Origin of the sequence: Serratia sp. CC22-02 (assembly GCF_900182895.1) — a bacterium.
GTDB classification, from domain to species: Bacteria; Pseudomonadota; Gammaproteobacteria; order Enterobacterales; family Enterobacteriaceae; genus Serratia; species Serratia nevei.
On sequence record NZ_FXUD01000003.1, the window covers coordinates 49,174 to 160,221 of the forward strand.

Here is a 111,048-nt window from a genome sequence, read left to right on the forward strand (position 1 = left end):
AGTTCGATGGAGAGTCCTGTCCCTGAAAAGCAAAAACCCAGCCATAGGCTGGGTTCTCTAAATATGGTGCCCGGACTCGGAATCGAACCAAGGACACGGGGATTTTCAATCCCCTGCTCTACCGACTGAGCTATCCGGGCAACGGGCAGCATTAAACCGTATTGGCCGATGGCCGTCAACGGCTTTATGCGTGAAAGACGTTAAAATGCCTCCGGTTGCTGGCTTTTCAGGCAAAGGGCGCAAAAAATGCGCCTGCTGTGGCTATCACCTTGGGTTGGCGGCGCCGTAAGCGCGGCTCGCTCAGCTCAGCGCCCCGTTGCGGCGGCACTGTGCCACCTGCAAGATGTCTTCCGCCAGCCGTTTGGCGACCGATACGTCCTGGAGCTGGCGTTTTATCAGCAGTTTGCTCAGGCAGCCTTCCTGAATCAATTCCATTTGCTGCGCCACCATGTCGGCATCGTCGGCGTCCATGTCGCGCAGCAGTTCGCGGGTCAGCTCCAGCGAGGTCAGCTTTTGCTGCTCCGCCAACTGATGGATCGGGTGATCCGTTTCCGGGAAGAAGCTGCAGGCAGCGATAAACAGGCAGCCGGGGTAACGGTCTTGCTGCACGTATTCCGCCAGCACGTCATAGCGCGCCAGCAACTTTTGCTGCGGGCTCAGGTTTTCGTCCAGCAGCAGCTGGCGGCGCCAGGTGTCGATCTGTTGGCCGTGGTAGCGCAGGCAGTCGTACAGCAGCGCTTCGCGATCCGGCCAGAACCGTTTGAGATCGCCGGGCTGAACGTCGAGTTTTTCCGCCAGCATCTCTAATGTGGCGGTCGCCAGGCCCTGTTGTTCCAACAGGCCCAGCGCGGTATCAAGGACGTGTTCACGTTGCACTTGTGCTTCCTCCTCTTCGGTTCAGAACCTCAGTGTTATTTATCGCATCACTTTCTGCAAATGCGTGTTGAAGGCTTCCGCCTTCATAAAACCGGTGACCCGCTGGGCCGTCAGCTCCTGGCCCGCCGGATCGAAGAACAGGATCGTCGGCAACCCCAGCACCTGCAGGTGCTTCAGCAGCGCCGCCTGTTCCGCACCGTTGGCAGTCACATCCGCCTGCAGCAGCACCGCGTTGGCCAGGCTCGCCTGCACCGCCGCATCGCTGAAGGTGTATTTCTCGAACTCTTTACAGGCTACGCACCAGTCGGCGTACAGGTCCAGCATCACCGGTTTGCCCCGCGCCTGCTGCAGCGCCAGATCTAACTGCTCGACGTTGTTGATACGGGTAAACGTCAGGTGCGGTTGAGCCGCCTGCTGCGCCTGATCGGCGCCGAAGGCCCAGTCCTGCAGCGGCCGCGCGGCGATCACCGCCGCCGCCAGCAGAAGCAGCTGCAGGGCGCGTGCCCAGCCGCGCGCGCTTCTCAGGCTCAGGGCGAAGGCCCAACCGAAGAACGCCAGGCCGAGCAGGCTCCACAGGCGCAGGCCCCACAGATCGCCGATCACCCGCTCCAGCAGGAACACCGGCAGCGCCAGAATGACGAAGCCGAAGGCCTCTTTCACGTACTGCATCCACGGGCCGCTGCGCGGCAGCAGGCGGTTGCCGAACAGGGTGACGATCACCAGCGGAATGCCCATTCCCAGTGCGTACAGGTACAGCGTGCCGCCGCCGGCCCACAGGTTACCGCTCTGGGCGATATACAGCAGGATGGCGCTGAGCGGCGCGGTGGTGCAGGGCGAGCAAATCAGCCCGGCCAGGGCGCCCATCAGGAACACGCCGGCCAGTGAGCCGCCGCGCTGGGTGTTGCTCCAGTTCGCCAGCCGGGTTTGCAGCGCCGAGGGCAGCTGCAGGGAATAGAGGCCGAACATCGACAGCGCCAGCGCGATAAACAGCACCGACAGGCCGATCAGCACGTAAGGGTGCTGCAGCGCCGCCTGGAACTGCAGGCCGGCGGCGGCCACCACCAGCCCCAGCAGGGTGTAGGTGAGCGCCATGCCTTGCACGTAAACCACCGCCAGCGCCAGAATGCGGCCGCTGCTTTGCGGCCGGTCGCGGCCGAGGATGATGCCGGAGATCAGCGGGTACATCGGCAGCACGCACGGGGTGAAGGCGATGCCGATACCGATCAGCAGCGCCCACAGCGGCGAGAACGGCAGGCTGGCCGGCGTAGCGGGCTGTTCGGTTGGTGCGGTGTCAACCGCCGGGAGCGGGGCGGCCGCGCCGGCGCTGACCGCGTCCAGCGGGATGATCCGGGTTTCCGGCGGATAGCAGAAGCCGGCCTCGGCGCAGCCCTGATAGGTGACGCTGAGGCTGGCGTTGGCCGCCGCCTGTTGCAGCGGCACCTGCAGATTCAGCTGTTGTTTGAAAATCGCCACTTCGCCGAAGAACTCGTCCTTGTGGCTCACCCCTTCGGGCAGGGTAAAGGCGCCGAGCGTCGCCTGCTGCGGCACCAGTTTGATCTGCTGGCGATACAGGTAGTAGCCGGGGCGGATCTGCCAGTTCAGCGTTACCTGGCTGCCTTGCTGTTTGAAATCGAAGGCGAAGGCCTGATCGACAGGCACGAACTGGCTGCCGCCCTTCGGCGCGAACAGCGAAGCCTGCGCCGCCTGCGGCAGGAAGAACAGGCTGCACAGCAGCAAAATCAGTTTAAGGAAGCGTTGATCCATAACAGGTAGTCTTTATCTCCGGCCATCACCGGCAGCACCAGCAGTTCGGGCGTCTGGTAAGGGTGATGTTGTTTCAGGGTGTCGAGCAGGGCCTGCTGACGGCGGCGATCGCTTTTGAACAGCATCTGCACTTCGTATTCCTGTTCCAGTTTCCCCTCCCAGTAATACAGCGAGGTAGCGCCGGGCAGCAGCGTGGCGCAGGCCGCCAGCTTATCGCCCAGGACCCGCGCCGCCAGTTCCTGGGCGCTGGCTTCATCGGGTGCGGTACAGAGTATGACGACAGCTTCGCAATCAGACATCTTCAGCCCTCTCATCGGTTCGAATGGGCACTATACCCTGAAGGCGGATTGGCTAGAAGGCGAGTTTATCGCCAGAAGGAAAACCGGGGCCGCAGCCCCGGTCGAGGCGTTACAGCATGATGCTGCCGAGCAGGAAGCCGAATACCACGGCGAAGATCACGCCCATGGTGCCGGGAATGAAGAACGGATGGTTGAACACGAAGCGGCCGATGCGCGTGGTGCCGGTATCGTCCATCTGCACCGCGGCGACCAGCGTTGGGTAGGTCGGCAGGATGAACAGGCCGGAGACGGCGGCGAAGGAGGCGACGGCGGTCAGCGGTGATACGTTCAGCGCCAGCGCCATCGGCATCAGCGCCTTGGCGGTAGCGGCCTGCGAGTACAGCAGCGCCGAGCAGAAGAAGAAGATCACCGCCAGCAGCCACGGGTGCGCCTGAATGACGCTGCCGGCCGTCTCTTTGATCCAGTCGATGTTGGCCTGCACGAAGGTATCGCCCAGCCAGGCGACGCCGAGGATACAAATACAGGCGCTCATGCCGGCCTTGAAGGTGCTGGAGTTCAGCACCATGTCGGTGTCGACGCGGCACAGCAGGGTGGTCAGCGTGGCGACGCTCAGCATGATGATCAGGATGGCGTTGGTGGTGTTCATCAGCGGCTTGGCCACCAGGCCCAGGCCCGGGCTGTTGATGATGGCGTAAGCCACCACGCACAGCACGCCCAGCAGGAACAGCAGCACCGAGGCTTTGGCGCGCGGTTTGATCGCCAGCGCGTTGTTGCCGCGCAGGGTGATCAGGCCTTCTTCCAGGCGTTTCAGGTACACCGGATCGTTAGACAGCTTGGAGTCGAACAGCCAGGTCACCAGCAGCGACATCACCAGCACGGCGCAGAAGGTGGACGGGATCACCACCATCAGCAGGTGCAGGTAGCTGACGCCGTGGCCTTCCATCACCGAAGACATGTACACCACCGCGGCGGAGATCGGCGAGGCGGTGATGGCGATCTGGGCGGACACCACGGCGGTGGACAGCGGCCGGCAAGGCTTGATGCCCTGTTCTTTCGCCACTTCGGCGATCACCGGCAGCGCCGAGAGCGAGATGTTGCCGGTGCCGGCGAAGATGGTCAGGAAGTAGGTGACGATAGGGGCGAGAATGGTGATGTGCTTGGGGTTCTTGCGCAGCAGCTTTTCGGTCTGCTGCACCAGATAGTCCATCCCCCCGGCGACCTGCATCGCGGAGATCGCCGCGATCACCGCCATGATGATGGAAATCACGTCGAAGGGAATGCTGCCCGGCTTGACGCCGATCAGCGCCAGGACCAGAACGCCCAATCCCCCCGCGAACCCGATACCGATACCGCCCAACCTGGCCCCTAAAAAGATGGCCAGCAGAACGATAACCAATTCCAAGGCTAGCATAGTGTTTACTCCTTAAAATGAGAGAAATTGAAAATCAAACGTTAAAATTTTGTGGGCGCCGGAAAGTAAAAAGGCACGCTATCCAGAGGATTTAGCGTGCCTTTCAGGGCTACCGGGTAGGTCTGTTATTGTTCATTTTCATCCGTATAGCGTTTGGCTTTATAGGCCGGGTGCATCAGGTTCTCCACGGAGAAGATGTCATCCAGCTCGGCTTCGGTCAGCAGGCCGCGTTCCAGCACCACTTCACGCACGCTCTTGCCGGTTTCGGCGCAGATCTTCCCGACGATGTCACCGTTATGGTGGCCGATGAACGGGTTCAGATAGGTGACGATACCGATCGAGTTGAAGACGTAGTGTTCGCAGACTTCTTTATTCGCGGTGATGCCGTTAATGCATTTTTCCAGCAGGTTGTAGCAGGCGTTGGTCAGGATGTGGATCGACTCGAACATCGCCTGGCCGATCACCGGCTCCATCACGTTCAACTGCAGCTGGCCCGCTTCGGCCGCCATGGTAACGCAAGTGTCGTTGCCAATCACCTTGAAACACACCTGATTGACCACTTCCGGCACGACCGGGTTCACTTTGGCCGGCATGATGGACGATCCCGCCTGCAGCTCAGGCAGGTTGATTTCGTTCAGGCCGGCGCGCGGGCCGGAGGAGAGCAGGCGCAGGTCGTTGCAGATTTTGGACAGTTTCACCGCCAGGCGTTTGAGCGCGCTGTGCACCATCACGTAGGCGCCGCAGTCGGAGGTGGCCTCGATCAGGTCTTCCGCCGGCACCACCGGCAGGCCGCTGACTTCCGCCAGTTTTTGCACCGCCAGCGGCTGATAGCCTTCCGGGGTGTTGAGTGCGGTGCCGATGGCGGTGGCGCCCAGGTTCACTTCCAGCAGCAGCTCCGCGGTGCGGTGCAGGTTGCGGGTCTCTTCGTTCAGCAGCACGCTGAAGGCGTGGAACTCCTGGCCGAGGGTCATCGGCACTGCGTCTTGCAGCTGGGTGCGGCCCATTTTCAGGATGGTTTCGAACTCTTTCGCCTTGCGGTCGAAGCCTTCACGCAGCTGGTTGATGGCATCGATCAGTTTCTGGTTGGAGGCGTACACCGCGATGCGGAACCCGGTCGGGTAGGCGTCGTTGGTGGACTGGCACTTATTGAGGTGATCGTTCGGGTTCAGGTACTGGTATTCGCCTTTTTGATGGCCCATCAGCTCCAGGCCGATGTTCGCCAGCACTTCGTTGGTGTTCATGTTCAGCGAGGTGCCTGCGCCGCCCTGGAACACGTCCACCGGGAACTGATCCATGCATTTGCCTTTATCCAGCACCTCGTCGCAGGCCTGGATGATCACGTCGGCGATTTTGCGCGGGATGGTTTTGAGTTCTTTGTTGGCCATCGCCGCGGCCTTTTTCACCATCACCATGCCGCGAACGAACTCGGGGACATCGCTGATTTTGCTGTTGCTGATGTAGAAGTTTTCAATCGCACGCAGAGTGTGAACTCCGTAGTAAGCGTCTGCGGGGACTTCACGTGTTCCTAACAGGTCTTCTTCGATACGAATGTTGTTTGACATGAGAACCTTCTCTATGTGTTGCTGCCGAATTAATAATTTGTCAGGTCAAGGCTAGTAAGGGCACAGCCTAAATTAATATTGCCGAAGGCTTGGGGCGTGAAACGATTAACCAAATCGCCCGTTGCTGCCCAGATCATATGCTGGTTGGTAAGAAATGACTGAATCCAGATCACCTTATGGTGTTTAAGGATATGCCCTTTTCCGGTTCTGTGACTTCTTTCACGTTTGTGAACTTTAGCAATAAAAACCGGCTCTCGGTTGAAATGGTGGGGTGATGCCCTCATTGTAATGGTGTCGGCCGTTTACGGCCTCTTTTTTCGCGCCGTCGCCCCGTGGCGGCCGCGCTTTACCTACCGATAGGAGAACCAGGTGCGCTGGTTACCGCTACTGCTGATATTTCTGCTGGCTTACATAGAAATATCCATCTTTATCAAAGTCGCCGCCGTGCTCGGCGTGGCTGTCACCCTGCTGCTGGTGGTGTTCAGCTCCTGTGTCGGCATCTCGCTGGTGCGCAATCAGGGCATGAAAACCTTCGTGCAGATGCAGCAAAAACTGGCGGCCGGCGAAAGCCCGGCGGCGGAAATGGTGAAAAGCGTTTCGCTGGTGCTGGCGGGCTTCCTGCTGCTGATTCCGGGCTTCTTTACCGACTTCCTCGGCCTGTTGCTGCTGCTGCCGCCGGTGCAAAAATCGTTGACGCTGAAGCTGATGCCGCACCTGTCGGTTTATCGCCCCGGCGGTTGGACGGGCGGCGACGCCGCCAACGGCAACACCTTCGACGGCGAATTTCAGCGCAAGGACGACGAACGCCCGGTGCTGGAACACCGCCCGGACGAGGAGCGCAAGCCTCACGATCGTTAAGCAAACGCGGCTCAGGCCGCGTTTTTCATCTCTGTAGCACCCGCGCGACCAAAAATGCGAAATTTTTTTCGCTAGCCCCCTTGAAGGGGGCTGGAACGCCCCCATCTCAAATCCCACGAGGCCGGTAATAACAACCATCCGGTGTACAACCCTAAATCTGATAGAGACCTTCTTACAGGAGAGCGTTCAATGAGTATTCGTCCATTGCATGACCGCGTTATCGTCAAGCGCAAAGAAGTTGAATCAAAATCTGCTGGCGGCATCGTCCTGACTGGCTCTGCGGCGGGTAAATCCACTCGCGGTGAAGTGGTTGCAGTGGGTAAAGGGCGTGTGCTGGAAAGCGGCAACATCCAACCGCTGGATGTGAAAGTTGGCGATATCGTGATTTTCAACGACGGCTACGGCGTGAAAGCAGAGAAGATCGACAATGAAGAAGTGTTGATCATGTCCGAAAGCGACATTCTGGCAATTGTTGAAGCGTAATTGCGCTTTATCTTCTGAACTGAACGAGTTGAAGGGAAATACCAATGGCAGCTAAAGACGTAAAATTCGGCAATGACGCTCGCGTGAAAATGCTCCGCGGCGTGAATGTTCTCGCTGATGCAGTAAAAGTGACTCTGGGCCCGAAAGGCCGCAACGTAGTGCTGGATAAATCTTTCGGCGCACCGACCATCACCAAAGACGGCGTTTCCGTTGCGCGTGAAATCGAACTGGAAGACAAGTTCGAGAACATGGGTGCACAGATGGTGAAAGAAGTGGCCTCCAAAGCGAACGACGCGGCGGGCGACGGCACCACCACGGCAACCGTGCTGGCGCAATCCATCATCACCGAAGGCCTGAAAGCGGTTGCTGCAGGCATGAACCCGATGGACCTGAAGCGCGGCATCGACAAAGCGGTTGTCGCTGCGGTTGAAGAACTGAAAAAACTGTCCGTACCTTGCTCCGATTCCAAAGCTATCGCTCAGGTAGGCACCATCTCCGCCAACTCCGACGAAACCGTGGGTAAACTGATCGCGGAAGCGATGGAGAAAGTGGGCAAAGAAGGCGTTATCACCGTTGAAGAAGGCACCGGCCTGCAAGACGAGCTGGACGTGGTTGAAGGTATGCAGTTCGACCGCGGTTACCTGTCCCCATACTTCATCAACAAGCCGGAAACCGGTTCTGTTGAGCTGGAAAGCCCGTTCATCCTGCTGGCTGACAAAAAGATCTCCAACATCCGCGAAATGCTGCCGGTGCTGGAAGCCGTTGCCAAAGCAGGCAAACCGCTGCTGATCATCGCTGAAGACGTAGAAGGCGAAGCGCTGGCGACCCTGGTGGTCAACACCATGCGCGGCATCGTGAAAGTGGCTGCCGTTAAGGCGCCTGGCTTCGGCGACCGCCGTAAAGCCATGCTGCAGGACATCGCGACCCTGACTGCCGGTACCGTTATCTCTGAAGAGATCGGTCTGGAGCTGGAAAAGGCCACCCTGGAAGACCTGGGCCAGGCAAAACGCGTTGTGATCAACAAAGACACTACCATCATCATCGATGGCGTGGGCGACGAAGCGACCATCCAGGGCCGCGTTGCTCAAATTCGTCAGCAGATCGAAGAAGCGACCTCTGACTACGATCGTGAAAAACTGCAGGAGCGCGTAGCGAAACTGGCCGGCGGCGTTGCCGTTATCAAGGTTGGCGCAGCCACTGAAGTTGAAATGAAAGAGAAGAAAGCCCGCGTTGAAGACGCCCTGCACGCGACCCGCGCTGCAGTGGAAGAAGGCGTGGTGGCCGGCGGTGGCGTAGCGCTGATCCGCGTTGCAGGCAAAATCGCCGCGCTGAAAGGCGACAACGAAGACCAGAACGTGGGTATCAAAGTTGCGCTGCGCGCAATGGAAGCCCCTCTGCGTCAGATCGTGGTCAACGCCGGTGAAGAAGCTTCCGTTATCGCCAACCAGGTGAAAGCGGGCGAAGGCAGCTACGGCTACAACGCTTACTCTGAAGAATACGGCGACATGATCGCGATGGGTATCCTGGATCCAACCAAAGTGACCCGTTCTGCTCTGCAGTACGCGGCTTCCGTGGCTGGCCTGATGATCACCACCGAATGCATGGTCACCGATCTGCCGAAGGCTGACGCACCGGATCTGGGCGCAGCAGGCGGCATGGGTGGCATGGGCGGTATGGGCGGCATGATGTAATCATCCCCCACACGCTTGTGTGCTGAGAACCCCGGTCAAACGACCGGGGTTTTTTTTATCTTAAAAATCAATAAAAAGAATGTTTATTTAGCTTGTTATTAGTTCACTGAATGAATTATTTCATTATTTTGCTTTTACCCTAAACCGTTGTCGTTTCGTACCGATATAGCCCCTACCAGGCGGGGAATTTTCCCTCGCCGGTGTGACTGTCAACGGAGACGACTTATGCTGAAAAATATGAAAATAGCCACCTGGCTGATGTTGATGCTGTTGCTGTTGGGCTTGATGCCCATGGGAACCGGCGCCATCGCCTTCTATTTCATGCAGCAAAACGGCAACAGCATCGGCAGGATGAGCACTTTCTCCGACGAGGAAGCCGCGCTGAACCGCAGTTGGCGTGCTTTGCTGCAAACGCAGACGCTGATCGACAACATGGCGTTCGAGCGCATGGCGCAGACGGACGCCGCCGATATCCGGCAGGGCATTATTGAGGCACGTAACGAGCTGCGCAGCGCTGACGTCGCGTTCAACCTGTTCTGGGAGACGCCGGGCCTGACGGTATCGCGCCCGGATCTGGGCGAGGCGATGAAAAAGGTCTACCTGGCGCAGCAGGCGGTGCTGAAGCAAGAGCTGACGCTGTTGGCCGACACGCCGCAGGTGGCGCTGATCGAGCGGCTGCACGCTATGGCGGCAGAGAAGCGCCAGGTGCGCCAGCGGCTGGATAGCCAGTTTGCCGACTACATGCGGGCCACGGTGGCCGCCCATCGTCTGGCGGTGGAAGAGGCGGAGCAGACCCAAAAAGTCTTTGCACGCCTGCTGAGCGGCACCCTGGCGGCGATCCTGCTGCTGCTGGTCGCCGTGCAACGTGATTTCCGCCGGCGCTTGATCCTGCCGCTGCGCCAGATCGCCGAACACTTGCAAAAGGTTGGGCGCGGCGATCTGCGCTGCGAGATCGCGGTACGCAACAACAATGAGATCGGCATGCTGTTTGCCAGCCTGCGAACGATGCAGCAGGAACTGAGCGCCACCGTGCAGCAGGTGCGTGACGGCGTGGAGTCGATCAACCACGGTACGCACGAGATCGCCGTCGGCAACGCCGATCTTTCCAGCCGCACGGAAGAACAGGCCAGCGCGCTGACGGAAACCGCCGCCAGCATGGAACAGATCACCGCGACGGTGCGGCAAAACGCCGATAACGCCAACCAGGCCGCCGGGATGGTCAATCAGACCGCCGGCATTGCCCGCAACGGCGAAACGCTGATGGCCAGCGCGGTCGACAAGATGCGGGCGATCAACGACAGCGCGCGTCAGGTGGGGGATATTACCAGCGTGATCGACGGCATCGCCTTCCAGACCAATATCCTGGCGCTGAACGCCGCCGTGGAGGCCGCGCGGGCCGGTGAACAGGGGCGGGGTTTTGCGGTGGTGGCCGGCGAGGTGCGCAATCTGGCGCAGCGCTGCGCGACTTCGGCCAAGGAAATCAGCAGCTTGGTCGACGGCGTGACCGGCGATATCGCCGCCGGCGTGCGCTTGGTGGAGCAGGCAGGCGAGACGATGAATGCCATCGTTGGCTCGGTGAACCAGGTGACGTCGCTGATGGATAACATCTCGTACGCGTCGGAAGAGCAAAGCAAGGGCGTCGAGCAGGTCGGGGTAGCGGTGACCCAGATGGATCAGGTGACCCAGCAGAACGCCGCGCTGGTGGAGGAGGTGGCGACCACCGCCGTCGGCGTGGAGGAGCAGGCGGCCCTGCTGGCGCAGGCGGTGGCGGTATTCCAACTGGCGGAGGGGGAACCGCACCAGGGCGACGTGGAGGCGCAGGCATCGGCGGCCGTTGCCGCTTGGGCCTAACGCCGCCGCACTGTATTTGATGATATTTTTGCCGCCCGGGGCGATTTAGCTGGTAAACTGGTAAGTCATCAGCTGTCGCTCAAGACGTTGGCCCGCTCGCGTGGCAACGGATGCTTAAGAGATGGCATCGCTTTCTGATAAGCTTTTGCGTAATTCTCAACATCGAATGGGGAACAAGATGCGGATTAAAGCCTTACTGGGTCTCTCGGCAGCGATGCTGCTGGCGGGTTGCAGCACCACTCATGAACTGACCGCTGCGGGTCAGCAGATCAAGTTCACCGACAGCAAGCCGGCGGCGGAATGCCAGCTGCTGGGGGAAGTGACCGGCACCCAGAGCAACTGGCTGTCCGGCAACGGCGGTGAAGGCAGCTCCATGCGCGGTGCGGCCAACGATCTGCGCAACAAGGCGGCGGCCATGGGCGGCAACGTAATCTACGGCGCCAACAGCCCGAGCCAGAATCTGCTCTCCAGCTTCGCACCGCTGGACAGCAAAATGGTCGGCCAGGTTTACAAGTGTCCGTAAGGCGCTGAGGCCGGAGCCGCAAAGAGATAAAAAAGAGGAATGCCACGGCATTCCTCTTTTCGTTGGGGGACTTGGCGCGCGTCACTCCTGCATCAGGCGCAGATCGATCGGCGTTTTGCTCGGTTCGCCGCCCACTTCGCGCGTCAGGCGCGGCACCAGATAGCCGGACACCTTGCTCAGCAGCGCTTGCATGATGGCGCGCGCTTCATCGTCGCTGACCATGAAGTGCGCCGCGCCCTGCACCTTGTCCAGCACGTGGATGTAGTAAGGCAGGATACCGGCGTCGAACAGCGCGTTGCTGAGCGCCGCCAGCGTGTCGGCATCGTCGTTGACGTCGCGCAGCAGCACGCTCTGGTTGAGCAGCGTGACGCCGGCGAGGCGCAGCTGCGCCATGGCGCTTTGCAGATCGCGGTCAATTTCGTTGGCGTGGTTGATGTGCGTGACCATCAGCACCTGCAGGCGTGAGGCCGACAGCAGGCGGCACAGCGCCGGCGTGATGCGCGCCGGGATCACCACCGGCAAACGGGTGTGGATGCGCAGGCGTTTCAGGTGCGGGATGGCCTCCAGTTCGCCAACCAGCCATTCCAGCTCGCTGTCTTTGGCCATCAGCGGATCGCCGCCGGAAAAAATGATCTCGTCCAGTTCCGGGTGTTGGCGGATATAATCCAGTGCCTGCCGCCAGTTGTTCTTATTGCCCTGATTATCCTGATAGGGGAAGTGGCGGCGGAAGCAGTAACGGCAGTTGACCGCACAGCCGCCCTTGACCAGCAGCAGTGCGCGATTGCGGTATTTGTGCAGCAGGCCCGGCACCACGCTGCGCTGCTCATCGAGCGGATCGGTGGTGAACCCTGGGGCGTTGATGAACTCCTCTCTGGCGGTCAGCACCTGGCGCAGCAGCGGGTCGTTGGCATCCCCGGGGCGCATGCGTGCGGCGAAGGCGCGCGGCACGCGCAGGGCGAACAGCCGGCGGGCATCGCGCCCCTGCGGCAGTTCCGGGTGCGTATTCAGTGACAAAAGCTGCAGTAATTCATCAGGATCGGTAATAACATCGGCGAGTTGATGCAACCAATCTTCTCTATGTGCCGTACTTTGGGTTATAATGTGTGCCATTTTTTTGGCTAAGCTACCAGTTCAAATATTCAGAGGGCCATCATGGCGACTTATTCTAGCAACGATTTCCGTCCGGGTCTTAAAATCATGTTCGAGGGCGAACCTTACGCCGTCGAAGCCAGTGAGTTCGTTAAGCCGGGCAAAGGCCAGGCGTTTGCACGCGTGAAAATGCGTCGTCTGCTGACCGGCACCCGCGTGGAAAAAACCTTCAAGTCTACCGATTCTTGCGAAGGCGCAGACGTGATGGACACCAACATGAACTACCTGTACAGCGACGGTGAGTTCTACCACTTCATGCACCCTGAGTCTTTCGAACAGCATCAGGTTGACGGCAAAACCGTAGGCGATGCGGCCAAATGGCTGCAGGACAACGCAGAGTGCATCATCACCCTGTGGGATGGCCGTCCAATCGCCGTTCAGCCGCCGAACTTCATCGAAGCGGAAATCACCGATACCGATCCGGGCCTGAAAGGCGATACCGCAGGGACTGGCGGCAAGCCGGCTACCCTGAGCACCGGCGCCGTGGTTAAAGTGCCGTTGTTCGTCCAGATCGGCGAAGTGATCAAAGTTGACACTCGCTCTGGCGAATACGTTTCTCGCGTTAAATAAGTTTCAAAACAGAGGAACCCCCGCGGTTCCTCTGTTTTATCCCATCCCCGTTCGTTGGCAGAAAACCCGCATGTTCAAGAAAACGTTGTTGGCCGTGCTCTCCCTGTTGTTCCTTTTCTCCCTTAGCGGTTGCAATACGTTTCGCGGTTTCGGCGAAGACGTTCAGCATCTCGGCGGCGCCATCTCCCGCACGGCCGGCTGATCCCGCCCTTTAACCCGATGTATTTGCGCCACAAAGCCGGTGGCGATCCCACTCTCTGCGCCAATTTTGACTAAGCTTAGAAAGCCGTACTTTTTCATCAACGACAAATAAGGACTTTCTTATGCTGAAGAAAAGTATTATCGCGATCTTCTCTTTGATGATTTTGACCTCGTTGACCGCCTGTAACACCACCCGCGGCGTGGGTGAGGACATACAGGCCGGCGGCAAGGCCATTCAGCGCAGCGCGGAATAATCCGTTCTCCACCCGGCGGCGTTCCGCGCGCGGAGGGCCGCCGCATTCCTCCTCTTGCCTGAGCGTTAACGCTGCTGCTATCCTGCCGCAGTGCGGGTGAGGTTACCCGCCGTTCATCACCCCGCTGAACGGGACGACCCGTTTACGCGTCATTATATCGGGGACGACCCCAGTGGTAGGGAGGCCGTCTCATGGCCTGGATTATTCTGCTTATCGCCGGTTTGCTCGAAGTGGTTTGGGCTATCGGTCTGAAATACACCCACGGTTTTACCCGGCTGACGCCGAGCATCATCACCATCGCCGCGATGGTGGTCAGCATGTTGCTGTTGGCCAACGCCATGAAAACGCTGCCCGCCGGCACCGCCTATGCGGTGTGGACCGGCATCGGCGCGGTGGGCGCGGCCATCATGGGCATGGTGCTGTTGGGCGAGTCGACCAATATCGCGCGTATCATCAGCCTGTGCCTGATCGTGGTCGGCATCCTGGGGCTGAAGTTCAGCAGTCACTGATCGGCGGACTGTTGCACCCAGATCAGCGCATCGGTGGCGAAACCGTAGCCCTTGGCCGTCTGTAATAAGCTGTCGCGTACGCCGGCGTCAAGCGTCGGGGTGCGCGACAGGATCCACAGATAGTCGCGGTTTGGGCCGCAAACCAGCGCGTAGCGGTAGTCCGGGTCCAGGGCAATCACGTTATAGCCGCCGTAGAAGGGGCCGAAGAACGACACTTTCAGCGCCGCGACCTGCGGTGAGCCGATAAAGTAGGCTTTGCCTTCGCTTTCTTGCCATTGCTGTTTCTGCGGATTGAAGCCGCGATTGATGACTTTCAGCCCGCCGTCGGCGCGTGGGCTGTAGTGGGCGGTCACCTGCTGCAAACCGCGTTCAAAACGATGATCCAGACGCGCGATTTCGTACCAGGTGCCGAGATAGCGCTGACTGTCGAAAGGGGTCACGACCTTGATGTCTTTGGGCGGGGAGACGCTGCAAGCGACGGAGAGCAGGGCAGAAAGCATGACGCTAAGCTTTGACCATAAACGCATCGGTGACTCCTGTTTACCGGGGGCGAGTAGACAGTGTAGCCGATGAGAAAAGGGCGGCCAACGGGCGTTGGCCGCCTGAGCGGTTTACAGGGTGACGACGCCGATAACGGTGACCACGCTGAGGATCGCCGCCAGACCGTAGAACACCCATTTGCCGGCCGGTACGTGGATCTTCAGATCGTGCATCGCATGGTGGATGCGGTGCAGGCCGCACCACAGCGGCAGAATGATCATCAGCAGCAGGAACAGGCGGCCGATCAGGCTCTGGCAGAACGCCAGCACGCGCTCGTAACCCAGTGCTTCACCGGGGAACAGCCCCAATGGCAGCAGAATGCCGACCAGCAGCACGATGGCCGGTGCGACGATCGCGCCCCACATGCCGCCGGCGCCGAACAATCCCCAGAAAACCGGCTCGTCGGAGCGTTTAGGTGCTTGATTTATCATGTTTCCTCCGGATTAGATCAGGGCCACGGCCAGGATGACCACGCTGACGACGACCGTGACGGCCCACAGCCCTTTCACGATGGGGCCCGGCCCCATTTTCTCGCTGTTGACCACGATATTGGCGGCCTTCGGCGCCAGATCGAACCAGGTTTTGGTGTGCAGCGCCGCCGCCAGCAGGGCGACGACGTTGATCAACAACACCAGCGGGTTCTGCAAGAAGCCGACGAAGCCGGCCCAGCTCTCGGCGCCGCCCTTCAGCGCGAACACGCCGTAGAGCAGCACGATGCTGAACCACACCGCCAGCACTGAGGTGCCTTCGCGCAGCATGTAGAAACGGTAGAAGCCGAGCTTTTGCCACCAGGTGGGCGTCATGGTGCGCACATAGGGCTTACGTTGAGTTGTCATGGCAATTTTTCTCCCTTATTGCGGCTTCAGCATGGCGATCATGAAGTCTTTGGCGCTCTCCACCTTGCCCTGCTGGATGGCGGCGGCGGGATCGACGTGTTTCGGACAGACTTCGGAGCAATAGCCGACGAAGGTGCAGCTCCAGACGCCGTTTTGGCCGTTAAGCTGCGGCATGCGCTGTTTCTTGCCGTGGTCGCGGTTGTCCAGGTTGTAGCGGTGCGCCAGCGTGATCGCCGCCGGGCCGATAAACTCGGGGTTGAGGCCGAACTGCGGGCACGCGGCGTAGCACAGGCCGCAGTTGATGCAGCCGGAGAACTGGTGATACTTGGCCATCTGCGCCGGGGTCTGCACGTTCGGGCCGTCTTCCGGTTTGCGATCGTTGCCGATGATGTAAGGCTTGATCGCCTCCAGGCTTTCGATGAAGTGGGTCATGTCGACCACCAGATCGCGCTCGATCGGGAAGTTGCCCAGCGCTTCGACCTTCATGCCGCCGACGTAATCGCGCAGGAAGGTTTTGCACGCCAGCTTCGGCACGCGGTTGACCATCATGCCGCAGGAGCCGCAGATCGCCATGCGGCAGGACCAGCGGTAGGAGAGATCCGGCGCCAGGTTGTCCTTGATGTAGCCCAGCGCGTCGAGCAGCGAGGTCTGTTCGTCGTAAGGCACGGCGTAGGTGACGAAATGCGGCTCGGCGTCGCGTTCCGGGTTATAGCGCATGACGTCGATCTTCAGGGTTTGCATCTCAGCCATTTGCCTGCTCCTTATTCTTTTTCTCCTGCGCTTCGGCTTCTGCGCCGTAGACGCGTTTGGCCGGCGGCAGCTTGGTGATTTTCACGTCGCTGTATTCGAGGCGTGGTGCACCCTGCGGGTTATGGAACGCCAGCGTATGCTTGAGGAAGTTGACGTCGTCACGCTCGGTGCAGCCTTCGTCCAGGCGTTGGTGAGCGCCGCGCGACTCTTTGCGGTTAAACGCGGAGTGCGCCATGCATTCGGCGACGTCCAGGCCGTAGCCCAGCTCGATGGTGTACAGCAGATCGGTATTGAACACGCTGGAGTTGTCGGTGATGTTGACGCGCTTGAAGCGCTCTTTCAGCTCCGCCAGCTTATCGATGGTTTTTTGCATCAGCTCCGGCGTGCGGTAGATGCCGCAGCCTTCTTCCATCGACAGCCCCATTTCGTCGCGGATCTTCGCCCAGTTTTCGTTGCCTTCCTGCTTCATCAGGTTGCTCAGGCGGGTTTCGACGTCGCGGGTTTGCGCATCCAGCGCGCTGCCGTTGGCCGGCGCGGTTTCCAGCGCGCGGCGGGCCGCTTGCTCACCGGCGACGCGGCCGAACACCACCAGTTCTGCCAGCGAGTTGGAGCCGAGACGGTTGGCGCCGTGCAGGCCGACGGAGGAACATTCGCCGACTGCGAACAGCCCCTTGATGCGGGTTTCGCAGTTCTGGTCGGTTTCAATGCCGCCCATGGTGTAGTGCGCGGTAGGGCGCACCGGGATCGGATCTTTCACCGGGTCGACGCCGACGTAGGCCTTGGCCAGTTCACAGATGAACGGCAGCCGCTCCAGCAGCTTTTTCTCGCCCAGGTGGCGCAGATCGAGGTAGACCACGTCGCCGCGCGGGGTGGCGATGGTGCGGCCGGCGCGCCATTCGTGCCAGAAGGCCTGGGACACTTTGTCGCGCGGGCCCAGCTCCATGTATTTGTTCTTCGGCTCGCCCAGCGGGGTTTCCGGGCCCATGCCGTAATCTTGCAGGTAACGGTAGCCGTCCTTGTTCACCAGGATGCCGCCTTCGCCGCGGCAGCCCTCGGTCATCAGGATGCCGGAACCGGGCAGGCCGGTCGGGTGATATTGCACGAACTCCATGTCGCGCAGCGGCACGCCGTGGTGGAACGCCATGCCCATGCCGTCGCCGGTAACGATGCCGCCGTTGGTGTTGTAGCGGTAGACGCGCCCGGCGCCGCCGGTGGCCATCACCACCGCGTTGGCGCGGATCTGCACGCGGGTGCCTTCCATCATGTTGAGCGCCACCAGGCCACGCGCCTGGCCGTCATCCACCAGGATATCCAGCACGAAGTGCTCGTCGAAGCGTTGGATCTGCGGGTATTTCAGCGAGGTCTGGAACAGAGTGTGCAGCATGTGGAAGCCGGTCTTGTCGGCGGCGAACCAGGTGCGTTCGATCTTCATGCCGCCGAAGCGCCGCACGTTGACCGACCCGTCCGGTTTGCGGCTCCACGGGCAGCCCCACTGCTCGAGCTGGGTCATCTCGCGCGGGCACTGATGCACGAAGTGATCGACCACGTCCTGTTCACACAGCCAGTCGCCGCCGGCGACGGTGTCGTGGAAGTGGTAGTCGAAGGTATCGTGATCCTGGGTGACGGCGGCGGAGCCCCCCTCGGCGGCGACCGTGTGGCTGCGCATCGGGTAGACCTTAGAGATCAGCGCGATTTTCAGTTGGGGATTGGCTTCCGCTGCGGCTATTGCTGCACGTAAACCAGCGCCCCCGGCCCCAATAATGGCAAGATCGGCGTTAAAGGTTTGCACTGCATTCCTCCAATGTTCTTATTAAGAACGGCAAGTTAAATATCTATGCTTAAAATTTAGCGAACTCTTCGGGTGCTAACTAATTGAACCGATTAATGTTGCTTAAAGGTTAAGGATAGATATCTCCCACCAATAATGGGGAATTAACTATACCTAAAGTTAAGTAGTCGAAATTTGATGTGATCGATTGTTTTGTCGATTAACGCTCGACCAACAGGCTTGCCTGCCTTTTCGCGTGTTCGGCGTGCTTTACCCTTTTTAACGCGCTTTTGCCGCCTATTTATCGGAAATTGGCGTTATGGCCGGTTGTGTATCGTGAAGAATTTGTTTGGCTGCAAGGATGCGAGTAGACTGCATCCCCTGTTTGATTTCGGAGTTAATTACCATGAGCGAAACGGCAAGCTGGCAGCCTAGTGCACCCATCGCCAATTTGTTGAAACGCGCAGCGATTCTGGCTGAGATCCGGCGTTTCTTCGCCGATCGTGGCGTGCTGGAAGTTGAGACGCCCACCATGAGCCAGGCGACGGTCACCGACGTTCACCTGTTCCCGTTCGAGACGCGTTTCGTCGGGCCGGGGGCGGCAGAGGGCCTGACGCTATACATGATGACCAGCCCGGAATATCACATGAAGCGCCTGCTGGCGGCGGGCAGCGGCCCGATCTACCAAATGGGGCGCAGCTTCCGCAATGAAGAAGCCGGGCGGCATCACAACCCGGAATTCACCATGCTGGAGTGGTACCGTCCGCACTACGACATGTACCGCCTGATGAACGAAGTGGACGATCTGCTGCAACAGGTGCTGGACTGCGAGAGCGCGGAGACCCTGTCTTATCAGCAGGCCTTCCTGCGCCATCTGGACATCGATCCGCTGTCGGCGGAGAAGGCGCAGCTGCGCGAAGCGGCGGCCAAACTCGACTTGAGCAACATCGCCGATACCGAAGAAGATCGCGATACGCTGCTGCAGCTGCTGTTCACCGTGGGCGTGGAGCCGCATATCGGCCGTGAAAAGCCGGCGTTCGTTTACCACTTCCCGGCCAGCCAGGCGGCGTTGGCGGAGATCAGCACCGAGGACCATCGCGTGGCGGAGCGTTTTGAGGTGTACTTCAAGGGCATCGAGCTGGCGAACGGTTTCCGCGAGCTGACCGACGGCCGTGAACAGCAGCAGCGCTTCGAGCAGGACAACCGTAAGCGCGCGGAGCGCGGCCTGCCGCAGCAGCCGATCGACTATAACCTGCTGGCGGCGTTGCAGCACGGCATGCCGGAGTGTTCCGGCGTGGCGCTGGGCGTGGATCGCCTGGTGATGCTGGCGCTGGGCGCCGAGAGCCTGAGCGACGTATTGGCCTTCCCGGTCGGGATCGCCTGACGTTTCAGGCGGTAAGAAAAGCAAAAAGTGCCAGCATTTGCCGGCCCTTTTTTTATCGCGAGAACCGCTTACAGGCCCCCGGCGTCGCGCTTGGTGTTCGGCGCCGGCGTAGACGGCGGCGTACGGCCGTTGTTGGTCAGCCGCGACAGCGTCTCGGTGCGCACCTGGAACGGCGGGTACGGCAGCGTGATGCCGTGCTCGCGGTAGCCCGCCAGGATCAGCTGGTGGATCTCGTGGCGCAGCGGCATGCGGTGGCCCATCTCGGCGGCGTAAATACGCATCTCGAAGATCTGGATACCTTGCTGCAGATCGACCAGGTAAACCTCCGGCGCCGGGTTATCCAGCACCAGCGAGCAGCGTTCGGCGGCGTTCATCAGGATCTTGGTCACCTCTTCGCTGTTGGCTTCGCCCGGTGCCGGCACGGTCAGCACCACACGGGTCAGGTTATCCGACAGCGACCAGTTGACGAACTGTTCGGTGATGAAGGCTTTGTTCGGCACGATGATCTCTTTGCGGTCCCAATCCGAAATGGTGGTGGCGCGGGTGTTGATCTTGGTGACGGTGCCGGTCAGGTTGCGGATCGTCACGGTGTCGCCGATGCGGATCGGTTTCTCGAACAGGATGATCAGGCCGGAGATGAAGTTGGAGAAGATCTCCTGCATGCCGAAGCCCAACCCCAGGCTGAGTGCGGTAACCACCCACTGCAGTTTCGACCACTCGATGCCGATCCAGGCGAAGCTGAGCACCGCGCCGAACACCAGCAGCAGGTACTTGGTGATGGTGGTGATGGCGTAGCCGGTGCCCGGCGTCAGATCCAGGTGCTGCAGCACCGCCAGCTCCAGCAGTGCCGGCAGGTTGCGCACCAGCTGCATGGTGATGATCAACACCAGAATGGCAATCAGGACCGCGCCGAGGGTGATCGGATGGGCGGTCTCCACGCCGTTCACCGTCGAGGTCACATCCCACAGCGAGATGTTTTCCAGGAAAGCGAACGCGGAGTGGATCTCCGACCACAGCACGATCACCGACACCAGCGCGATCAGCGTCAGGATCGAACGCACCAGCCGCAGCGACTGGGCGCTGATGGTGTCCAGATCGAAGTCCGAATCGTCCGGATCGATGGATCCTTCGGTGCTGTTTGGGGTGTGCGAAGTTTCGTCTTCGCCGCGGGCGCGCTGGGCCAGGATGTCGGCACGGCGCTGTTTGGCGCGATCGAAGGCGATGCGCCGCCGCTGGATCAGCATCCAGCGGCGGATGATGTGGTAGACAACCAGCAGCAGGAACCAGATCGCCACCGAGGTTTCCAGGCGCGCCAACAGCGCCTGCGCGGTGGTGAGGTAACCGACGGTCGAGGCCAGCGCCGCCAGCAGCGGCGCCGACAGCAGCAGCCCCCAGAAGGCGCTGTTGAGCATGTTGTCGCCCGAGCCGTTTTTATCCAGATACAGCGGGATGCCGGCGCGCTTCAGGCTGTGGGTGACCAGCGCCAGCGCCAGACACAGCAGGATGAAGCACAGCCGCCCCAGGGTGTTGGCGAATTCGCGCTCTTTCAGGCTATCGAAGGTGATCAGCGCCATGATCAGCGGCACGATCAGCCAGATCGACATCTTATAGTAACGCATGGCGCGCGAAACCTGCTTCGCCGGCCAGCGGAAGTGCACGATGAACAACCCCTGCGGATGGGCGAAAGCGGCGCAGATCATGCAGATCCACAGGATCGGCAGCGTGGCGGTCACCCCCTTGCCGATCGCTTCCGCCACCGGGTAGTTCCAGGCGCTCTGCAGGCCGTAGCCGAGCGCGGCCCACAGCACCGGCAGCGGCATCGCCACCAGAATCGACCAGAACACGGTGCGCACCGTCAGGAAGAATTCGTCCTGCGTCACCTTGCCGACGCGGCTGCTGGCGCGCTCGAGGAAGGCGTGATAGTGCTTGCGCGAACTGATGCTGAAAATCACCAGCAGCAGGGCGCCGAAGATCGGGATCAGCGTTTCGCGGCTGGTCACCATCATCATGAAGGCGCCGCCGAGCTGTGACAGCGTGTCCAGCGACAGGACGCGCGTCAGATCGTGCGCCACGTTGAGCGGATAAGAGAAGTTGATCGGATTGACGTCCGGCACCCAGAACAGATAGCGGTGGGTGGCGTCGCGAATTTCGTTCAACGCTTCGATCAGTTGGGTGTTGGCCACCTTCAGCTTGGTCAGCTCGAGGATTTGGGTGTCGCAACCGGACAGCAGCGAGTTCAGCAGCTCGCGCTGGGTGCGCAGCTGGGCATCGACGATGCGCTGCTCCTGGTTGGTCAGCGCGCTGCCGTCGTCGCGTTTGAATTCGCGTTGCGACAGTTTTTCCAGCTGGTTTTCAAACTGCAGGCGCTGCACGCGCAGCTGGGCCATGTCGCCGTCCAGCTGTTGCGGCTTGGGCATCTCCGGCAGCGTAGCCACCTGGGCGCGCAGGGTTTCCCCCAGCGCCGACGACGAGCCGAGCCACTGGGCCTGTTCGATGATAGTACTCAGCGCCTGGCGCACCTGCAGCGTCTGCGCCGCCGCCTGCCGCTGCTGCGACGAAATCAGATCCATGCGCTGCGCCTGGCTGTTCAGCGCGGCGGACAGTTCGCGGTTGATCTGCAGCTGTTGGCTGATGCTTTTTGGCAAGTCGCCGTTCTGCTCGGCCAGCTGCTCGGTTTTTTCCAGCGCCAGTTCCGCTTCGCGTTGGCGCTGGGCGTTGAGGTTGTTGCGCAGCGCCTGCAGCTGAACGTCTATTTTCTCGTGGCGCTTTTTATAGACCTCGGCGCGCATGCGCGCCAGCTCCTGACGGTTGTTGGCCGACAGCTGCGCCAGCTCCAGCTCGTCCACTTTGGCTTTGCGCGCCGCGGCTTCGGTCTGCAGCAGGGCCAGGGCGGCCTGCGCGTACGGGGTGGTCGGGTTGGCGGGCTGCGCCTGCAGACGGCGCTGCACTTCGGTCAGCGCGCGGCGGGCGTCGGTCTGCTGCTGCGGCAGCTGGCCGAGGGAATCGCTGATTTCCCGCGTGCGATCCTGCTCTTGTTGCAGCAGGCGCGCCTGTTCCAGCAGCAGGCTGCTGGTTTGCAGGATCTGCTGTTCCAGCTCGGCGGCCGGCAGATCGTCGCCGTTCGGCAGGATCTTGTTGCTTTCCAGCACCAGCTGACGGCGCAGTTCCTGCGTCATCTTCGGGAAATCGTCGATCACCTTCTGATACTGTTCAGAGCGAGTCTGCGACTCTTTACGCTCCGTCAGCCAGTTGAGGGCGCTTTGCAGCGCCTCGGTGGTCTCCGCCTGATTTGGCGCGTTTTTGCTGCTTTCCGCCTGCTTCAGCTCCTGTTTGAGCTGGTTCTCGGTCGGCACGGGGGCGGCCAGCGCCGGTTGCCACAGCAGGCAACCGAGCAAAAGCGTGATGATCAGGCGCACGGCGTCGATTCCTTTAGAGCGGGGTCTGTGGTGTTTCAGCGGCGGCCGGGATTTCGGCGAAGGCCTCACCCATGCGGGTGACGGTGCCGTTATGCAGCTGCGGCGCGAACTGCACGCTGCCTGCGGTAAACAGGTTGATCACCGTGGAGCCGAGTTTGAAGCGGCCCATCTCGGCGCCTTTTTCCAGCGCGATGGAGCCTTCTTCACCGGCGGCCGGGTAGGTCCAGCGTTTGATGATGCCTTCGCGCGGCGGCGTGACGGTGCCGGCCCAGACGGTCTCGATGCTGCCGACGATGGTGGCGCCGACCAGGATTTGCACCATTGGCCCGATGTCGGTGTCGAACACGCAGATCACGCGCTCGTTGCGCGCGAACAGGTTAGGCACGTTGGCGGCGGTGAGCGGGTTGACCGAGAACAGATCGCCCGGCACATAGATCATCTCGCGCAGCACGCCGGCGCACGGCATGTGCACGCGGTGGTAGTCGCGCGGCGCCAGATAGGTGGTGGCGAACAGGCCGTTGCGGAACGGCTCGGCCAGCAGGTAGTTGCCGGCCAGCAGCGCTTCCAGGCTGTAGTGGTGGCCTTTGGCCTGGAAGATTTGATCGTCGCGGATCGGGCCGAGCTGGCTGATGGCGCCATCGGCAGGCAGCGCCAGCCAGTTGGCGTCGGCGACGATCGGGCGCGCGCCGTCGCGCAGCGGGCGCACGAAGAAGTCGTTGAAGGTGGCGTAAGACGCCAGGTCCGGATTTTGCGCTTCCTGCATGTCTACGCGGTAGAAGCGGGCGAAGGCCTTGACCACCAGTTGGGTCAGCCAGCCGGCCCGTTTGTCGGCGCCCCAGCCTGCCAGGCGGGTCAGCGCCAGCTTCGGCAACCAATATTGCAATTTAATCTTGATGCTATCCAGCACGTTAACCTCGTGAATCAGGGTAAAGGGCGCGCATTGTAACGAGGGCTCCGCCGTCGTCAATGCCCGCCCGTCAGTGTCAGTCTGCGGCGTCCGTGAAGTTCTTGCGAACCTTCACCTGCGCCATGCTTTCCAGAATGCGGTGATAGTTGTCGAAACGTTCTTCCGCGATATCGCCCTTCTCCATCGCCGCGCGGATGGCGCAGCCGGGATCGGTATCGTGGCGGCAGTCGCGGAATTTGCAACCGCCTAAATAATCACGGAATTCGACAAATCCGCGGGTGATTTGTTCCGGCTCCAGATGCCACAGGCCAAACTCGCGCACTCCCGGGGAGTCGATCACGTCGCCGCCGTGCTGGAAATGGTACAGCCGCGCGGCGGTGGTGGTATGTTGCCCGAGGCCCGAAACGTCGGAAACCTGATTTACCAGAATTTGCTCTTCGGACGGCGGCAGCAGCGCATTCAGCAGGCTGGATTTGCCGACCCCCGACTGGCCGGCGAAGATGCTGATGCGCCCCGCCAGCGCCTGTTCGAATTCCGCCATGCCTTCCCGCGTCTGGCTGGAAACTTCCAGCACCCGGTAGCCAATCTTGCGATAGATATCCATCATGCCGTCGACCAGCTTGCGCGCTTCGGCGTCCAGCAGGTCAATTTTGTTGAGCACGATCAGCGGCTCGACTTCGAGCGTTTCGCAGGCCACCAGATAACGGTCGATGATGTTCAGCGACAGCTCGGGCAGGATCGCCGACACGATGACGATCTGATTGATATTGGCGGCGATCGGCTTCACGCCGTCGTAGAAGTCCGGGCGCGTCAGCACCGAGGTGCGCTCGTGCACCGCTTCCACGATGCCTTTTACCCCTTCATGGGTGCCCAGGCCGGGGCGCCACACCACGCGATCGCCGGTGACCAGCGAACGCAGCGTGCGGCGGATGTTGCAGCGGTGCTGAGTGCCATCCGGCGCCTCAACGTCGGCGTGCATGCCGAAACGGCTGATAACGACGCCTTCCTGCGGCTCGCCCAGCTGGGAATCATCCGGTTCCGGTTTGTTATCAGCGCGCTTCAGACGGCGCTGATGGTTCGCCTGCACGCGGCGTTGCTGGCCTTTGGACAGTTTGTTCTTACTCACTGCGCCTCACTTGAATCGGTTTTATACCTTTACGTATACGCACAGCTGCGGCGGGGGACTTGCCCCGAGCGCAGCCTTGAACCCGTCAGGGTATATGTCGCCCAGGGCGACCAAAAAGACTATGATACACGCTATTTTATATTAAATAACCGTTGTTAGCCGCCGGCTGCGGCGCGTCGCCACCGGCGGCGCCCGTCGTCTCGTCCGCACAGCGTTTTTCTCTCGGCTTTTAGGCAGGAAACATCATGACAGGAAACGAAAATAACCTGATTTGGATCGATTTGGAGATGACCGGGCTGGATCCCGAGCGTGACCGCATTATCGAGATCGCCACGCTGGTCACCGACGCCAACCTGAACATCCTGGCGGAAGGGCCGGTGATCGCCGTGCACCAATCCGACGAGCAGCTGGCCTTGATGGACGAGTGGAACGTGCGCACCCATACCGGCAGCGGGCTGGTGGAGCGGGTGAAAGCCAGCCGCCAGGACGATCGCGCCGCCGAGCTGGAAACGATAGCCTTTCTGCAGCAGTGGGTGCCGGCCGGTAAATCGCCGATCTGCGGCAACAGCGTGGGCCAGGACCGCCGTTTCCTGTTCCGCTACATGCCGGAGCTGGAGGCTTACTTCCATTACCGCTATCTGGACGTCAGCACCTTGAAGGAACTGGCGCGCCGTTGGAAGCCGGAAATTCTCGCCGGCTTTAAGAAGCAGGGCACCCATCAGGCGCTGGACGACATCCGCGAATCGGTGGCCGAGCTGGCTTATTACCGCGAACATTTCATTCAGCTTTAAGGCGATGACGGCCCCTGCGGGGAAAAAACGCCGTTTTTAGCCGCTTAATTCGCCAATCTGGCGCTTTAATCGGCAATCAAACAAAAATCGCGTTTTTTTGCTTTCAGGGGCTTGCGACAAAAAGGATTTCTCGTATAATGCGCACCCCGTACCGATGAAGAATTTCGTAACGTTCCACCATCGATACGCCGGGCGGGAATAGCTCAGTTGGTAGAGCACGACCTTGCCAAGGTCGGGGTCGCGAGTTCGAGTCTCGTTTCCCGCTCCAAATTCAACAATGTCGCGATGCGGCATGATGAATAAATAAAGCAGTATCAAGCAGTACCTATGCGACGCGGGAATAGCTCAGTTGGTAGAGCGCAACCTTGCCAAGGTTGAGGTCGCGAGTTCGAGCCTCGTTTCCCGCTCCAAAAATTCAAAGGTCACGCCAGTGTTTGGTGACCGGATGCCAAAAGCATCTCAATGCGGGAATAGCTCAGTTGGTAGAGCACGACCTTGCCAAGGTCGGGGTCGCGAGTTCGAGTCTCGTTTCCCGCTCCAATTTTCTCTTCGTTTCAAATTCAAATCCAACGCCTTATCCGGCGCGGGTTTTTGTCCCGTTTAACACGCCTGGTAAAAATGTTGTAAACAGAGTTATCCACAGCCTCTGTACATAAACCCGCCTGCCTGAAAAATCAACGTCATACAAATTAAATATTTATCTATTTGATTTATAAGTTTATTTATTTATCCCAAAACGTTATGCCGATCACTTGCTCTTTTTGTTGCAGTTGAAAGACAACGTGTTTTTATTTTTATGCACAAATCCACAGAGTGAGACATCCGGTGAAATAGCCGCGCGGCGCACGCCGTCAGGCGTCCCTTGGCAAACCTTTTTCCACAGCCCGTATCAGTCGTTTTTTCTGCGCCGTCTGCACCTCGATGCCCTGCGCCTCGCGGCGGGCAAGCTGCTGCGCCAGCGCCCAGTGGATATGTTCGTCCAGCATGGCGTCCTGGCCCAGGCGCGTGCGCAGCGCGAGCACAATGCCGTCCTCGTAGGGCGCATTGCCCAGCGCCACGGCGATATTGCGCAGCCAGCGCAGGTGGCCGATGCGGCGTATTGCTGAGCCTTCGGTGATGCGCAGAAATTTTTCTTCCGTCCAGTTGAACAGATCGATCAGCTGCGGTGCATGCAGCGCGGCGCGTGGGCTGAAATCGTCTTCGTCGGTGAGCTGCGAAAAGCGGTTCCACGGGCAGATCAGCTGGCAGTCGTCGCAGCCGTAGATGCGGTTGCCGAGCAGCGGCCGGAATTCCTCCGGGATCGCGCCTTCCAACTCGATGGTCAGGTAGGAGATGCAGCGCCGGGCGTCTACGGTATAGGGGGCGACGATGGCGCCGGTCGGGCAGGTGGTGATGCAGGCGACGCAGCGGCCGCACTGCTCTTCCTGCGGCTTATCCACCGGCAGCGGCAGGTCGATCAGCAGCTCGCCGAGGAAAAACCACGACCCGGCTTCGCGGTTGAGAATTAGTGAGTGTTTACCAACCCAGCCGATGCCCGCCTTGGCGGCCAGCGCGCGTTCCATCACCGGCGCGGAATCGACAAAGGGGCGGAAATTCAACTCGCCGCAGTAGGCCTGGATCTGATCGCCCAGCTTTTTCAGGCGCTGGCGCAACAGTTTGTGATAGTCGCGCCCCAGCGCGTAGCGGCTGACGTAACCCAGCTGCGGATTTTGCAAGGTGCTGGCAAACGCCGCCTTGGCCGGCAGGTAGTTCATGCGTACGCTGATCACCCGCAGCGTGCCCGGCAACAGTTCGTGAGGGCGCGCGCGTAGCATGCCGTGGCGCGCCATCCATTCCATCTCGCCGTGGTACTGCTTGTCGAGCCAGGCCTGCAGCTTCGGCTCTTCGAGGCTCAGGTCGGTATCGCAGATGCCAACCTGTTGGAATCCTAGCGATTGCCCCCATTGCTTGATATGTTGGGCGAGTTGATGGAGATCGAGGGGGTGCGTCATGACGGGCCACAGTGAAAAAGCATACGCTGACAGTTTACCACACTCTGTCTGGCCTGCGGATTGGATCCGTCGCTCGGAACCCGCGGCGGCGGCCTCGCTCGGTATTTCTCTTTACGATTTGATGCAGCGCGCCGGTCAGGCGGCCTACGCATTGGCGCGCAACGCGTACCCCTCCCGCGAGCACTGGCTGGTGCTGTGCGGCCACGGCAACAACGGCGGCGACGGCTATGTGGTGGCGCGCCTGGCGAAGGCGGCGGGCCTGCAGGTGACGTTGATAGCCTGCGAAGGCGCACGGCCTTTGCCACCGGAAGCCGCAGCGGCCCGTCAGGCCTGGCTGGCCGCCGGCGGTGATATTCTGCCGGCGAACAGCCGCTGGCCGGCGTCTGTCTCTCTCATTATCGACGGCCTGTTAGGCACTGGCCTTGGCAGCGCGCCGCGTGCGCCTTACGACGCGCTGATCGAGGCCGCCAACCGCCACTCGGCGCCGGTGGTCGCGCTCGATATCCCGTCCGGCCTGCTGGCGGAGAGCGGCGCGGTGCCGGGCGCGGTCGTGCGTGCCGCGCACACCGTCACGTTCATCGGCCTCAAACCGGGATTGCTGACCGGCCAGGCGCGCGACTGGGTCGGGCAACTTCATCAGAATGCGCTAGGCTTATCGGGTTGGCTGGCGAAGCAACCGGAACAGATTCAGCGGCTTACCGCCGAGGCGTTGCCGCGCTGGCTGCATCCGCGCCGCCCCTGCGCCCATAAGGGCGAGCATGGCCGCCTGCTGTTGGTGGGCGGTGACCGCGGATTCGGCGGTGCCATTCGCATGGCGGCGGAAGCGGCGCTGCGCAGCGGGGCGGGATTGGTGCGAGTGCTTACTCACATTGAACACGTCGCACCGCTGCTGGCGGCCCGGCCGGAGTTGATGGCGCAGGCGCTGGACGAGGCGACGCTGCGGCAGGCGATGCAATGGGCGGATGTGCTGGTGATTGGCCCGGGGCTGGGCCAGGCTGAATGGGGCAAAAACGCCTTGAACGTGCTGCAAACCAGCGATAAACCGGCCTTGTGGGACGCCGATGCGCTGAACTTGCTGGCATTAAATCCCGAGAAACGGCAGAATCGCGTGATGACTCCGCATCCTGGAGAGGCGGCGCGGCTGTTGAGCTGCAGCACTGCCGACATCGAGAGTGATCGCTTACTTGCCGTGCGCAAGCTGACGGCGCGCTACGGCGGCGTGGCGGTGCTGAAAGGCGCCGGCACGCTGATTGCCGATGAGCAGGGGCAGATGGCGATCGCCGACGTCGGCAACGCCGGCATGGCCTCCGGCGGCATGGGCGATGTGCTGTCGGGCATCATCGGCGGTTTGCTGGCGCAAAAGCTCCCGCTGTATGATGCCGCCTGTGCGGGCTGCGTCGTACACGGCGCGGCCGGCGATCGCGTAGCGGAAAGACAAGGAACAAGAGGCATGTTGGCGACCGATTTACTGCCGGACATCCTTCATTTCGTTAACCCTGAGTGGGCAAAATAGACTTTACGAATGAAAGAACTCGTTTTACCTCTGCCGGACGAGGCAGCGACTGTCGCTTTGGGCACCACTTTGGCCAAGGCCTGCGATCGCGCCAGCGTCATCTATCTCTACGGCGACCTAGGCGCCGGTAAAACCACCTTCAGCCGTGGTTTCCTGCAGGCGTTAGGGCATCAGGGCAACGTCAAAAGCCCGACCTACACGCTGGTGGAACCCTATGCCTTGCAGCCGCTGGCGGTGTATCACTTCGATCTGTATCGCCTGGCCGATCCTGAAGAGCTTGAATTCATGGGCATTCGCGATTACTTCGCGCAAGACGCCATCTGCCTGGTCGAATGGCCGCAACAGGGCACCGGCGTGCTGCCGGAGCCGGATCTGGCGCTGCATCTTTGCTATCAGGGCGAGGGGCGAGAGGCGAAGATCGAGGCGATTTCCACTTACGGCAGCCAGCTGTTAGACCGCATTCATGGATCACAGGGATGATGCCGCAATGACGCACGTGTTGAAAAAATTTGCGGTCATCATGCTGATCGCCGTGCTGGGGCCACTCGGCGCGCTGAACGCGCTGGCGGCGTCTTCGCTGTCCGATATCAAAGTGTCCAACGCCCAGCGTGAAGCGACGGTGTCGGTGAGCTTCAATGGCCCGCCGGACTACGCGTTTTTCCCGCTGCACGGCCCGGATCGCGTGGTGCTGGACGTTAACCAGAAGGGCAAGGTCGGCGGTCTGCCGCTCAATTTCAGCGGCCAAAACCTGGTGAAAAGCATTCGCTCCAGCGCGCCGAAAGACGCTCAGAGCGTGCGCCTGGTGTTTGATCTGACCCAGCGCGCCAAAACCCGCGTCTCCACCCGCCAGAACGGCAGCGTGCATACCGTGGTGTTCACCATTACGGCCGAAGGCAGTGCCAATACGGTGGCGCGCAAGGCACCGGTGCAAACGCCTGCGCCGGTTGCGGTCAACCCACCGCCGCGTCAGGCGCCGGTCGCGGTGCGTGAAGCGCCGGAGCCGCCGCTGCGCAAAGCGCCGACGGGATCGAATCCCTTTACCAATAAACAGACCGTCGTCGCAGGCACCGCCACCGAAGTCACGCCGCGCAGCAGCCGCGTTTCCGCCGGTTCCGGCGATCGGGTGGTGGTGGCGATCGACGCTGGCCACGGCGGCCAGGATCCGGGCGCCATTGGCCCGAGCGGGCTGAAAGAAAAGAATGTCACCATCGCCATTGCGCGCCGCCTGCAGGCGATGCTGGACGCCGATCCGCAGTTCAAACCGGTGCTGACGCGTACCGGCGACTACTTCATCTCGGTGATGGGGCGCTCCGACGTTGCGCGCAAACAGGGCGCCAACGTGCTGGTCTCCATCCACGCCGACGCAGCGCCAAACCGCAGCGCCAGCGGGGCCTCCGTTTGGGTGCTGTCCAATCGCCGCGCCAACAGCGAAATGGCCGGCTGGCTCGAACAGCATGAGAAACAATCCGAACTGCTCGGCGGCGCCGGCGATCTGCTGGCCAACAGCCAGGCAGACCCTTACCTGAGCCAGGCGGTGCTGGATCTGCAGTTCGGCCACTCGCAGCGCGTCGGGTATGACGTGGCGGTGAAAGTGCTGCAGCAGCTGCAGAGCGTCGGATCGCTGCACAAACGCCGGCCGGAACATGCCAGCCTGGGCGTGCTGCGCTCACCGGATATTCCCTCGCTGCTGGTGGAAACCGGATTTATCAGTAATAGCACGGAGGAGCGGCTGCTGGGCAGTAGCGCGTATCAGGAGAAGATTGCCAAGGCCATTCATAACGGCCTGCGCAGCTACTTCCTGGCGCATCCGCTGCAAGCCGACCCAAAGGTGGAAAACCGACCGCTGGACGTCGCAGCGGCGGTTAACACCTCAACACCAGACGTGCGCCAGCCTGAGCCTATCGTCAGCTCGGCCGGCGCGAGCCGCAGCGTAAGCGGCAAGACCCAGATCCACGTGGTGAAGCGGGCGGAAACGCTGTCCGGCATCGCCGACAGCTACGGCACCACCATGGCGGCGCTGCGGGATCTGAACAAACTGAAAAAAGACGGCGTGTGGGTCGGGCAACGCCTGAAGGTGCCGGCGGGGAAAACCGCCGCCGTCACCACCGTCGCCAAGGCGAAAACGCCGGCCAAGAAGCCGTCTAAACATAAAGTGGCCCGCGGGGATACGCTCTCCTCCATCGCTTCTCGCTATGGGGTCAGCGTCGGCGATCTGAAACGGGTCAATAATCTGAAGTCGGACGTCGCGCCGCTGGATCGGACGCTGACCATTCCGCAGGCCTAGCGCCATCGCTACAGGAGTCAGCATGCCTATCCAGGTGTTACCGCCACAGCTCGCCAACCAGATCGCCGCCGGAGAGGTGGTTGAACGCCCCGCGTCGGTCGTCAAGGAGCTGGTGGAAAATAGCCTGGACGCCGGCGCGACGCGCATCGATATCGACATTGAACGCGGCGGCGCCAAGCTTATCCGCATTCGCGACAACGGCTGCGGCATTGGCAAGGACGATCTGGCACTGGCGCTGGCGCGGCACGCCACCAGTAAAATCAACACGCTCGACGACCTGGAGGCGATCGTCAGCCTCGGTTTTCGCGGCGAAGCGCTGGCCAGTATCAGTTCGGTTTCCCGTTTGACCCTGACGTCGCGCACCGCCGAGCAGAGCGAGGCGTGGCAAGCCTATGCCGAAGGGCGCGAGCAGGCGGTGACGGTCAAACCCGCCGCGCACCCGGTCGGCAGCACGCTGGAAGTGCTGGATCTGTTTTACAACACCCCGGCGCGCCGCAAGTTCATGCGCACCGAGAAAACCGAATTCGGCCATATCGACGAAGTGGTGCGGCGCATCGCGCTGGCGCGTTTCGATGTGGCGATCAACCTCAGCCACAACGGCAAACTGATCCGTCAATACCGGGCGGCGAAAGAAGAGAGCCAGCACGAGCGCCGTTTGGGCAGCATCTGCGGCCCGGCATTTTTGCAGCATGCGCTGAACATCGACTGGCAGCACGGCGATCTGAGCATCCGCGGTTGGGTGGCGGATCCGGCCGGGGCGCGCCAGCTGGGTGAAATGCAGTACTGCTACGTCAACTGCCGCATGATGCGCGATCGCTTGATCAACCACGCCATTCGTCAGGCCTATCAGGATCAGCTGAAAGACGATCAGCAACCCGCTTACGTGCTGTATCTGGAGGTCGATCCGCACCAGGTGGACGTCAACGTTCATCCCGCCAAGCACGAAGTGCGTTTCCATCAGGCGCGGCTGGTGCACGATTTTATCTACCAGGCGGTAACCACCGTGCTGCAGCAGGCCGGTCAGACGCCGCCGCTGCCGCTGGCGGAAACGCCTGAAGAAGCGTCTGCGCCGGTCTGGCAGCCGGAAAACCGCGTCGCCGCCGGCGGCAATCATTTTTCTCAGCCTGCGCCGCGTCGCGAAACGCCGCCACCGGCCGGCGTCGCCCGCGAGCGCGCACCGCAGCCGGGTTGGCAAACGGCGGGCAGTTACCAGAAACGCGAAGGCGAGCTGTACGGTAAACTGATGCAGCCCGCCGCCGAGCCGCAGGCCGATGCGGCGTCGGAAGTTTCGAGCAAGCCGCCGCTGTTCCCGCCGGCGAAAGCCGCAGCGGAAACGCCGTTGGCGAGCGGCCAGCACAGTTTTGGCCGGGTGCTGATGATCCACCCGCCGTGCTACGCGTTGATTGAACAGCGCCAGCAGCCGGCGTTGCTCAATCTGACGGTGGCCGAGCGCTGGCTGCGCCAGGCGCAGCTCAACCCGCCGACGGAAGGGCTGCGGCCGCAGCCGCTGCTGATCCCAGTCAAGCTGACGTTGGACAAGCGCGAAGTGGCGGCCATCGCGCGGCATCAGGCGCTGCTGACGATGATGGGGCTGGATCTGCAGGCGGATCACGGCCGTGTGACGCTGCGCGCAGTGCCTTTACCATTACGCCAACAAAATTTACAAAAACTGATACCCGAACTGTTAGGCTATCTGGCCGAACATCAGGAGATGTCGCCCGTGGTGCTGGCCACCTGGCTCGCTCGCCGCCTTGGCAGCGAACATGAACAGTGGAACACCTCGCAAGCGATACAATTGCTGACCGACGTTGAACGACTTTGCCCGCAACTGGTCAAATCGCCACCGAGCGGACTTTTACAACCCGTTGATTTACAGGCCGCACTGGCGGCCCTCAAGCATGACTGAAACTGAAATGACACCACGTCCCCCGGCTATTTTCATCATGGGGCCGACCGCCTCGGGCAAGACCGCGCTGGCGATCGCGCTGCGCGAACGCCTGCCGGTGGAACTGATCAGCGTCGATTCCGCGCTGATTTATCGCGGCATGGATATCGGCACCGCCAAGCCGAGCGCTGAAGAATTGGCGCAGGCGCCGCATCGGCTGATCGATATTCGCGATCCCGCCGAAGCTTACTCGGCCGCGGAGTTTCGCGCCGACGCGCTGAAGGAGATGGCCGACATCACCGCCGCCGGGCGCATTCCGCTGCTGGTCGGCGGCACCATGTTGTATTTCAAGGCGTTGTTGGAAGGATTGTCGCCGCTGCCGTCTGCCGATCCCGCGGTGCGCGAGCGCATCGAACGGCAAGCGGCGGAGCAGGGTTGGGAGGCGTTGCACCGTCAGTTACAGGCGATCGATCCGGTCGCGGCATTGAGAATTCATCCGAATGATCCGCAGAGACTGTCCAGAGCACTGGAAGTTTTTTTTATTTCGGGTAAAACTTTAACGGAACTGACTAAAATTTCGGGTGAATCGTTACCGTATCAAGTTCACCAATTTGCGATAGCGCCGACCAGCCGTGAGTTGATCCATCAACGCATCGAGCTGCGGTACCATCAAATGTTGGCGGCGGGTTTTGAGACGGAAGCGCGTGCACTTTTCGCACGGGGTGATTTGCATACGGACTTGCCCTCCATTCGCTGTGTCGGTTACCGCCAGATGTGGTCATACTTGTCTGGTGAAATTAGTTACGATGAGATGGTTTATCGTGGTATTTGCGCAACACGTCAGTTGGCTAAACGCCAGATGACCTGGTTACGGGGTTGGGAGTCGGTCCATTGGTTGGACAGTGAAAAGCCGGGAGAGGCTTTGGACTCGGTGACACAGGTTGTTAGTGCATAGGTTGGGTGATTGTGTACAATTGCTGAGTATTCAGCGCGCAAATTTTTTACGTCGTTTATTTTAGAGCCGACAGGTTCTTAGTTACAAACAACAAGCAAATAAGGAAAAGATAGAATGGCTAAGGGGCAATCTTTGCAAGATCCGTTCCTGAACGCATTGCGTCGTGAACGTGTTCCGGTTTCTATTTATTTGGTGAATGGTATTAAGCTGCAAGGCCAGATTGAGTCTTTTGACCAGTTTGTCATCCTGTTGAAGAACACGGTTAGCCAGATGGTGTATAAGCACGCTATCTCTACCGTTGTCCCGTCACGTCCGGTTTCGCATCACAGCAACAACCCGAGCGGCGGTTCAAGCAACTATCACCATGGCAACAATCCGTCTGCGCAGCAACAGCCGCAGCAGGAAAGCGATGACGCTGAATAAAGCGCGTTGCAAGTCAACCATGACGGGGAGCATAAGCAGCCGCGGGCTGTTTATGTCCCCCAAACTCACGGTGAGTGTCCGTTTGAGAGGTTGCACGCTTGTTTGACCGTTATGAAGCCGGTGAGCAGGCCGTACTGGTTCATATCTATTTCTCGCAAGACAAAGATACGGAAGACCTCAACGAGTTCGAATCGTTGGTTTCCTCAGCCGGTGTCGAAGCTTTGCAAGTGGTGACTGGTAGCCGCAAAGCCCCGCATCCGAAGTACTTTGTCGGCGAAGGAAAGGCCGAAGAAATTGCAGATGCGGTGAAAGCCAGCGGCGCGTCTGTTGTCCTGTTTGATCATTCCCTTTCCCCGGCGCAGGAAAGAAACCTCGAGCGCCTGTGCGAATGCCGGGTGATCGATCGCACCGGGCTGATTTTAGACATCTTCGCCCAGCGTGCCCGCACCCATGAAGGTAAGCTGCAGGTGGAGCTGGCGCAGTTGCGTCACATCGCCACGCGTCTGGTACGCGGCTGGACGCACCTGGAGCGGCAAAAAGGGGGGATTGGCCTGCGCGGGCCGGGGGAAACCCAGCTTGAGACCGACCGTCGCCTGTTACGCGATCGCATCAGCTTGATTCTGCGCCGCCTGGAGCGGGTAGAAAAGCAGCGTGAACAAGGCCGACGCGCGCGGACCCGTGCCGATGTGCCGACCGTATCGCTGGTGGGCTACACCAACGCCGGCAAATCCACCCTGTTTAACCGAATAACGTCTGCCGAGGTGTATGCGGCGGACCAGCTATTTGCCACCCTGGATCCTACGTTGCGGCGCATTGACGTGCCGGACGTGGGGGATACCGTGTTGGCGGATACCGTAGGCTTTATCCGGCACCTGCCGCACGATCTGGTGGCCGCCTTCAAGGCGACGCTGCAGGAAACGCGCCAGGCATCTCTGCTGCTGCACGTCATCGATGCCGCAGATCCGCGCGTCGATGAGAACATCGAAGCGGTGAACACCGTGCTGGCGGAGATAGACTCGGATGAAATCCCTACACTGTTAGTGATGAACAAAATAGATATGCTGGACGATTTTGTGCCGCGTATCGACCGCAACGACGAAAACCTGCCGATCCGGGTGTGGCTGTCCGCCGCCAGCGGAGAGGGTATTCCGTTGCTGTATCAGGCGTTGACGGAGCGCTTATCGGGGGAGATCGCGCATTACGAATTGCGCTTACCGCCACGGGCAGGCCGTCTTCGCAGCCGTTTTTACCAGCTTCAGGCGATTGAAAAAGAGTGGAACGAAGAGGACGGCAGCATTGGCGTGGTGGTGCGAATGCCGATCGTCGAATGGCGTCGTCTCTGCAAGCAAGAACAGGACCTGATTGACTTTATCGTATGATCATATCCTGTTACATTTATGCTTCGCGAAAGCCTGAAGTACCCAATCACAGAATATGGAGCTAAAACATGGCGTGGAATCAGCCCGGTAATAACGGACAGGACCGCGACCCGTGGGGGAGCAGCAATAACAATGGCGGCAACTCTGGCGGTAACAACAAAGGCGGTCGTGATCAAGGGCCACCTGATTTGGACGATATCTTCCGTAAACTGAGCAAGAAATTGAGCGGTTTTGGCGGGGGCAAAGGCTCCAACAGCAATAGCGGCGGCACCGGCACCTCTGGTCCGGGCTTCAGCGGCCGCATTATCGGTATCGCGGCGGTGGCCGTGGTGGTGATCTGGGCCGCCAGCGGCTTCTACACCATCAAGGAAGCTGAGCGCGGCGTCGTGACGCGTTTCGGCAAGTTCAGCCACCTGGTGCAGCCGGGTCTGAACTGGAAGCCGACCTTCATCGACGACGTGCGTCCGGTGAACGTGGAATCCGTGCGCGAGCTGGCGGCGTCCGGCGTGATGCTGACCTCCGATGAAAACGTGGTGCGCGTGGAAATGAACGTGCAGTACCGCGTGACCAACCCGGAAGCGTACCTGTTCAGCGTCGTCAATGCCGACGACAGCCTGAGCCAGGCGACCGACAGCGCCCTGCGCGGCGTGATCGGCAAATACTCGATGGACCGCATCCTGACCGAAGGCCGTACCGTGGTGCGTAACGATACGCAGCGCATGCTGGAAGAGACCATTCGTCCTTACAACATGGGCATCACGCTGCTGGACGTCAACTTCCAGGCGGCGCGTCCGCCGGAAGAGGTGAAGGCGTCGTTCGACGATGCGATCGCCGCGCGTGAGAACGAGCAGCAATACATCCGTGAGGCGGAAGCTTACGCCAACGAAGTTCAGCCGCGTGCGAACGGCCAGGCGCAGCGTCTGCTGGAAGATTCCAAGGCTTATAAAGACCGTACCATCCTGGAAGCGCAGGGTGAGGTGGCGCGCTTTGCCAAGCTGTTGCCGGAATACAAGTCCGCTCCGCAGATCACCCGCGAGCGTCTGTATATCGAAACCATGGAAAAAGTGCTGGGCCATACCCGTAAGGTGTTGGTGAGCGACAAAGGCAACAACCTGATGGTGCTGCCGCTGGATCAGATGCTGCGCGGTCAAGGCGCGGCGCCGGAGAGCGGCAACAAGGATACCAGCCTGATTCGCCTCAATCCGAATCCTGCGCCGGCTGCCAACAGCAGCACTCCGCGTACCAGCGGCGGTTCGATTATGGATCAGCGCCGGGCGAATGCGCAGCGTGACGACACCACTCGCGTAGGGAGAGAGTAATCAATGCGTAAGTCTTTTGTAGTTATTGTCCTCGCGGTGCTGGTGGTGCTGTACGCTTCGCTGTTCGTGGTGCAGGAAGGCCAGCGCGGCATCGTGCTGCGCTTCGGCAAGGTTCTGCGCGACGGCGAAAACAAGCCGCTGGTGTATGCGCCGGGTCTGCACCTCAAGATCCCGTTCATCGAGACCGTGAAGAACCTGGATGCGCGTATCCAGACTATGGATAACCAGGCCGATCGTTTCGTGACCAGCGAGAAGAAAGACCTGATCGTCGACTCCTATCTGAAGTGGCGCATCAGCGACTTCAGCCGTTACTATCTGGCGACCGGCGGCGGCGACGTCTCCCAGGCCGAAGTGCTGCTGAAGCGTAAGTTCAGCGACCGTCTGCGTTCCGAAATCGGCCGCCTGGACGTGAAAGATATCGTGACCGACTCGCGCGGCAAGCTGATGTCCGACGTGCGTGACGCGCTGAACACCGGCACCGTGGGTGACGGCGAAGAAGTGGCGACCACCGAAGCCGATGACGCTATCGCCTCTGCGGCGGCGCGCGTTGAGCGGGAAACCACCGGCAAACAGCCGCAGGTGAACCCGAACAGCATGGCGGCGCTGGGCATCGAAGTGATCGACGTGCGTATCAAGCAGATCAACCTGCCGGCGGAAGTGTCCGACGCCATCTACCAGCGTATGCGCGCCGAGCGTGAAGCGGTAGCCCGTCGTCTGCGCTCGCAGGGCCAGGAAGAAGCCGAGAAGCTGCGCGCCAGCGCGGACTACGAAGTGACCCGTACCCTGGCGGAAGCCGAGCGTCAGGCGCGTATCACCCGCGGTGAAGGCGATGCCGAAGCGGCCAAGCTGTTCGCCAACGCGTTCAGCCAGGATCCGGACTTCTATGCCTTTATCCGCAGCCTGCGTGCCTATGAAGCCAGCTTCAAGGACAACCAGGACGTGCTGGTACTGAGCCCGGACAGCGATTTCTTCCGCTACATGAAGTCGCCTGATACCCTGCGCAAGTAAGCGCGGCAGGCAATCTGATCGAGGGCCCGTTTACGCGGGCCCTTTCTCGTTTTTGGGGGATGCATGAACTCAACGATTTGGCTGGCGCTCGGGCTGGTTCTGGTGCTGGAAGGATTAGGGCCGATGCTGTTTCCGCAGGCCTGGCGCAAAATGATTGTGGCGATGTCGCAGCTGCCGGACGCGACGCTGCGGCGATTTGGCGGTGGAATAGTGGTTGCGGGCTGCGTGATCTACTACATGTTGAGCGGCCGCACGGGTCTTTAAAGTCTAGCCCAAAATTTATGCAATCGTATGCTAAAAGTGCTGAAAATCGAAAATTACGGTGGTAGAATCCATTTTTAAGCAATCGGTGATTTTGAAAAATGGGTAAGAACGTCGTCGTACTGGGCACCCAATGGGGTGACGAAGGTAAAGGCAAGGTTGTAGACCTGCTGACTGAACGGGCTCAATATGTTGTGCGCTACCAAGGTGGCCATAACGCTGGCCACACTCTGGTAATCAACGGTGAAAAAACCGTCCTTCATTTAATTCCTTCAGGTATTCTGCGTGAAAACGTCACCAGCATCATCGGCAACGGTGTTGTTCTGGCGCCGGACGCATTGATGAAAGAAATGGGTGAACTCGAAGCGCGTGGCATCCCGGTACGCGAACGTCTGTTACTCTCTGAAGCTTGCCCGCTGATCCTGCCTTACCACGTCGCGTTGGACAACGCGCGTGAGAAAGCGCGCGGCGCGAAAGCGATCGGCACCACCGGTCGCGGCATCGGCCCGGCTTACGAAGATAAAGTGGCTCGTCGCGGCCTGCGCGTCAGCGACCTGTTCAACAAAGAAACCTTCGCCGTTAAGCTCAAAGAGATCGTCGATTACCACAATTTCCAGCTGGTCAACTACTACAAAGTTGAAGCCGTCGATTATCAGGCGACGCTGGACTACGTGCTGTCTATCGCCGACATCCTGACCGCCATGGTGGTTGACGTTTCCGAACTGCTGGACGGCGCGCGCAAGCGTGGCGACCTGATCATGTTCGAAGGCGCTCAGGGCACCCTGCTGGATATCGACCACGGTACTTACCCGTATGTCACCTCTTCCAACACCACTGCCGGCGGCGTGGCTACCGGTTCCGGCATCGGCCCGCGTTATGTGGACTACGTGCTGGGCATCGTGAAAGCCTACTCCACTCGCGTGGGTGCAGGCCCGTTCCCAACCGAACTGTTCGATGAAACCGGCGAGTACCTGTGCAAGCAGGGTAACGAGTTCGGCGCCACCACCGGCCGTCGTCGTCGTACCGGCTGGCTGGACGCGGTAGCGGTGCGTCGCGCCGTGCAGATCAACTCCCTGTCCGGCTTCTGCCTGACCAAGCTGGACGTCCTGGACGGCCTGAAAGAAGTGAAGATCTGCGTGGGCTACCGCATGCCGGACGGCCGCGAAGTGGATACCACTCCGCTGGCGGCTGAAGGCTGGGAAGGTATCGAGCCTATCTACGAAACCATGCCGGGCTGGAGCGAAACCACCTTTGGCGTGAAAGAGCACAGCAAGCTGCCTCAGGCTGCGCTGAACTACATCAAGCGCATCGAAGAAGTGACCGGCGTACCGGTAGACATCATCTCTACCGGCCCGGATCGCAGCGAAACCATGATCCTGCGCGACCCGTTCGACGCATAATCAGGCTTTGCGGCAGTAAACAAACCGGGCGCGTCCCGGTTTGTTTTTATCCTGACTCCCTCCGATTGCGGTTTCACGTCAAAAAATCCTTTCATAAACCCGCCTTAGGGCGCGGGATTCGCTAAATAATTAGCGACGAACTCTCCGGCTGGTTTATTATCCAATGAGTAATCTTTTGAATAGCGCCGAAAAGCGGCGTATCAGACGGGTAAAACGATACCCAGAGGTAAGATGTGCAGTTAACAAGTTTTACTGATTATGGCCTGCGGGCGTTGATCTACATGGCCTCGTTGCCGCAGGACAAGATGACCAGTATCTCGGAAGTGACCGAGGTTTACGGCGTGTCTCGCAACCATATGGTGAAGATCATCAATCAGTTGAGCCGGGTCGGTTTTGTCACGGCGGTGCGCGGCAAGCATGGCGGCATCCGTTTGGGCAAACCGGCCGAGAGCATTCGCCTCGGCGACGTGGTGCGGGCGCTGGAGCCGCTTGCGCTGGTTAACTGCAGCAGCGAGTTTTGCCACATCACCCCTGCCTGCCGACTGAAGCAGGTGCTCCAACAGGGCGTACAGAATTTCCTTGAAGAGCTGGATAAGCATACGTTGGCCGATATGGTCGAAGACAATCCGCCGCTCTACAAGCTATTGCTTGTCGAATAAAACGACGTTGAGAAGACAAGGCTCAACGTCATCCTGCTGATGACAACGGAGGAACCGCAATGTCACAAGATCCATTCCTGGAACGAGAAGCAGAAAAATACGAATCCCCCATCCCCAGTCGTGAATATATCCTGGCCCATTTGGCGAAACGTGAAACGCCGGCCAGCCGCGAAGAACTGGGCAACGAACTGGGCCTCAGCGGTGAAGAGCAGCTGGAAGCGCTGCGCCGCCGCCTGCGCGCCATGGAGCGCGATGGCCAGCTGGTGTTTACCCGCCGCCAGTGCTACGCGCTGCCGGAACGTCTGGATCTGTTGCGCGGCACGGTGATCGGCCACCGCGACGGCTACGGCTTCCTGCGCGTGGAAGGCAGCAAAGACGATCTGTACCTGTCTGCCGAACAGATGAAAATGGCGATCCACGGTGACGTGGTGCTGGCGCAGGCCTTGGGCGCGGATCGCAAAGGGCGCCGCGAAGCGCGCATCGTGCGCGTGCTGGTGCCGAAAACCAGCCAGATTGTCGGCCGCTTCTTCATGGATGCCGGCACCGGCTTCGTGGTGCCGGACGACAGCCGTCTGAGCTTCGATATTCTGATCCCGGCGGACAGCGTCAGCGGCGCGCGCATGGGCTTTATGGTGGTGGTGGAGCTGACGCAGCGTCCGACCCGCCGCACCAAGGCGGTCGGCAAGATCGTCGAGATCCTCGGCGACAAGATGGGCACCAGCATGGCGGTGGACATCGCGCTGCGCACCCATGAGATCCCGCATACCTGGCCGCCGCAGGTGGAAAAGCAGGTGGCCGATCTCAGTGAGCAGGTGCCGGAAGCGGCCAAGAAGGGCCGCGTCGATCTGCGCAAGCTGCCGTTGGTCACCATCGACGGTGAAGACGCACGCGACTTCGATGACGCCGTGTACTGCGAGAAAAAACGCGGCGGCGGCTGGCGCCTGTGGGTCGCGATCGCCGACGTCAGTTACTACGTGCGCCCGCGCACCGCGCTGGACGATGAAGCGCGCAGCCGCGGTAACTCGGTGTACTTCCCGTCGCAGGTGATCCCGATGCTGCCGGAAGTGCTGTCCAACGGGCTGTGCTCCCTGAACCCACAGGTCGATCGCCTGTGCATGGTGTGCGAGATGACCATCTCCGCCCAGGGGCGCCTGTCCACGGCCAAGTTCTACGAAGCGGTGATGAGCTCGCACGCTCGCCTGACCTATAACAAGGTGTGGCACATTCTGCAGGGCGATCAGGAGCTGCGCGAGCACTACCATCCGCTGGTCAAGCACCTGGAAGAGCTGCACGCGATGTATAAGGTGCTGGATAAGGCGCGCGCCGAGCGCGGCGGCATCGCGTTTGAAACCGAAGAAGCCAAGTTCATCTTCAACGCCGAACGCCGCATCGAGCGCGTGGAGCCGACGGTGCGCAACGACGCCCACAAGCTGATCGAAGAGTGCATGATCATGGCCAACGTGGCGGCCGCGCGCTTCGTCGAGAAACGCAACGAGCCGGCGCTGTACCGCGTGCACGATCGTCCGAGCGACGACCACATCTCCGCGCTGCGCAGCGTGCTGAGCGAGCTGGGGCTGACGCTGGGCGGCGGCAACAAGCCGCAGCCGAAGGACTATGCGGTGCTGATGGATGAAGTGTCCGAGCGCCCTGACCACGAAATGCTGCAAACCATGTTGCTGCGTTCGATGAAGCAGGCGATTTACGATCCGGAAAACCGCGGCCACTTCGGCCTGGCGCTGGCGTCTTACGGCCACTTCACCTCGCCGATCCGCCGTTATCCGGATCTGGCGCTGCACCGCGCGATCAAATATCAGCTGGCCAAAGAACACGGCGAGCCGAAAGAGCGCTGGACGCCGACCGGCGGCTGGCACAGCGAATTCGAAGAGATGCTGCAGCTGGGCGAACACTGCTCGATGACCGAGCGCCGCGCGGACGAAGCGACGCGCAACGTTGCCGACTGGCTGAAGTGCGACTTCATGCAGGATCACGTCGGTGAAGTGTTCAGCGGCATCATCTCCAGCGTGACCGGCTTCGGCTTCTTCGTGCGCCTGAACGATCTGTTCATCGACGGGCTGGTGCACGTATCAACGCTGGATAATGATTACTATCGCTACGATAATATCGGCCAGCGCCTGATCGGCGAGTCTTCCGGCACGGTCTATCGCCTGGGGGATACGGTGGAGATCCGCGTGGACGCGGTGCATATGGACGAGCGCAAGATCGACTTCGCGCTGGTGTCCAGCACCCGCAAAGCGCGCGGTGAAGGCAAAACCGAGCGCGATCGCGCCAAGAAGGGCGGCCAGCGCACGCTGCGCGACAGCGGTAGCGCGGGGCGCGGCAAGCGCCGCGGCGGCAAACCGCCGGCCAACTTCGAGCCGGACAGCGCCTTCCGCAAGCAGGATGACGCCAAGCCCGCGGACAACGTGAAGAAGGCGAAGAAGAAAGCCAAGAAAGCGTCCGACAAAACGCGGAAAATCGCGGCGGCGACCAAAGCCAAACGCGCAGCCAAGAAGAAAGGTGCTGAGCAGGCTTAACCTGCCGCACATCGTTACCATCGGCCGGTTATCGCCGGCCGCACGAATTTAAAAGAGCATCATGAGCGAAATTATTTACGGCATTCACGCCGTCAAAGCCCTGTTAGAGCGCGATCCGCAACGCTTCCTGGAAGTGTTTATCCTGAAAGGCCGCGAAGATCGCCGCCTGCAACCGCTGATCGCCGAGCTGGAAGCGACCGGCATCGTGATCCAGGTGGCGAGCCGCCAGTGGCTGGATGACAAGGTTGAAGGCGCGGTGCACCAGGGGATCATCGCCCGGGTGCGCGAAGGGCGTCAGTATCAGGAGAACGATCTGCCGGGCCTGTTGGAGAGCGTGGAAACGCCATTCCTGCTGGTGCTGGACGGCGTGACCGACCCGCATAACCTCGGCGCCTGCCTGCGCAGCGCCGACGCTGCCGGCGTGCACGCGGTGATCGTGCCGCGCGACCGTTCTGCCCAACTGAACGCCACCGCCAAGAAAGTGGCCTGCGGCGCCGCCGAGAGCGTACCGCTGATCCGCGTGACCAACCTGGCGCGCACGCTGCGCCTGCTGCAGGAAATGAACGTCTGGGTGGTGGGTACCGCCGGCGAAGCCGACCATACGCTGTATCAGAGCAAAATGACCGGCCCGATGGCGCTGGTGATGGGCGCGGAAGGCGAAGGCATGCGTCGTCTGACCCGCGAACACTGCGACGAGCTGATCAGCATCCCGATGGCCGGTACCGTCTCTTCGCTGAACGTGTCGGTCGCCACCGGCATCTGCCTGTTCGAAGCGGTGCGTCAGCGCGGCTGATCCTCCTGACGGGGGCCCTGAGCCCCCGTTAATTCCCCCTCTTGTGATCCCGCCTTCGGCAGAAATCTCTGCGCCGACCATACTTACTCCTGACGCTTTTCTCAGGGAGCACTCTCATGGTCTGGACTACGCACACCGTTTTTAACCAACCCAAGCCGCTGGGCAACAGCAACCTGTTTCTCTCCGATACGCCGCTGCGCGAAGCGTTGCAGCGCGAGCAGGGCGGCTGGGACGCCGAGGTATTGGCTTCGCTGGGCCAGCAGCTTGGCACCCAGGAGTCGCTGGAACTGGGGCGCCTGGCTAACGCCAACCCGCCGGAGCTGCTGCGCTACGACGCCACCGGCCAGCGGCTGGACGACGTTCGCTTTCACCCCGCCTGGCATATCCTGATGCAGGGGCTGATCGCCAACCGGGTGCACAACCTGCCCTGGCAGGAGGATGCGCGCATCGGTTCCTTCGTGGCGCGCGCCGCGCGCTTTATGCTGCATGCGCAGGTCGAGGCCGGCACGCTGTGCCCGGTGACCATGACCTTCGGCGCCACGCCGCTGTTGCTGCAGGCGTTGCCGGCCGAGTTTCGCTCCTGGCTGACGCCGCTGCTGTCGGATCGTTATGACGCTCACCTGCTGCCGGGCGGGCAAAAGCGCGGCCTGCTGATCGGCATGGGCATGACGGAGAAGCAGGGTGGTTCCGACGTTTTGAGCAATACCACTACCGCCGCGCCGCTCGGCGCGCGCGGGCCGGGTGAAGCCTACCGGCTGGTGGGGCACAAGTGGTTCTTCTCGGTGCCGCAGAGCGATGCGCACCTGGTGCTGGCGCAGGCCGAAGGAGGGTTGTCCTGTTTCTTCCTGCCGCGCATTTTGCCGGACGGCAGCCGCAACGCCATTCGCCTGGAGCGATTGAAAGACAAGCTGGGTAACCGCTCCAACGCCAGCAGCGAAGTGGAGTTTCAGGACGCCACCGCCTGGCTGTTGGGGGATGAGGGTGACGGCGTGCGGCATATCCTGAAGATGGGCGGCCTGACCCGTTTCGACTGCTCGCTCGGCAGCCACGGCCTGATGCGCCGCGGGCTGTCGGTGGCGCTGTATCATGCGCTGCAACGGCAGGCGTTCGGCAAGCTCCTGATCGAACAACCGCTGATGCGCCAGGTTCTGGCGCGCATGGCGCTGCGGCTGGAAGGGCATACCGCGTTGCTGTTCCGGCTGGCCCGCGCCTGGGAAAGCCGCAGCAATGAGGGCGAACTGATCTACAGCCGCCTGCTGACCCCGGCGGCCAAATACAGCATCTGTCGCCAGGGCATGCCGTTCATCGCCGAGGCGATGGAGGTGCTGGGCGGTATCGGCTACTGCGAAGAGAGCGAGCTGCCGCGCCTGTATCGCGAGATGCCGGTCAACAGCATCTGGGAAGGTTCCGGCAACATCATGTGTCTGGACGTGTTGCGCAGCCTGCACAAGCTGCCGGGCGCGCTCGAAATGCTGCAGTTCGAGCTGCAGCCGGTGCGCGGCCAGAATCGCTTGTTCGATCACGCCTGGCGGCAGTGGCAGCAGCGTGTGCGGCAACCGCGTGAAGAGATGGGGCGGCTGCTGACCCAGCAGCTGTTCGACCTGTGCTGTGCCGCGCAGCTGCTGCAGCATGCCAGCCCGCAGATAGCCGACGCCTGGTGCCACCTGACGCTGGATCACCGCGGCGAGAGCCTGCTGTCGGCCGAGGTGTGCGAACTGCTGCTCAACCGCGCTATCGGCGGTTAGGGAAAAGGGTGGCGCGCGGCGGCGAAAACCTTTTTAATTCAGCCTCACTCTGACAGGAAAATGCACATGGATATTCTCAGCGCGTTGGCGGCGTTCGCCTCTTATTTCTTCAGCGGTTTCGCCATGATTTTGGTGTTTCTGTTCGTCTATACCCGCATCACTCCGCACGACGAATGGGCGCTGATCAAGGCCGATAATCAATCCGCCGCCTTTGCTTTCATCGGCGCTTGCCTGGGGTATGTGATCCCGTTGGCCAGCGCGGCGATCAACTCGATCAGCCTGCTGGATTACCTGCTGTGGGGCGTAGTGGCGCTGGTGGTGCAACTGCTGCTGTTCGCGGCCGTGAAGATCTACATGCCACGCATCAGCGACAAGATCGAAGCGAACCACCTGGCCGCCGGGATTTTCCTGGGGGGCGTCTCCGTGAGCGGCGGCGTGTTGAATGCGGCTTGCATGAGCTACTAAAGGTATAAGATGGCCGAGGCGCGCCAGCCAAGCGGGTGCGCCTGTTCTTCCATCCGCAGGATGCGGTAATAGCTGGCGCCGTGTTGGCCGGCGGTGCGAGCGATGGCCTGCTCCGCCTCCTGTGGTGAACCGGGCAGATCGTTAAAGGTGATCTCGGCGATTTCACTGAGCGGCGTCACGCGATCGGCGGGCGCCAGCTCGGCGGACTGTGCGCCGGTGCTGAGCAGCCCCACTGAAAGCAGGAGGGAGGTGAGTGCGGTGGAGCGTTTCATGGCGTTCCCCTTCGTCAGATCCTGAATCGCACCCGCAACATGCGGTATGCTGTCCGACAGTGTGCAATACCCTACTTCAGCCTGTGCAAAGCCAGTGTAAATCTGCTTAAAAAATCCCCGCCTTACCGATACAGGATCGCCTGGGAATACCATTGGCCCGGCACGATGGTTTCGCTGTTCATGATGATCACGTAATACCGGGCGCCGGCGGCGGTGGCCTTGCGCTGGATCTCCGCTTCCACGTCCATCGGGCTGCCGCGCACCACGGCGGTGACGGTACCTATCTTCACCAGCTCGGCGGTCTGTGCGCGGACGATCTCCTGCGCCTGTGCGGTGGGCGGTGGCGGCGGTTTCGGCGTGGTGGTCATGATGCCGCAGGCGGAAAGCTGTGCGGCCAGCGTCAGGGCGATGAGTGTGCGGACAAGCGTCATGGTGACCTCGAAAGAGCCGGTACGATGGCTTCAGTGTAACGCAATATAAGCTGGAACAGATTGAGCTAACGCTGGCTGGCGCAAGTTTGTCATGATGAATGCCAACAGGTGAGTTGAGGATGAACGGATGATCGAAATTCATGACGAGCGGGCGGGCGATATTGCGGTGATCCATGCCGTCCCCGCAGGGCACTATCAGCGGCCCTTGCCGACGGTGTTCTTCTGTCATGGCTATACCTCGTCGAAAGAGGTGTACGCCTACTTCGCCTATGCGCTGGCGCGCGCCGGTTTTCGGGTGATATTGCCGGATGCCGATCGGCACGGCGAGCGGTTCGACGGCGATGAGGCGCGGCGTCTGGCCACGTTTTGGGAGGTCCTGCGCAGCAATATCGACGAGCTGCCGCAGATCAAGGCGCATTTCGAGCGGCTCGGCCTGATTGCCGACGGGCGTATCGGCGTCGCCGGTGCCTCTATGGGGGGCATGACCGCGCTTGGCGCCTTCGCGCGCTTCCTGTGGATCCGGGCGGCCGCCAGCCTGATGGGTTCCGGCTATTACCGTGCGCTGGCGCAAACGCTGTATCCGCCGTTGGGCGAAGAGGGCGAGGCGCTCTCGCCGCCAGCGTTTGCGGCGCGCACGGCCGTGCTGGCGGAGTATGAGCTGGAAGGGCGTTTGGCGGCGATCGCCGGGCGGCCGCTGCTGCTGTGGCACGGCGAGACGGACGACGTGGTGCCGGCGGCGGACAGCCTGCGTTTGGCGGCTGAACTGCGGCAGCAAGGCGCGGACGGCCGTTTGACGTCGCTCATCGAACCGGGGGTGAAGCACCGCATCACGCCGCTGGCGCTGTCCGCCACGGCCGACTTCTTCCGCCGCGAACTGTAATGCTCCGCCGGGCGCGATGCCAGGAATTGCACCGCTCTGTGCCTGCTGTTTCGGCCATCGTTTGGCCGAATGAAGGGGAGAATGTCTGCGTGAATTCTTTCAGGGCAGCAAGGAGCAGAGGGCATGATAAAAAGCATCGGCAGTACGGCCGGTTTAATGGGAACGATGAAAGCGCGCGCCGAGCTTAACTCAGCGGCCTTCAGCGAGATGTTGGGGGCCGCCGACGGCAAGGCGCGGCAAAACCAGGCGAATCCGCTGTCGCGCATCACCGCGCAGACGGTGCAAAACATGACGGCGCTGTTCGCCTCCGCGCCGAAAGCGGCAACCACTCACGCCGCAGCGGCCGATACGCTCTCGTTCGAACAGCGGGCGACCCTGACGGGCAGCGCCGAGCTGTTGCAAACGCGGACAAATTATCTGCAGATGGCGCTGCAATTGCATAATCCGGGCAAGGCGTTCAGCATGCCGGCGCTGCTCAAGCTGTGATGAGGGAAGCGGAGCGCCCAATGGGCGGCGCTCCGGTGCGGACTGAACGGGCTTTCTGATGAAGCCCTGGGGATTTCCCTGGCGTGGCGTGCGTTTTTAGCGGTACAGCTCGGCGCTGACGTGCATCGTGCTGTTGTCGCCCGGTTCGTGCAGGGCGATGATGCGATAAGAGCTTGCGCCGCGTTGATCGGCGATTTTGCTGACCTGGCTGCTGGCGTCATCCGGCGAAACCACGTTCTGGTTCAGGGTGACGAAGCCGACGCTCTGGCGTTGATCGGCCTGGTGCGACGTGATCTCCGTTGCGGCCATTACGTTGGCGGAGAACAGGGCGGCCAGCGCCGTTGCGAGCATGATGCGTTTCATAGTGCCTCTCTTAACCCTTTGCCGTTACGGCCTGACAGCGAATGTCGCTGCGGCAAAAAGTCATTTATCTGCATTGAATAACCTGAAATCTTTTTCGTCGCGCTGTCTGCGGCGGATATGGTTAATTTTAGTCCGTTGCGGCGGATTAAAAAGCGGGGGCTTTTGATGAGCTCTTTCAAAAAAAGTGAAATAGATTTGTGACTCAGCGCTGATTTCATTGAAAGATTTTTGAAACCGATGGATCGGCGTACATAGGTTCTCCCACGAGCAAATCGTGCTATTTCCCATAACGCCTCGCATTAACGCGAATAAAACCCACGCAGTCCTTGAGTTTCCCGCCCTGCGTCAGTATGATTACGCGTCATTTTTCAGCCGCACACTAAACACGTTCCTTGCTTCCATGGGCCGCGGTTGACCCTGACAGGAGGCTGAATAATCCGTAAGGAGCAATTCGATGCGTCATTACGAAATCGTTTTTATGGTCCATCCTGACCAAAGCGAACAGGTTCCGGGCATGATCGAGCGTTACAGTGCTACCATCACTAACGCGCAAGGTCAGATTCACCGTCTGGAAGACTGGGGCCGCCGTCAGCTGGCTTATCCGATCAACAAACTGCACAAAGCTCACTACGTTCTGCTGAACGTTGAAGCGCCGCAGGAAGCGATCGATGAGCTGGAAACTAACTTCCGCTTCAACGACGCCGTTATCCGCAGCATGGTTATGCGCGTTAAGCACGCGGTAACTGAAGCATCTCCGATGGTTAAAGCGAAAGACGAACGTCGTGGCGATCGCCGCGAAGACTTCGCTAACGAAACCGCAGATGATGCAGATGCTGGGGATTCTGAAGAGTAATTGCCGCCGTGACGGCTAATCGTCTGGTTTTGTCGGGCACTGTGTGCAAGGCACCGGTTCGAAAAGTGAGTCCTTCCGGGATACCGCACTGCCAATTTGTGCTAGAGCACCGTTCGCAGCAGATGGAAGCCGGATTCAGCAGACAAGCATGGTGCCGAATGCCCGTGGTTGTCAGCGGACAACAGTCACAAGCACTAACTCAAAGATTAACGGTCGGCAGTCAGATTACCGTGCAAGGCTTTGTAAGCTGCCATCAAGGGCGCAACGGGCTGAGCAAATTGGTTCTGCATGCCGAGCAGATTGAATTGATAGATTCTGGAGACTAGCCAAATGGCACGTTATTTCCGTCGTCGCAAGTTCTGCCGTTTCACCGCGGAAGGCGTTCAAGAGATTGACTATAAAGACATCGCTACGCTGAAAAACTACATCACCGAAAGTGGTAAAATTGTACCGAGCCGTATCACCGGTACTCGTGCAAAATATCAGCGCCAGCTGGCCCGTGCTATCAAGCGCGCGCGCTACCTGTCTTTGTTGCCGTACACTGATCGTCATCAGTAATCGGCCACTGTCCATTAACGACTTTGAGAGGATAAGGTAATGCAAGTTATTCTGCTTGATAAAGTAGCAAACCTGGGCAGCCTGGGTGATCAAGTTAACGTTAAAGCGGGCTACGCTCGTAACTTCCTGGTACCACAGGGCAAAGCTGTTCCTGCTACCAAGAAAAACGTTGAGTTCTTCGAAGCACGCCGTGCTGAACTGGAAGCCAAACTGGCTGACGTTCTGGCTGCTGCTGAAGCTCGCGCAACCAAGATCAACGAACTGGGTTCAGTCACCATCGCTTCCAAATCTGGCGACGAAGGTAAACTGTTCGGCTCTATCGGCACCCGCGACATCGCTGACGCAGTGACTGCGGCAGGCGTTGAAGTTGCCAAGAGCGAAGTTCGTCTGCCGAACGGCGTTCTGCGTACCACTGGTGAGCACGAAGTGCACTTCCAGGTACACAGCGACGTGTTCGCACAGCTGAATGTAGTTGTGGTTGCAGAAGCGTAATTTACGCTGCTGTTAACCCGGTTAAAACGCCAGCCTCGCGCTGGCGTTTTGCTTTTCTGCGCCCGGCAAAACGCGCTACGCTTGAAGACGGGATGAAAAGGAGAGCGTGCGATGGCAAAGATTACGCTACAGCGGGTTTATGATTTCAGCGCGCCGGCGCCGGAACACTGTTATCTGATAGACAGGCTATGGCCGCGCGGCATCAGCAAGGCGCGGCTGACGGGCGTGCAGTGGCTGAAACAGGTGGCGCCGGATGACGAACTGCGCAAGTGGTTCCATCAGCATACCGACCAGTGGGCGGTCTTCGAGGCGCGTTACCGCCAACAGCTGGCGGCCAACGACGCCTGGCAGCCGCTGGTGGCGCTGTTACGGCAGGGGCAAACGCTGACGCTGCTGTATGGCAGCAAAGATACCGAGCACAACCAGGGCGTGGTGCTGCGCGAGTTTTTGCTGGCGCAGCTGTAGGGATTAGCGTTCCCGGCGGTAGCTGCCGTCGGCCTGGCGGCGGAACAGCGCCTGGCTGTTGTCCACCGTGGTAACCGACAGCGCGTTAATCACGCCGTTGGCGTCGCGTTCGATGCGCACTTCCTGGCCGGCTTTCATGTTGCTCAGCGGCTTGTCGCCGCCTTCCACCTGCGCCATGGCGAACACTTCATTCACCGGCAGATTGTTGTCGCGAAACAGCTGGGCCAGGGTCTGGCCGGGCTGGATCTGATAACGGTGCCAGTTGCCCGCCGGCGTTGGTTCGTTGGCAGACGTGGTGCCGCCGTTTTGCAGATCGGCCTGCAGCGGCACGCTGGTTTCCTGCTGGGAAACCGGGAACGGCTGTCTTTCGGGCGAGTACGGCCACAGCAGGGCCAGCAGCAGGATGATGCCGAAGATCAGCACCCAGCGGCGGTGGAAGTAGGGCAGTGGCTCCATCCAATGGAAACCGTCCGGCAGATGCCAGACTTTGGCCAGCAGCGCTTTGACCTGCTGCATTTTGTCGTTGGCCGGCGGTGGCTCCGATGGCGGTTCCGCGCCTTCAGACGTGGGTGCGGCGCCCGGTTTCAGGCGCTGGCTGACATTCAGCCAGGTGCGCAGCAGCGGCTGGTAGATGCGGGTGGTTTTCCTTCTCCTGGGCGCGATTCTGCCCATGGTGACCTCTCTTCGACGGCGTAGTAATTAGCGCGGCGCGGCAAGCGCCTCGCCTGCCCGATATCCTGCTTTCAGTATAGTCCGCTAACTGATTGAAGCGAAAGGCAGCTGAGCGGCAGAGCCGCGGTTTGCGGCTGCGGGCGTTAACAGAAGGTTATTGTTTCTTTTTCTACGACAAAAGTCATCATTCTCCACACAAGATTTTACCCGGCATTGACGCGCTGTTATGCTGCGCTTTCGACTTTTTACAGACTTAAGGAAAACCCCATGACAACCCCTTCTTTTGACAGCGTTGAAGCGCAAGCAAGTTACGGGATTGGTTTACAGGTCGGCCAGCAGCTGCAAGAGTCCGGGCTGGAAGGTTTGCAACCGGAAGCTTTGCTGGCGGGTCTGCGTGACGCGCTGGAAGGGAATGCCCCGGCGGTTCCGGTAGACGTGGTGCACCGTGCGCTGCGTGAAATCCACGAGCGTGCGGACGCGGTGCGCCGCGAGCGCCAGCAGGCGATGGCCGTTGAAGGCCAGAAATTCCTGGACGACAACGCCAAGCGCGACGACGTGACGCTGACCGAGTCCGGCCTGCAGTTCTCCGTGCTGGAGCAGGGCAACGGCCCGATCCCGTCCCGTCAGGACCGCGTGCGTGTGCACTACACCGGTCGTCTGATCAACGGCGACGTGTTCGACAGCTCGGTCGAGCGCGGCCAGCCAGCAGAATTCCCGGTCAGCGGCGTGATCCCAGGCTGGATCGAAGCGCTGACCCTGATGCCGGTCGGCTCCAAATGGCAGCTGTATATCCCGCACAACCTGGCTTATGGCGAGCGTGGCGCTGGCGCGTCCATCCCGCCGTTCAGCGCGCTGGTGTTCGACGTCGAGCTGCTGGAAATCCTGTAATCCCACCGAGGATTGCTCTGGGCGCCTTCGTGGCGCCCTTATTTTATGCGCAGCGCAGCGCGCGCGGGAACAGCAGATTGTTTTCCAGGCTGATGTGCTCCATCAGATCGCCGATGAACTCGTCGATGCCGGTGTACAGCGCTCGCCAGGTGGTGCAGGCGCCCTCCGGCGGCGTGACGTTATCGGTGAGGAACTTCACCACTTCCAACTGCTCACCCGCCTCGTCATGTTCATGCTCCATCACCGAGATCGGTCCGGAGGCCTGCGGCCCCATGCCCTGTTTGATCAGCGGGAACAGGATCTGCTCCTCTTTCATCATGTGATTCTCCAGATCCAGGCGGATCAGGTTCAGCTGCTTCGCCAACCCGCGCGGGCAGCTGGGCTTGTCGCCGTGCACGCGTTCGACCTTTTCCGCCATCAGCACCAGTTCTGCCAGCTGCTCGCGGTGCCGCTGATGAAAGCGTGGCAGAATGTAGTCGATCACCTCACCGAGCGGCGCCGTGCGCCAGTCCCGGCTTGGCTCCGGCGTGGCGGCCAGGGCGGCCAGTTCGTTTTCCAGCCTGTCGATATCTAACCCTTTGCGCTCGGCGGCGCGTGCCAGCGATTGCCGGCCGCCGCAGCAGAAATCCAGCTGATGCTGGCGAAACAGACGGGATGCACGGGGAATGGCGATAGCGAGCGCGCCAAGGGATTGATTGCGGTAATCCATGGTAGTGCCTCTTTAAACGAAGGAATCTTATAACATGCATTTTAAATGCAATTTAAAGGGCGCGCCAGCGGGAAAATCGAAGAGAAGGTGGCCGGGGCTGGGGACCCCGGCCGGGTGATTATTTCGCGCTAAGATCGATGCGATACACCGCGAAGCCGATGCGGTCATTGCCCTCGGCGGTCATCGGATATTGAGCGTGCTCTTTGATAAACGCCGTCGCTTTGTCCGACGGCGAGGTCTCGAAGCGGATATCCAGCGGCTGCTGGCTGCTGAAGGTCGCCAAACGCCAGTTGTTGTCCGCCTGCGGATGCACCGCACCGTGCCGCTGGGTTTCGGCGCTGATGTAGGCCGCCAGCACTGAACGGTTCTCATCCGGCGAAGCGAAGGCGATGTGTTTGTCGCCGGTGCCGGCAAATTTGCCGCCGTAGGCGCGGTAGTTGTTGGTGGCGACCAGGAAGGTGGCGTTCGGATCGATCGGCTTGCCGTTGAAGGTCAACTGCTTGATGCGCTCCGCCTTATCGTTGATCAGCTGGCATTCACCGTCGTAGCGCGCCGGCTGGCTGACGTCGATCTGGTAATTGACGCCGTCGATCACGTCGAAGTTATAGGTGCGGAAGCCGTCCCAGTTGATCAAGCCCTGCGGCTTGGCGCTGTTGACGTCGATCTGGTTGAACTGGCCGGCGGAGCACTCCAGCCACTCTTTCACCTCTTTGCCGCTGGCCTTCACCACCACCAGGGTATTGGGGTAGAGATAGATATCGGCGGCGTTGCGGAAGGTGAGTTGGCCCTTTTCCACTTCGACGAAGCTGGCCGGATCGTTCTTGCGGCCGCCGACCTTGAACGGCGCCGCCGCCGACAGCACCGGCAGATCGGCCAGATCCGGATCGCCCTGAATGTAATGTTCAACGTAGGCCTTCTGCGCATTGTTGACGATCTGCACCGTCGGATCGTCCTGCACCAGCGCCAGGTAGCTGTACATGTTGCCGTCGGATTTGCCGATCGGCTGGCTGACGAACTCGCGCGTGCCCTTGTGATCGTCCGCCAACACTTTCACCAGCGCGGCGTCTTCCGCCGCCAGCGATTTCTTGTTCTCTTTGTCGTAGATCGGCCGTGCTTCCGCTTTGGCGGCGGTCACTTTCCAGCTACCGCTATCGTTGTTGAGCTGCAGGTCGACCACGCCGAGATGATCGCCCCATTGGCCCGGCATCACCGCCGGTACGCCGTTCAGCAGGCCCTTATCGATATCCGCGCCTTTGATATTGGCGAAGTCCTTGCTCGGGAACACCGCATGGGCGTGGCCGAACATGATGGCGTCGATGCCCGGTACCTGGCTGAGGTAGTAGACCGAGTTTTCCGCCATTGCCTTGTAAGGCTCGCTGGACAGCCCGGAATGCGGGATCGCCACCACCAGATCGGCGCCCTGTTTACGCATTTCCGGCACGTAGCGTTTGGCGGTGGCGGTGATGTCGTCCACCGTCACCTTGCCCTGCAGGTTAGCCTTGTCCCACACCAGGATCTGCGGCGGCACGAAGCCGATGTAGCCGATGCGCAGCGTATGCGCCTTGCCGTCGCGGTCTTTCACCGGCGTATCGACGATGATGTACGGCGTGAACAGCGGTTTTTGCGTTTTGGCGTCGATGACGTTGGCGTTGATATACGGGAACTTGGCGCCGGCGATGGCGTTCTTCAGGTAGTCCAGCCCGTAGTTGAATTCATGGTTGCCGATGTTGCCGACCACATAGTTCAGCGTATTCATCGCCTTATAGACCGGATGCACGTCGCCCGGTTTCAGCCCCTTGGCCGCCATGTAGTCGCCGAGCGGGCTGCCCTGAATGATGTCGCCGTTGTCCACCAACACCGCGTTGGCGGCCTGTTGGCGCGCCTGCTGGATCAGGCTGGCGGTGCGCACCAGACCGAATTTATCGGTCGGCGTGTCCTTGTAGTAATCGAAGTCCATCATGTTGCTGTGCAGGTCGGTGGTTTCCAGCACGCGCAGGTCGACGGTGGCCGCCTGCGCCGAGGCGCACACCAGCAGCGCAAGCGCGGACAGCGTCAGGGGATGCTTCATCATTTTGGGCTCTCTCCATTCCATTATTCGAGTGTTATCGCAGAGGGAAATGTAATTAACATTGCTTGCCACAGCAAACTGTGAAGTGTGGCAGAAAACGGCGGCGGGTAACGCGGGGAAGTTCACAGTTGTGCCCAACAAGATCTGAGGAATTCCCGGGGGTTAGCCGGTTGAGATGGATATTCGGCGTAAAAAAAACTAGTCTGCTAGCAGAGACAGGGGGAAATTTCCCACGGAGATGCAGAGTTGAGGTGCATGATGTTAGAGCGAATTTGCCAACTGTCCCGCGAGGCGGGGGCGGCGATCATGGCGGTGTACGACGGTGAACAACCGCTTGATGTCGCACAGAAAAAAGATGATTCACCGGTGACGGCGGCCGATCTGGCGGCGCATCACATCATCAAGCGCGGCCTGGCGGCGCTGACGCCCGAGGTGCCGCTGCTGTCGGAAGAAGATCCGCCGGCGTGGGAAGAACGCCGCAACTGGACGCGCTACTGGCTGGTCGATCCGTTGGACGGCACCAAAGAGTTCTTGCACCGCAACGGTGAGTTCACGGTCAATATCGCCCTGATTGAAGACGGGCAGGCGGTGATGGGGGTGGTGTACGCCCCGGCGATCGACGTGCTGTATCTGGCGGAGCGCGGCAAGGCCTGGAAAGAAGAGAAGGGCGTGCGGCAGGCGATCGGCGTCAGCAACGCGCATCCGCCGCTGGTGGTGGTGAGCCGCTCGCATATCGACGACGAACTGAAAGACTATTTGCAGCAGCTGGGTGAGCACCAGACCGTGTCCGTCGGCTCCTCGCTGAAGTTCTGCCTGGTGGCGGAAGGCAAGGCGCAGCTCTATCCGCGCTTCGGGCCGACCAACATTTGGGATACCGCCGCAGGACATGCGGTGGCGGTGGCCGCCGGGGCGCAAATTCACGATTGGCAGGGCAAGCCGTTGCTCTATACCCCGCGTGAATCTTTCCTCAACCCCGGCTTCCGGGTGTCGCTGTTCTGAGTTAGTTCGCCAACAGCTGGTGCAGCTTGGACATCACCTGCTGCACCTCTTCCGGCGTCAGCGCGCCGTCTTTGGCGAACTGAATGCGCCCTTGCTTATCCAGCACCACAATAGCTGAGCCTTTCGGCTGCAGATCCCAGGCTTTGCGCACGTTGCCGTCGCTGTCGACGATAAACTGCGACCACGGGAACTCCTTCTTGCTGTCCTCAATGCTGCTGCGCACGAACATCGCGGTGCCCATCAGGGCATCGTCGGTGTTGACGATTGTCGTCGTTTGGTAACGATCGTGTGGTAGCTTCGCCTTCTTGATCGCTTCAATCAGTGGGTCGTTCATGTCTTTGGCGGAGCTGCGGCCGGCAATATGTTGTATCACTCGCACTTTTCCACTGAGCTGCGCGCTGTTCCAGTTCTGGTAGCTAAAATTACCGTCAGCGTAATTGAGCTCTCCTTTGTCGCTGACGCCGACCGGCGCTACGCGCTGCTGGAGCTGGAAGTTGTGCGCGGAAGCGAAAAGCGGGGCGAGCAGCAGGGATACCATCAGCATGCGACTTGTTTTCATGCTTTCTCCTTGTAATGAGTGGAATTTGTGCGACAGCACTTCGACAGCCTAAAGCATAGGATGTGATAAGAGGTCTGTCCTGTTAACCGGATCGCAGATTTTCCCTTGGTTCGCTAATCATCAGATTTTGAAGGGATATACTGAAAACGTTATAAATTATCATATACAATTCTGTCAAAAAGTGTAAATCCAGCGTAGATCACCGGGCAGAAGTGAACGTTCTGGTCTTTACTGGGTCTACTACATGCAATCAAGTTGCGTTCTGAATTTCGAGGCTGCCACCTTTGGCGGCTCGCTGAGCGCATGGATCAACGGGAGGAGCGTAAAAGAATGAGAATCTTCCAGCGTTATAACCCTTTGAAAGTGGCAAAGTACGTTAAGACCCTGTTTCGCGGAAGGCTGTATATCAAGGACGTGGGCGCATTTGAATTCGACGAGGGGAAAATCCTGCCGCCGAAGATTCGTGACAAGCGCCATTTCAGCGTGATGTCTGAAGTAAACCGCCAGGTGCTGCTGTTGCAGGCCGAGTTTGGCTGAACACTGCGCTGACAGCGGTAAAAAAAATGCGGCCCCGATGGGGCCGCTGATGTTTTTGCCGGCTGGCGTCAAGCCGCCGGGGTGTCTTCCGGGGCTTTCGGCAGTACCGCCGCCGGTTTGTCGCTCAGCCGGGTGACCAGCAGCTGGTCTATCTTGTAGCTGTCGATATCCACCACTTCGAACTTGTAGCCGGCGTATTTGACGAAGTCGGTGCGTTTCGGGATCTTGCGCAGCATATACATCATAAAGCCGCCGATGGTCTCGTAGTTGCCCGCCTGCGGGAACTCGTCGATGTCCAGCACGCGCATCACGTCGTCGATCGGCGTGCCGCCTTCAATCAGCCATGAGCTTTCGTCGCGCGCCACGATCTGCTCTTCCTGGCCTTGGCCAACCAGATCGCCCATCAGCGTGGTCATCACGTCGTTAAGGGTGATGATGCCCACCACCAACGCATATTCATTGAGGATCACCGCGAAGTCTTCGCCGGCGGTCTTGAAGCTTTCCAACGCTTCGGACAGCGTCAGCGTATCCGGCACGATCAGCGCCGAGCGGATCTGCACGCCGCTGCTCAGCACCAGGCTCTGGTTGCCCAGCACGCGGTTCAGCAGGTCTTTGGAATCGACGTAGCCGACCACCTGATCGATATGGCCGTCGCACACCAGGAACTTGGAGTGCGGATGGGTCGAGACCTTCTCCTTGATGCTCTCTTCGCTTTCGCGCAGGTCGAAGTACACCACGCTTTCACGCGAGGTCATCGAAGACGGCACGGTGCGCGATTCCAGTTCGAACACGTTTTCAATCAGCTCGTGTTCCTGCTTGCGCAGCACACCCGCCAGGGCGCCGGCTTCCACCACTGCGTAGATGTCGTCGGAGGTGATGTCGTCCTTACGCACCATCGGCAGCTTGAACATGCGGAAGATCAGGTTGGCCATGCCGTTGAAGAACCACACCAGCGGGCGGAAGATCATGATGGAGAAACGCATCGGGTTGATGATCCGGACGGCGACCGTCTCTGGTGCAATCATACCGATGCGCTTCGGGGTCAAATCGGCGAACAGGATAAACAGGCTGGTCACCAGCACGAAGGAGCAGATGAAGCTGACCTGTTCCGCCAGTTCGGGCGACAGGAAACGATCGAACAACACCTTGAAAGTGGGAGAAAAAGCCGCATCGCCGACGATACCGCCGAGGATGGCCACGGCGTTCAGGCCGATCTGCACCACGGTGAAGAAGATGCCTGGGGTTTCTTGCAGTTTAAGCACTCTGGCGGCGTTGATGTTGCCTTCGTCCGCCATCAGCTTCAGTTTGATCTTGCGCGAGGCGGCCAGAGAGATTTCCGACAGTGAGAAGAACGCACTCACCGCGATCAGAAAAAGAATCAGTAAAATACTGTTTAACATAATCTATCCATACGTGCCGACGGGATGCCGGCGCTCTTGAGGAAGGGTAGTACATAGTAAAAAAAGCAGCGATAACAACCAGAAGGGAAGCTATCGGGCCGCAGAAGCGGCCCGCATAGTATAGCAGTTGCCCCACAGGGGCCGCCAGCGGTTAAAAAAGTGCCGCCGGCCGGCATCGGATTAGCCCTGCGGCGGCAGGCAAACGCCGATGCCACCCAGCCCGCAGTAGCCTTCCGGATTCTTGAACAGGTACTGCTGATGATCGTCCTCCGCGTAATAGAACGGCAGCGCCGGCGCGATCTCGGTAGTGATGACGCGCTTGTCGCCCGCCGCGCCCATCGCCTGCTGGAAGCGCTGCAGGCTGCTTTCCGCCTCGGCCTGCTGCTCCGGGCTCAGCGTGTAAATCGCCGAGCGGTACTGGGTGCCGACGTCGCCGCCCTGGCGCATGCCCTGCGCCGGATCGTGATTTTCCCAGAATACCTGCAGCAGCTGTTTGTAGCTGACGACCTGCGGATCGAACACCACGCGTACCACTTCGGCGTGGCCGGTCTGGCCGCTGCACACTTCGCGGTAGGTCGGGTTCGGCGTGTAGCCGCCGCTGTAGCCGGCGGCGGTGCTGTAGACGCCCGGCTGCTGCCAGAATAGGCGCTCAACGCCCCAGAAACAGCCCATGGCGAAGATCGCCACTTCCATGCCTGCCGGCACCTGGGTCATCGAGTGTTCGGTGACCACGTTGAGCGTTGCGACAGGCATTGGCGTGGTGCGGCCAGGCAGCGCGCTTGCCTTATCGACGGTTTGTGATTTATCAAAAAATGGCACCACGGTTGACTCCTGTTGTCACAGTAAGAATTGACCCTACATGGGGGCGGTTCGGTTGTATCTCACCGCGTCTTTGCCCACAATAAGTGGCAAGTTGGGTTTATGTATAAGCTTAACGCAGTATTTTGAGCGCCAAAAGTGAAGAATTCGCCTGTTGCGCGGCGGTGGCAAAGCGCGGCGGGCGGCGTCCGGAACAAGGCTGAAGAGGGCTGCCGTCATGATAGCGCGGAGTCTGCCCTGGCCCCGGAGCGAACACCATAACAGGAAAGTAAAATCAATAAGGAGAACACGTGCCAAAGTACCCGGTCATGTGCTTGATAGCTGTGTTGCTTGCGGCACCTGCAGCCTACGCGGCGAACGTGCGGTTGCAGGTGGAAGGGTTAAGCGGAGAGTTGGAAAAAAACGTTCGGGTGCGCCTGTCGTCGATCACGCCTGAAGAGGTCGGCACCGACGGTCGCTTCCGCGCACGGGTGGATGAGGCAGTGCGCCAGGGGCTGCGCGCGCTCGGCTATTATCAGCCGACCATCGAATTTACGCTGGACGATCGGCCGGGGATGTCGCGCCCGGTGCTGCATGCCAAGGTCAATCCGGGCGAACCGGTGCGTATCGCCGGCGCCAACATCGTGCTGGAAGGCGGCGCGAAGACCGATGAGGACTACCTGGCGTTGGTAAAGAAGGACCGGCCGACCATCGGCGAGATCCTCAACCACGGCAAGTATGACAGTTTCAAAGGCTCTCTCACCGGCCTGGCGCTGCGCAAAGGCTACTTCGATGCCGACATGACCAAAAGCCAGCTTGGCGTGGCCGAAGATCTGCACAAGGCGTTTTGGGATATCGATTTCAACAGCGGCGAACGTTACCGCTTCGGCAAGGTAAAATTCACCGGCTCGCAAATCCGCGAAGACTATCTGCAAAATCTGGTGCCCTTTCATCAGGGGGATTACTACAGTTCGGAGGATTTGGCCGAGCTGAACCGCCGTTTGTCCGCCACCAACTGGTTCAACTCGGTGGTGGTATCCCCTGATTTCAACGATGCCAAAGAGAACAAGATTTTGCCGTTGGACGCGCTGGTGACGCCGCGCACGCGCAACACCGTCGAAACCGGTATCGGTTACTCCACCGACGTCGGCCCGCGGGTGAAAGGCACCTGGAAAAAGCCCTGGCTCAACGATCGCGGGCATAGCCTGGAAACCAGCGCCAGCGTATCGGCGCCGGAGCAGCAGCTGGATCTGACCTACAAGATCCCGCTGCTGAAGAACCCGCTGGAGCAGTATTACCTGCTGCAGGGCGGCCTCAAGAACGTCAATCTTAACGACACCAAGTCCGTCACCTCCAAAGTGGTGGCCTCGCGCAACTGGGATCTCTCCAGCGGCTGGCAGCGGGCGATCAACCTGACCTGGCGCTGGGATAACTTTACCCAGGGTAACGTCAGCAACACCACCATGCTGCTGTATCCCGGCGTCAGCTTCAACCGCACCCGCTCGCGCGGCGGCCTGATGCCGACCTGGGGCGACAGCCAGCGCTACTCTATCGACGTGTCCGACACCACCTGGGGGTCCGGCGTGGACTTCGCGCTGATGCAGGCGCAGAACGTGTGGATCCGCACGCTGGCCGACAAGCACCGTTTCGTGGCGCGCGGCCAGGTGGGCTGGATCGAAACCAACGACTTCGACAAGGTGCCGCCGGATCTGCGCTTCTTCGCCGGCGGTGACCGCAGCATTCGCGGCTACAAGTACAAAGACATTTCGCCGCGCGATGGCGACGGCAAGCTGACCGGCGCCTCCAAGATGCTGACCGGCTCGCTGGAGTACCAGTACAACGTGACCGGCAAATGGTGGGGGGCGATGTTCGTCGACTCCGGTGAAGCGGTGAACGATATCAAGAAAAGCAACTTCAAGACCGGCGCCGGCGTAGGCGTGCGCTGGCAGTCGCCGGTGGGGCCGGTGAAGCTGGATATCGCCGCGCCTGTGGGAGACAAGGACACCCACGGGATGCAGTTCTACATCGGTTTGGGGCCTGAACTATGAGCCTGGTTAAAAAGATTTGTCTCGGATTTCTGGTCGTTCTGCTGTTGCTGATCGGCGGCCTGGCCTTCCTGATAGGCACCACCACCGGTTTGCATATGGTCATCAACGGCGCGGCGCGCTGGGTGCCGGGGCTGGAGATCGCCGGCGTCAGCGGCGGCTGGCGCGATCTGACGCTGAAGGGCGTGAAATATCAGATGCCGGGCGTGACGGTCAACGCCGGGCAGTTCCATCTCTCCCTTGACCTGTCCTGCTTTAAACGCAGCTCGCTGTGCGTCAATGCCTTGACCGCCCAGGATGTGGACGTGGCGGTGAACACCAAAGAGATGGCGCCTTCCGCGCCGGTGGAGGAGAGCAGTGAGCCGACCACCAATCTCAGCACGCCTTATCCGATCACGCTGCGCCTGTTGGCGTTGAACAACGTCAAGGTCACCGTCGACGACACCGCCATCTCTCTGGCCGAGTTCCGCACCGGCGCGCAGTGGCAAGAGCGCGTGCTGACGCTGATGCCGACCAAGATCGGCTCGCTGCTGATCGCCTTGCCGAAAACGCCGCAAAACCCGTTGCCGGAAGCGGTGCAGCCGGCGGTCGAGGTGGCGAAAAAGGTCGGCGAGCAGGTTACCGACGCGGCGAAGCCGGCACCTCAGCCGGAAGAGAAGCCGCTGGGCGAAACGCTGAAAGAACTGTTCGCCAAACCGCTGTTGCCGGATCTGCCGGACATCCGCCTGCCGTTGGATATCACCGTCAAAGAGATCAGCGGCGAGCAGCTGCGCTTGACCGGCGATACCGACGTGCTAATCACGAGCCTGTTACTGCAGGCCAGCACGCAGGATCAGCATATCCAACTGGACAACTTCGACGTGAAGTCGCCTCAGGGCACGCTGTCGGTGCAGGGGCAGGCAACCCTGACCGGCGACTGGCCGGTGGCCCTGACCGCCAACAGCGCGCTGAATATCGAACCGCTGAAGGGCGAGAAGGTGAAGCTGAACATCGGCGGTGGGTTGCGTGACGAGCTGAAGGTGGCGCTGAACCTGTCCGGCCCGGTCGGCGCCCAGCTCGATGTGCAAACCCGGCTGGCCGAAGCCGGCCTGCCGCTGGCGCTGACGTTGCAGAGCAAGCAGCTGAAATGGCCGCTGAGCGGCGAGGCGCAGTATCAGGTCAATGACTTCCGCCTGCGCTTTAACGGCAAGGCGACCGACTACGCGCTGTCGACGCGCGCCAATCTGAAAGGCCAGGACTTGCCGCCGGCGGTGCTGACGCTGGACGGCAAAGGCAACGTCGAGCAGTTCAAGCTGGAGCGCCTGCGCCTGGCGGCGCTGCAGGGCAATACCGATCTTACCGCGCTGGTGGACTGGAGCAAAGCCATCAGCTGGACCTCGCAATTGACGCTGAGCGGCATCAATACCGCCAAGCAGTGGCCGGAATGGCCGGCGAAGCTGGATGGGAAGATCACCACGCGCGGCAGCCTGCACGGCGGCAGCTGGCAGCTGCAGGTGCCGGTATTGCAGCTGGACGGCAACGTGAAGCAGAACAAGGTCACGGCGCGCGGTACACTGAGCGGCAACGCCGCCGGGCAGTGGAAAATCCCCGGTATCGATCTGGCGCTGGGGCGCAACCAACTGAACGTCAAAGGGCAGCTGGACGAGAAGAGCTGGAACCTGGACGCCAACATCGACGCGCCGCGTCTGGACGGCGCGCTGCCGGGCCTGGGCGGCACCGCCAAAGGGCTGCTGAAGCTGCGCGGCAATCTGCAGGCGCCGCAGCTGCTGGCGGATTTGACCGCTTCCGGCTTGCAGTGGCAGGCGCTGCGCATCAACCGCGTGAAGATCGATGGCGACGTGCGCTCCACGGATCAGATCCAGGGGCAGCTGGCGGTACGCGTCGAACAGCTGAAGCAGGATGCGCTGGAGGTCAGCCTGCTGACCCTCGACGCCAAAGGCAGCGAGAAGCAGCACCAGCTGCAGCTGAAGATTGACGGCAAGCCGGTCTCCGGCCAGCTGGCGCTGCAGGGCAGCTTCGATCGTCAGCAGCAGCGCTGGCGCGGCAATCTGAACAACACCCGTTTCGATACGCCGGTCGGGGAATGGCGCCTGACGCGCGCCATCGCGCTGGACTACCTGAACACCGAGCAGAAAATCAGCGTCGGGCCGCACTGTTGGCAGAACCCGAACGCCGAGCTGTGCGTGCCTAAGACCATTGAAGCCGGCCAGAGCGGCCAGGCCAGCGTGGTGCTCAACCGGTTCGACCTGGCGATGATCAAGCCGTTCCTCGGCCCGGACACCGCCCTGAGCGGCGTGTTCACCGGCCGGGCCGACGTCAGCTGGAAGCCGGGCGGCGCGCTGCCGGAGGCGAAAGTCACGCTGGCCGGCAACGGCGTCAAGGTGGTGCAGCAGGTGCAGGGCAACGCGCTGCCGGTCGCCTTCGATACGCTGACCCTCAACGCCGGCTTGAACAACGGCCGCGCGCAGGCCGACTGGCGGATCAAACTGACCAACAACGGCCAGTTCGACGGCAATATCCAGGTGGCGGATCCGCAGGTGCGGCGCACCATCAGCGGCAACGTCAATATCACCAACATCTCGCTGGCGCTGATCAACCCGGCGCTGATGAAGGGCGAAAGCGCGGCGGGCATGCTGAACGCCAACCTGCGCCTGGGCGGCAGCGCGCAGAAGCCGCTGGTGTTCGGGCGCCTGGCGTTGGATCGGGCGAAGGTGCAGGGGCATTGGATGCCGTTCGACATGACCGACGCGCGGCTGGCGGTGAATTTCAACGGCATGACCTCGACGCTGGAAGGGTTGCTCAGCACCACGCGCGGCCAGCTGAATCTGGCGGGCGATGCCGACTGGCGCGATATCAACGCCTGGCGTGCGCGCATTGCCGCCAAGGGCGACAAGCTGCGGGTGACGGTGCCGCCGATGATCCGCATCGACGTGTCGCCGGATCTGGTGTTTGAAGCCACGCCGCAGCTGTTCTCGCTCAACGGCAAGGTCGACATTCCCTGGGCGCGCATCACGGTGCAGGAGCTGCCGGAAAGCGCGGTGGGCGTCTCTTCCGACGAGGTGATGCTGGACGACCAGCTGAAGCCGATTCAACCGAAGACCGCGTCGATCCCGATCAACAGCAATCTGATGATCCACGTCGGCAACGACGTGCGGCTGGACGCCTTTGGCCTGAAAGCCCGCTTGAAGGGCGATCTTAAGGTGGTGCAGGACAAGAAAGGGCTGGGCCTCAACGGCCAGATTGACATCCCTTCCGGCCGATTCCATGCTTATGGTCAGGATTTGATCGTGCGTAAAGGGCAGCTGATGTTCTCCGGCCCGCCGGATCAGCCGCTGCTGAATATCGAGGCGATCCGCAACCCGGAATCCACCGAGGACGATGTGACCGCCGGCGTGCGCGTGACCGGCCTGGCGGATGCGCCGAAGCTGGAAGTGTTCTCCGATCCGGCCAAATCGCAGCAAGAAGCCTTGTCTTATCTGCTGCGCGGCCAGGGCTTGAGCAGCTCCGGCGCCGACGGCAACGCCATGACCTCGATGTTAATCGGCATGGGGGTTGCACAAAGTGGTCAACTTGTGGGTAAAATCGGCGAGGCATTCGGCGTGAGTAATTTGGCTCTGGACACTCAGGGGGTTGGCGACAATTCCCAGGTTGTCGTGAGCGGCTATGTCCTCCCAGGCTTACAAGTAAAATATGGGGTGGGCATTTTCGACTCGCTGGCCACGCTGACGTTGCGTTATCGCCTGATGCCTAAGTTGTATCTTGAAGCGGTGTCTGGTCTCGACCAGGCATTAGATTTGCTCTATCAGTTTGAGTTTTAGCGATGCGAATAATTGTCTACGGCAGTTTACGGCGCAAACAGGGAAACAGCCATTGGATGACCAACGCCCAATGGCTCGGCGAGCACGAGCTCGAAGGCTATCAGATTTATAATCTGGGCCATTACCCGGCGGCGATCCCTGGAGAGGGCACGATACATTGCGAGGTGTATCGTATTAACTCATCGATTCTGGCAGAGCTGGACGAACTGAAAAGCAACACCAAGGACTATAAGCGCGAGCTGATTCAGACGCCTTATGGGAGTGCGTGGATCTACCTGTACAAACACAGCGTGGACGGTTACCCGCGGATTACCAGCGGCGACTGGCTGAAGCGTCTCGACGAACAGTAAGAAAAAAAAACACCGCTCAATGAGCGGTGTTTTTTCATCGGACGGCGGCTGGCATTACTTCTTGGCAGCGCGTTCGAAGGAGGCGATGATTTCCGCTTTAGCTGCGGCAGCGTCTGCCCAGCCTTCCACTTTCACCCATTTGCCTTTTTCCAGATCTTTGTAGTGCTCGAAGAAGTGAGCGATCTGGGCTTTCAGCAGTTCCGGCAGGTCGTTCACGTCTTTCACGTGATCGTACTCTTTGGTCAGCTTGCTGTGCGGTACCGCAACCAGCTTGGCGTCTTCACCGGCTTCGTCGGTCATCTTCAGCACGCCAACCGGACGGCAGCGGATCACGGAGCCCGGCTGCAGCGGGTATGGGGTTGGGACCAGCACGTCAACCGGGTCACCGTCCAGAGACAGGGTGTGGTTGATGTAGCCGTAGTTGCACGGGTAGAACATCGCGGTGGACATGAAACGGTCAACGAACAGCGCGCCGGTTTCTTTGTCGATTTCGTATTTGATTGGATCGGCGTTGGCCGGGATTTCGATTACTACGTAGATGTCTTCCGGCAGGTCTTTGCCAGCAGGGACCAGATTCAAGCTCATGTCGGTTTCCTTTAATCATCAAACCAGAAATGGAGTGGCGGCTATTATAGCGGACTCTTTTGCGATTTCCTGCCCTTTTCATCGTTGAAAACCCAGCGTGCCGGCGCACGGAGAATTTCCAGATTAATCCCGCCGCGGCATGAAGTTTTGCCTTCGCCTGCCGATAACTTCAACAAACAATAATGAGCCAGCAAAGCTGGCTCCGCGTTTTGCCACCCCTACTACGTCTGATCTCACTATTCTGAAGCCGGGAAGAACTCATGCTAAAAAAGATTACGGTGAAGGCTGGGCTGATCGCCCTGCTGAGCCTGATGACCATGCTGCTGATCATGGTCAGCGTTATTGGCGTCAACGCGATTAACGAAGGATCGCGCTCGATCCATACCCTTAACCAGATCCTCGGCGAAGAGCTGGGCTCGCTGGCCAACAGCTCCAACCTGACGCTGCGCGCCCGAACCGCCGCTTCGCTGGCGGTGCGCCAACGGGAGATCGGCCAGGTCGATGTCTCCGACGCCACCGTGGGCCGCATTTACGGTTACCTCGAGCAGTCGAACAAGGAAATGGCGCGCTTTGTCGGCGTTGGCACCGTGACCGATCGCGGCCGTGAGCTCTCCAACCGCCTGCAAAACAGCTACCGCGCCTATCTGGAGCAGGGCGTGAAGCCGATGGCCGCCGCCATCAAGGCCGGCAAGATCGATGAGTATTATCACATCCAGGAAACGCGCATCTCCGCGCTGAGCATCGCGTTCGAAAAGGATCTCACCGATTTCCGCAGCTTCGCGATGAAGCTTGGCGCGCAGCAGGTGTATGATGCGGAAAACAACGCCAGCACCAAGATCTCGCTGATCGTGGTGGCGGGCCTGCTGAGCGTGCTGCTGGCGGTGCTGGCCTGGTTCGCGCTGCGGGTGATCATTCTGCGCCCGCTGGACGAGTCCATCGCACAGCTGGAACACATCGCCGGCGGCGATCTGACCCATGAGATCCGCGGTGAGGGCGATACCGAGATGGGCCGCCTGGTGCGGGCGATGCAGCGCATGCAGCAGGCTCTGGCCAGTTCGGTCAGCAAAGTGCGTGACGCCAGCAGCCAGATCGACACCGGTTCACGCGAACTGGCGGCCGGCAACCTGCATCTGGCGCAGCGCACCGAAGAATCGGCCGCTTCGCTGGAAGAGACCGCCGCCAGCATGGAACAGCTGACTTCGACGGTGAAAATGAACGCCGAGAACTGCGAGCAGGCCAACCAACTGGCGCTGAGCGTGTCCGATATCGCCAACCAGGGCAGCGACGTGGTCAGCCAGGTGATGAGCAAGATGCAGGCGATCACCGACAGCTCGCGCCGCATCGCCGACATCATCAGCGTGATGGACGGCATCGCCTTCCAGACCAATATCCTGGCGCTGAACGCGGCGGTAGAAGCGGCGCGTGCCGGCGAACAGGGCCGCGGTTTCGCGGTGGTGGCCGGCGAAGTGCGCAATCTGGCGCAGCGCAGCGCCCAGTCGGCGAAAGAGATCAAAGGGTTGATCGAAGCGTCGCAAAACCGGGTGCAGGAAGGCGAGCAGATGGTGGAGTCGGCGGCGCAGACCATGAGCGGCATCACCGGCGAAGTGGGCCGGGTCACGGCGCTGATGCGTGAGATCTCGGCGGCGACGCGGGAACAAAGCAGCGGTATCGAACAGGTGAACCTGGCGGTGGCGCAGATGGATCAGGTGGCGCAGCAGAATGCGGCGCTGGTGGAAGAGTCGGCGGCGGCGACGCGCTCGCTGGAAGATCAGGCTCAGCTGCTGGCGCAGAGCATGGCGGCGTTCAAGCTGTAAGGCGATAAGGGTTCGGCGCGGCGCCGAACCCTTGCAAAGAACGCGTTACTCGTCCGGGTTTTCGGCGATGAAGCGTTCTGCGTCTTCTACCATCGACTTGGTGCCGACGAAGAATGGCGCGCGCTGGTGCAGTTTCACCGGCGTGATGTCCAGAATGCGGTTTTTGCCGTCGCTGGCCTTACCGCCGGCCTGTTCGGCCAGGAACGCCATCGGGTTGCATTCGTACAGCAGGCGCAGCTTACCTTGCGGGTGGCTGGCGGTGCTTGGGTAGATGTAGATGCCGCCTTTCAGCAGGTTGCGGTGGAAGTCCGCCACCAGAGAACCGATGTAGCGCGAGGTGTAAGGGCGCTGCGTCGCTTCATCCTGCTCCTGGCAGTATTTGATGTATTTCTTCACGCCGAGAGGGAACTTGATGTAGTTGCCTTCGTTGATGGAATACATGTTGCCGCTCGCCGGGAAGCGCACTTTCTCGTGGGAGAGGCAGAACACGCCCAGAGACGGGTCATAAGTAAAGGCGTGGACGCCGTAACCGGTGGTGTACACCAGCATGGTGGACGAACCGTAAACCACATAACCCGCTGCGACCTGGGCGCTGCCCGGCTGCAGGAAGTCTTCTTCGGTCACCGGCGTGCCGACCGGCGTGATGCGACGGTAGATAGAGAAAATCGTACCGACCGAGACGTTGACATCGATGTTGGACGAACCGTCCAACGGATCCATCAAAACGACATACTTGGCATTTTCAGCTCGCTCGCCGTCGAATATCACGATTTCATCTTCTTCTTCGGAAGCGATACCCGCAACTTCACCACGCGCTTTCAACGCCGCTTTCAGTTTTTCGTTCGCGTACAGGTCCAGTTTCATCTGAACTTCGCCCTGTACGTTGGACACCCCGCTGGTTCCCAGAATATCAACCAGGCCGGCCTTGTTGATGTCGCGGTGGATGATTTTGGCGCCCAGTTTAATTGCAGAAAGTAACGCGGTCAGCTCGCCGGTGGCGTGCGAGAAGTCGTGCTGTTTCTCGACGATAAATTCGCCTAACGTTTTCATGACACAATCCCTGAATCTACGGATGGATAGCGGCCTGTTAACAAACCGCCAACGTTTTCGCGTGCAGTGTAGCCCAAAGATGCGCGCCATTCATAGGCAAATCCATTTCTTCTGGACGATTCTGAGCGTTAGAATATGCCGACATTCGATGCACTCACATGAGAAACCTATGCGCATTCACATTCTTGGGATCTGTGGCACCTTTATGGGCGGGTTGGCGATGCTGGCGCGCTCACTGGGGCATGACGTCACCGGTTCGGACGCCAACGTCTATCCGCCGATGAGCACGCTGCTGGAGAACCAGGGGATCGATCTTATTCAGGGTTATGATCCAGCCCAGCTGGATCCGGCGCCGGATCTGGTGATCATCGGCAACGCCATGACGCGCGGCAACCCGTGCGTGGAGGCGGTGCTGGAGCGTGGCATTCCTTACGTTTCCGGCCCGCAGTGGCTGCACGACGCCGTATTGCGCGATCGCTGGGTACTGGCGGTTGCCGGCACCCACGGCAAAACCACCACCGCCGGCATGGCGACCTGGATCCTCGAGGCCTGCGGCTACCAGCCCGGCTTCGTTATCGGCGGCGTGCCCGGCAACTTCGACGTTTCGGCTCGCCTTGGCGGCAGCCCGTTCTTCGTGATCGAGGCCGACGAGTATGACTGCGCGTTCTTCGACAAGCGCTCCAAGTTCGTGCACTACAGCCCGCGCACGCTGATCATGAATAACCTGGAGTTCGATCACGCCGATATCTTCGACGATCTGAAAGCCATCCAGAAACAGTTCCACCACCTGGTGCGTCTGGTGCCGGGCAAAGGCAAGATCATCCTGCCGGACAACGACAGCCACCTGAAGCAGGTGATGGCGATGGGCTGCTGGAGCGAGCAGGAGCTGGTGGGGGAAGAGGGCACCTGGCGCGCGCAGAAGCTGACGCCGGACGCCAGCCATTACGCGGTGTTCCTCGACGGCGAACAGGTCGGCGAAGTGAACTGGGCACTGGTGGGCGAGCACAACATGCATAACGGCCTGATGGCCATCGCTGCCACCCGTCATGTCGGCGTGCAGCCGGCGGACGCCTGCCGCGCGTTGGGCGATTTCATCAACGCCCGCCGCCGTCTGGAACTGCGTGGCGAAGCCAACGGCGTCACGGTTTACGACGACTTCGCACACCACCCGACGGCGATCCTCGCCACTCTGGCCGCGCTGCGCGGCAAGGTCGGCGGCACGGCGCGCATTCTGGCGGTGCTGGAACCGCGCTCCAACACCATGAAAATGGGCATCAGCAAAAACGATCTGGCGCCTTCGCTCGGCCGCGCCGACGAAGTGTTCCTGTTCCAGCCACACCACATTCCGTGGCAGGTGGCGGAAGTGGCGGATGCCTGCGTGCAGCCGGCGCACTGGAGCGCGGATCTCGACACGCTGGTGGACATGGTGGTGAAAACCGCACAGCCGGGCGATCACATTCTGGTGATGAGCAACGGCGGTTTCGGCGGCATTCACGATCGTCTGCTGGACGCGCTGGCGAAAAAGCAGGAGCCGAAAGTCACCTACTGATCGCTCAGCCGCATCAGTCACATCAAGGGCCGCATTCGCGGCCTTTTTGCGCCCATAAAAAAGCCCTCGCGAGCGAGGGCAACGGGGTTCGTCGGATAGGACGACGAGAGGGTCTCTGGGAAATCGGCGTTTGCGTCAGAACTCGGCAGTGGCAGTGACGAGGGTAATCAGCTCTGCAAAGCCGTTCCCAGAGTTGTTATTTGTAAATCTCGGCGGTGGCGTGGTAGTTGCCTTCATTACGCGCTTCGATCACGCGGTAGGCGGTCGCGCCTTTTGCGTCGGCTTTTTCCGACAACGCCTGGCGAATGTCGGTCGGCGCGCCGTCGATGCCGCTGACGGTAATGGTGCCGATAGATTGCAGGTTGGCGGTCTGATCGTTAGTCACCAATTGGGCGGCAGAAGCGCCGAAGGAGATGACAGACAGCAGGCCGAGTGCAGCAACAGTAGTTTTCATGTTCATGATAGCGATCCTTGGTCATAACAGCCTGGAAGGGCTTGGCAGCGATTTTTATTCTTGAAGGCCGTTACGACAGCGTTTGATTCCAGAGATGTATTGCCCGTTGCCGGGTAATGCCGGTACTTATTTGTAGATTTCAGCGGTCGCGTGGAAGTTGCCGTCATTGCGGGCTTCGATTACGCGGTAAGCGGTCGCCCCTTTGGCGTCAGCTTTGTCGGACAGCGCCTGGCGAATGTCGGAAGGCGCAGCGGCGACGCCGCTCACGGTGATCACACCGGCCGGCTGCAGTTTTGCGGCCTGAGTCGCGTCAACAGATTGTGCTGCGAATGCACCAAATGAAAGCATGGACAGAACGCTCAGGGTTGCAACGGTAGTTTTAATTTTCATCATCTCACCTCATCGTATTCTTTTATCAGTTCCAACGAACTGTGATTCAGTTCACGAAAATGAGTATACAGCTAGTAACGCGAAAAATTAATAGTTCGCTAACAGTTGCTAGTGAAACTTTAACCTCATAATCCTTATTTTTTATAACCATAAGGAATAAAAAACGCTCATAAAACGATCTTTTGATGTTAAATTTATGTAATTTCAATGAGGTAAGTGCTTTTGACCAAAAGTGCGGAAGATCACAGTGGGTACTGCTGGTTACATGGAGATGTCATGGAAATGTGTTGCTGAGGGATAAAAAAGCAGTGTTAAACGCGGTTGAAGGCAGGGAAGGTAACGCGGGGGTTAAAGAAGCGCTAACAAAGTGCGGGCTACAGCCGCACTTTGTTAGCGCCCAGGTTTCACAGCTCTTGCTCGAACACGCCCAGAATAGCTTCATGCAGTTTCTGAGCGGTAAAGCCGTTGGACGGGGTGACGAAAATCGTATCGTCGCCGGCAATCGTGCCGAGGATGCCCTGGGATTTACCCAATGAGTCGAGCAGGCGAGCGATCAGCTGCGCGGCGCCCGGGCTGGTGTGGATCACCACGACGGCGTCGTTATGGTCGACGTCCAGCACCAGATTCTTCAATGGGCTGGTGGTGGTCGGCACGCCGAGTTCGGCAGGAAGGCAATACACCATTTCCATTTTGGCATTGCGCGTACGTACCGCGCCGAACTTGGTCAGCATGCGCGATACTTTGGATTGGTTAATGTTTTCGAAGCCTTCTTCTTGCAGCGCCAAAACGATCTCGCCTTGAGAACTGAATTTTTCTTCTTTCAATAACGCTTTGAACGTCTTGATCAGATCTTCCTGTTTTGCGGGATTACGCATTTTGCACCGTGGAATGTTGATAGTGGAAGTCATGATTATGCATATAGATGAATTTTTATGCAACAAAGGCCGACCCAAAGAAAATAAACATGACCGGGCGGCGAGGAAAGGACGGCATTTTAACAAAATCCGGCAGCGATGAATATGCCCTTTTGACGACGGAAAATCGGCCTGCGGTGGTAAATAAAATGTTATTAAAATGATGTTGTTCTGATGTTGCGTAAGGGTGTAATGTAACGGCCGGTTAACTTGCTCGTGAATAACCTCGCACTATTTTTGATTAATGTGCGCTATGCCCTTCATGCGTAAGCGATTTAATCTAAAATGGGCGCGACAGCGGCCGTTTTATTACACCTGCAGGCAAGAATTGGCTAATTTATTGTTTTTAAAGGTGTAATAACTTAAGGTCCGTAACCAACACATTCACGGCGCTTTATATATTTAAGATAATAAAGGAGTATAGGATGAAAGTTGCAGTTCTCGGTGCTGCTGGCGGTATCGGCCAGGCCCTCGCCCTTCTACTCAAAACCCAGCTTCCTTCAGGTTCTGAACTCTCTCTCTACGACATTGCCCCCGTTACCCCAGGCGTTGCCGTCGACTTAAGCCACATCCCAACCGCAGTTAAAATCAAAGGCTTCAGCGGCGAAGACGCGACCCCGGCTCTGCACGGTGCGGACGTGGTGCTGATTTCCGCCGGCGTGGCCCGTAAGCCTGGCATGGATCGCTCTGACCTGTTCAACGTTAACGCCGGCATCGTGCGTAACCTGATTGAGCAAGTGGCGAAAACCTGCCCGAAAGCCTGCATCGGTATCATCACCAACCCGGTTAACACCACGGTCGCCATCGCGGCGGAAGTGCTGAAAAAAGCCGGCGTTTACGACAAGAACAAACTGTTCGGCGTGACTTCGCTGGATATCATCCGTTCCAACACCTTCGTGGCCGAGCTGAAAGGCAAACAGCCGGAAGAGCTGAACGTGCCGGTCATCGGCGGCCACTCTGGCGTGACCATCCTGCCTCTGCTGTCGCAGATCCCAGGCGTGAGCTTCACCGATCAGGAAGTGGCGGATCTGACTAAACGCATTCAGAACGCCGGCACCGAAGTGGTGGAAGCCAAAGCCGGCGGCGGGTCTGCAACGCTGTCCATGGGCCAGGCGGCCGCACGTTTCGGTCTGTCTCTGGTGCGTGCGCTGCAGGGCGAGAAAGGCGTGGTGGAATGCGCTTACGTTGAAGGCGACGGCAAATACGCTCGCTTCTTCGCACAACCGCTGGTACTGGGCAAAAACGGCGTTGAAGAGCGCAAAGATATCGGCACCCTGAGCGCCTTCGAGCAGAAAGCGCTGAACGAGATGCTGGACGTGCTGCACAAAGATATCGAGCTGGGCGAGAAGTTCATCAATAACTGATCGTTGCCGATAGTCAGCCGATAAACGCCGCCGGACGCTGTTCCGGCGGTTTTTTTTGCCCCGCGTTCACGATTTGATGCGTGCCTTGCGATCCAGCAGGCAATCGCTGCGCGGATCGTAATAGCGGCTTGGCCAGATCTCCGAAGGGTGGATGCCTATCGCTTCGGCGATCAGCCACTCCCCCTTTGGCCACGGGCGCGACAGCGCGTTGGCCAGCGTTGATGAGCTTAATCCGGCCTTGCGCGACACTGCTGCCAGCGTGGTGCCCTGCTTGCGGAGCGCCGCGATGATATCTGCCGGATGCCAATCTGGGTTCCTTGAATTCATGTTTACATTCCTTTTCTGATTAGCCAAAGTTGCGTTAGTGGTATAACTAACGGGTCAAGGTTAGGCGTTTGCACAACGTGAATCGCTTATTCAGAAACCAGAATACCATTAAATTTCCAAAAAAATACCCAAGTAATTTCCAAAAATGACGTTGCCCACTATTGCCCAGAGATGATGGCCATGAAAAACGAGTGGTTTGCCGCCAAGGAACTGACAGGCATCGCAGGATTACCTTCCTCACCACAGGGAATTAATCTGATGGCCCGGCGCGAAGGCTGGATCAGCCGCAGGCGTAAAGGCGTGCAGGGAAAAGCGTTGGAGTACCATATCGACAGCCTGCCTTCAAACGTGCGTAACCTGCTGGTGCTGAAGGAGGACGGGGCGGTATATGACGTAGAGCGTCAGGATCCGTTGGCGGTCTGGATCGAGTATTACTACCATTTGACGGAGAGCGAGCGCGAGAAAATGGTGGCTTTCCTGATGCGGGAAGGGATCGGCGGCCTGTTGGCGCGCATCGACGAAGAGAGCAATAGCTAGGCAGGCCCGCGTACGCGGGCCTGATGGTTTTTAAGAAATATTAATTTCTTAAAAGTTGCGTTGCACCGCCAGATGGGCCAGGCCCTCCAGCGCCGTACGGTGCTCCGATGCCGGCAAGACCTGCAGCGCGGCGATCGCCTTGTCGGCTTCTTCTTCGGCGCGTTTGCGGGTGTACTCCAGCGAACCGCATTGTTGCATCGCCTGCAGTACCGGCTCCAACAGATGACGACCGTTACCTTGCTCAATCGCACCGCGGATCATGTCACGCTGCGCGTCGTCGCCGTTGTGCATCGCGTGCAGCAGCGGCAGGGTCGGTTTCCCTTCGTTCAGATCGTCGCCGGTGTTTTTGCCCAGGGTGCTGCCGTCGGCGCTGTAGTCGAGCAGATCGTCGATCAGCTGGAAAGCGGTGCCGAGGTAGCGGCCATAGTCTTGCAGCGCCTGCTCTTGTTCGGCGCTGGCACCGGACAGGATCGCCGACGATTGCGCCGCTGCCTCGAACAGGCGGGCGGTTTTGCTGTAGATCACCCGCATATAGCTTTCTTCGCTGATGTCGGGATCGTGCACGTTCATCAACTGCAGCACTTCGCCTTCGGCGATGACGTTGACCGCCTCCGACATCAGCGCCAGCACGCGCAGGGATTCCAGGCTGGTCATCATCTGGAAGGCGCGGGTATAGATAAAGTCGCCGACCAGCACGCTGGCGGCGTTGCCGAACGCCGCGTTGGCGGTGGCTTTGCCGCGGCGCATGTCCGATTCGTCGACGACGTCGTCATGCAGCAGCGTGGCGGTATGAATGAATTCGATCAGGGCGGCAACGGTGACGTGCTTGTTGCCTTCATAGCCCAAAGCCCGCGCTGCCAGGACGGCGATCATCGGCCGGATGCGCTTACCGCCACCGCTGATAATGTAATAGCCAAGCTGATTGATGAGCGTGACATCGGAATTCAGCTGTTCGAGAATTGTTGCGTTCACGGCCGCCATATCTTGCGCGGTTAACTCGGTAATTTGATCTAGGTTCATTGTGTTTTTTTCAGCTGTGTTTCTCTTCACCGCGTTGAGATCGCTGCTCACATCGGTACATGGCGGTAACTGTCCCTATGATTGTACTTGAAAAACGGTTCAGATAAACGCCACGAAAGAAACTGCGCTTTTTTTCTTCTTTTTTCTCCTTCTGGTCTTATTCTGCTCTTGTCATGCGCTGCTTTTTTGCGTAGAATTCGCGCCCTATTGTGAATATTTATAGCGCGCTCTGAACTAACACAGTCGGGCACGCGGAAAGCGGAGTTTTATATGTACGCGGTTTTCCAAAGTGGTGGTAAACAACACCGAGTAAGCGAAGGTCAGACCGTTCGCTTGGAAAAGCTGGACATCGCAACTGGTGAAGCGGTTGAGTTTGACCAGATTCTGATGATCGCTAATGGCGAAGATATCAAAATCGGCGTTCCTTTCGTCGATGGCGGCAAGATCAAAGCTGAAGTCGTTGCTCACGGTCGTGGCGAGAAAATTAAGATTGTTAAGTTTCGTCGTCGTAAGCACCACCGTAAGCAGCAGGGCCACCGTCAGTGGTTCACTGACGTTAAAATCACCGGCATCAGCGCTTAAGTTAGGAGAGCGGATTAATGGCACACAAAAAGGCTGGCGGCTCGACTCGTAACGGTCGCGATTCAGAAGCTAAACGTCTGGGCGTAAAACGCTTTGGCGGCGAAGCAGTACTGGCAGGCAGCATCATCGTTCGTCAGCGCGGCACCAAATTCCACGCTGGTACCAACGTGGGTTGCGGCAAAGACCACACTCTGTTTGCTTTGAAAGACGGTAAAGTCAAATTCGAAGTTAAAGGCCCGAGCAATCGTAAATTCATCAGCATCGAAGCTGAATAATTTTTCGAGCCTTACGAAATAGATGTAAGCCCCGCAATTCGTTGCGGGGCTTTTTACATTTATGGGCTGCCTGGGGGTTGGCCTGTCAGCGTTGGCGAAGGTGATATGGATACGAAGCAGCAGGTCGGCGTTGGCATTTCCCTGGCGTTAACCACGGCGGTTTGCTGGGGCGCGTTGCCGATCGCGATGAAAGAAGTGTTGACGGTGATGGAGCCGTTTACCGTCGTTTGGTATCGCTTTACCATGGCCGCCATCGGTTTGGGCGCGATCCTCGCGGTGCGCGGCAAGCTGCCGCCGCTGACGATGTTCCGCCAGCCGCGCTGGCTGCTGCTGTTGGCGATCGCGACGGCGGGGCTGCTGGGCAACTTTGTGTTCTTCAGCTCCTCGCTGCAATACCTGAGCCCGACGGCGTCGCAGGTGATTGGCCAGCTGTCGCCGGTGGGCATGATGTTCGCCAGCGTGCTGATTTTAAAAGAACGCATGCGTATCACCCAGGTCATTGGCGCTCTGATGCTGATCGGCGGGCTGATGCTGTTTTTCAACGTCAGTCTGATAGAGATCTTCACACGGCTGACGGACTACACGCTGGGCGTTATGCTGGGCGTGTGTGCGGCGATGGTTTGGGTGAGCTACGGCGTGGCGCAGAAGGTATTGCTGCGCCGACTGGCTTCGCCGCAGATCCTGGTTATGTTGTACACTTTATGTGCGATAGCGTTGTTCCCTCTGGCCAAACCCGAGGTGATTTTCCAGCTTAGCGGCTGGCAATTGGCGTGCCTGCTGTTTTGCGGCGCCAACACGCTGATCGGCTACGGTGCGTTGGCAGAGGCGATGGCGCGCTGGCAGGCGGCGCAGGTGAGCGCGTTGGTGACGCTGACCCCGCTGTTTACCCTGCTGTTTTCAGATTTATTGGCGTTGGCCTGGCCCCAGGCATTCGCCGCGCCGACGTTGAATGTCGTCGGCTATGTTGGCGCGTTTGTGGTCGTGGCGGGCGCCATGTTTTCCGCAATTGGTCACCGGTGGTGGCCGCGACGGGCAGAACCCCCCCTGGTTGCTCCTTTGAAGCAGCCCGGTGAATGATTTACGGAGACGGTAAATGAAGTTTGTAGATGAAGCAGCGATTCTGGTCGTTGCAGGCGACGGCGGCAACGGATGCGTCAGCTTCCGCCGCGAAAAATATATCCCGAACGGTGGGCCTGACGGCGGTGACGGCGGCGACGGCGGCGACGTCTACCTGCTGGCGGACGAGAACCTCAACACCCTGATCGACTACCGTTTTGAGAAGTCTTTCCGCGCCGAGCGCGGCCAGAATGGCCAGAGCCGCGACTGTACCGGTAAACGCGGGAAAGACGTCATCATCAAGGTGCCGGTCGGCACGCGCGTGAAGGATCAGGGCACCGGCGAGATCCTCGGCGACATGACCCGCCACGAGCAAAAGCTGATGGTCGCCAAGGGCGGCTGGCATGGCTTGGGCAACACCCGTTTCAAATCTTCGGTCAACCGTGCACCGCGTCAGAAGACGCTGGGTACCGCTGGCGAAGCGCGCGACCTGTTGCTGGAACTGTTGCTGCTGGCCGATGTGGGCATGCTGGGCCTGCCGAACGCCGGCAAATCGACCTTCATCCGCGCGGTGTCCGCCGCCAAGCCGAAGGTGGCCGACTATCCGTTTACCACGCTGGTGCCGAGCCTGGGCGTGGTGCGTATGGACCACGAGCAGAGCTTTGTGGTCGCCGACATTCCGGGGCTGATCGAGGGCGCCTCCGAAGGCGCGGGCCTGGGCATTCGCTTCCTGAAACACCTGGAGCGTTGCCGCGTGCTGCTGCACCTGGTGGACATCGCGCCGATCGACGAATCCGATCCGGTGGAAAACGCCAAAGTCATCATCAACGAGTTGAACCAATACAGCGAAAATCTGGCGCAGAAGCCACGCTGGCTGGTGTTCAACAAAATTGATGTGATTGGTGAGGAAGAAGCCGCCGAACGCGCCAAGGCGATTGTGGAAGGCATGGGCTGGGAAGGGAAGTACTACATGATCTCCGCCGCCAACCGCGAAGGCGTCAACGCGCTGTGCTGGGACGTGATGAACTTCATCAACACCCAGCCGAAAGCGATGGCGATCGAAGAAAGCGCGCCGGAAAAAGTCGAATTCATGTGGGATGACTACCACCGCGAGCAAATCGCGGAAGTGGAAGCCGAAGCAGAAGATGACTGGGATGACGACTGGGACGAAGACGACGACGAAGGCGTCGAAATCATTTACCAGAAGTAATTCGGTGATAAAGGGCTCAGCAACGCTGGGCCCTTGTTATTTGAGCGCCTTTTCCGGCAGCCAGCACTGGGCGTTCAGGCCGCGGGCATCACGGCGGTTTTCCAGCGTCAAACGCCCCTGGTGCAACTGCACGATGCGGATCACGATATTCAAGCCCAGCCCGCTGCCGCCGTAGCGTTGATCCATGCGGCGAAACGCCTGCGTCAGCTCCCCGACCATCTCTTCCTTGATCCCCGGGCCATCGTCGATGACCTGCAGCAGATAGCCGCTGTGCTGCGGCGTTAACCGCACCTGTATCTCGCCGTCTTCCGGGCCGTAACGGTGGGCGTTTTCGACCAGGTTGCGCAGCAGCAGCCGCAGCAGCACCGGATCGCCGTTCACCGCGGCGGTTGCCGGCAATTGCCAGTCCAGCGTCTGCGCGCGTTGGGCGGTCATTTCGCCGAGTTCTTCCTGCAGCGGCTGAATCACATCGGCCACCCAATCGAAATGCTGGTAATGACCGCTGGCGAAGTCTTGCCCGGCGCGTGACAGCATCAGCAGTTGCTCAACGGTGTGCATCAGCTGATCGATGCGGGCGATCAGCGCTTGGCTGCCTTTGACGCCCTGTTTCTCCATCAGTTCCAGATGCAGGCGAATGCCGGCCAGCGGCGTGCGCAGTTCGTGGGCCGCGTCGGCGGTGAACAGGCGCTCCTGCTGGATGGTGTTGTCCAGCCGCGAGAACAGCTGATTGAGCGCATTGGTGACCGCCACCATCTCCAGGCTGTCGCTGTTGATTGGCAGCGGCGTCAGGTTATCGGCAGAGCGCTTTTCCAGCCGCTGCTGCAATTGGTTGAGCGGGCGGGTGATCCAGCTGATGGCCCAGAACGACGCCAGCAGCGTGACGATCATCATGATCAGCGACGGCGCCAGCAGCGACGCGATGGCCTCGGCTATCTCGGTATCGACGCGCTCGCTGCGCACTTTGGCGGACAAGGTTTCGTCCACCAGGAAGCTGATCTGTTCCTGGCTTTCGTGCCACAGCCAGAAGGCGCTGATGAGCTGCGTGACCAGCAGGATCAGCGCCAGCATCAGCAGCAGGCGGCGGCGCATGCTGATCATGAAGAAGGTTCCAGACGGTAGCCGATGCCGCGCACGGTGCGGATGCGATCCTTGCCCAGCTTGCGGCGCAGGTTGTGGATATGCACTTCCAGCGTGTTGGAGCCCAAATCGTCTTGCCAGGTGTAGAGATCCTGCTGCAGGAGTTCACGGTTGACCGTTTGGCCGGCGCGCATGATAAGACGCGCCAGAATGGCGAACTCTTTCGGCGTAACCTCCACCGGCTGCTGCTGCAGGTAGACCTGCTGGCTGGAGAGGTTCAGCTGCAGGTCATCCACCTGCATCAGATTGTCGCTGTGGCCCTGGTAGCGCCGCAGGAGGGCGCGCACGCGTGCCTGCAGTTCAACCAGCGCGAAGGGTTTGACCAGGTAGTCGTCGGCGCCGGCGTCCAGCCCGTCGACGCGATCTTCCAGGGCGTCGCGGGCGGTCAGGATCAGCACCGGCAGATCGATCTGCTGGCGGCGCCACTGCCGCAGCAGCGCGGCGCCGTCCATGTCCGGCAGGCCGAGATCCAGGATCACCATGCTGTATTGGCTGGTGATGAGCAAGCTGTTGGCCTCCGCCGCCGTGGCGGCGCAGTCGCAGACGTAGCCTTCGCCGGTCAGCGCCAGCGCCAGCCCCTGTTGCAGCAGTTCATCATCCTCAACGACCAACAGCTTCATGACGATCCTCAGTTGTTTTGGTAAATATCCCGATACAGGCGGCTTTCGAAGCGTACCAGCGGTGCGCGGCGCTGTTTCTGATCTTCCGGCGGTACGGCGTAGCCGGAAAGATACTGCACGAAGGCCATGCGCTGGCCGCTGGCGGTGGTGATGAAGCCCGCCAGGTTGTACACGCCCTGCAGCGCGCCGGTCTTGGCCGACACTTTGCCGTCGACGCCGGCTTCGTGCAGGCCGCCGCGGTAGCGCAAGGTGCCGTCATAACCGGACAGCGGCAGCATCGAGATGAAGTTCAGCTCGTTGTCGTGCTGCGCGATGTACTGCAACGCCTGCATCATGGTCGCCGGCGCCAGCAGATTGTGGCGCGACAGGCCGGAACCGTCAGCGATGATGGTATTGCCCAGATCGATGCCGGCCTTCTGGCGCAGCACCTGCCGTACCGCATCGGAACCGGCTCGCCAGGTGCCCGGCACGCCGAAGCGTTCGTGGCCGATGGTGCGGAAGACGGTATCGGCGATCATATTGTCCGATTTCTTCAGCATGATCTTCAACAGATCGTGCAGCGGCGCCGACTGGGTTTGCGCGATCACCGTGCCGGTGATGCCGGGGCGCGTCTGGCGTTTCAAATGCCCGTCGATCTGGATGCCGGCCTGCGTCAGCTCGTCTTTCAGGATGGCGCCCGCGTAGCTGGCACCGTCCTGGATGGCGAAGGCCAACGGCAGCGGTTCGCTGCGCTGCGTCAGGCAGCCGGTCAGGGTAAAGCGGTTCAGCTCGCCCGGCACCACGTCCAGTTCGCAGTACTGCGCGTCAGCGGAGCCGCGTGCCAGGGTGCGCACCTGGCTAAACATATTGACCGGATAATAGGAGGCGACGCGGATAAACGCCATGTCGCCCGGGTTCGGCGCGCTGTAGAGCGAGACCGAGAAACAGTTGCGATCGACGATGGCGGCGGCCGGCGGCGCGCTGAAGCACTGCGTCAGATCGTTCCACGGCCAGCCGGGCGCCTTGTCATGGCTGGCGAAGACCGAGGTGTCGACCAGCACGTCGCCGCTGATTTGGCGCACGCCCTGCTTCTTCAGGACGGCCACCATATTGCGCAGGCTCTGGCGTTTGAAAGTCGGATCGCCGCTGAAGCGGGCAATCAGGTTGCCGCGCAGCACGCCGTCGCGAATATCGCCCTGGCTCTCCAGCGTGGTGGTGAAACGGTAATCGGGCCCGAGTTGCAATAGCGCAGCCAGCGCCGTCAGCACTTTTTGGGTACTGGCCGGCAGCGCCATCTGCTGAGAGTGGTAATCGATCGTCGGCGCGCTGGCGCCGATCTTCTGAACGACCAGGGCAAGGTTGGCCCCATCAGGCAGATATTGTGTGTACTCTTCAACCGGGGCCGCATTCGCATTCAGAACAAATGCGCAAGCCAATGCACTGACAATTCGTGAAAAACGCATAATCTCGGGATAACAGCTGGATAACGTGCCGTCATACTACGGTGCAATCAGGGAAAAAGTAAACGATGACCCTCAAGGAACTCTAGGCTAAAATGCGTATCAAAATGCAAAACCGATCTTGGCTTGGGCCCCGTTCCGAGTCAGGTTTCTTTTGTTTGTCGCCTGGAGGCGGGTGGCGGTATGCCAACCGTGTTTTCATACGAACACGTCAGGATGACGGTTATTTGAACAGGAAAGATTTAGAGGTATTTATACGATGAACCAAATTCCGATGACCTTGTTTGGCGCTGAAAAACTGCGCGAAGAGCTCGAATATCTGAAAAGCGTGCGCCGTCCGAAAATCATTGCGGACATCGCGGAAGCGCGCGAACACGGCGATTTGAAAGAGAATGCCGAGTACCACGCCGCCCGCGAACAGCAGGGTTTCTGCGAAGGTCGCATTCAGGAAATCGAAGCCAAGCTGTCCAATGCTCAGGTGATCGATATCACCAAGATGCCGAACACCGGCCGGGTGATCTTCGGCGCCACCGTATCGGTGATGAATCTGGACAGTGAAGAAGAAGTGACTTACCGCATCGTTGGCGACGATGAGGCCGATTTCAAGAAAAATCTGATTTCGGTAAACTCGCCGATGGCGCGCGGCCTGATCGGCAAAGAGCAAGACGATGTGGTGGTGATCAAAACCCCTGGCGGCGACGTCGAGTATGAGATCCTGAAGGTTGAGTATCTCTGATCGCGGCCGTTGGTCATTAATGCGCCAACGTTTTGTAAAGATAGGAAAAAGGCCGCAAGCGGCCTTTTATCTTGGTCAGGCGCATGGCACCTTTTCGTTAACCTGATGGTTATTAACGCGGTAGACTGATCTTGCGCTCTTTCGACGGGCGGTAAAGAATAAGCGTGCTGCCGATAACTTGCACATTGCAGGCGCCCGTTTCACGCACAATAGCGTCGGCGATCAGGGTTTTGGTTTCGCGATCTTCAGCGGCGATTTTCACCTTGATCAGCTCATGATGCTCCAGAGCCTGTTCAATTTCAGCCAGCACCCCTTCGGTAAGACCGTTATTGCCCAGCATCACCACCGGTTTTAACGGATGCGCCAGGCCTTTCAGGTGCTGTTTTTGTTTATTATTCAGATTCATTGTCTTTTTTGCTTAAGTTGGGATTGAAAACGGTACATTCTACCGCCATCTCATGTATATCACCAAATCGGTCTTCACCGGTGTGAGTCTACGTGAGCAGCGACCCTGACATAAGACTCTTTTTATGATAGTTGGAAAACGAGATGGCTAATAAAAAGCGTTCGGCTAGCTCCAGTCGCTGGTTACAAGAACACTTTAGCGATAAATATGTACAGCAGGCACAGAAAAAGGGACTGCGTTCCCGTGCCTGGTTTAAACTTGATGAAATACAGCAGAGCGACAAACTGTTCAAACCGGGCATGACCGTGGTTGACCTGGGTGCCGCACCGGGCGGCTGGTCGCAGTATGTGGTCACCCAAATCGGCGGTACCGGGCGCATCATCGCCTGTGATATTTTGCCAATGGATCCTATCGTTGGCGTCGATTTCCTTCAGGGCGATTTTCGTGATGAACTGGTGCTGAAGGCGCTGTTGGAACGAGTAGGCGAGAGTAAGGTTCAGGTGGTCATGTCCGATATGGCCCCGAATATGAGTGGCACCCCGGCGGTCGATATTCCAAGGTCGATGTATCTGGTGGAGTTGGCGCTGGATATGTGTCGTGATGTCCTCGCACCAGGCGGAAGTTTCCTGGTGAAGGTGTTCCAGGGAGATGGCTTTGACGAGTACCTACGGGAAATTCGCTCCCTGTTTACGAAGGTTAAGATTCGTAAGCCAGACGCTTCCCGCGCCCGTTCGCGCGAAGTGTACATTGTAGCGACAGGGCGCAAACTGTAGTACCCTAACGCTGTTTGTTAACACAGTTGTAAGATGAGGTTAATCCCTTGAGTGACATGGCGAAAAACCTAATTCTCTGGTTAGTCATCGCGGTAGTGTTGATGTCTGTATTCCAGAGCTTTGGGCCCAGCGAGTCGAATGGCCGTAGGGTGGATTACTCTACCTTCATGTCCGAACTGACCCAGGACCAGGTTCGCGAAGCGCGAATCAACGGACGTGAAATTAACGTTACCAAGAAAGACAGTAACAAATACACGACCTACATCCCTGTCAACGATCCTAAGTTGCTGGATACGTTGTTAACGAAGAATGTGAAAGTGGTCGGCGAGCCGCCTGAAGAGCCGAGCCTGCTGGCTTCTATCTTTATCTCCTGGTTCCCGATGCTGTTGCTGATCGGGGTCTGGATCTTCTTTATGCGGCAAATGCAGGGCGGCGGCGGCAAGGGCGCGATGTCCTTCGGCAAGAGCAAGGCCCGCATGCTGACGGAAGACCAGATCAAGACCACTTTCGCCGATGTCGCCGGTTGTGACGAAGCGAAAGAAGAGGTGAGCGAACTGGTGGAATACCTGCGCGAGCCGAGCCGTTTCCAGAAATTGGGCGGCAAGATCCCGAAAGGCGTGCTGATGGTTGGCCCGCCGGGGACCGGTAAAACGCTGCTGGCGAAAGCGATCGCCGGCGAAGCGAAGGTGCCGTTCTTCACCATTTCCGGTTCTGACTTCGTCGAAATGTTTGTCGGTGTGGGTGCATCCCGCGTGCGCGACATGTTCGAACAAGCGAAGAAAGCCGCGCCGTGCATCATCTTCATCGATGAAATCGACGCCGTCGGCCGCCAGCGTGGCGCCGGCCTGGGTGGCGGTCACGATGAGCGCGAGCAGACTCTGAACCAGATGCTGGTTGAGATGGACGGTTTCGAAGGCAACGAAGGCATCATCGTCATCGCGGCCACCAACCGTCCTGACGTGCTTGACCCTGCGCTGCTGCGTCCGGGCCGCTTCGACCGTCAGGTCGTGGTCGGGCTGCCGGATGTGCGTGGCCGTGAGCAGATCCTGAAGGTGCACATGCGCCGCGTGCCGTTGGCTGCCGACATCGACGCCTCCGTCATTGCGCGCGGAACGCCGGGCTTCTCCGGTGCCGACCTGGCTAACCTGGTCAACGAAGCGGCGCTGTTCGCTGCCCGCGGCAACAAGCGCGTGGTGTCGATGGTGGAGTTCGAGAAAGCCAAAGACAAGATCATGATGGGTGCGGAACGTCGCTCCATGGTGATGACCGAAGCGCAGAAAGAGTCGACCGCGTATCACGAAGCGGGCCACGCCATCATTGGCCGCCTGGTTCCTGAACACGATCCGGTACACAAGGTGACGATCATTCCTCGTGGCCGTGCGCTCGGCGTGACCTTCTTCCTGCCGGAAGGGGATGCGATCAGCGCCAGCCGTCAGAAGCTGGAGAGCCAAATCTCCACTCTGTATGGCGGCCGTCTGGCGGAAGAGATCATCTACGGGCCGGAAAAAGTCTCTACCGGTGCGTCGAACGACATCAAAGTGGCGACCTCCATCGCCCGCAACATGGTGACCCAATGGGGCTTCTCCGAGAAGCTGGGGCCGCTGCTGTATGCGGAAGAAGAGGGTGAAGTGTTCCTGGGCCGTTCCGTGGCCAAGGCGAAGCACATGTCGGATGAAACCGCGCGCATCATCGACCAGGAAGTGAAGTCGCTGATCGAGCGTAACTACACGCGTGCTCGCTCGCTGTTGATGGAAAACATGGACATCCTGCACTCGATGAAGGATGCGCTGATGAAGTACGAAACCATCGATGCGCCGCAGATCGACGATCTGATGAACCGCAAAGACGTGCGTCCGCCGGCGGGTTGGGACGATGCGAACAAAGGCAACAGTTCCGACAACGGCGGCACCCCGAAAGCCCCGACGCCGGTAGATGAGCCGCGCACCCCAACGCCGGGCAACACAATGTCCGAACAGCTCGACAAGTAACAGCGGCTGTGTAATAACATCAAACCCCGGTACGCCGGGGTTTTTTTTTGCCCGGCGGGCAGTGAACCAGGCAACAGTAAGGTGGACCAACCATGCAGTTAACCGTGCGCGACATGACGCTCAACCTCTCCCATCCGCAGGTGATGGGTATCCTCAACGTGACGCCGGATTCGTTTTCCGACGGCGGCCGCCACAACACCCTGAACCAGGCGCTGCTGCACGCGCATGCGCTGATTTCGGCCGGTGCCACGATGATCGACATCGGCGGTGAATCGACCCGGCCGGGGGCGGCGGAGGTGAGTGAAGAGGAAGAATTGGAACGGGTCGTGCCGGTGGTGGAAGCGCTGGCGCAGCGTTTTGAAGTCTTTATCTCGGTCGATACCTCGAAAGCGGGCGTGATCCGCGAATCGGCACACGCCGGTGCACACCTGATCAACGACATTCGCTCGCTGCAGGAGCCAGGTGCTCTCGCGGCGGCGGCGGAAAGCGGCCTGCCGGTTTGCCTGATGCACATGCAAGGGCAGCCGCGCACCATGCAGCAGGCACCGCACTACGACGATCTGATCGCTGACGTTCAGGCGTTTTTCGAGCACCATATTCGGCGCTGCAACGAGGCGGGGATAACAAATCAGAAATTGCTGCTCGACCCAGGCTTCGGTTTCGGTAAAAATTTGGCGCACAACTATCAGCTTCTGGCCCGGTTGTCGGAGTTTCATCGTTTCGGTTTGCCGCTGCTGGTCGGCATGTCGCGAAAATCGATGATAGGACAACTGCTGAACGTGCCTCCGGATCAACGGGTTATCGGCAGCGTGGCCTGCGCGGTGATCGCGGCGATGCAGGGCGCGCAGATTGTCAGAGTGCATGACGTTAAAGAAACCGTCGAGGCGATGCGTGTCGTCGAGGCAACACTTTCAGCTAAGGGACAGTAGAGACATGAGCGAGCGCAAATATTTTGGCACCGACGGCATCCGTGGCAAGGTTGGGGACAGCCCCATCACGCCGGACTTCGTGCTGAAGCTGGGCTGGGCGGCGGGTAAAGTGCTGGCGCGTCACGGTTCGCGCAAGATCATCATCGGTAAGGACACGCGCATCTCCGGTTATATGCTGGAGTCCGCTCTGGAGGCCGGCCTGGCGGCCGCAGGGTTGTCCGCCTCCTTCACCGGGCCGATGCCCACCCCGGCGGTGGCTTATCTGACGCGCACCTTCCGCGCCGAAGCGGGTATCGTTATCTCCGCGTCGCATAACCCGTTCTATGACAACGGCATCAAGTTCTTCTCGATCGATGGCGCCAAGCTGCCGGACAACGTTGAAGAAGCGATCGAAGCCGAGATGGAAAAGCCGCTGACCTGCGTGGAGTCCGCCGAGCTGGGTAAAGCCAGCCGCATCATCGACGCCGCCGGCCGCTACATCGAATTCTGCAAAGGCACCTTCCCGAGCGAGCTGAGCCTGAAGGGGCTGAAAATCGTGGTCGACTGCGCCAACGGGGCGACTTACCACATCGCGCCGAGCGTGCTGCGCGAGCTGGGCGCCACGGTGATCGCCATCGGCGTTGAGCCGGACGGCATGAACATCAACGAAAAATGCGGCGCCACTGACGTGCGTCAGCTGCAAGAGCGCGTACTGAAGGAAAAAGCGCACGTTGGCCTGGCGTTCGACGGCGACGGCGATCGCGTGATGATGGTGGACCACCTGGGCAACAAGGTGGACGGCGATCAGATCCTGTACATTATCGCCCGTGAAGGCCTGCGTCAGGGCCAGCTGCGCGGCGGCGCGGTCGGCACCCTGATGAGCAATATGGGCCTGGAACTGGCGTTGAAACAGCTGGGCATTCCGTTCGCTCGCGCCAAAGTGGGTGACCGTTACGTGCTGGAGAAGCTGCAGGAGCTGGGCTGGCGCATCGGTGCGGAAAACTCCGGCCATGTGATCCTGCTGGACAAAACCACCACCGGCGACGGCATCGTGGCCGGGCTGCAGGTGCTGACCGCCATGGTGCGCAACCACATGAGCCTGCATGACCTGTGCAGCGGCATGAAGCTGCTGCCGCAGATCCTGGTCAACGTGCGCTTCGCCGGCGATCACAACCCGCTTGAGTCCGACGCGGTGCGTAAAGTCACCGAGCAGGTGGAAGCCGAGCTGGCCGGCCGCGGCCGGGTGCTGCTGCGCAAATCGGGCACCGAACCGCTGATCCGCGTGATGGTGGAAGGCGAGGACGAACAGCAGGTGACCGCGCTGGCGCATCGCATCGCCGACGCGGTGAAATCCGCAGGTTAAAACAGACAGTTAGCCGCCGGGCTCGGCGAAGCTGAGCCCGAGCAGGCGATTGTTGGCGTTTTTTTCCGCAAACGCGCCGGCGGCTGCAAATTGCCCTTGCGCGGGTTGGCGGCTTTGGTTAGTATTCACACCCGCTTCAGTAGGCAGTTTATAAAAACGCCTGCTTGATGAGTGTGAAGCATTTGGCATGCGGTGAGGCCGCAAGGATACGGGTACTACTATGTACGAAGCTCTTCTGGTAATTTTCCTGCTGATCTCAATCGGGCTGGTTGCTCTGATTATGCTGCAGCAAGGTAAAGGCGCTGATATGGGAGCCTCTTTCGGAGCAGGTGCATCAGGCACGTTGTTCGGTTCGAGTGGTTCCGGTAACTTTATGACCCGCATGACTGCTGTGCTGGCGACGCTGTTCTTCGTCATCAGCCTGATTCTGGGCAACCTCAGCAGCAACCAAAGCAAGAAAGGCAGCGAGTGGGAAAACCTGGGTCAGCCAGTGAAAACTGAGCAGACAACCGCGCCGGCAGCACCTGCCAAGCCGAGCAGCGATATCCCGCAGTAAGCCGCAACAAAGTTTGAAAACGGTGGTTGTGAACTCGAAAGAACAACGGCCGTTAGCAGTAAGAATCAGTACCGAGGTGGTGGAATTGGTAGACACGCTACCTTGAGGTGGTAGTGCCCTAACGGGCTTGTGGGTTCGAGTCCCATCCTCGGTACCAAATCCCAGAGATAACTTGCAATTTTGCGATTATCGGCGTAGTATTTGCCACGTTTTCGGACGCGGGGTGGAGCAGCCTGGTAGCTCGTCGGGCTCATAACCCGAAGGTCGTCGGTTCAAATCCGGCCCCCGCAACCACTTTCCTTTAAGTGTTTATTTTCAAATACACTTTTCGATTGAAACCCGCTTTTCTCGATCAACATTTGAAAATGACACTTGCTCGAAAGTTGTACCGAGGCCGCCTAGCGGCAAACAGGGTCCAGTTGCATAAAGCCCCGATTTTTCGGGGTTTTTTGTTATTTGGCAACAGAATCACTGGGCTATTTAGCCCTTTTTTTATGTCTTGGGGGTGGGCTTGTCCACATTAGAGCAACAGTTAACAGAGATGCTTTCGGCACCGGTAGAAGCGTTGGGCTTTGAGCTTGTAGGCATCGAATTCATTCGTGCGCGCCAATCGACGCTCCGCATCTATATTGATAGTGATAACGGCATCAATGTTGATGATTGCGCTGATGTCAGCCACCAGGTCAGCGCTGTATTGGACGTCGAAGATCCAATCACGGTCGCTTACAACTTGGAAGTCTCCTCTCCTGGCCTTGATCGCCCGATGTTCACCGCTGAGCACTATACGCGTTTCCTCGGTGAAGAAGTCAGCCTGGTCCTGCGCATGGCGGTACAAAACCGTCGCAAGTGGCAGGGTATTATCAAGTCTGTCGAAGGCGAGATGATCACGGTTACTGTGGAAGGGAAAGATGAAGTGTTCGCGCTGAGCAACATCCAGAAAGCGAACCTGGTACCCCACTTTTAAAGTTTGGAAGAGGCAACTAGGATGAACAAAGAGATTCTGGCTGTTGTTGAAGCAGTTTCCAATGAAAAATCCCTTCCGCGCGAGAAGATTTTCGAAGCGCTGGAAACTGCATTAGCCACCGCAACCAAGAAAAAATACGAGCAGGAAATCGACGTGCGCGTCAGCATTGACCGCAGAACCGGCGATTTCGATACCTTCCGCCGTTGGGTCGCCGTAGATGAAGTGACTCAGCCAACGCGTGAAATCACGCTGGAAGCCGCTCAGTTTGAAGACCCGAGCATCGAGCTCGGCGGCTACGTCGAAGATCAGATCGAATCCGTGACCTTTGACCGTATCACCACCCAAACCGCCAAGCAGGTTATCGTGCAGAAAGTGCGCGAAGCCGAGCGTGCGATGGTGGTTGACGCTTTCCGTGAACACGAAGGTGAGATCGTCACCGGCGTGGTGAAGAAAGTGAACCGTGACAGCATCGCGCTGGATCTGGGCAACAACGCCGAAGCGGTGATTGGCCGTGAAGACATGCTGCCGCGCGAAAACTTCCGCCCGGGCGACCGCATTCGCGGCGTACTGTACGCCGTGCGTCCTGAAGCTCGCGGCGCGCAGCTGTTCGTCAGCCGTTCCAGCTCGGAAATGCTGAAAGAACTGTTCCGCATCGAAGTGCCGGAAATCGGCGAAGAAGTGATTGAAATTAAAGCGGCAGCCCGCGATCCTGGCTCCCGCGCGAAAATTGCAGTGAAAACCAACGACAAGCGCATCGACCCGGTCGGTGCCTGCGTAGGTATGCGCGGTGCGCGCGTTCAGGCCGTGTCGAGCGAGCTCGGCGGCGAACGTATCGACATCATCCTGTGGGATGATAACCCCGCGCAATTCGTCATCAACGCCATGGCGCCGGCCGACGTCGCGTCGATCGTGGTAGACGAAGATAACTGCACCATGGATATCGCCGTTGAAGCCAGCAACCTGGCGCAGGCGATCGGCCGTAACGGCCAAAACGTGCGTTTGGCTTCCCAGCTGCTGAAACAACACCGCGGCGACGATCGTTGGGAACTGAACGTGATGACGGCGGACGACCTGCAGGCCAAGCACCAGGCCGAGGCTCATGCCGCTATTGATACCTTCACCAAGTATCTTGATATCGACGAAGATTTCGCCACCGTACTGGTTGAAGAAGGCTTCTCCACGCTGGAAGAGCTGGCCTACGTGCCGATCAAAGAGCTGTTGGAAATCGACGGTCTGGATGAAGATACGGTTGAAGCATTGCGCGAACGCGCCAAAGCTGCATTGACCACGCTGGCCCTGGCACAAGAAGAAAGCCTGGGCGACAACAAACCGGCCGACGATTTGCTCAACCTGCCGGGTCTTGAGCGCAGCATGGCCTTTAAACTGGCCGCGCGTGGGGTTTGTACGCTGGAAGATCTTGCCGAGCAGGGTGTTGACGATCTGGCTGATATTGAAGGGCTTAGCGACGAGCAAGCCGGTGAGCTGATCATGGCTGCACGCAATATCTGTTGGTTTGGCGACAACGCGTAATAACTGTAGCAGGAAGGAACAGCATGACGACAGATGTAACCGTAAAATCGCTGGCAGCAGAGATTCAGACTCCGGTTGATCGCCTGGTACAGCAGTTTGCTGATGCAGGGATCAACAAGTCCGAGTCGGACTCTGTTACCCAGCAAGAAAAAGAAACATTGCTGGCGCACCTGAACCGTGAACACGGCAGCGCGCCGGGTAAACTCACTTTGCAGCGCAAAACGCGCAGCACCTTGAATATCCCGAGCACCGGCGGTAAAAGTAAATCGGTGCAAATTGAGGTCCGCAAGAAACGCACTTATGTAAATCGCGATACGCAGGAAGCCCAGTTGGCTGAAGCGGCAGAGCAGGCACAGCGTGAAGCGGAAGAGCAGGCACGGCGCGAAGCGGAAGAGCTCGCAAAACGCGAAGCGGAAGCGAAGCGCGCTGCCGAAGAGCAAGCCAAACGTGAGGCCGCGGAGATTGCTAAGCGTAATTCAGCGGAAAAAGAAAAAGTGACCAATCAACATACCGACGAAATGACCAAGCCAGCTCAGGCGGAAAAAGCACGCCGTGAAGCCGAAGCCGCTGAACTGAAACGCAAAGCGGAAGAGGAAGTGCGCCGCAAGGTTGAAGAGGAAGCCAAGCGCGTGGCGGAAGAAGCCCGTCGCATGGCCGAAGAGAACGGCGAGAAGTGGGCCCAGGCAGACGCGGCAAGCGCCGCGGTTGAAAGCGCCGACTATCACGTGACCACCTCTCAGCACGCCCGTGCCGCAGAAGACGAGAACGACGCCAAAGTTGAAGGCGATCGTCGCAGCCGCACCCGCGGCGGCAAAGCCACCAAGCAGAAGAAAGGTAACAAGCTGTCCGAGTCCAAAGCGGACCGCGAAGAAGCGCGTGCCGTTACCCGTGGCGGTAAAGGCAAACGCAAGCCTAGCGCTCTGCAGCAGGGCTTCAACAAGCCGGCGCAGGTGGTTAACCGTGACGTGGTGATCGGCGAAACCATCACCGTGGCCGAGCTGGCCAACAAGATGGCGGTAAAAGGTTCTCAGGTCATCAAAGTGATGATGAAGCTGGGCGCCATGGCCACCATCAACCAGGTTATCGACCAGGAAACCGCACAGCTGGTTGCCGAAGAGATGGGCCACAAAGTTATCCTGCGTCGTGAAAACGAGCTGGAAGAAGCGCTGATGAGCGACCGTGATACGGGCGCTGCGGCCGAGCCGCGTGCGCCGGTCGTGACCATCATGGGCCACGTTGACCACGGTAAAACCTCTCTGCTGGACTACATCCGCTCCACCAAAGTGGCGGCGGGCGAAGCCGGTGGCATCACCCAGCACATCGGTGCCTACCACGTAGAAACCGAGAACGGCATGATCACCTTCCTGGATACCCCGGGCCACGCCGCGTTTACCTCGATGCGTGCTCGCGGTGCTCAGGCGACTGACATCGTGGTTCTGGTAGTGGCGGCCGACGACGGCGTGATGCCACAGACCATCGAAGCTATCCAGCACGCGAAAGCGGCGCAGGTGCCGTTGGTGGTTGCGGTGAACAAAATCGACAAGCCGGAAGCCGATCCGGACCGCGTTAAGCAGGAACTGTCTCAGTACGGCGTTATGCCGGAAGAGTGGGGCGGCGAAGCGCAGTTCGTCCACGTGTCCGCGAAAGCCGGTACCGGTATTGACGAGCTGCTGCAGGCTATCCTGCTGCAGGCCGAAGTGCTGGAGCTGAAAGCGGTTCGCAGCGGCATGGCGAGCGGCGTGGTGATCGAGTCCTTCCTGGATAAAGGCCGTGGCCCTGTGGCTACCGTGCTGGTTCAGGAAGGTACGCTGAACAAGGGCGACATCGTCCTGTGCGGCTTCGAATACGGCCGTGTGCGTGCGATGCGTGACGAGCTGGGCCGTGAAGTGACCTCCGCCGGTCCGTCTATCCCTGTGGAAATCCTGGGTCTGTCCAGCGTGCCTGCAGCGGGTGATGAAGCGACCGTGGTGCGTGACGAGAAGAAAGCGCGTGAAGTGGCGCTGTACCGTCAGGGCAAGTTCCGCGAAGTCAAACTGGCGCGTCAGCAGAAGTCCAAGCTGGAAAACATGTTCGCCAACATGACCGACGGCGAAGTGTCCGAGCTGAACATTGTACTGAAGTCCGACGTACAGGGTTCTTGCGAAGCGATCAGCGACTCGCTGCTGAAACTCTCCACCGACGAAGTGAAGGTGAAGATTGTCGGCTCCGGCGTAGGTGGTATCACCGAAACCGACGCGACGCTGGCTGCGGCTTCCAACGCCATCATCCTGGGCTTCAACGTGCGTGCCGACGCTTCTGCGCGCCGCGTAATCGAAGCGGAAAGCCTGGATCTGCGTTACTACTCCGTGATCTATAACCTGATCGACGAAGTGAAGCAGGCGATGAGCGGTATGCTGGCGCCGGAATACAAGCAGCAGATCATCGGCCTGGCCGAAGTGCGCGACGTGTTCAAATCGCCTAAGTTCGGCGCTATCGCCGGCTGTATGGTTACCGAAGGGACCATCAAGCGTCACAACCCAATCCGCGTACTGCGCGACAACGTGGTTATCTATGAAGGCGAGCTGGAATCCCTGCGCCGCTTCAAAGATGACGTTAACGAAGTCCGTAACGGTATGGAATGTGGTATCGGCGTTAAGAACTATAACGACGTGCGCGTCGGCGACATGATCGAAGTGTTCGAAATCATTGAGATCCAACGCACCATCGCTTAACGATTGCACATCTGCTTATATCTGTTTACGGGGGGCCTTTGTGCCCCCCGATTTGTCTGGAGAATCCAAAATGGCAAAAGAATTCAGCCGCGGTCAACGCGTGGCGCAAGAGATGCAGAAAGAGATTGCGATCATTCTGCAGCGTGAAGTGAAAGATCCGCGCGTCGGCATGGCGACCGTTTCCGGCGTGGAAGTGTCCCGCGACCTGGCGTATGCCAAGGTTTACGTCACCTTCCTGAACGTGCTGACCGAGAACCACGATCCGGATCTGGTCACCAACGGCATTAAAGCGTTGCAGGACGCTTCCGGCTACATCCGCACCCTGCTGGGCAAAGCGATGCGCCTGCGCGTGGTGCCGGAGTTGACCTTCGCCTACGACAACTCCCTGGTGGAAGGCATGCGCATGTCCAACCTGGTGACCAACGTGGTGAAGAACGACGCCGAGCGCCGTTCCGCCTCAGGCGATGACAAGGAGGATTAATGAGTCGCCCTCGTCGCCGCGGCCGTGATATCCACGGCGTGCTGTTGCTGGACAAGCCGCAGGGCTTGTCATCCAACGATGCGCTGCAAAAAGTAAAACGCCTGTACAACGCCAACCGAGCGGGCCACACCGGCGCGCTCGATCCGTTGGCGACCGGCATGCTGCCTATCTGCCTGGGCGAAGCGACCAAGTTTTCGCAATACCTGCTCGACTCCGACAAGCGTTATCGGGTGATCGCCAAGCTGGGGCAGCGTACCGATACCTCCGACGCCGACGGCCAGATCGTGCAGGAGCGTCCGGTGAACTTCACCCAGGCGCAGCTCGACGCGGCGCTGGACACCTTCCGCGGCGACATCCAGCAGGTGCCGTCGATGTATTCGGCGCTGAAATACCAGGGCAAGAAACTCTACGAGTATGCGCGCCAGGGGATTGAAGTGCCGCGCGAAGCGCGCAGCATCACGGTGTACGAACTGCAGTTTATCCGCTGGGAAGGGGATGAGCTGGAGCTGGAGATCCACTGCTCGAAAGGCACCTACATCCGCACCATCACCGACGATCTCGGCGAGCTGCTGGGCTGCGGTGCGCACGTGATCTATCTGCGCCGCCTGCAGGTGGCGACTTATCCGATCGCGCGCATGGTGACGCTGGAACAGCTGAACGCTTTGCTGGCTCAGGCGCAGGAACAAGACATCGCGCCCGGCGAGCTGCTCGATCCGTTGCTGATGCCGATGGACAGCCCGGTTGAGAACTATCCGGAAGTGAATTTGCTGCCGGTGGTGGCGGGCTACGTCAAGCAGGGGCAACCGGTGCAAGTGGCCGGCGCGCCGGCTTCCGGCCTGGTGCGTATCACCGAGGGTGAAGAGCGAAAATTCATCGGCGTTGGTGACATCGCCGAGGACGGTCGCGTGGCGCCGCGCCGCCTGGTGGTCGAGCATTTCGACTGACGGCGGGGCACTGCGTCGCCTTGCGATCGCACTGCGCTAAGAGTAGAATGGCGCAGCTTATGCATTGGGTTGCTGAATTAGAGATCGGCGCCTGTTTTTATTATCTATAATCTGGAGTATTACAATGTCTCTAAGTGTTGAAGCTAAAGCTCAAATCGTAGCTGATTTCGGTCGTGGTACTAACGACAGCGGTTCTACCGAAGTTCAGGTTGCCCTGCTGACTGCGCAGATCAACCATCTGCAAGGCCACTTCTCCGAGCACAAAAAAGATCACCACAGCCGTCGTGGTCTGCTGCGTATGGTTTCTCAGCGTCGTAAGCTGCTGGACTACCTGAAGCGTAAAGATGTAGCACGTTACACCAGCCTGATCGAGCGTCTGGGTCTGCGTCGCTAATCTAGCAAGTTTCAGTGGAAAGGGGCCTATTTTGGCCCCTTTCTTCTAGGAAGCATAAGCAAATCAGGTTAATGTATTACTGATGTTTCCAAACAGGTTCTTCCGTTACAGAGGTTCGCGCGGCTAATGAGAGGCTTTATCTCCCGCCTGAGATAAGGATTGTCATTAGTCGCGAGGATGTAGTGAGAAGGCAAATCGAGTCACAGGCGTGTCGAGTCGTCAATGCGATTGCGCGCCGCTAATCAAGGATATAATTTTGCTGACACCGATCATTCGCAAATTCCAGTATGGCCAGCATACCGTCACCATCGAAACCGGTATGATGGCTCGTCAGGCCACTGCCGCCGTTATGGTGAGCATGGATGACACCGCCGTATTCGTTACCGTCGTTGGCCAGAAAAAAGCCAAGCCGGGCCAGAGCTTCTTCCCGCTGACCGTTAACTACCAAGAGCGTACCTACGCCGCCGGCCGTATCCCGGGTAGCTTCTTCCGTCGCGAAGGCCGTCCGAGCGAAGGCGAGACGCTGACTTCCCGTCTGATTGACCGTCCGATCCGCCCACTGTTCCCGGACAGCTTCCTGAACGAAGTTCAGGTGATCGCGACCGTGGTTTCCGTTAACCCGCAGGTGAACCCGGACATCGTCGCGATGATCGGTGCTTCCGCGGCCCTGAGCCTGTCCGGTATCCCGTTCAACGGCCCAATCGGCGCAGCGCGCGTAGGTTACATCAACGACCAGTACGTACTGAACCCAACGACTGACGAACTGAAAGAAAGCCGTCTGGATCTGGTGGTTGCCGGTACTGCGGGTGCGGTGCTGATGGTTGAATCCGAAGCGGACGTGCTGAGCGAAGACCAGATGCTGGGCGCCGTGGTGTTCGGCCACGACCAACAGCAAGTGGTTATCGAAAACATCAACGCGCTGGTTGCCGAAGCCGGCAAGCCGAAGTGGGATTGGCAGGCGCCTGCGGTCAACGAAGCGCTGCACGCGCGCGTGGCCGAACTGGCCGAAGCTCGCCTGGGCGACGCTTACCACATCACCGAAAAACAAGAGCGCTACGCTCAGGTTGACGCGATCAAAGACAGCGTCGTTGAAACCCTGCTGGCGCAGGACGAGACTCTGGATGCCTCTGAAATTCAAGACATCCTGGGCAACGTCGAGAAAAACGTGGTGCGTAGCCGCGTACTGCGTGGCGAGCCGCGTATCGACGGCCGTGAAAAAGACATGATCCGTGGCCTGGACGTGCGCACCGGCGTACTGCCGCGCACCCACGGTTCCGCGCTGTTCACCCGTGGTGAAACTCAGGCGCTGGTTACCGCGACCCTGGGCACCGCGCGCGACGCACAGAACCTGGACGAGCTGATGGGCGAAAAGACCGACAGCTTCCTGTTCCACTACAACTTCCCTCCGTACTCCGTGGGCGAAACCGGCATGGTCGGTTCACCTAAGCGTCGTGAAATCGGTCACGGTCGCCTGGCGAAACGCGGCGTATTGGCTATGATGCCTAAACCAGAAGATTTCCCGTACACCGTTCGCGTGGTGTCTGAAATCACCGAATCCAACGGTTCTTCTTCCATGGCTTCCGTGTGCGGCGCGTCTCTGGCGCTGATGGACGCCGGTGTGCCAATCAAGGCTGCCGTTGCGGGTATCGCGATGGGCCTGGTGAAAGAAGCCGATAACTTTGTGGTTCTGTCCGACATTCTGGGTGACGAAGATCACCTGGGCGACATGGACTTCAAAGTGGCCGGTAGCCGCGACGGTATCACCGCGCTGCAGATGGACATCAAAATCGAAGGCATCACCCGCGAAATCATGCAGGTGGCTCTGAACCAGGCCAAGGGCGCGCGTCTGCACATCCTGGGCGTGATGGAACAGGCTATCAGCACCCCGCGCGGCGATATCTCCGAATTCGCACCGCGTATTCATACTATCCGCATCAACCCGGATAAAATCAAAGACGTGATCGGTAAGGGCGGTTCCGTTATCCGCGCACTGACCGAAGAGACTGGCACTACCATCGAAATCGAAGATGATGGTACAGTTAAAATCGCTGCGACCGACGGTGAGAAAGCGAAATTCGCTATCCGTCGTATCGAAGAGATCACGGCAGAGATCGAAGTGGGCCGTATCTATCAGGGTAAAGTGACCCGTATCGTTGATTTCGGCGCGTTCGTCGCCATCGGCGGTGGTAAAGAAGGTCTGGTACACATTTCTCAGATCGCCGACAAGCGCGTCGAGAAAGTGACCGACTATCTGCAGATGGGTCAGGAAGTGCCGGTTAAGGTACTGGAAGTTGACCGTCAGGGCCGCGTGCGTCTGAGCATCAAAGAAGCGATGGCGCCGGAAGCGGGTTCACCTGCGCCTGAAGCAGAATAACTGTATAGATAGTTTTACAGCTCCCCGCCATGGGGTTGGGAGCTGTTCGTATCGCGCGGGTAGGATGCCCGCGTATTAGCAAACGGAGGACAGGACGTTCATCCAATGTTTGTCTTCGGGAGTGGGAAATGAAGCCTTTCTTGCGCTGGTGTTACGTTGCGACAGCACTCATGCTGGCAGGATGCAGCAACCATGATTGGCGTAAAGACGAAGTTTTGGCAATCCCGTTGCAGCCAACGTTGCAGCAGGAAGTGATCCTGGCGCGCATGGAACAAATTCTTGCCAGCCGGGCACTGACGGACGACGAACGCGCACAGCTTTTATATGAGCGCGGTGTGCTGTATGATAGCCTCGGGTTACGTGCATTAGCGCGCAATGATTTCTCGCAGGCGCTGGCGATACGTCCCGACATGCCGGAAGTTTTCAACTACCTGGGCATTTACTTAACGCAGGCAGGCAATTTTGATGCTGCCTATGAAGCGTTTGATTCTGTACTAGAGCTTGATCCAACTTACAATTACGCGCGTTTAAACCGGGGCATCGCACTGTATTATGGCGGCCGCTTCCCGTTGGCGCAGGATGATCTGCAGGCGTTTTATCAAGACGACCCAAACGATCCCTTCCGTTCGTTATGGCTGTATCTGGTGGAGCGAGAAATCGATCCCAAGAAGGCCGAGGTAGCGCTTCAGCAGCGCTATGACAAAGCGGACAGAGGGCAATGGGGATGGAATATTGTCGAATTCTACCTGGGCAAGATCAGCGAAAAAACGCTGATGGAACGCCTCAAGGCAGATGCAACGGATAACACTTCGCTCGCTGAGCATCTCAGTGAAACTGACTTCTATTTGGGTAAACACTACCTGAGTCTGGGGGACAAGGACACCGCTTCGGCGCTGTTCAAACTGACGGTGTCTAACAACGTTCACAACTTCGTTGAGCACCGCTATGCATTGTTGGAATTGGCGCTTTTGGGCCAAGAGCAAGACGACCTATCGGAATCGGACCAGCAATAGCTGACGAACACCTATCAGCCTGATGGACATTGGTTTTTAACCAAAGTTATCGCCTTCACGGGCGAGGGCTTTTTTGTTCGTTTTATAATCTAATTTGAGCCGGTTCACACTTTTCAATGAAAATGACTGAAAATTTTCTCGACGAGTTATGTAGACTGGCTGCCATTATTAATGAGGCACGTGTACATGACGACTGAGTTTGAAACCTCTTTTGCTGATCTGGGGCTGTCTGCTCCAATCATTTCCGCCCTGAACGATCTGGGCTATGAAAAACCATCTCCGATCCAGGCTGAGTGTATTCCTCACCTGTTGAACGGCCGCGACGTGCTGGGCATGGCACAGACCGGTAGTGGTAAAACTGCAGCGTTCTCGCTGCCGCTGCTGCACAACCTGCAGGCAGACCTGAAAGCACCTCAGATCCTGGTGCTGGCACCGACCCGCGAACTGGCGGTTCAGGTTGCTGAAGCGATGACCGATTTCTCCAAACACATGAACGGCGTCAACGTGGTAGCCCTGTACGGCGGCCAGCGTTACGACGTGCAGCTGCGCGCTCTGCGCCAGGGCCCGCAAATCGTTGTGGGTACCCCAGGCCGCCTGCTGGACCACCTGAAGCGCGGCACCCTGAACCTCTCTAACCTGAGCGGTCTGGTGCTGGATGAAGCCGACGAAATGCTGCGCATGGGCTTTATCGAAGACGTAGAAACCATCATGGCTGAGATCCCGGCTGAACATCAGACCGCGCTGTTCTCCGCCACCATGCCGGAAGCGATCCGTCGCATCACCCGCCGCTTCATGAAAGAGCCGCAGGAAGTGCGCATCCAGTCCAGCGTGACCACCCGTCCGGATATCAGCCAGAGCTACTGGTCGGTCTACGGCATGCGTAAAAACGAAGCGCTGGTGCGTTTCCTGGAAGCTGAAGACTTTGACGCGGCGATCATCTTCGTTCGTACCAAGAACGCGACCCTGGAAGTGGCCGAAGCGCTGGAGCGCAGCGGTTACAGCAGCGCCGCGCTGAACGGCGACATGAACCAGGCGCTGCGTGAGCAGACCCTGGAGCGCCTGAAAGACGGTCGTCTGGATATCCTGATCGCCACCGACGTTGCGGCCCGTGGCCTGGACGTTGAGCGCATCAGCCTGGTTGTCAACTACGACATCCCGATGGACTCCGAGTCTTACGTTCACCGTATCGGCCGTACCGGTCGTGCGGGCCGCGCCGGCCGCGCGCTGCTGTTCGTGGAAAACCGCGAACGCCGCCTGCTGCGCAACATTGAACGCACCATGAAGCTGACCATCCCGGAAGTGGAACTGCCGAACGCAGAACTGCTGGGCGAGCGTCGTCTGGCCAAGTTTGCCGCAAAAGTTCAGCAGCAGCTGGAAAGCAGCGATCTGGATCTGTACCGCGCATTGCTGACCAAACTGCAGCCGGAAGAAGAGCTGGATATGGAAACCCTGGCCGCAGCGCTGCTGAAAATGGCACAGGGCGAACGTCCGCTGATCCTGCCGCCGGATCCGGTCTTCAAGCCGCGCCAGCGCCGCGAGTTCAACGACCGTGACGATCGTCGCGGTGACCGTCGCGACAGCCGCGATAGCCGTGACGGCGACCGTCCGCGTCGCGAACGTCGTGACGTTGGCGAAATGCAGCTGTACCGCATCGAAGTGGGCCGTGACGATGGCGTAGAAGTCCGTCACATCGTTGGCGCTATCGCTAACGAAGGCGACATCAGCAGCCGTTACATCGGTAACATTAAGCTGTTCGCTTCCCACTCCACCATCGAGCTGCCAAAAGGCATGCCGGGCGAGATCCTGAATCACTTCACTCGCACCCGCATCCTGAACAAGCCGATGAACATGCAGCTGCTGGGCGATGCACAGCCGTTCGAACGTCGCGAGCGTCGTGACGGTGGCAACGGCGGCGAGCGTCGTGGCAACGGTCGTCCGTTCAACGGCGAACGTCGCGAAGGCGGCCCACGTCGTTCCTTCGGTGAACGTCGTGAAGGCGGCAACGGCGGCGAGCGTCGTGGCGGTAACTACAACCGTGACGGCAAGCCGGCCCCACGCCGTGATGACGGCGCACCGGCAGCACCACGTCGTCGTTTCGGCGACGCGTAATCGCTGATTCACCGTTCGCGGTGAAGCGCTCTGAAAAACCAGCCTGCGGGCTGGTTTTTTTATGCCTGAAAGTTGCCGTCAAACGCCCCTGAATGGCGTATCATTCATAAGGTTTTTTCTTACGGATGATATGCACGGGAGATGCCATGAGTTGGCAGCAGTTCAAATCTCAATACCTGGTGCGCTTTTGGGCGCCGCTGCCGGCGGTGATCGCCGCCGGGATCCTTTCTACCTACTACTTCGGCATGACCGGCACCTTCTGGGCGGTGACCGGCGAGTTCACCCGCTGGGGCGGCCATGTGCTGCAGTGGTTCGGCCTGCACCCTGAGCAGTGGGGCTATTTCAAGGTTATCGGCCTGCAGGGCACGCCGCTGGAGCGCATCGACGGGCGCATGATCATCGGTATGTTCGCCGGCTGCATCGCCGCCGCGCTGTGGGCCAACAACATCAAACTGCGCCAGCCGCAGCACCGCATTCGCATCGTGCAGGCGCTGCTGGGCGGCATTATCGCCGGCTTCGGCGCGCGCCTGGCGATGGGTTGCAACCTGGCGGCGTTTTTCACCGGTATTCCGCAGTTCTCGCTGCACGCCTGGTTCTTCGCGCTGGCGACCGCCGCGGGTTCGTACTTCGGCGCCAAATTCACGCTGCTGCCGATGTTCCGCATCCCGGTCAAATTGCAAAAGGTGAAGGCCGCCGCGCCGCTGACGCAGAAACCTGAGCAGGCGCGCCGCCGCTTCCGGTTGGGCATGGCGGTCTTCGGCCTGGCGGTGGCCTGGTCGCTGTGGACGCTGTTCGATGCGCCGAAGCTCGGTATCGCCATGCTGTTCGGCATCGGCTTCGGTCTGCTGATCGAACGCGCGCAGATCTGCTTCACCTCGGCGTTCCGCGATCTGTGGATCACCGGCCGCACCCACATGGCGAAAGCCATCATCATCGGCATGGCGGTGAGCGCCATCGGCATCTTCAGCTACGTGCAGCTCGGCGTGGCGCCGAAAATCATGTGGGCCGGCCCGAATGCGGTGCTGGGCGGCTTGCTGTTCGGCTTCGGCATCGTGCTGGCCGGCGGTTGCGAGACCGGCTGGATGTACCGCGCGGTGGAAGGGCAGGTGCACTACTGGTGGGTGGGGCTGGGCAACATCATCGGCGCCACGCTGCTGGCCTATTACTGGGACGATCTGGCGCCGGCGCTGGCGACCGACTACGACAAGATCAACCTGCTCGATACCTTCGGCCCGATCGGCGGCCTGCTGGTGACCTATCTGCTGCTGGCGCTGGCCTTCGCTGCCATGCTGTGGTGGGAGAAACGCTTTTTCCGCGCCCGGCCTGAGGCGCAGGTGGTGAATTTGAGGAGCATGCCATGAAAGAGACGACGATAGTGCCGGACTACCGGCTGGACATGCTGGGCGAGCCTTGCCCGTACCCGGCGGTGGCGACGCTGGAGGCGATGCCGCAGCTGAAGCCAGGGGAAATCCTGGAGGTGATCAGCGATTGCCCGCAGTCGATCAACAACATTCCGCTCGACGCGCGCAACCACGGCTACAAGGTGCTGGATATCCAGCAGGACGGGCCGACCATCCGCTATTTGATCCAGCGTTAACGCCGAGGCGGTGGGGCTCCCCACCGCCTTTTCGCGTTTTATCCCTGCACGATGTCGCCTTGCACTCCGGCAACAATCTCGAACGAACGCAGCCGCGCCTGGTGATCGAAAATCTGGCCGTTGACCATGATCTCGTCGGCATCGGTTTCACGCAGCAGCGTTTGCAACCCGTGACGCACGGTTTTTTCATCGCCGACGATCGACATCCGCAGCGCCTGCTCGACGCCGTATTGCTCACCGGCGGTCCACAGCGCGTGGATGTTATCCACCGGCGGTGGCAGCGGGCCGGGCGAACCGCGGCGCAGATTGATGAACTGCTGCTGCATCGAGCTGAACAGGAAGCGCGCATCGCTATCGCTCTCAGCGGCGATCACGTTGACGCACACCATGGCGTGCGGCTGCGCCAGCTGTTTGGACGGTTTGAAGTTCTCGCGGTACAGCTGCAGCGCCTGGAACAGCATATCCGGGGCGAAGTGCGAGGCGAAGGCGAACGGCAGGCCGAGCTGCGCCGCCAGCTGCGCGCTATAGAGGCTGGAGCCGAGCAGCCAGAGCGGCACGTGCAGCCCCTGGCCAGGCACCGCCTGCACCGGCTGGCCGGGCTGCGCGTCGCAGAAGTAGTTTTGCAGCTCCTGCACGTCGCGCGGGAAGGTATCCACATCGCCGGACAGATGGCGACGCAACGCCATCATGGTGCGCTGATCGGTGCCGGGCGCGCGGCCCAGCCCCAGGTCAATGCGCCCTGGGTAAAGCGACTCCAGCGTGCCGAACTGTTCGGCGATCACCAGCGGCGCATGGTTCGGCAGCATCACGCCTCCGGAGCCGAGGCGAATGCTCTGGGTGCCGGCGGCCAGATAGCCCAGCAGCACCGAGGTGGCGGCGCTGCCGATGCCGGTCATGTTGTGGTGCTCGGCCAGCCAGTAGCGCCGGTAACCCCAGCGTTCGGCGTGCTGTGCCAGATCCAGCGAACAGTGGAAAGCGTCGCGCGCTTTGGCCCCTTGCGGGATTGGCGATAAATCCAGTACCGACAGCGGTACGGCAGTGTTTTCAGTCATGACATCGTCCATCAGAGAGTGGATCGCTTAAAGGGCGATTGCAGGAGTCTGCATACCAAAAAGCCGAAAATGATGCTTTTTAGTGTTAAAAGCATAATCCAATTTATAGTTATAAAAGAGGAGATATGTGCTTGTGATATCCTCATGAGAGCAATGGTGTTTTTTGGAGCAATTTGAGATATGGAAATGATGATCCCCGCCCGCCGCTTACCGTTCCGGGAGCCGATATAATGAAAAAAAAGACGCTGTTTACCCTGTTGCTGATGATGGTGGCGATCGCATTGGCGATCCTGTTCCGCGCGCATAATCAGGATCTGTTACTGCAGGGTGAAGTGGACGCCCCCGAAGTGATCGTCGCTTCTAAAGCGAAAGGCCGGGTGGTTGAACGCCTGATCGAACGCGGCGACGACGTGAAAAGCGGCCAGCTGATTATTCAGCTCGACAGCCCCGAACTGATGGCGCAGCTGCGTTCCGCGCAGGCGACGCGCGACGAAGCCAAGGCGCAGCTCGATCAGTCGCTGCACGGCACCCGTGAAGAGAGCATCCGCAACCTGCGCGCTAATCTGGCGCAGGCCGAGGCGCAGTACCGCAACGCGCAAAACGACTACAACCGCAACCTGAGCGTGTCCGGCAAGGGCTATATCTCGAAGTCCGAGCTGGACGCTTCGCGCCGGTCGCGCGATACCGCCTTCCAGCAGGTGCAGGCGGCCAAGGCCAACCTGGACGAAGGTATCAACGGCGACCGCGTCGAGCTGCGGCAACAATACGCGGCGGCGCTGCGGGCGGCGGAAGAGAACCTGCTGCAGATCCAGGCGCAGAGCGACGATCTGCAGGTGAAAGCGCCGGTAGACGGCGAAGTGGGGCCGATCCCGGCCGAAGTGGGCGAATTGCTGAACGCCGGCAGCCCGCTGGTGACGCTGATCCGGGTGCCGGACGCCTACTTCGTGTTTAACCTGCGCGAAGACATCCTGGCCCACGTGCGCAAAGGCGACAAGGTCAAGCTGCGGGTGCCGGCGCTGAAGGACAAAATGATCGACACCGAGGTGCGCTACATCGCGCCGCTGGGGGATTACGCCACCAAACGCGCCACCCGCGCCACCGGCGACTTCGACCTGAAAACCTTCGAAGTGCGCCTGTATCCGTCACAGCCGGTGGACGGCCTGCGTCCGGGGATGAGCACCTTATGGCAATGGAAAGAGTAAGGGCCGGCTGGCGCTGCTTCAGTCACGCGTTCGATAAAGAGTGCCGCGTCGCCTTTCGCAGCCCGGTGGTGCACTGGCTGAGCTGGATCTTTCCGCTGATCCTGTTTGGGCTGATCAGCAGCAACTTCTCCGAAGGCACGCTGCTCGATCTGCCGGTCTCGGTGGTGGACAGCGATCACAGCCCGCTGTCCAAGTCGCTGACGCGGCGGTTGGACGCCGGGTCGCACGCCCACGTCGAGGCCTACGGCGGCGGGCTGCCGGAGTCGCTGAACCGCCTGCGCAGCGCGCAGGATTACGCGTTGCTGTACATCCCGCCGGACTTTGAGGCCAACGCGCTGTCGGGCAAGCAGCCGAGCGTGGTGATGTACTACAACGCGTTGTTCTACGGCGCCGGGCTGTACTCCACTCAGGACTTCGGCGGCCTGATGAACGAAATCAACGCCAGCACCCGCAGCATCATCGCCACCGAGATGGGCAAATCGCTGCCGCCGCTGGCGGACGTGACGCTCTCTTACGGCAGCCTGTTCAACGCCAGCGGCAGCTATATCTATTATCAGCAGTTCGCCGCCACCATTCACCTGCTGCAGCTGTTCGTGGTGACCTGCATGATCTACGTGCTGGCGCGCAGCAAATCGCTGCTGCAGGCCAAGCCGTTCAGCCTGGCGCTGCTCGGCAAGCTGGCGCCTTACACGCTGTGTTTCACCACCCTGCTGATGGTGGAGATCGCGGCGCTGGTGGGCATCTTTGACGCCCGCGTCAGCGGCAACCCGCTGTTTATGCTGATGATCGGCCTGTTTTACGTGATGGCGGCGCAGAGCATCGGCCTGCTGCTGTACACCTTTACCGGCAGCACCATCACCGCCTACAGCCTGATCGGTATTTTGGTCAGTATCGCGATGACCTTCTCCGGCATGGCGGTGCCTGAGCTGTCGATGCCGCTGCCGGCGCGCATCATTTCCAACATCGAACCGCTGACCCACGCGCTGTACGCCATGTTCGACGTGTTCCTGCGGCAGGTGCACGCCAGCGCCATCTTCAGCGTGTGTGCGCTGCTGGCGGTCTACCCGCTGGTGGCCGCGCTGCTGGTGCGTAATCGCCTGCCGGCGCGGCTGGAAAAAGAGGGGAACGCCGGATGAAGCTCTATTGGCAAACCTTCGTTAAGGTGCTGCTCGGCATGCTGGAGCGGCCGGTGTGGCTGATGCTGATCCTGTCGCTGTGCATCATGAGCATGGTGTACGCCAACCGCACGGTGTGGGATCTGCCGGTGGGGGTGGTCGATCAGGACCACAGCACTGCCAGCCGGAAGCTGATCCGTCAGCTGGACGCCACCTCCAAGATAGCGATTGAAACCTACGACAGCCTGGAACAGGCGCAGCGCGATCTCGGCTGGCGCAAGCTGTTTGCGGTGATCATCATGCCGGTGGATCTGGAGAAGAAGATCCTCAGCGGGCAGAACATCGTGGTGCCGGTGTACGGCGATGCCACCAACCGCCTGGCCAACGGCCAGATCCAACAGGACGTGGTGGCGGCCTACCAGCAGCTGCTGACGGAGTACAACAACGGGCTGCTGCTGCGCAGCGGCTTCAGCGAACGGCAGGCGCAGATACTGCTGACGCCGATACTGGGGCAAACGCTGGACGTGTTTAACCCCGGCATCAGCTTCGCGGCGATCATCTTCCCGGGCCTGCTGGTGATGCTGCTGCAGCACTCGCTGCTGATCGCCTGTATCCGCGTCAACATCGCCATGAAGAGCATGCCCGGCGGCAAGGCGCCGCTGGCGGCGCACCTCGGTGGGCTGACGGCGCTGCTGCCGATCTGGCTGTTCCTGTCTATCGTGCTGTTCGTGCTGTGGCCGTGGGTATTGGGCTATCGGCAGACGGCGAACATCGCCGAACTGCTGCTGCTGACCTTCCCGTTCCTGCTGGCGGTACTGGGGCTGGGCAAGCTGGTGACCGAGTGCCTACGCAGCGTCGAAATGATCTACCTGACGCTGGCGTTCATCACCACGCCGATCTTCTACCTGTCCGGCACCATCTGGCCGTTGCAGTCGATGCCGGCCTGGGTGCGCGCCATCTCGTACAGCATTCCCTCCACCTGGGGCACCAAGGCGATCGCCGGCGTCAACCAGATGGGGCTGTCGCTGAACGAAGTGTGGGGCGACGTGATGATGATGCTGGTGCTCGGCGTGGTCTACACCCTGCTGGGCTTCGGCGTCGGCTTCTTGCGCAACAGCGTGGCGCTGCGCGGGATGTTCAGGAAGCGGCGGGCGAGTTGATTGAAAACTCCCCTCCGTGAGGAGGGGAGCGAGGATCACCCCACCAACTCCAACCCGGCCACGCGGCGCCAGTAGCCGTTGCAGTCGGCATGGTCGGTCAAGGTCAGCGGCTGCTCGCCGCGTTCGTTGGCGCGGAAGGCATCGATTTGCGCCAGCGTCTCGGCGCCCTGCGGCGACAGCCGCACGATGTCTACCAGTCCTTGCATGCTCGGCAGCTCGTTGCCGAGGTTGTAGCAGTAGCCGCTCATGGTCTGGATGCCGTTGAGCACGAACACCTGCTGTTGCTCCTGCGAACGCATCATGCGGCCCTGCGGATACTTGATGCAGCAGGTTTCGCACTCGTCCTTGCCGCGGTTCTCCGAGCGGGCGGTGAAGCAGCGCGCCGAGTAGGCCAGCGGCAGGTGGCCGTAGCTCAGCACCTCCACCTCGAAGTCGTGGCGGAACCCCAGCTCGTCGCACTGCGTCAGCAGGTTGGCCAGCCAGTCGCGCGACAGCTCGACCGGCATGCACCAGCGCATCATGCCCTGGCGGCGCAGCAGGCGCAGGGTATAGGCGTTGTAGCAGTTCAGCGCATGGCCGGCGACAAACGGCAGACCGCGCTCCGCCGCCATGTTCACCGCGCCCAGATCGTTGGCTTCAAACAGGAACTCGCCGTTCTCCACATAGCGTTTCAGCTCATTCAGCTCGGATGGCGCCTGCAACAGCGCCAGCGTGGAGATCACCACCTGCTTGCCGCTGCGGGCGATTTCGCGCGCCAGCGCCAGCCAATCGCCGACCTTCATCTCGCGCCGCTTGGTGCAGACGCTCTCGCCGAGGTAAATGATGTCGGCGCTGCTCTCCGCCGCCTGCTGATAGAACGCCGCGATGTCGTTTTTCGGCCAGTAGTAGAGTACCGGCCCCAGTGCGTATTTCATGTTTCCTCCGGCTACTGCCATTTGCGGTGATAGGCGCCCAGCGTGGTTTGGGTGCCCTCGGACATCGCGCCCAGCGTCTCCATCCAGGCGGCGTCGGCGCGGTAGGCGGCCGGGTCGGCCTGGCAGCGGTCGATCGCCTGGCGCCAGACGCGCGCCACCTGGCTGACGTAAGCCGGGCTGCGCTGGCGGCCTTCGATCTTCACCGAGGCGATGTTGGCGGCCAGCAGCTCCGGCAGCAGCTCCAGCGTATTGAGGCTGGTGGGCTCTTCCAGCGCGTGGTAGCGCACGTCGTCCACCAGATAGCGGCCCTTGCACAGCGTCGGGTAACCGGCGTTTTCATGATCCTGATAGCGGTCGATCAGCACGTCGTTCAGGCGCGACTCCATGCCCTGCGGGGTTTGCTGCCAGCGCACGAAACGCGCCGGCGAACAGGCGCCGACGGTGTTCGGCGACTCGCCGGTCAGGTAGGAAGAGAGGTAGCAGCGCCCCTCGGCCATGATGCACAGGCTGCCGAAGGCGAACACTTCCAGCGGCACCGGGCTGGTGCGCGCCAGCTGTTTCACCTGATGCATCGACAGCACGCGCGGCAGCACCACCCGGCCCACGTCGAAGTTACGCTGGTAGAAACGGATCGCCTCTTCGTTGGTGGCGGAAGCCTGCACCGAAACGTGGCGCTCCAGCTGCGGGTAGCGCTGGGCGGCGTATTCCAGCATCGCCAGATCCGCCAGAATCAGCGCGTCGGCGCCCAGCTGGGCCGCCATATCCACCGCGCGCTGCCAGCGGGCGTAGCCGTCGGGATGGGCGAAGGTGTTGATGGCGATATGCAGCTTGCGGCCGTGGCGATGCACGTAATCGACCGCTTCCTGCAGCTTTTTCTCGGTGAAGTTGAGGCCGGCGAAGTGGCGCGCGTTGGTATCGTCTTTCAGGCCGATGTAAACGGCGTCGGCGCCGTTATCCACCGCGGCCTTCAGGGCCGGCAGGTTGCCGGCGGGACAAAGCAGCTCCATAGATTTATCCTGGCTTAGCCGTGCGCCCGGCCGGGCGCACGCTGTCTTTAAAGGTTGCCGACGGCGGTGTTCCGCCGGCAAACGCGAATCGGGGAGGCCATTTTAGGCAAAGGGGCGCACACAGGTTTTGATTTGGGGCAGCTTATGGCGTATTGATAAACATGGCGGTGAAATGCACTATTTGTTGATATAGACCGCTGAAGCCGCGCGCCAGTGTGGCAAAATAGCGGTAGTCCGTATTGAAAGGAGTGGATGACCGTGTTGGAACAACTACGAGCACGCCTTGTGCGCCAGGGGCCGTCGCTGCTGCGCATCCCGCTGAAATTCACGCCGTTCGCCCTGCAGCGCCAGCTGCTGCAACAGGTGCTGAGCTGGCAGTTCCGCCAGGCGTTGGCGGATGGCGATCTGGAATTTCTCGAATCGCGCTGGTTGAAGATCGAAGTTCGCGATCTGGCGCTACAATGGTTTATGACGGTAGAAAACGACAAACTGGTGGTCAGCCAGCACGCCGAGGCGGACGTCAGCTTCAGCGGCGACGCCAACGATCTGATCCTGATCGCGGCGCGCAAGCAAGATCCGGATACGCTGTTCTTTCAGCGTCGGCTGCAGATTGAAGGGGATACCGAATTGGGCCTGTATGTGAAAAATTTGATGGACGCCATCGAGCTGGAAAGCATGCCCGCGCCGCTGCGCATGGGGCTGTTGCAGTTGGCTGATTTTGTCGAAGCAGGGTTGCAGGAGGGCACGGCGTCGGCTTCCCGTGTGGCGGTATCATGCTGATCCGCGTAGAGATCCCGGTAGACGCGGCGGGCATCGATGCCTTGCTGCGCCGCGCCTTTGGCCGCGACGACGAAGCCGATCTGGTGCAGCAGCTGCGCGAAGACGGCCTGCTGACGCTGGGCGTGGTCGCCACTGACGACGAAGGCGGGGTAGTGGGGTACGCCGCGTTCAGCCCGGTGGACGTGGCCGGCGAAGACCGCCAATGGGTGGCGCTGGCGCCGCTGGCGGTAGACGAAAGCCTGCGCCGCCAGGGGCTGGCTGAAAAGCTGGTGTACGAAGGCTTGGATTCGCTGAACGAATTCAGCTACGCCGCGGTGGTGGTGCTGGGCGAGCCGGCCTACTACGGCCGCTTCGGCTTTAAACCGGCCGCCGCCTATGGCCTGCACTGCCGCTGGCCGGACACGGAAAGCGCGTTCCAGGTCTACCCGCTGGCGGAAGATGCCCTGAATGGCGTCAGCGGCGAAGTGGCTTTTTCGGCGCCGTTTAATCGCTTTTAACGACGACGGGTAATAGATACTCCAACGACAGCGGCGGGTGATTCACCAGCCGCTCTTTTTGTATTTTGCTCAGCTGTTTGACGCGGTATTCCAGCTTCAGCGCCGTTGAGCGATCCCCCACCTGGCAGTGAAACGCCAGCGTCAATTCCCCTTTGCCGCGCAGCGCCTTGGCGCCTTTGCCGGCCTGATGCTGCGCCAGGCGGCGCGCCACGTCGGTGGTGATGCCGGTATACAGCATGCCACTCGGTAAACGCAGCATATAGAGGTGCCAGAGAGTGGGGGAAGTGTCGGTCATCGTACGCCGTTTCGGTGGCCAGGGTCGGCGTATGATGGCATGTTCGCCATCACAATCCCATCCCCGGCCGCCGGTGCCTT

Annotated in this window: 111 protein-coding genes and 6 tRNA genes; 76 read left to right on the top strand and 41 right to left on the bottom strand. The window is 59.8% G+C overall.

The features are described 5' to 3' along the window. Window positions 1-64: 64 nt before the first annotated feature. From QOL81_RS12130 to aspA, 6 genes are all read right to left on the bottom strand, one after another. A tRNA-Phe gene (locus QOL81_RS12130) sits at window positions 65-140 on the bottom strand. Between the two features lie 160 nt (window positions 141-300). Then, window positions 301-876 (bottom strand): division control transcriptional repressor DicD, encoded by a 576-nt coding sequence (gene dicD, locus QOL81_RS12135; protein ID WP_060440930.1) that lies wholly within the window; start codon window positions 874-876, stop codon window positions 301-303. Window positions 877-915: 39 nt separating this feature from the next. Next, window positions 916-2,640 (bottom strand): protein-disulfide reductase DsbD, encoded by a 1,725-nt coding sequence (locus QOL81_RS12140; RefSeq protein WP_197786207.1) that lies wholly within the window; start codon window positions 2,638-2,640, stop codon window positions 916-918. Further along, window positions 2,616-2,939 carry a divalent cation tolerance protein CutA gene (gene cutA, locus QOL81_RS12145; protein ID WP_004929657.1) on the bottom strand — a complete coding sequence of 108 codons (324 nt, stop codon included), beginning with the start codon at window positions 2,937-2,939 and terminating at the stop codon, window positions 2,616-2,618. Before cutA ends, QOL81_RS12140 begins: the two co-directional genes overlap by 25 nt. A 109-nt stretch (window positions 2,940-3,048) precedes the next feature. After that, window positions 3,049-4,350 (bottom strand): anaerobic C4-dicarboxylate transporter, encoded by a 1,302-nt coding sequence (locus QOL81_RS12150; protein WP_038879248.1) that lies wholly within the window; start codon window positions 4,348-4,350, stop codon window positions 3,049-3,051. Window positions 4,351-4,475: 125 nt separating this feature from the next. Next, on the bottom strand, window positions 4,476-5,912 hold the full coding sequence (gene aspA / locus QOL81_RS12155) for an aspartate ammonia-lyase (RefSeq protein ID WP_004929659.1): 1,437 nt from the start codon (window positions 5,910-5,912) through the stop codon (window positions 4,476-4,478). A gap of 369 nt (window positions 5,913-6,281) precedes the next feature. On the opposite strand from aspA, the gene QOL81_RS12160 reads away from it, so the two are divergent. The 5 genes from QOL81_RS12160 (at window position 6,282) to QOL81_RS12180 (ending at window position 11,318) form a co-directional block, all read left to right on the top strand. Then, window positions 6,282-6,770 (top strand): FxsA family protein, encoded by a 489-nt coding sequence (locus QOL81_RS12160; RefSeq protein ID WP_019453406.1) that lies wholly within the window; start codon window positions 6,282-6,284, stop codon window positions 6,768-6,770. A 189-nt stretch (window positions 6,771-6,959) separates the two neighbouring features. After that, window positions 6,960-7,253, top strand: a complete 294-nt coding sequence (locus QOL81_RS12165) for a co-chaperone GroES (protein ID WP_004952634.1) — start codon at window positions 6,960-6,962, stop codon at window positions 7,251-7,253. A 44-nt stretch (window positions 7,254-7,297) separates the two neighbouring features. Next, complete coding sequence (groL, locus tag QOL81_RS12170) at window positions 7,298-8,944, top strand: chaperonin GroEL (protein ID WP_004929662.1); 1,647 nt, start codon at window positions 7,298-7,300, stop codon at window positions 8,942-8,944. A gap of 225 nt (window positions 8,945-9,169) precedes the next feature. Then, window positions 9,170-10,795, top strand: a complete 1,626-nt coding sequence (locus QOL81_RS12175; protein WP_084826952.1) for a methyl-accepting chemotaxis protein — start codon at window positions 9,170-9,172, stop codon at window positions 10,793-10,795. A 178-nt stretch (window positions 10,796-10,973) separates the two neighbouring features. After that, a complete protein-coding gene (locus QOL81_RS12180) occupies window positions 10,974-11,318 on the top strand; it encodes a DUF4156 domain-containing protein (RefSeq protein WP_025305007.1) in 345 nt (114 codons plus the stop codon). 81 nt (window positions 11,319-11,399) lie between these two features. On the opposite strand, the gene epmB is transcribed toward QOL81_RS12180, so the two are convergent. Further along, window positions 11,400-12,428: an EF-P beta-lysylation protein EpmB gene (gene epmB / locus QOL81_RS12185; RefSeq protein WP_033636765.1), complete on the bottom strand. Its 1,029-nt coding sequence runs from the start codon at window positions 12,426-12,428 to the stop codon at window positions 11,400-11,402. Between the two features lie 42 nt (window positions 12,429-12,470). Between epmB and efp the strand changes: the two genes are divergently transcribed. The 4 genes from efp to sugE all read left to right on the top strand — a co-directional run bounded on the left by efp (window position 12,471) and on the right by sugE (window position 14,001). Continuing rightward, complete coding sequence (gene efp, locus QOL81_RS12190) at window positions 12,471-13,037, top strand: elongation factor P (protein ID WP_004929666.1); 567 nt, start codon at window positions 12,471-12,473, stop codon at window positions 13,035-13,037. Between the two features lie 70 nt (window positions 13,038-13,107). Continuing rightward, complete coding sequence (locus QOL81_RS12195) at window positions 13,108-13,239, top strand: entericidin A/B family lipoprotein (protein WP_049202118.1); 132 nt, start codon at window positions 13,108-13,110, stop codon at window positions 13,237-13,239. A 121-nt stretch (window positions 13,240-13,360) separates the two neighbouring features. Further along, window positions 13,361-13,492 (top strand): entericidin A/B family lipoprotein, encoded by a 132-nt coding sequence (locus QOL81_RS12200; RefSeq protein WP_033636766.1) that lies wholly within the window; start codon window positions 13,361-13,363, stop codon window positions 13,490-13,492. Window positions 13,493-13,683: 191 nt separating this feature from the next. Then, window positions 13,684-14,001 carry a quaternary ammonium compound efflux SMR transporter SugE gene (gene sugE, locus QOL81_RS12205; protein ID WP_004929669.1) on the top strand — a complete coding sequence of 106 codons (318 nt, stop codon included), beginning with the start codon at window positions 13,684-13,686 and terminating at the stop codon, window positions 13,999-14,001. On the opposite strand, the gene blc is transcribed toward sugE, so the two are convergent. The 5 genes from blc to frdA all read right to left on the bottom strand — a co-directional run bounded on the left by blc (window position 13,995) and on the right by frdA (window position 17,916). Then, window positions 13,995-14,528, bottom strand: coding sequence for an outer membrane lipoprotein Blc (blc, locus tag QOL81_RS12210; protein ID WP_038879243.1), 534 nt, complete (start codon window positions 14,526-14,528; stop codon window positions 13,995-13,997). The two genes, sugE and blc, sit on opposite strands and share 7 nt — an antisense overlap. Window positions 14,529-14,612: 84 nt before the next feature. Beyond that, a complete protein-coding gene (gene frdD / locus QOL81_RS12215; RefSeq protein WP_004929672.1) occupies window positions 14,613-14,972 on the bottom strand; it encodes a fumarate reductase subunit FrdD in 360 nt (119 codons plus the stop codon). A 12-nt stretch (window positions 14,973-14,984) separates the two neighbouring features. Next, window positions 14,985-15,377 (bottom strand): fumarate reductase subunit FrdC, encoded by a 393-nt coding sequence (gene frdC, locus QOL81_RS12220; protein ID WP_038879241.1) that lies wholly within the window; start codon window positions 15,375-15,377, stop codon window positions 14,985-14,987. A 15-nt stretch (window positions 15,378-15,392) separates the two neighbouring features. Continuing rightward, complete coding sequence (locus QOL81_RS12225; RefSeq protein WP_070914371.1) at window positions 15,393-16,127, bottom strand: succinate dehydrogenase/fumarate reductase iron-sulfur subunit; 735 nt, start codon at window positions 16,125-16,127, stop codon at window positions 15,393-15,395. Then, on the bottom strand, window positions 16,120-17,916 hold the full coding sequence (gene frdA / locus QOL81_RS12230; protein WP_038879239.1) for a fumarate reductase (quinol) flavoprotein subunit: 1,797 nt from the start codon (window positions 17,914-17,916) through the stop codon (window positions 16,120-16,122). Before frdA ends, QOL81_RS12225 begins: the two co-directional genes overlap by 8 nt. Window positions 17,917-18,301: 385 nt before the next feature. Between frdA and epmA the strand changes: the two genes are divergently transcribed. After that, a complete protein-coding gene (gene epmA, locus QOL81_RS12235; protein WP_004929681.1) occupies window positions 18,302-19,279 on the top strand; it encodes an elongation factor P--(R)-beta-lysine ligase in 978 nt (325 codons plus the stop codon). 68 nt (window positions 19,280-19,347) lie between these two features. Here epmA and mscM read toward each other — a convergent pair whose 3' ends face one another. The 3 genes from mscM to rsgA form a co-directional block, all read right to left on the bottom strand. Beyond that, the gene (gene mscM / locus QOL81_RS12240) at window positions 19,348-22,695 is read right to left on the bottom strand and encodes a miniconductance mechanosensitive channel MscM (protein ID WP_060421868.1); all 3,348 of its coding nucleotides are present in this window, start codon (window positions 22,693-22,695) and stop codon (window positions 19,348-19,350) included. Window positions 22,696-22,708: 13 nt separating this feature from the next. After that, window positions 22,709-23,602 carry an archaetidylserine decarboxylase gene (asd, locus tag QOL81_RS12245; RefSeq protein WP_100395955.1) on the bottom strand — a complete coding sequence of 298 codons (894 nt, stop codon included), beginning with the start codon at window positions 23,600-23,602 and terminating at the stop codon, window positions 22,709-22,711. Between the two features lie 76 nt (window positions 23,603-23,678). Then, a complete protein-coding gene (gene rsgA / locus QOL81_RS12250; protein ID WP_004929686.1) occupies window positions 23,679-24,728 on the bottom strand; it encodes a small ribosomal subunit biogenesis GTPase RsgA in 1,050 nt (349 codons plus the stop codon). A gap of 245 nt (window positions 24,729-24,973) precedes the next feature. Here rsgA and orn point away from each other — a divergent pair, with 245 nt between their 5' ends. From orn to QOL81_RS12270, 4 genes are all read left to right on the top strand, one after another. After that, window positions 24,974-25,519 (top strand): oligoribonuclease, encoded by a 546-nt coding sequence (gene orn, locus QOL81_RS12255; RefSeq protein WP_033636776.1) that lies wholly within the window; start codon window positions 24,974-24,976, stop codon window positions 25,517-25,519. 192 nt (window positions 25,520-25,711) lie between these two features. Beyond that, window positions 25,712-25,787: transfer RNA gene (locus tag QOL81_RS12260), tRNA-Gly, on the top strand. A gap of 66 nt (window positions 25,788-25,853) precedes the next feature. Beyond that, window positions 25,854-25,929, top strand: a tRNA-Gly gene (locus QOL81_RS12265). 54 nt (window positions 25,930-25,983) lie between these two features. Continuing rightward, window positions 25,984-26,059 (top strand) — tRNA-Gly (locus QOL81_RS12270). A 311-nt stretch (window positions 26,060-26,370) separates the two neighbouring features. Here QOL81_RS12270 and queG read toward each other — a convergent pair. Continuing rightward, window positions 26,371-27,510: a tRNA epoxyqueuosine(34) reductase QueG gene (gene queG / locus QOL81_RS12275; RefSeq protein WP_060421876.1), complete on the bottom strand. Its 1,140-nt coding sequence runs from the start codon at window positions 27,508-27,510 to the stop codon at window positions 26,371-26,373. On the opposite strand from queG, the gene nnr reads away from it, so the two are divergent. The 16 genes from nnr to QOL81_RS12355 all read left to right on the top strand — a co-directional run bounded on the left by nnr (window position 27,509) and on the right by QOL81_RS12355 (window position 46,133). Further along, entirely contained in the window at window positions 27,509-29,023 is a 1,515-nt protein-coding gene (gene nnr / locus QOL81_RS12280) for a bifunctional ADP-dependent NAD(P)H-hydrate dehydratase/NAD(P)H-hydrate epimerase (RefSeq protein WP_060421879.1), read from the top strand. The two genes, queG and nnr, sit on opposite strands and share 2 nt — an antisense overlap. A gap of 9 nt (window positions 29,024-29,032) precedes the next feature. Beyond that, complete coding sequence (gene tsaE, locus QOL81_RS12285; RefSeq protein ID WP_038879220.1) at window positions 29,033-29,503, top strand: tRNA (adenosine(37)-N6)-threonylcarbamoyltransferase complex ATPase subunit type 1 TsaE; 471 nt, start codon at window positions 29,033-29,035, stop codon at window positions 29,501-29,503. Window positions 29,504-29,510: 7 nt separating this feature from the next. Then, the gene (amiB, locus tag QOL81_RS12290; RefSeq protein ID WP_060432147.1) at window positions 29,511-31,307 is read left to right on the top strand and encodes an N-acetylmuramoyl-L-alanine amidase AmiB; all 1,797 of its coding nucleotides are present in this window, start codon (window positions 29,511-29,513) and stop codon (window positions 31,305-31,307) included. Window positions 31,308-31,329: 22 nt separating this feature from the next. Then, on the top strand, window positions 31,330-33,213 hold the full coding sequence (gene mutL, locus QOL81_RS12295) for a DNA mismatch repair endonuclease MutL (protein WP_060421888.1): 1,884 nt from the start codon (window positions 31,330-31,332) through the stop codon (window positions 33,211-33,213). Next, on the top strand, window positions 33,206-34,147 hold the full coding sequence (gene miaA, locus QOL81_RS12300) for a tRNA (adenosine(37)-N6)-dimethylallyltransferase MiaA (RefSeq protein WP_060421891.1): 942 nt from the start codon (window positions 33,206-33,208) through the stop codon (window positions 34,145-34,147). Before mutL ends, miaA begins: the two co-directional genes overlap by 8 nt. Before the next feature lie 114 nt (window positions 34,148-34,261). Beyond that, entirely contained in the window at window positions 34,262-34,570 is a 309-nt protein-coding gene (gene hfq / locus QOL81_RS12305; RefSeq protein WP_004933678.1) for an RNA chaperone Hfq, read from the top strand. Window positions 34,571-34,668: 98 nt separating this feature from the next. Continuing rightward, the gene (hflX, locus tag QOL81_RS12310; RefSeq protein ID WP_004933675.1) at window positions 34,669-35,949 is read left to right on the top strand and encodes a ribosome rescue GTPase HflX; all 1,281 of its coding nucleotides are present in this window, start codon (window positions 34,669-34,671) and stop codon (window positions 35,947-35,949) included. Between the two features lie 68 nt (window positions 35,950-36,017). Beyond that, window positions 36,018-37,268, top strand: coding sequence for an FtsH protease activity modulator HflK (gene hflK / locus QOL81_RS12315; protein ID WP_038879209.1), 1,251 nt, complete (start codon window positions 36,018-36,020; stop codon window positions 37,266-37,268). Between the two features lie 3 nt (window positions 37,269-37,271). Beyond that, entirely contained in the window at window positions 37,272-38,276 is a 1,005-nt protein-coding gene (gene hflC / locus QOL81_RS12320; protein WP_004933669.1) for a protease modulator HflC, read from the top strand. 63 nt (window positions 38,277-38,339) lie between these two features. Beyond that, on the top strand, window positions 38,340-38,540 hold the full coding sequence (locus QOL81_RS12325) for a DUF2065 domain-containing protein (RefSeq protein ID WP_004933666.1): 201 nt from the start codon (window positions 38,340-38,342) through the stop codon (window positions 38,538-38,540). A gap of 98 nt (window positions 38,541-38,638) precedes the next feature. Further along, a complete protein-coding gene (locus QOL81_RS12330) occupies window positions 38,639-39,937 on the top strand; it encodes an adenylosuccinate synthase (protein WP_033648701.1) in 1,299 nt (432 codons plus the stop codon). A gap of 233 nt (window positions 39,938-40,170) precedes the next feature. Next, window positions 40,171-40,596 (top strand): nitric oxide-sensing transcriptional repressor NsrR, encoded by a 426-nt coding sequence (gene nsrR, locus QOL81_RS12335; RefSeq protein ID WP_015376391.1) that lies wholly within the window; start codon window positions 40,171-40,173, stop codon window positions 40,594-40,596. Window positions 40,597-40,655: 59 nt separating this feature from the next. Beyond that, a complete protein-coding gene (gene rnr, locus QOL81_RS12340) occupies window positions 40,656-43,130 on the top strand; it encodes a ribonuclease R (RefSeq protein ID WP_060421893.1) in 2,475 nt (824 codons plus the stop codon). A gap of 61 nt (window positions 43,131-43,191) precedes the next feature. Then, window positions 43,192-43,923 carry a 23S rRNA (guanosine(2251)-2'-O)-methyltransferase RlmB gene (rlmB, locus tag QOL81_RS12345; RefSeq protein WP_038879203.1) on the top strand — a complete coding sequence of 244 codons (732 nt, stop codon included), beginning with the start codon at window positions 43,192-43,194 and terminating at the stop codon, window positions 43,921-43,923. Window positions 43,924-44,039: 116 nt separating this feature from the next. Beyond that, window positions 44,040-45,668, top strand: coding sequence for an isovaleryl-CoA dehydrogenase (locus QOL81_RS12350; protein WP_060421896.1), 1,629 nt, complete (start codon window positions 44,040-44,042; stop codon window positions 45,666-45,668). Window positions 45,669-45,734: 66 nt separating this feature from the next. Further along, window positions 45,735-46,133 carry a DUF350 domain-containing protein gene (locus tag QOL81_RS12355; RefSeq protein WP_015376394.1) on the top strand — a complete coding sequence of 133 codons (399 nt, stop codon included), beginning with the start codon at window positions 45,735-45,737 and terminating at the stop codon, window positions 46,131-46,133. On the opposite strand, the gene QOL81_RS12360 is transcribed toward QOL81_RS12355, so the two are convergent. Together QOL81_RS12360 and bsmA are read right to left on the bottom strand one after the other, a co-directional pair. Continuing rightward, the gene (locus QOL81_RS12360) at window positions 46,130-46,405 is read right to left on the bottom strand and encodes a YdgH/BhsA/McbA family protein (RefSeq protein ID WP_033638652.1); all 276 of its coding nucleotides are present in this window, start codon (window positions 46,403-46,405) and stop codon (window positions 46,130-46,132) included. The genes QOL81_RS12355 and QOL81_RS12360 overlap by 4 nt on opposite strands. 122 nt (window positions 46,406-46,527) lie before the next feature. Beyond that, window positions 46,528-46,836 carry a biofilm peroxide resistance protein BsmA gene (gene bsmA / locus QOL81_RS12365; protein WP_038879199.1) on the bottom strand — a complete coding sequence of 103 codons (309 nt, stop codon included), beginning with the start codon at window positions 46,834-46,836 and terminating at the stop codon, window positions 46,528-46,530. 127 nt (window positions 46,837-46,963) lie between these two features. Between bsmA and yjfP the strand changes: the two genes are divergently transcribed. Continuing rightward, window positions 46,964-47,716: an esterase gene (gene yjfP, locus QOL81_RS12370; RefSeq protein ID WP_283439855.1), complete on the top strand. Its 753-nt coding sequence runs from the start codon at window positions 46,964-46,966 to the stop codon at window positions 47,714-47,716. Between the two features lie 123 nt (window positions 47,717-47,839). Further along, entirely contained in the window at window positions 47,840-48,202 is a 363-nt protein-coding gene (locus QOL81_RS12375; RefSeq protein ID WP_064290815.1) for a hypothetical protein, read from the top strand. 96 nt (window positions 48,203-48,298) lie between these two features. On the opposite strand, the gene QOL81_RS12380 is transcribed toward QOL81_RS12375, so the two are convergent. Both QOL81_RS12380 and QOL81_RS12385 read right to left on the bottom strand, forming a co-directional pair. Further along, window positions 48,299-48,565, bottom strand: coding sequence for a YdgH/BhsA/McbA family protein (locus QOL81_RS12380; RefSeq protein WP_070913668.1), 267 nt, complete (start codon window positions 48,563-48,565; stop codon window positions 48,299-48,301). Then, a complete protein-coding gene (locus QOL81_RS12385) occupies window positions 48,562-48,783 on the bottom strand; it encodes a hypothetical protein (protein ID WP_139159281.1) in 222 nt (73 codons plus the stop codon). Before QOL81_RS12385 ends, QOL81_RS12380 begins: the two co-directional genes overlap by 4 nt. Before the next feature lie 236 nt (window positions 48,784-49,019). Between QOL81_RS12385 and rpsF the strand changes: the two genes are divergently transcribed. From rpsF to QOL81_RS12410, 5 genes are all read left to right on the top strand, one after another. Then, window positions 49,020-49,418 (top strand): 30S ribosomal protein S6, encoded by a 399-nt coding sequence (gene rpsF / locus QOL81_RS12390; RefSeq protein WP_004933634.1) that lies wholly within the window; start codon window positions 49,020-49,022, stop codon window positions 49,416-49,418. 8 nt (window positions 49,419-49,426) lie between these two features. Continuing rightward, the gene (gene priB / locus QOL81_RS12395; protein WP_049233092.1) at window positions 49,427-49,744 is read left to right on the top strand and encodes a primosomal replication protein N; all 318 of its coding nucleotides are present in this window, start codon (window positions 49,427-49,429) and stop codon (window positions 49,742-49,744) included. Between the two features lie 4 nt (window positions 49,745-49,748). Continuing rightward, complete coding sequence (gene rpsR, locus QOL81_RS12400) at window positions 49,749-49,976, top strand: 30S ribosomal protein S18 (protein WP_000135199.1); 228 nt, start codon at window positions 49,749-49,751, stop codon at window positions 49,974-49,976. A 39-nt stretch (window positions 49,977-50,015) separates the two neighbouring features. Then, window positions 50,016-50,468, top strand: a complete 453-nt coding sequence (rplI, locus tag QOL81_RS12405; RefSeq protein ID WP_004933629.1) for a 50S ribosomal protein L9 — start codon at window positions 50,016-50,018, stop codon at window positions 50,466-50,468. A 111-nt stretch (window positions 50,469-50,579) separates the two neighbouring features. Continuing rightward, the gene (locus QOL81_RS12410; protein WP_047569644.1) at window positions 50,580-50,933 is read left to right on the top strand and encodes a DUF488 domain-containing protein; all 354 of its coding nucleotides are present in this window, start codon (window positions 50,580-50,582) and stop codon (window positions 50,931-50,933) included. Window positions 50,934-50,936: 3 nt separating this feature from the next. On the opposite strand, the gene QOL81_RS12415 is transcribed toward QOL81_RS12410, so the two are convergent. Further along, window positions 50,937-51,605 carry an OapA family protein gene (locus QOL81_RS12415; RefSeq protein WP_070913670.1) on the bottom strand — a complete coding sequence of 223 codons (669 nt, stop codon included), beginning with the start codon at window positions 51,603-51,605 and terminating at the stop codon, window positions 50,937-50,939. Between the two features lie 267 nt (window positions 51,606-51,872). Here QOL81_RS12415 and bamJ point away from each other — a divergent pair, with 267 nt between their 5' ends. Further along, window positions 51,873-52,493, top strand: a complete 621-nt coding sequence (gene bamJ / locus QOL81_RS12420) for a BamJ family beta-barrel-assembly machinery protein (protein WP_004933618.1) — start codon at window positions 51,873-51,875, stop codon at window positions 52,491-52,493. A gap of 43 nt (window positions 52,494-52,536) precedes the next feature. Here the strand turns inward: bamJ and ytfE are convergent, their stop codons facing one another. Further along, window positions 52,537-53,202 (bottom strand): iron-sulfur cluster repair protein YtfE, encoded by a 666-nt coding sequence (gene ytfE / locus QOL81_RS12425; RefSeq protein WP_283439856.1) that lies wholly within the window; start codon window positions 53,200-53,202, stop codon window positions 52,537-52,539. A gap of 118 nt (window positions 53,203-53,320) precedes the next feature. Next, window positions 53,321-55,273 (bottom strand): bifunctional 2',3'-cyclic-nucleotide 2'-phosphodiesterase/3'-nucleotidase, encoded by a 1,953-nt coding sequence (locus tag QOL81_RS12430; RefSeq protein ID WP_283439857.1) that lies wholly within the window; start codon window positions 55,271-55,273, stop codon window positions 53,321-53,323. 255 nt (window positions 55,274-55,528) lie between these two features. Here QOL81_RS12430 and cysQ point away from each other — a divergent pair, with 255 nt between their 5' ends. Next, window positions 55,529-56,269, top strand: a complete 741-nt coding sequence (cysQ, locus tag QOL81_RS12435) for a 3'(2'),5'-bisphosphate nucleotidase CysQ (protein ID WP_033644177.1) — start codon at window positions 55,529-55,531, stop codon at window positions 56,267-56,269. A gap of 1 nt (window position 56,270) precedes the next feature. On the opposite strand, the gene QOL81_RS12440 is transcribed toward cysQ, so the two are convergent. Next, window positions 56,271-56,828 (bottom strand): YtfJ family protein, encoded by a 558-nt coding sequence (locus QOL81_RS12440; RefSeq protein WP_025159587.1) that lies wholly within the window; start codon window positions 56,826-56,828, stop codon window positions 56,271-56,273. A 330-nt stretch (window positions 56,829-57,158) separates the two neighbouring features. On the opposite strand from QOL81_RS12440, the gene QOL81_RS12445 reads away from it, so the two are divergent. After that, the gene (locus tag QOL81_RS12445) at window positions 57,159-57,365 is read left to right on the top strand and encodes a DUF1107 domain-containing protein (RefSeq protein WP_019453363.1); all 207 of its coding nucleotides are present in this window, start codon (window positions 57,159-57,161) and stop codon (window positions 57,363-57,365) included. Between the two features lie 68 nt (window positions 57,366-57,433). Here QOL81_RS12445 and paeA read toward each other — a convergent pair whose 3' ends face one another. Both paeA and msrA read right to left on the bottom strand, forming a co-directional pair. Beyond that, window positions 57,434-58,765: a polyamine export protein PaeA gene (gene paeA / locus QOL81_RS12450; RefSeq protein WP_049270169.1), complete on the bottom strand. Its 1,332-nt coding sequence runs from the start codon at window positions 58,763-58,765 to the stop codon at window positions 57,434-57,436. Window positions 58,766-58,945: 180 nt separating this feature from the next. Beyond that, complete coding sequence (gene msrA, locus QOL81_RS12455) at window positions 58,946-59,584, bottom strand: peptide-methionine (S)-S-oxide reductase MsrA (RefSeq protein WP_086581134.1); 639 nt, start codon at window positions 59,582-59,584, stop codon at window positions 58,946-58,948. A 308-nt stretch (window positions 59,585-59,892) separates the two neighbouring features. Here msrA and tamA point away from each other — a divergent pair, with 308 nt between their 5' ends. The 3 genes from tamA to QOL81_RS12470 are packed head-to-tail and all read left to right on the top strand — an operon-like array spanning window position 59,893 to window position 65,776. Beyond that, complete coding sequence (gene tamA, locus QOL81_RS12460; RefSeq protein ID WP_204275932.1) at window positions 59,893-61,611, top strand: autotransporter assembly complex protein TamA; 1,719 nt, start codon at window positions 59,893-59,895, stop codon at window positions 61,609-61,611. Next, window positions 61,608-65,426: an autotransporter assembly complex protein TamB gene (gene tamB / locus QOL81_RS12465; protein WP_283439858.1), complete on the top strand. Its 3,819-nt coding sequence runs from the start codon at window positions 61,608-61,610 to the stop codon at window positions 65,424-65,426. Before tamA ends, tamB begins: the two co-directional genes overlap by 4 nt. A 2-nt stretch (window positions 65,427-65,428) precedes the next feature. Continuing rightward, window positions 65,429-65,776, top strand: coding sequence for a gamma-glutamylcyclotransferase family protein (locus QOL81_RS12470; RefSeq protein ID WP_033648686.1), 348 nt, complete (start codon window positions 65,429-65,431; stop codon window positions 65,774-65,776). Window positions 65,777-65,830: 54 nt separating this feature from the next. Here QOL81_RS12470 and ppa read toward each other — a convergent pair whose 3' ends face one another. Further along, window positions 65,831-66,361, bottom strand: a complete 531-nt coding sequence (gene ppa / locus QOL81_RS12475) for an inorganic diphosphatase (RefSeq protein ID WP_004933594.1) — start codon at window positions 66,359-66,361, stop codon at window positions 65,831-65,833. Window positions 66,362-66,621: 260 nt separating this feature from the next. Here ppa and QOL81_RS12480 point away from each other — a divergent pair, with 260 nt between their 5' ends. Then, the gene (locus QOL81_RS12480) at window positions 66,622-68,175 is read left to right on the top strand and encodes a methyl-accepting chemotaxis protein (RefSeq protein ID WP_084826940.1); all 1,554 of its coding nucleotides are present in this window, start codon (window positions 66,622-66,624) and stop codon (window positions 68,173-68,175) included. Between the two features lie 45 nt (window positions 68,176-68,220). Here the strand turns inward: QOL81_RS12480 and fbp are convergent, their stop codons facing one another. Further along, window positions 68,221-69,225, bottom strand: a complete 1,005-nt coding sequence (fbp, locus tag QOL81_RS12485; RefSeq protein ID WP_004933587.1) for a class 1 fructose-bisphosphatase — start codon at window positions 69,223-69,225, stop codon at window positions 68,221-68,223. A gap of 169 nt (window positions 69,226-69,394) precedes the next feature. Between fbp and mpl the strand changes: the two genes are divergently transcribed. After that, the gene (mpl, locus tag QOL81_RS12490; RefSeq protein ID WP_033636810.1) at window positions 69,395-70,774 is read left to right on the top strand and encodes a UDP-N-acetylmuramate:L-alanyl-gamma-D-glutamyl-meso-diaminopimelate ligase; all 1,380 of its coding nucleotides are present in this window, start codon (window positions 69,395-69,397) and stop codon (window positions 70,772-70,774) included. 196 nt (window positions 70,775-70,970) lie between these two features. Here the strand turns inward: mpl and yhcN (QOL81_RS12495) are convergent, their stop codons facing one another. From yhcN (QOL81_RS12495) to argR, 3 genes are all read right to left on the bottom strand, one after another. Further along, window positions 70,971-71,234: a peroxide/acid stress response protein YhcN gene (gene yhcN / locus QOL81_RS12495; protein WP_004933578.1), complete on the bottom strand. Its 264-nt coding sequence runs from the start codon at window positions 71,232-71,234 to the stop codon at window positions 70,971-70,973. 120 nt (window positions 71,235-71,354) lie between these two features. Next, entirely contained in the window at window positions 71,355-71,618 is a 264-nt protein-coding gene (yhcN, locus tag QOL81_RS12500) for a peroxide/acid stress response protein YhcN (RefSeq protein ID WP_038879766.1), read from the bottom strand. Between the two features lie 404 nt (window positions 71,619-72,022). Beyond that, window positions 72,023-72,493 (bottom strand): transcriptional regulator ArgR, encoded by a 471-nt coding sequence (gene argR / locus QOL81_RS12505; protein ID WP_004933572.1) that lies wholly within the window; start codon window positions 72,491-72,493, stop codon window positions 72,023-72,025. 464 nt (window positions 72,494-72,957) lie between these two features. Between argR and mdh the strand changes: the two genes are divergently transcribed. Further along, window positions 72,958-73,896 carry a malate dehydrogenase gene (gene mdh / locus QOL81_RS12510; RefSeq protein ID WP_004933569.1) on the top strand — a complete coding sequence of 313 codons (939 nt, stop codon included), beginning with the start codon at window positions 72,958-72,960 and terminating at the stop codon, window positions 73,894-73,896. A gap of 66 nt (window positions 73,897-73,962) precedes the next feature. Here mdh and QOL81_RS12515 read toward each other — a convergent pair whose 3' ends face one another. Then, a complete protein-coding gene (locus tag QOL81_RS12515; protein ID WP_038879152.1) occupies window positions 73,963-74,223 on the bottom strand; it encodes a helix-turn-helix domain-containing protein in 261 nt (86 codons plus the stop codon). A 180-nt stretch (window positions 74,224-74,403) separates the two neighbouring features. Here QOL81_RS12515 and QOL81_RS12520 point away from each other — a divergent pair, with 180 nt between their 5' ends. After that, the gene (locus QOL81_RS12520) at window positions 74,404-74,760 is read left to right on the top strand and encodes a DNA-binding protein (protein ID WP_038879765.1); all 357 of its coding nucleotides are present in this window, start codon (window positions 74,404-74,406) and stop codon (window positions 74,758-74,760) included. A 48-nt stretch (window positions 74,761-74,808) separates the two neighbouring features. Here QOL81_RS12520 and ispB read toward each other — a convergent pair whose 3' ends face one another. Continuing rightward, the gene (ispB, locus tag QOL81_RS12525) at window positions 74,809-75,780 is read right to left on the bottom strand and encodes an octaprenyl diphosphate synthase (RefSeq protein WP_070913673.1); all 972 of its coding nucleotides are present in this window, start codon (window positions 75,778-75,780) and stop codon (window positions 74,809-74,811) included. A 270-nt stretch (window positions 75,781-76,050) separates the two neighbouring features. Between ispB and rplU the strand changes: the two genes are divergently transcribed. From rplU to cgtA, 4 genes are all read left to right on the top strand, one after another. Further along, complete coding sequence (gene rplU, locus QOL81_RS12530) at window positions 76,051-76,362, top strand: 50S ribosomal protein L21 (RefSeq protein ID WP_004933561.1); 312 nt, start codon at window positions 76,051-76,053, stop codon at window positions 76,360-76,362. Window positions 76,363-76,379: 17 nt separating this feature from the next. Further along, window positions 76,380-76,637, top strand: a complete 258-nt coding sequence (gene rpmA / locus QOL81_RS12535; protein ID WP_004933559.1) for a 50S ribosomal protein L27 — start codon at window positions 76,380-76,382, stop codon at window positions 76,635-76,637. A gap of 105 nt (window positions 76,638-76,742) precedes the next feature. Continuing rightward, complete coding sequence (locus QOL81_RS12540) at window positions 76,743-77,714, top strand: DMT family transporter (protein WP_055311901.1); 972 nt, start codon at window positions 76,743-76,745, stop codon at window positions 77,712-77,714. Between the two features lie 16 nt (window positions 77,715-77,730). Continuing rightward, window positions 77,731-78,903: an Obg family GTPase CgtA gene (gene cgtA / locus QOL81_RS12545; protein ID WP_004933553.1), complete on the top strand. Its 1,173-nt coding sequence runs from the start codon at window positions 77,731-77,733 to the stop codon at window positions 78,901-78,903. Window positions 78,904-78,939: 36 nt separating this feature from the next. On the opposite strand, the gene pmrB is transcribed toward cgtA, so the two are convergent. From pmrB to dacB, 3 genes are read right to left on the bottom strand one after another with little or no spacing between them, the layout of a single operon-like run. Beyond that, window positions 78,940-80,001, bottom strand: coding sequence for a two-component system sensor histidine kinase PmrB (gene pmrB, locus QOL81_RS12550; RefSeq protein ID WP_070913674.1), 1,062 nt, complete (start codon window positions 79,999-80,001; stop codon window positions 78,940-78,942). Continuing rightward, the gene (gene pmrA / locus QOL81_RS12555) at window positions 79,998-80,660 is read right to left on the bottom strand and encodes a two-component system response regulator PmrA (protein WP_019453348.1); all 663 of its coding nucleotides are present in this window, start codon (window positions 80,658-80,660) and stop codon (window positions 79,998-80,000) included. The genes pmrB and pmrA overlap by 4 nt, the downstream gene beginning before the upstream one ends. An 8-nt stretch (window positions 80,661-80,668) precedes the next feature. Next, the gene (gene dacB / locus QOL81_RS12560; protein WP_048232490.1) at window positions 80,669-82,102 is read right to left on the bottom strand and encodes a serine-type D-Ala-D-Ala carboxypeptidase; all 1,434 of its coding nucleotides are present in this window, start codon (window positions 82,100-82,102) and stop codon (window positions 80,669-80,671) included. Window positions 82,103-82,358: 256 nt separating this feature from the next. On the opposite strand from dacB, the gene greA reads away from it, so the two are divergent. After that, the gene (gene greA, locus QOL81_RS12565) at window positions 82,359-82,835 is read left to right on the top strand and encodes a transcription elongation factor GreA (RefSeq protein WP_004933539.1); all 477 of its coding nucleotides are present in this window, start codon (window positions 82,359-82,361) and stop codon (window positions 82,833-82,835) included. 112 nt (window positions 82,836-82,947) lie between these two features. Here greA and yhbY read toward each other — a convergent pair whose 3' ends face one another. Further along, a complete protein-coding gene (gene yhbY, locus QOL81_RS12570) occupies window positions 82,948-83,241 on the bottom strand; it encodes a ribosome assembly RNA-binding protein YhbY (protein WP_004933536.1) in 294 nt (97 codons plus the stop codon). A 143-nt stretch (window positions 83,242-83,384) separates the two neighbouring features. On the opposite strand from yhbY, the gene rlmE reads away from it, so the two are divergent. The 19 genes from rlmE (at window position 83,385) to yedF (ending at window position 102,946) form a co-directional block, all read left to right on the top strand. After that, window positions 83,385-84,014 (top strand): 23S rRNA (uridine(2552)-2'-O)-methyltransferase RlmE, encoded by a 630-nt coding sequence (gene rlmE, locus QOL81_RS12575; protein ID WP_004933533.1) that lies wholly within the window; start codon window positions 83,385-83,387, stop codon window positions 84,012-84,014. A gap of 56 nt (window positions 84,015-84,070) precedes the next feature. Next, a complete protein-coding gene (gene ftsH, locus QOL81_RS12580) occupies window positions 84,071-86,002 on the top strand; it encodes an ATP-dependent zinc metalloprotease FtsH (RefSeq protein WP_004933529.1) in 1,932 nt (643 codons plus the stop codon). A 92-nt stretch (window positions 86,003-86,094) separates the two neighbouring features. Then, window positions 86,095-86,931: a dihydropteroate synthase gene (gene folP, locus QOL81_RS12585; protein ID WP_033648673.1), complete on the top strand. Its 837-nt coding sequence runs from the start codon at window positions 86,095-86,097 to the stop codon at window positions 86,929-86,931. Window positions 86,932-86,935: 4 nt separating this feature from the next. Then, entirely contained in the window at window positions 86,936-88,273 is a 1,338-nt protein-coding gene (gene glmM / locus QOL81_RS12590; protein ID WP_038879137.1) for a phosphoglucosamine mutase, read from the top strand. Between the two features lie 220 nt (window positions 88,274-88,493). Beyond that, on the top strand, window positions 88,494-88,829 hold the full coding sequence (gene secG, locus QOL81_RS12595; protein ID WP_004933519.1) for a preprotein translocase subunit SecG: 336 nt from the start codon (window positions 88,494-88,496) through the stop codon (window positions 88,827-88,829). Window positions 88,830-88,899: 70 nt separating this feature from the next. Continuing rightward, window positions 88,900-88,986, top strand: a tRNA-Leu gene (locus QOL81_RS12600). A gap of 60 nt (window positions 88,987-89,046) precedes the next feature. Further along, window positions 89,047-89,123: transfer RNA gene (locus QOL81_RS12605), tRNA-Met, on the top strand. Window positions 89,124-89,340: 217 nt separating this feature from the next. Beyond that, complete coding sequence (gene rimP, locus QOL81_RS12610; RefSeq protein WP_028127574.1) at window positions 89,341-89,793, top strand: ribosome maturation factor RimP; 453 nt, start codon at window positions 89,341-89,343, stop codon at window positions 89,791-89,793. Between the two features lie 21 nt (window positions 89,794-89,814). After that, entirely contained in the window at window positions 89,815-91,323 is a 1,509-nt protein-coding gene (nusA, locus tag QOL81_RS12615) for a transcription termination factor NusA (RefSeq protein ID WP_019453340.1), read from the top strand. A gap of 23 nt (window positions 91,324-91,346) precedes the next feature. After that, on the top strand, window positions 91,347-94,034 hold the full coding sequence (gene infB / locus QOL81_RS12620) for a translation initiation factor IF-2 (RefSeq protein ID WP_004933511.1): 2,688 nt from the start codon (window positions 91,347-91,349) through the stop codon (window positions 94,032-94,034). Window positions 94,035-94,104: 70 nt separating this feature from the next. After that, the gene (rbfA, locus tag QOL81_RS12625) at window positions 94,105-94,515 is read left to right on the top strand and encodes a 30S ribosome-binding factor RbfA (protein WP_004933508.1); all 411 of its coding nucleotides are present in this window, start codon (window positions 94,105-94,107) and stop codon (window positions 94,513-94,515) included. After that, complete coding sequence (truB, locus tag QOL81_RS12630) at window positions 94,515-95,459, top strand: tRNA pseudouridine(55) synthase TruB (protein WP_060421943.1); 945 nt, start codon at window positions 94,515-94,517, stop codon at window positions 95,457-95,459. Before rbfA ends, truB begins: the two co-directional genes overlap by 1 nt. Before the next feature lie 124 nt (window positions 95,460-95,583). Then, the gene (rpsO, locus tag QOL81_RS12635; protein ID WP_004933502.1) at window positions 95,584-95,853 is read left to right on the top strand and encodes a 30S ribosomal protein S15; all 270 of its coding nucleotides are present in this window, start codon (window positions 95,584-95,586) and stop codon (window positions 95,851-95,853) included. 256 nt (window positions 95,854-96,109) lie between these two features. Next, entirely contained in the window at window positions 96,110-98,227 is a 2,118-nt protein-coding gene (pnp, locus tag QOL81_RS12640; RefSeq protein ID WP_047729246.1) for a polyribonucleotide nucleotidyltransferase, read from the top strand. A gap of 128 nt (window positions 98,228-98,355) precedes the next feature. Next, entirely contained in the window at window positions 98,356-99,240 is an 885-nt protein-coding gene (nlpI, locus tag QOL81_RS12645; protein WP_004933495.1) for a lipoprotein NlpI, read from the top strand. A 122-nt stretch (window positions 99,241-99,362) separates the two neighbouring features. Beyond that, window positions 99,363-99,437 carry a protein YrbN gene (yrbN, locus tag QOL81_RS25805; RefSeq protein ID WP_223182019.1) on the top strand — a complete coding sequence of 25 codons (75 nt, stop codon included), beginning with the start codon at window positions 99,363-99,365 and terminating at the stop codon, window positions 99,435-99,437. Beyond that, on the top strand, window positions 99,427-101,349 hold the full coding sequence (locus QOL81_RS12650) for a DEAD/DEAH family ATP-dependent RNA helicase (protein ID WP_033641661.1): 1,923 nt from the start codon (window positions 99,427-99,429) through the stop codon (window positions 101,347-101,349). Before yrbN ends, QOL81_RS12650 begins: the two co-directional genes overlap by 11 nt. A 146-nt stretch (window positions 101,350-101,495) precedes the next feature. Further along, complete coding sequence (gene yedE / locus QOL81_RS12655; protein WP_016929320.1) at window positions 101,496-102,710, top strand: selenium metabolism membrane protein YedE/FdhT; 1,215 nt, start codon at window positions 101,496-101,498, stop codon at window positions 102,708-102,710. After that, the gene (gene yedF / locus QOL81_RS12660; RefSeq protein WP_004933486.1) at window positions 102,707-102,946 is read left to right on the top strand and encodes a sulfurtransferase-like selenium metabolism protein YedF; all 240 of its coding nucleotides are present in this window, start codon (window positions 102,707-102,709) and stop codon (window positions 102,944-102,946) included. Before yedE ends, yedF begins: the two co-directional genes overlap by 4 nt. A gap of 38 nt (window positions 102,947-102,984) precedes the next feature. Here yedF and QOL81_RS12665 read toward each other — a convergent pair whose 3' ends face one another. Next, window positions 102,985-103,998: a luciferase-like monooxygenase gene (locus QOL81_RS12665; protein WP_187181543.1), complete on the bottom strand. Its 1,014-nt coding sequence runs from the start codon at window positions 103,996-103,998 to the stop codon at window positions 102,985-102,987. Window positions 103,999-104,228: 230 nt separating this feature from the next. Here QOL81_RS12665 and QOL81_RS12670 point away from each other — a divergent pair, with 230 nt between their 5' ends. Genes QOL81_RS12670 through QOL81_RS12680 form a run of 3 tightly spaced genes read left to right on the top strand, consistent with a single transcriptional unit; the run spans window position 104,229 to window position 107,475 of the window. Then, complete coding sequence (locus QOL81_RS12670) at window positions 104,229-105,200, top strand: HlyD family secretion protein (RefSeq protein WP_060440881.1); 972 nt, start codon at window positions 104,229-104,231, stop codon at window positions 105,198-105,200. Then, window positions 105,182-106,336: an ABC transporter permease gene (locus tag QOL81_RS12675; RefSeq protein WP_049201576.1), complete on the top strand. Its 1,155-nt coding sequence runs from the start codon at window positions 105,182-105,184 to the stop codon at window positions 106,334-106,336. The genes QOL81_RS12670 and QOL81_RS12675 overlap by 19 nt, the downstream gene beginning before the upstream one ends. Further along, complete coding sequence (locus QOL81_RS12680) at window positions 106,333-107,475, top strand: ABC transporter permease (protein ID WP_060421950.1); 1,143 nt, start codon at window positions 106,333-106,335, stop codon at window positions 107,473-107,475. The genes QOL81_RS12675 and QOL81_RS12680 overlap by 4 nt, the downstream gene beginning before the upstream one ends. Before the next feature lie 35 nt (window positions 107,476-107,510). On the opposite strand, the gene QOL81_RS12685 is transcribed toward QOL81_RS12680, so the two are convergent. Continuing rightward, the gene (locus QOL81_RS12685; RefSeq protein WP_060440877.1) at window positions 107,511-108,389 is read right to left on the bottom strand and encodes a U32 family peptidase; all 879 of its coding nucleotides are present in this window, start codon (window positions 108,387-108,389) and stop codon (window positions 107,511-107,513) included. A gap of 11 nt (window positions 108,390-108,400) precedes the next feature. Further along, the gene (ubiU, locus tag QOL81_RS12690) at window positions 108,401-109,396 is read right to left on the bottom strand and encodes a ubiquinone anaerobic biosynthesis protein UbiU (protein WP_048321239.1); all 996 of its coding nucleotides are present in this window, start codon (window positions 109,394-109,396) and stop codon (window positions 108,401-108,403) included. A gap of 258 nt (window positions 109,397-109,654) precedes the next feature. Between ubiU and ubiT the strand changes: the two genes are divergently transcribed. Continuing rightward, window positions 109,655-110,176: a ubiquinone anaerobic biosynthesis accessory factor UbiT gene (ubiT, locus tag QOL81_RS12695; protein ID WP_039567957.1), complete on the top strand. Its 522-nt coding sequence runs from the start codon at window positions 109,655-109,657 to the stop codon at window positions 110,174-110,176. Then, on the top strand, window positions 110,170-110,673 hold the full coding sequence (locus QOL81_RS12700; RefSeq protein ID WP_049201571.1) for a GNAT family N-acetyltransferase: 504 nt from the start codon (window positions 110,170-110,172) through the stop codon (window positions 110,671-110,673). The genes ubiT and QOL81_RS12700 overlap by 7 nt, the downstream gene beginning before the upstream one ends. Here QOL81_RS12700 and QOL81_RS12705 read toward each other — a convergent pair. After that, window positions 110,660-110,968, bottom strand: coding sequence for a GIY-YIG nuclease family protein (locus QOL81_RS12705; protein WP_174136387.1), 309 nt, complete (start codon window positions 110,966-110,968; stop codon window positions 110,660-110,662). The genes QOL81_RS12700 and QOL81_RS12705 overlap by 14 nt on opposite strands. Window positions 110,969-111,048 lie beyond the last annotated feature (80 nt).

What these genes read in the sequence shown, in the direction of transcription:
- QOL81_RS12140 (WP_197786207.1), bottom strand. Translation starts at nt 2,640, where the DNA reads ATGGATCAACGCTTCCTTAAACTGATTTTGCTGCTGTGCAGCCTGTTC.
- cutA (WP_004929657.1), bottom strand. Translation starts at nt 2,939, where the DNA reads ATGTCTGATTGCGAAGCTGTCGTCATACTCTGTACCGCACCCGATGAA.
- QOL81_RS12150 (WP_038879248.1), bottom strand. Translation starts at nt 4,350, where the DNA reads ATGCTAGCCTTGGAATTGGTTATCGTTCTGCTGGCCATCTTTTTAGGG.
- aspA (WP_004929659.1), bottom strand. Translation starts at nt 5,912, where the DNA reads ATGTCAAACAACATTCGTATCGAAGAAGACCTGTTAGGAACACGTGAA.
- QOL81_RS12165 (WP_004952634.1), top strand. Translation starts at nt 6,960, where the DNA reads ATGAGTATTCGTCCATTGCATGACCGCGTTATCGTCAAGCGCAAAGAA.
- groL (WP_004929662.1), top strand. Translation starts at nt 7,298, where the DNA reads ATGGCAGCTAAAGACGTAAAATTCGGCAATGACGCTCGCGTGAAAATG.
- QOL81_RS12175 (WP_084826952.1), top strand. Translation starts at nt 9,170, where the DNA reads ATGCTGAAAAATATGAAAATAGCCACCTGGCTGATGTTGATGCTGTTG.
- QOL81_RS12180 (WP_025305007.1), top strand. Translation starts at nt 10,974, where the DNA reads ATGCGGATTAAAGCCTTACTGGGTCTCTCGGCAGCGATGCTGCTGGCG.
- epmB (WP_033636765.1), bottom strand. Translation starts at nt 12,428, where the DNA reads ATGGCACACATTATAACCCAAAGTACGGCACATAGAGAAGATTGGTTG.
- efp (WP_004929666.1), top strand. Translation starts at nt 12,471, where the DNA reads ATGGCGACTTATTCTAGCAACGATTTCCGTCCGGGTCTTAAAATCATG.
- QOL81_RS12195 (WP_049202118.1), top strand. Translation starts at nt 13,108, where the DNA reads ATGTTCAAGAAAACGTTGTTGGCCGTGCTCTCCCTGTTGTTCCTTTTC.
- QOL81_RS12200 (WP_033636766.1), top strand. Translation starts at nt 13,361, where the DNA reads ATGCTGAAGAAAAGTATTATCGCGATCTTCTCTTTGATGATTTTGACC.
- sugE (WP_004929669.1), top strand. Translation starts at nt 13,684, where the DNA reads ATGGCCTGGATTATTCTGCTTATCGCCGGTTTGCTCGAAGTGGTTTGG.
- blc (WP_038879243.1), bottom strand. Translation starts at nt 14,528, where the DNA reads ATGCGTTTATGGTCAAAGCTTAGCGTCATGCTTTCTGCCCTGCTCTCC.
- frdD (WP_004929672.1), bottom strand. Translation starts at nt 14,972, where the DNA reads ATGATAAATCAAGCACCTAAACGCTCCGACGAGCCGGTTTTCTGGGGA.
- frdC (WP_038879241.1), bottom strand. Translation starts at nt 15,377, where the DNA reads ATGACAACTCAACGTAAGCCCTATGTGCGCACCATGACGCCCACCTGG.
- QOL81_RS12225 (WP_070914371.1), bottom strand. Translation starts at nt 16,127, where the DNA reads ATGGCTGAGATGCAAACCCTGAAGATCGACGTCATGCGCTATAACCCG.
- epmA (WP_004929681.1), top strand. Translation starts at nt 18,302, where the DNA reads ATGAGCGAAACGGCAAGCTGGCAGCCTAGTGCACCCATCGCCAATTTG.
- orn (WP_033636776.1), top strand. Translation starts at nt 24,974, where the DNA reads ATGACAGGAAACGAAAATAACCTGATTTGGATCGATTTGGAGATGACC.
- nnr (WP_060421879.1), top strand. Translation starts at nt 27,509, where the DNA reads ATGACGGGCCACAGTGAAAAAGCATACGCTGACAGTTTACCACACTCT.
- queG (WP_060421876.1), bottom strand. Translation starts at nt 27,510, where the DNA reads ATGACGCACCCCCTCGATCTCCATCAACTCGCCCAACATATCAAGCAA.
- tsaE (WP_038879220.1), top strand. Translation starts at nt 29,033, where the DNA reads ATGAAAGAACTCGTTTTACCTCTGCCGGACGAGGCAGCGACTGTCGCT.
- amiB (WP_060432147.1), top strand. Translation starts at nt 29,511, where the DNA reads ATGACGCACGTGTTGAAAAAATTTGCGGTCATCATGCTGATCGCCGTG.
- mutL (WP_060421888.1), top strand. Translation starts at nt 31,330, where the DNA reads ATGCCTATCCAGGTGTTACCGCCACAGCTCGCCAACCAGATCGCCGCC.
- miaA (WP_060421891.1), top strand. Translation starts at nt 33,206, where the DNA reads ATGACTGAAACTGAAATGACACCACGTCCCCCGGCTATTTTCATCATG.
- hfq (WP_004933678.1), top strand. Translation starts at nt 34,262, where the DNA reads ATGGCTAAGGGGCAATCTTTGCAAGATCCGTTCCTGAACGCATTGCGT.
- hflK (WP_038879209.1), top strand. Translation starts at nt 36,018, where the DNA reads ATGGCGTGGAATCAGCCCGGTAATAACGGACAGGACCGCGACCCGTGG.
- hflC (WP_004933669.1), top strand. Translation starts at nt 37,272, where the DNA reads ATGCGTAAGTCTTTTGTAGTTATTGTCCTCGCGGTGCTGGTGGTGCTG.
- QOL81_RS12325 (WP_004933666.1), top strand. Translation starts at nt 38,340, where the DNA reads ATGAACTCAACGATTTGGCTGGCGCTCGGGCTGGTTCTGGTGCTGGAA.
- QOL81_RS12330 (WP_033648701.1), top strand. Translation starts at nt 38,639, where the DNA reads ATGGGTAAGAACGTCGTCGTACTGGGCACCCAATGGGGTGACGAAGGT.
- rnr (WP_060421893.1), top strand. Translation starts at nt 40,656, where the DNA reads ATGTCACAAGATCCATTCCTGGAACGAGAAGCAGAAAAATACGAATCC.
- rlmB (WP_038879203.1), top strand. Translation starts at nt 43,192, where the DNA reads ATGAGCGAAATTATTTACGGCATTCACGCCGTCAAAGCCCTGTTAGAG.
- QOL81_RS12350 (WP_060421896.1), top strand. Translation starts at nt 44,040, where the DNA reads ATGGTCTGGACTACGCACACCGTTTTTAACCAACCCAAGCCGCTGGGC.
- QOL81_RS12355 (WP_015376394.1), top strand. Translation starts at nt 45,735, where the DNA reads ATGGATATTCTCAGCGCGTTGGCGGCGTTCGCCTCTTATTTCTTCAGC.
- QOL81_RS12360 (WP_033638652.1), bottom strand. Translation starts at nt 46,405, where the DNA reads ATGAAACGCTCCACCGCACTCACCTCCCTCCTGCTTTCAGTGGGGCTG.
- bsmA (WP_038879199.1), bottom strand. Translation starts at nt 46,836, where the DNA reads ATGACGCTTGTCCGCACACTCATCGCCCTGACGCTGGCCGCACAGCTT.
- yjfP (WP_283439855.1), top strand. Translation starts at nt 46,964, where the DNA reads ATGATCGAAATTCATGACGAGCGGGCGGGCGATATTGCGGTGATCCAT.
- QOL81_RS12375 (WP_064290815.1), top strand. Translation starts at nt 47,840, where the DNA reads ATGATAAAAAGCATCGGCAGTACGGCCGGTTTAATGGGAACGATGAAA.
- QOL81_RS12380 (WP_070913668.1), bottom strand. Translation starts at nt 48,565, where the DNA reads ATGAAACGCATCATGCTCGCAACGGCGCTGGCCGCCCTGTTCTCCGCC.
- QOL81_RS12385 (WP_139159281.1), bottom strand. Translation starts at nt 48,783, where the DNA reads ATGAAATCAGCGCTGAGTCACAAATCTATTTCACTTTTTTTGAAAGAG.
- rpsF (WP_004933634.1), top strand. Translation starts at nt 49,020, where the DNA reads ATGCGTCATTACGAAATCGTTTTTATGGTCCATCCTGACCAAAGCGAA.
- rpsR (WP_000135199.1), top strand. Translation starts at nt 49,749, where the DNA reads ATGGCACGTTATTTCCGTCGTCGCAAGTTCTGCCGTTTCACCGCGGAA.
- rplI (WP_004933629.1), top strand. Translation starts at nt 50,016, where the DNA reads ATGCAAGTTATTCTGCTTGATAAAGTAGCAAACCTGGGCAGCCTGGGT.
- QOL81_RS12410 (WP_047569644.1), top strand. Translation starts at nt 50,580, where the DNA reads ATGGCAAAGATTACGCTACAGCGGGTTTATGATTTCAGCGCGCCGGCG.
- QOL81_RS12415 (WP_070913670.1), bottom strand. Translation starts at nt 51,605, where the DNA reads ATGGGCAGAATCGCGCCCAGGAGAAGGAAAACCACCCGCATCTACCAG.
- bamJ (WP_004933618.1), top strand. Translation starts at nt 51,873, where the DNA reads ATGACAACCCCTTCTTTTGACAGCGTTGAAGCGCAAGCAAGTTACGGG.
- ytfE (WP_283439856.1), bottom strand. Translation starts at nt 53,202, where the DNA reads ATGGATTACCGCAATCAATCCCTTGGCGCGCTCGCTATCGCCATTCCC.
- QOL81_RS12430 (WP_283439857.1), bottom strand. Translation starts at nt 55,273, where the DNA reads ATGATGAAGCATCCCCTGACGCTGTCCGCGCTTGCGCTGCTGGTGTGC.
- cysQ (WP_033644177.1), top strand. Translation starts at nt 55,529, where the DNA reads ATGTTAGAGCGAATTTGCCAACTGTCCCGCGAGGCGGGGGCGGCGATC.
- QOL81_RS12440 (WP_025159587.1), bottom strand. Translation starts at nt 56,828, where the DNA reads ATGAAAACAAGTCGCATGCTGATGGTATCCCTGCTGCTCGCCCCGCTT.
- QOL81_RS12445 (WP_019453363.1), top strand. Translation starts at nt 57,159, where the DNA reads ATGAGAATCTTCCAGCGTTATAACCCTTTGAAAGTGGCAAAGTACGTT.
- paeA (WP_049270169.1), bottom strand. Translation starts at nt 58,765, where the DNA reads ATGTTAAACAGTATTTTACTGATTCTTTTTCTGATCGCGGTGAGTGCG.
- tamA (WP_204275932.1), top strand. Translation starts at nt 59,893, where the DNA reads ATGTGCTTGATAGCTGTGTTGCTTGCGGCACCTGCAGCCTACGCGGCG.
- tamB (WP_283439858.1), top strand. Translation starts at nt 61,608, where the DNA reads ATGAGCCTGGTTAAAAAGATTTGTCTCGGATTTCTGGTCGTTCTGCTG.
- QOL81_RS12470 (WP_033648686.1), top strand. Translation starts at nt 65,429, where the DNA reads ATGCGAATAATTGTCTACGGCAGTTTACGGCGCAAACAGGGAAACAGC.
- ppa (WP_004933594.1), bottom strand. Translation starts at nt 66,361, where the DNA reads ATGAGCTTGAATCTGGTCCCTGCTGGCAAAGACCTGCCGGAAGACATC.
- QOL81_RS12480 (WP_084826940.1), top strand. Translation starts at nt 66,622, where the DNA reads ATGCTAAAAAAGATTACGGTGAAGGCTGGGCTGATCGCCCTGCTGAGC.
- fbp (WP_004933587.1), bottom strand. Translation starts at nt 69,225, where the DNA reads ATGAAAACGTTAGGCGAATTTATCGTCGAGAAACAGCACGACTTCTCG.
- mpl (WP_033636810.1), top strand. Translation starts at nt 69,395, where the DNA reads ATGCGCATTCACATTCTTGGGATCTGTGGCACCTTTATGGGCGGGTTG.
- yhcN (WP_004933578.1), bottom strand. Translation starts at nt 71,234, where the DNA reads ATGAACATGAAAACTACTGTTGCTGCACTCGGCCTGCTGTCTGTCATC.
- yhcN (WP_038879766.1), bottom strand. Translation starts at nt 71,618, where the DNA reads ATGAAAATTAAAACTACCGTTGCAACCCTGAGCGTTCTGTCCATGCTT.
- argR (WP_004933572.1), bottom strand. Translation starts at nt 72,493, where the DNA reads ATGCGTAATCCCGCAAAACAGGAAGATCTGATCAAGACGTTCAAAGCG.
- mdh (WP_004933569.1), top strand. Translation starts at nt 72,958, where the DNA reads ATGAAAGTTGCAGTTCTCGGTGCTGCTGGCGGTATCGGCCAGGCCCTC.
- QOL81_RS12515 (WP_038879152.1), bottom strand. Translation starts at nt 74,223, where the DNA reads ATGAATTCAAGGAACCCAGATTGGCATCCGGCAGATATCATCGCGGCG.
- QOL81_RS12520 (WP_038879765.1), top strand. Translation starts at nt 74,404, where the DNA reads ATGAAAAACGAGTGGTTTGCCGCCAAGGAACTGACAGGCATCGCAGGA.
- ispB (WP_070913673.1), bottom strand. Translation starts at nt 75,780, where the DNA reads ATGAACCTAGATCAAATTACCGAGTTAACCGCGCAAGATATGGCGGCC.
- rplU (WP_004933561.1), top strand. Translation starts at nt 76,051, where the DNA reads ATGTACGCGGTTTTCCAAAGTGGTGGTAAACAACACCGAGTAAGCGAA.
- rpmA (WP_004933559.1), top strand. Translation starts at nt 76,380, where the DNA reads ATGGCACACAAAAAGGCTGGCGGCTCGACTCGTAACGGTCGCGATTCA.
- QOL81_RS12540 (WP_055311901.1), top strand. Translation starts at nt 76,743, where the DNA reads ATGGATACGAAGCAGCAGGTCGGCGTTGGCATTTCCCTGGCGTTAACC.
- cgtA (WP_004933553.1), top strand. Translation starts at nt 77,731, where the DNA reads ATGAAGTTTGTAGATGAAGCAGCGATTCTGGTCGTTGCAGGCGACGGC.
- pmrB (WP_070913674.1), bottom strand. Translation starts at nt 80,001, where the DNA reads ATGATCAGCATGCGCCGCCGCCTGCTGCTGATGCTGGCGCTGATCCTG.
- pmrA (WP_019453348.1), bottom strand. Translation starts at nt 80,660, where the DNA reads ATGAAGCTGTTGGTCGTTGAGGATGATGAACTGCTGCAACAGGGGCTG.
- dacB (WP_048232490.1), bottom strand. Translation starts at nt 82,102, where the DNA reads ATGCGTTTTTCACGAATTGTCAGTGCATTGGCTTGCGCATTTGTTCTG.
- greA (WP_004933539.1), top strand. Translation starts at nt 82,359, where the DNA reads ATGAACCAAATTCCGATGACCTTGTTTGGCGCTGAAAAACTGCGCGAA.
- yhbY (WP_004933536.1), bottom strand. Translation starts at nt 83,241, where the DNA reads ATGAATCTGAATAATAAACAAAAACAGCACCTGAAAGGCCTGGCGCAT.
- rlmE (WP_004933533.1), top strand. Translation starts at nt 83,385, where the DNA reads ATGGCTAATAAAAAGCGTTCGGCTAGCTCCAGTCGCTGGTTACAAGAA.
- ftsH (WP_004933529.1), top strand. Translation starts at nt 84,071, where the DNA reads ATGGCGAAAAACCTAATTCTCTGGTTAGTCATCGCGGTAGTGTTGATG.
- folP (WP_033648673.1), top strand. Translation starts at nt 86,095, where the DNA reads ATGCAGTTAACCGTGCGCGACATGACGCTCAACCTCTCCCATCCGCAG.
- glmM (WP_038879137.1), top strand. Translation starts at nt 86,936, where the DNA reads ATGAGCGAGCGCAAATATTTTGGCACCGACGGCATCCGTGGCAAGGTT.
- secG (WP_004933519.1), top strand. Translation starts at nt 88,494, where the DNA reads ATGTACGAAGCTCTTCTGGTAATTTTCCTGCTGATCTCAATCGGGCTG.
- nusA (WP_019453340.1), top strand. Translation starts at nt 89,815, where the DNA reads ATGAACAAAGAGATTCTGGCTGTTGTTGAAGCAGTTTCCAATGAAAAA.
- infB (WP_004933511.1), top strand. Translation starts at nt 91,347, where the DNA reads ATGACGACAGATGTAACCGTAAAATCGCTGGCAGCAGAGATTCAGACT.
- rbfA (WP_004933508.1), top strand. Translation starts at nt 94,105, where the DNA reads ATGGCAAAAGAATTCAGCCGCGGTCAACGCGTGGCGCAAGAGATGCAG.
- truB (WP_060421943.1), top strand. Translation starts at nt 94,515, where the DNA reads ATGAGTCGCCCTCGTCGCCGCGGCCGTGATATCCACGGCGTGCTGTTG.
- rpsO (WP_004933502.1), top strand. Translation starts at nt 95,584, where the DNA reads ATGTCTCTAAGTGTTGAAGCTAAAGCTCAAATCGTAGCTGATTTCGGT.
- nlpI (WP_004933495.1), top strand. Translation starts at nt 98,356, where the DNA reads ATGAAGCCTTTCTTGCGCTGGTGTTACGTTGCGACAGCACTCATGCTG.
- QOL81_RS12650 (WP_033641661.1), top strand. Translation starts at nt 99,427, where the DNA reads ATGACGACTGAGTTTGAAACCTCTTTTGCTGATCTGGGGCTGTCTGCT.
- yedE (WP_016929320.1), top strand. Translation starts at nt 101,496, where the DNA reads ATGAGTTGGCAGCAGTTCAAATCTCAATACCTGGTGCGCTTTTGGGCG.
- yedF (WP_004933486.1), top strand. Translation starts at nt 102,707, where the DNA reads ATGAAAGAGACGACGATAGTGCCGGACTACCGGCTGGACATGCTGGGC.
- QOL81_RS12665 (WP_187181543.1), bottom strand. Translation starts at nt 103,998, where the DNA reads ATGACTGAAAACACTGCCGTACCGCTGTCGGTACTGGATTTATCGCCA.
- QOL81_RS12670 (WP_060440881.1), top strand. Translation starts at nt 104,229, where the DNA reads ATGAAAAAAAAGACGCTGTTTACCCTGTTGCTGATGATGGTGGCGATC.
- QOL81_RS12675 (WP_049201576.1), top strand. Translation starts at nt 105,182, where the DNA reads ATGGCAATGGAAAGAGTAAGGGCCGGCTGGCGCTGCTTCAGTCACGCG.
- QOL81_RS12680 (WP_060421950.1), top strand. Translation starts at nt 106,333, where the DNA reads ATGAAGCTCTATTGGCAAACCTTCGTTAAGGTGCTGCTCGGCATGCTG.
- QOL81_RS12685 (WP_060440877.1), bottom strand. Translation starts at nt 108,389, where the DNA reads ATGAAATACGCACTGGGGCCGGTACTCTACTACTGGCCGAAAAACGAC.
- ubiU (WP_048321239.1), bottom strand. Translation starts at nt 109,396, where the DNA reads ATGGAGCTGCTTTGTCCCGCCGGCAACCTGCCGGCCCTGAAGGCCGCG.
- QOL81_RS12700 (WP_049201571.1), top strand. Translation starts at nt 110,170, where the DNA reads ATGCTGATCCGCGTAGAGATCCCGGTAGACGCGGCGGGCATCGATGCC.
- QOL81_RS12705 (WP_174136387.1), bottom strand. Translation starts at nt 110,968, where the DNA reads ATGACCGACACTTCCCCCACTCTCTGGCACCTCTATATGCTGCGTTTA.